107 protein-coding genes, 1 tRNA gene, 1 other RNA gene and 1 pseudogene (1 of these 110 only partly in view) are annotated in these 113775 nt (G+C 68.9%); 63 read left to right on the plus strand and 47 right to left on the minus strand.

Features of this window, described 5'->3' with window-relative positions; all coding sequences use genetic code 11:
* Positions 1 to 265: 265 nt before the first annotated feature.
* Positions 266 to 1717, minus strand: a complete 1452-nt coding sequence (locus L324_RS14960) for an FAD-dependent monooxygenase (protein ID WP_037307637.1) — start codon at positions 1715 to 1717, stop codon at positions 266 to 268.
* A 92-nt stretch (positions 1718 to 1809) separates the two neighbouring features.
* On the opposite strand from L324_RS14960, the gene L324_RS14965 reads away from it, so the two are divergent.
* From L324_RS14965 to L324_RS15000, 8 genes are all read left to right on the plus strand, one after another.
* Positions 1810 to 2403 (plus strand): TetR family transcriptional regulator, encoded by a 594-nt coding sequence (locus tag L324_RS14965; RefSeq protein WP_037307641.1) that lies wholly within the window; start codon positions 1810 to 1812, stop codon positions 2401 to 2403.
* Positions 2404 to 2486: 83 nt separating this feature from the next.
* Positions 2487 to 2560 (plus strand) — tRNA-Met (locus L324_RS14970).
* Positions 2561 to 2839: 279 nt separating this feature from the next.
* Positions 2840 to 3340: a PadR family transcriptional regulator gene (locus L324_RS14975; protein ID WP_037307644.1), complete on the plus strand. Its 501-nt coding sequence runs from the start codon at positions 2840 to 2842 to the stop codon at positions 3338 to 3340.
* A gap of 66 nt (positions 3341 to 3406) precedes the next feature.
* Entirely contained in the window at positions 3407 to 4510 is a 1104-nt protein-coding gene (gene prfB / locus L324_RS14980) for a peptide chain release factor 2 (protein ID WP_020633848.1), read from the plus strand.
* 135 nt (positions 4511 to 4645) lie between these two features.
* On the plus strand, positions 4646 to 5335 hold the full coding sequence (gene ftsE / locus L324_RS14985; RefSeq protein ID WP_005168409.1) for a cell division ATP-binding protein FtsE: 690 nt from the start codon (positions 4646 to 4648) through the stop codon (positions 5333 to 5335).
* 51 nt (positions 5336 to 5386) lie between these two features.
* Positions 5387 to 6280, plus strand: coding sequence for a permease-like cell division protein FtsX (gene ftsX, locus L324_RS14990; protein ID WP_037307647.1), 894 nt, complete (start codon positions 5387 to 5389; stop codon positions 6278 to 6280).
* A 52-nt stretch (positions 6281 to 6332) separates the two neighbouring features.
* On the plus strand, positions 6333 to 6815 hold the full coding sequence (gene smpB / locus L324_RS14995) for an SsrA-binding protein SmpB (RefSeq protein WP_037307650.1): 483 nt from the start codon (positions 6333 to 6335) through the stop codon (positions 6813 to 6815).
* Positions 6812 to 7708 (plus strand): amidohydrolase family protein, encoded by an 897-nt coding sequence (locus L324_RS15000; RefSeq protein WP_037307653.1) that lies wholly within the window; start codon positions 6812 to 6814, stop codon positions 7706 to 7708. Before smpB ends, L324_RS15000 begins: the two co-directional genes overlap by 4 nt.
* On the opposite strand, the gene L324_RS15005 is transcribed toward L324_RS15000, so the two are convergent.
* The 5 genes from L324_RS15005 to L324_RS15025 all read right to left on the minus strand — a co-directional run bounded on the left by L324_RS15005 (position 7698) and on the right by L324_RS15025 (position 12026).
* On the minus strand, positions 7698 to 9023 hold the full coding sequence (locus L324_RS15005; RefSeq protein WP_037307655.1) for an acyltransferase family protein: 1326 nt from the start codon (positions 9021 to 9023) through the stop codon (positions 7698 to 7700). The genes L324_RS15000 and L324_RS15005 overlap by 11 nt on opposite strands.
* A gap of 93 nt (positions 9024 to 9116) precedes the next feature.
* On the minus strand, positions 9117 to 9368 hold the full coding sequence (locus L324_RS15010) for a DUF8847 domain-containing protein (protein WP_037307658.1): 252 nt from the start codon (positions 9366 to 9368) through the stop codon (positions 9117 to 9119).
* A 132-nt stretch (positions 9369 to 9500) separates the two neighbouring features.
* Positions 9501 to 10142 (minus strand): response regulator transcription factor, encoded by a 642-nt coding sequence (locus tag L324_RS15015; protein WP_037307660.1) that lies wholly within the window; start codon positions 10140 to 10142, stop codon positions 9501 to 9503.
* A gap of 52 nt (positions 10143 to 10194) precedes the next feature.
* The gene (locus L324_RS15020) at positions 10195 to 11334 is read right to left on the minus strand and encodes a sensor histidine kinase (RefSeq protein ID WP_037307663.1); all 1140 of its coding nucleotides are present in this window, start codon (positions 11332 to 11334) and stop codon (positions 10195 to 10197) included.
* A complete protein-coding gene (locus L324_RS15025) occupies positions 11331 to 12026 on the minus strand; it encodes a sensor domain-containing protein (protein WP_037307666.1) in 696 nt (231 codons plus the stop codon). The genes L324_RS15020 and L324_RS15025 overlap by 4 nt, the downstream gene beginning before the upstream one ends.
* A gap of 151 nt (positions 12027 to 12177) precedes the next feature.
* On the opposite strand from L324_RS15025, the gene ssrA reads away from it, so the two are divergent.
* The 5 genes from ssrA (at position 12178) to L324_RS42990 (ending at position 15124) form a co-directional block, all read left to right on the plus strand.
* Positions 12178 to 12550: a transfer-messenger RNA gene (gene ssrA / locus L324_RS41160) on the plus strand.
* A gap of 210 nt (positions 12551 to 12760) precedes the next feature.
* The gene (locus L324_RS15030; protein ID WP_037307668.1) at positions 12761 to 13690 is read left to right on the plus strand and encodes a type IV toxin-antitoxin system AbiEi family antitoxin; all 930 of its coding nucleotides are present in this window, start codon (positions 12761 to 12763) and stop codon (positions 13688 to 13690) included.
* Complete coding sequence (locus L324_RS15035; protein ID WP_152546863.1) at positions 13659 to 14486, plus strand: nucleotidyl transferase AbiEii/AbiGii toxin family protein; 828 nt, start codon at positions 13659 to 13661, stop codon at positions 14484 to 14486. Before L324_RS15030 ends, L324_RS15035 begins: the two co-directional genes overlap by 32 nt.
* A gap of 116 nt (positions 14487 to 14602) precedes the next feature.
* Positions 14603 to 14773 (plus strand): hypothetical protein, encoded by a 171-nt coding sequence (locus L324_RS15040; protein ID WP_175583835.1) that lies wholly within the window; start codon positions 14603 to 14605, stop codon positions 14771 to 14773.
* A 198-nt stretch (positions 14774 to 14971) separates the two neighbouring features.
* Positions 14972 to 15124 (plus strand): hypothetical protein, encoded by a 153-nt coding sequence (locus L324_RS42990; protein ID WP_162531616.1) that lies wholly within the window; start codon positions 14972 to 14974, stop codon positions 15122 to 15124.
* Here L324_RS42990 and L324_RS15045 read toward each other — a convergent pair.
* A complete protein-coding gene (locus L324_RS15045; protein ID WP_037307675.1) occupies positions 15112 to 15897 on the minus strand; it encodes an IclR family transcriptional regulator in 786 nt (261 codons plus the stop codon). The genes L324_RS42990 and L324_RS15045 overlap by 13 nt on opposite strands.
* 354 nt (positions 15898 to 16251) lie before the next feature.
* Here L324_RS15045 and hutH point away from each other — a divergent pair, with 354 nt between their 5' ends.
* Genes hutH through hutI form a run of 5 tightly spaced genes read left to right on the plus strand, consistent with a single transcriptional unit; the run spans position 16252 to position 23083 of the window.
* Complete coding sequence (hutH, locus tag L324_RS15050) at positions 16252 to 17778, plus strand: histidine ammonia-lyase (RefSeq protein WP_037307679.1); 1527 nt, start codon at positions 16252 to 16254, stop codon at positions 17776 to 17778.
* A 4-nt stretch (positions 17779 to 17782) separates the two neighbouring features.
* Positions 17783 to 19435 (plus strand): urocanate hydratase, encoded by a 1653-nt coding sequence (gene hutU, locus L324_RS15055; protein WP_037307681.1) that lies wholly within the window; start codon positions 17783 to 17785, stop codon positions 19433 to 19435.
* A complete protein-coding gene (locus L324_RS15060; RefSeq protein WP_037307683.1) occupies positions 19432 to 20628 on the plus strand; it encodes an allantoate amidohydrolase in 1197 nt (398 codons plus the stop codon). Before hutU ends, L324_RS15060 begins: the two co-directional genes overlap by 4 nt.
* Positions 20625 to 21929, plus strand: coding sequence for a formimidoylglutamate deiminase (locus L324_RS15065; RefSeq protein ID WP_037307685.1), 1305 nt, complete (start codon positions 20625 to 20627; stop codon positions 21927 to 21929). Before L324_RS15060 ends, L324_RS15065 begins: the two co-directional genes overlap by 4 nt.
* Complete coding sequence (gene hutI, locus L324_RS15070; protein WP_037307687.1) at positions 21917 to 23083, plus strand: imidazolonepropionase; 1167 nt, start codon at positions 21917 to 21919, stop codon at positions 23081 to 23083. Before L324_RS15065 ends, hutI begins: the two co-directional genes overlap by 13 nt.
* Before the next feature lie 27 nt (positions 23084 to 23110).
* On the opposite strand, the gene L324_RS15075 is transcribed toward hutI, so the two are convergent.
* Positions 23111 to 23869, minus strand: a complete 759-nt coding sequence (locus L324_RS15075) for a hypothetical protein (RefSeq protein WP_037307690.1) — start codon at positions 23867 to 23869, stop codon at positions 23111 to 23113.
* Positions 23866 to 24075: a hypothetical protein gene (locus tag L324_RS15080; RefSeq protein WP_037307692.1), complete on the minus strand. Its 210-nt coding sequence runs from the start codon at positions 24073 to 24075 to the stop codon at positions 23866 to 23868. Before L324_RS15080 ends, L324_RS15075 begins: the two co-directional genes overlap by 4 nt.
* A 149-nt stretch (positions 24076 to 24224) precedes the next feature.
* On the opposite strand from L324_RS15080, the gene L324_RS15085 reads away from it, so the two are divergent.
* Together L324_RS15085 and L324_RS15090 are read left to right on the plus strand one after the other, a co-directional pair.
* Positions 24225 to 25805: a sensor histidine kinase gene (locus L324_RS15085; protein ID WP_051173911.1), complete on the plus strand. Its 1581-nt coding sequence runs from the start codon at positions 24225 to 24227 to the stop codon at positions 25803 to 25805.
* On the plus strand, positions 25780 to 26454 hold the full coding sequence (locus tag L324_RS15090) for a response regulator transcription factor (RefSeq protein WP_037307694.1): 675 nt from the start codon (positions 25780 to 25782) through the stop codon (positions 26452 to 26454). Before L324_RS15085 ends, L324_RS15090 begins: the two co-directional genes overlap by 26 nt.
* On the opposite strand, the pseudogene L324_RS15095 reads toward L324_RS15090, so the two are convergent.
* A pseudogene (locus L324_RS15095) lies at positions 26399 to 27519 on the minus strand (FAD-dependent monooxygenase). The gene L324_RS15090 and the pseudogene L324_RS15095 overlap by 56 nt on opposite strands.
* A 43-nt stretch (positions 27520 to 27562) precedes the next feature.
* On the opposite strand from L324_RS15095, the gene L324_RS15100 reads away from it, so the two are divergent.
* Positions 27563 to 28108 (plus strand): TetR/AcrR family transcriptional regulator, encoded by a 546-nt coding sequence (locus L324_RS15100; RefSeq protein ID WP_037307695.1) that lies wholly within the window; start codon positions 27563 to 27565, stop codon positions 28106 to 28108.
* A 293-nt stretch (positions 28109 to 28401) separates the two neighbouring features.
* Here L324_RS15100 and L324_RS15105 read toward each other — a convergent pair whose 3' ends face one another.
* Genes L324_RS15105 through L324_RS15115 form a run of 3 tightly spaced genes read right to left on the minus strand, consistent with a single transcriptional unit; the run spans position 28402 to position 31093 of the window.
* Entirely contained in the window at positions 28402 to 29148 is a 747-nt protein-coding gene (locus L324_RS15105) for an ABC transporter integral membrane protein (protein WP_037307697.1), read from the minus strand.
* The gene (locus tag L324_RS15110) at positions 29145 to 30179 is read right to left on the minus strand and encodes an alpha/beta hydrolase family protein (protein ID WP_037307698.1); all 1035 of its coding nucleotides are present in this window, start codon (positions 30177 to 30179) and stop codon (positions 29145 to 29147) included. The genes L324_RS15105 and L324_RS15110 overlap by 4 nt, the downstream gene beginning before the upstream one ends.
* Positions 30176 to 31093 (minus strand): ABC transporter ATP-binding protein, encoded by a 918-nt coding sequence (locus L324_RS15115; protein WP_037307714.1) that lies wholly within the window; start codon positions 31091 to 31093, stop codon positions 30176 to 30178. Before L324_RS15115 ends, L324_RS15110 begins: the two co-directional genes overlap by 4 nt.
* 135 nt (positions 31094 to 31228) lie before the next feature.
* Here L324_RS15115 and L324_RS15120 point away from each other — a divergent pair, with 135 nt between their 5' ends.
* Positions 31229 to 32017 carry an ion transporter gene (locus L324_RS15120; RefSeq protein ID WP_037307717.1) on the plus strand — a complete coding sequence of 263 codons (789 nt, stop codon included), beginning with the start codon at positions 31229 to 31231 and terminating at the stop codon, positions 32015 to 32017.
* Positions 32018 to 32021: 4 nt separating this feature from the next.
* Here the strand turns inward: L324_RS15120 and hrpB are convergent, their stop codons facing one another.
* Both hrpB and L324_RS15130 read right to left on the minus strand, forming a co-directional pair.
* Positions 32022 to 34409 carry an ATP-dependent helicase HrpB gene (hrpB, locus tag L324_RS15125; RefSeq protein WP_037307720.1) on the minus strand — a complete coding sequence of 796 codons (2388 nt, stop codon included), beginning with the start codon at positions 34407 to 34409 and terminating at the stop codon, positions 32022 to 32024.
* Entirely contained in the window at positions 34406 to 35236 is an 831-nt protein-coding gene (locus L324_RS15130; RefSeq protein ID WP_037307722.1) for a glutamate ABC transporter substrate-binding protein, read from the minus strand. The genes hrpB and L324_RS15130 overlap by 4 nt, the downstream gene beginning before the upstream one ends.
* Positions 35237 to 35327: 91 nt before the next feature.
* On the opposite strand from L324_RS15130, the gene L324_RS15135 reads away from it, so the two are divergent.
* Positions 35328 to 35816, plus strand: a complete 489-nt coding sequence (locus L324_RS15135; protein ID WP_037307723.1) for a MauE/DoxX family redox-associated membrane protein — start codon at positions 35328 to 35330, stop codon at positions 35814 to 35816.
* A gap of 2 nt (positions 35817 to 35818) precedes the next feature.
* On the plus strand, positions 35819 to 36613 hold the full coding sequence (locus L324_RS15140) for a DsbA family protein (protein ID WP_037307724.1): 795 nt from the start codon (positions 35819 to 35821) through the stop codon (positions 36611 to 36613).
* A gap of 77 nt (positions 36614 to 36690) precedes the next feature.
* On the opposite strand, the gene L324_RS15145 is transcribed toward L324_RS15140, so the two are convergent.
* Positions 36691 to 37575, minus strand: a complete 885-nt coding sequence (locus L324_RS15145; protein WP_037307725.1) for a LysR family transcriptional regulator — start codon at positions 37573 to 37575, stop codon at positions 36691 to 36693.
* A 134-nt stretch (positions 37576 to 37709) separates the two neighbouring features.
* Here L324_RS15145 and L324_RS15150 point away from each other — a divergent pair, with 134 nt between their 5' ends.
* On the plus strand, positions 37710 to 38525 hold the full coding sequence (locus L324_RS15150; protein ID WP_037308084.1) for a ThuA domain-containing protein: 816 nt from the start codon (positions 37710 to 37712) through the stop codon (positions 38523 to 38525).
* A gap of 199 nt (positions 38526 to 38724) precedes the next feature.
* Here the strand turns inward: L324_RS15150 and L324_RS15155 are convergent, their stop codons facing one another.
* Positions 38725 to 39432 carry an RraA family protein gene (locus L324_RS15155; protein ID WP_037307727.1) on the minus strand — a complete coding sequence of 236 codons (708 nt, stop codon included), beginning with the start codon at positions 39430 to 39432 and terminating at the stop codon, positions 38725 to 38727.
* A gap of 9 nt (positions 39433 to 39441) precedes the next feature.
* Entirely contained in the window at positions 39442 to 40392 is a 951-nt protein-coding gene (locus L324_RS15160; RefSeq protein WP_235783539.1) for a hypothetical protein, read from the minus strand.
* A 181-nt stretch (positions 40393 to 40573) separates the two neighbouring features.
* Here L324_RS15160 and L324_RS15165 point away from each other — a divergent pair, with 181 nt between their 5' ends.
* The 5 genes from L324_RS15165 to L324_RS15185 are packed head-to-tail and all read left to right on the plus strand — an operon-like array spanning position 40574 to position 45149.
* A complete protein-coding gene (locus L324_RS15165; protein WP_201769658.1) occupies positions 40574 to 41767 on the plus strand; it encodes a lipid-transfer protein in 1194 nt (397 codons plus the stop codon).
* Between the two features lie 20 nt (positions 41768 to 41787).
* Positions 41788 to 42219: a type II toxin-antitoxin system Rv0910 family toxin gene (locus tag L324_RS15170; protein ID WP_037307733.1), complete on the plus strand. Its 432-nt coding sequence runs from the start codon at positions 41788 to 41790 to the stop codon at positions 42217 to 42219.
* Positions 42216 to 43061: a MaoC/PaaZ C-terminal domain-containing protein gene (locus tag L324_RS15175; RefSeq protein WP_037307734.1), complete on the plus strand. Its 846-nt coding sequence runs from the start codon at positions 42216 to 42218 to the stop codon at positions 43059 to 43061. The genes L324_RS15170 and L324_RS15175 overlap by 4 nt, the downstream gene beginning before the upstream one ends.
* Positions 43062 to 43071: 10 nt before the next feature.
* On the plus strand, positions 43072 to 43941 hold the full coding sequence (locus tag L324_RS15180) for an SDR family oxidoreductase (RefSeq protein WP_037307735.1): 870 nt from the start codon (positions 43072 to 43074) through the stop codon (positions 43939 to 43941).
* Positions 43938 to 45149: an acyl-CoA dehydrogenase family protein gene (locus L324_RS15185; RefSeq protein ID WP_037307736.1), complete on the plus strand. Its 1212-nt coding sequence runs from the start codon at positions 43938 to 43940 to the stop codon at positions 45147 to 45149. Before L324_RS15180 ends, L324_RS15185 begins: the two co-directional genes overlap by 4 nt.
* Positions 45150 to 45370: 221 nt before the next feature.
* Here the strand turns inward: L324_RS15185 and L324_RS15190 are convergent, their stop codons facing one another.
* Positions 45371 to 47857: a DNA gyrase/topoisomerase IV subunit A gene (locus tag L324_RS15190; RefSeq protein ID WP_037307741.1), complete on the minus strand. Its 2487-nt coding sequence runs from the start codon at positions 47855 to 47857 to the stop codon at positions 45371 to 45373.
* Between the two features lie 29 nt (positions 47858 to 47886).
* Positions 47887 to 49938, minus strand: a complete 2052-nt coding sequence (locus tag L324_RS15195) for a DNA gyrase/topoisomerase IV subunit B (protein WP_037307744.1) — start codon at positions 49936 to 49938, stop codon at positions 47887 to 47889.
* A 275-nt stretch (positions 49939 to 50213) separates the two neighbouring features.
* Between L324_RS15195 and L324_RS15200 the strand changes: the two genes are divergently transcribed.
* Positions 50214 to 51110 carry a hypothetical protein gene (locus L324_RS15200; RefSeq protein ID WP_235783540.1) on the plus strand — a complete coding sequence of 299 codons (897 nt, stop codon included), beginning with the start codon at positions 50214 to 50216 and terminating at the stop codon, positions 51108 to 51110.
* On the opposite strand, the gene L324_RS15205 is transcribed toward L324_RS15200, so the two are convergent.
* On the minus strand, positions 51094 to 52518 hold the full coding sequence (locus tag L324_RS15205) for a glycoside hydrolase family 76 protein (protein ID WP_037308091.1): 1425 nt from the start codon (positions 52516 to 52518) through the stop codon (positions 51094 to 51096). The genes L324_RS15200 and L324_RS15205 overlap by 17 nt on opposite strands.
* A 159-nt stretch (positions 52519 to 52677) precedes the next feature.
* On the opposite strand from L324_RS15205, the gene L324_RS15210 reads away from it, so the two are divergent.
* Both L324_RS15210 and L324_RS15215 read left to right on the plus strand, forming a co-directional pair.
* On the plus strand, positions 52678 to 53763 hold the full coding sequence (locus L324_RS15210; RefSeq protein WP_037307748.1) for an LLM class flavin-dependent oxidoreductase: 1086 nt from the start codon (positions 52678 to 52680) through the stop codon (positions 53761 to 53763).
* Positions 53760 to 54341, plus strand: a complete 582-nt coding sequence (locus L324_RS15215; protein WP_037307750.1) for an FMN reductase — start codon at positions 53760 to 53762, stop codon at positions 54339 to 54341. The genes L324_RS15210 and L324_RS15215 overlap by 4 nt, the downstream gene beginning before the upstream one ends.
* 131 nt (positions 54342 to 54472) lie before the next feature.
* Here L324_RS15215 and L324_RS15220 read toward each other — a convergent pair whose 3' ends face one another.
* Positions 54473 to 54811 carry a YciI family protein gene (locus L324_RS15220; protein WP_037307752.1) on the minus strand — a complete coding sequence of 113 codons (339 nt, stop codon included), beginning with the start codon at positions 54809 to 54811 and terminating at the stop codon, positions 54473 to 54475.
* Entirely contained in the window at positions 54811 to 56040 is a 1230-nt protein-coding gene (locus L324_RS15225) for an MFS transporter (RefSeq protein ID WP_037307755.1), read from the minus strand. The genes L324_RS15220 and L324_RS15225 overlap by 1 nt, the downstream gene beginning before the upstream one ends.
* A gap of 167 nt (positions 56041 to 56207) precedes the next feature.
* Here L324_RS15225 and L324_RS15230 point away from each other — a divergent pair, with 167 nt between their 5' ends.
* From L324_RS15230 to L324_RS15240, 3 genes are all read left to right on the plus strand, one after another.
* Positions 56208 to 56621 (plus strand): PGPGW domain-containing protein, encoded by a 414-nt coding sequence (locus L324_RS15230; RefSeq protein ID WP_037307758.1) that lies wholly within the window; start codon positions 56208 to 56210, stop codon positions 56619 to 56621.
* Between the two features lie 29 nt (positions 56622 to 56650).
* Positions 56651 to 57334 (plus strand): TetR/AcrR family transcriptional regulator, encoded by a 684-nt coding sequence (locus L324_RS15235; protein ID WP_037307761.1) that lies wholly within the window; start codon positions 56651 to 56653, stop codon positions 57332 to 57334.
* An 89-nt stretch (positions 57335 to 57423) separates the two neighbouring features.
* Complete coding sequence (locus tag L324_RS15240; RefSeq protein ID WP_037307763.1) at positions 57424 to 58281, plus strand: oxidoreductase; 858 nt, start codon at positions 57424 to 57426, stop codon at positions 58279 to 58281.
* 60 nt (positions 58282 to 58341) lie between these two features.
* Here L324_RS15240 and L324_RS15245 read toward each other — a convergent pair whose 3' ends face one another.
* Both L324_RS15245 and L324_RS15250 read right to left on the minus strand, forming a co-directional pair.
* A complete protein-coding gene (locus tag L324_RS15245; RefSeq protein ID WP_037307765.1) occupies positions 58342 to 59166 on the minus strand; it encodes an ABC transporter permease in 825 nt (274 codons plus the stop codon).
* Entirely contained in the window at positions 59156 to 60052 is an 897-nt protein-coding gene (locus L324_RS15250; RefSeq protein ID WP_037307767.1) for an ABC transporter ATP-binding protein, read from the minus strand. Before L324_RS15250 ends, L324_RS15245 begins: the two co-directional genes overlap by 11 nt.
* Before the next feature lie 154 nt (positions 60053 to 60206).
* Between L324_RS15250 and L324_RS15255 the strand changes: the two genes are divergently transcribed.
* Complete coding sequence (locus tag L324_RS15255) at positions 60207 to 60665, plus strand: membrane protein (protein WP_037307770.1); 459 nt, start codon at positions 60207 to 60209, stop codon at positions 60663 to 60665.
* Between the two features lie 50 nt (positions 60666 to 60715).
* On the opposite strand, the gene L324_RS15260 is transcribed toward L324_RS15255, so the two are convergent.
* Both L324_RS15260 and L324_RS15265 read right to left on the minus strand, forming a co-directional pair.
* Positions 60716 to 61213 (minus strand): hypothetical protein, encoded by a 498-nt coding sequence (locus tag L324_RS15260; RefSeq protein WP_037307772.1) that lies wholly within the window; start codon positions 61211 to 61213, stop codon positions 60716 to 60718.
* Positions 61116 to 61763: a hypothetical protein gene (locus L324_RS15265; protein WP_037307774.1), complete on the minus strand. Its 648-nt coding sequence runs from the start codon at positions 61761 to 61763 to the stop codon at positions 61116 to 61118. Before L324_RS15265 ends, L324_RS15260 begins: the two co-directional genes overlap by 98 nt.
* A gap of 371 nt (positions 61764 to 62134) precedes the next feature.
* Here L324_RS15265 and L324_RS42805 point away from each other — a divergent pair, with 371 nt between their 5' ends.
* From L324_RS42805 to L324_RS15285, 5 genes are all read left to right on the plus strand, one after another.
* On the plus strand, positions 62135 to 62308 hold the full coding sequence (locus L324_RS42805; protein ID WP_161780860.1) for a hypothetical protein: 174 nt from the start codon (positions 62135 to 62137) through the stop codon (positions 62306 to 62308).
* 212 nt (positions 62309 to 62520) lie between these two features.
* Complete coding sequence (locus tag L324_RS15270; RefSeq protein ID WP_235783544.1) at positions 62521 to 65010, plus strand: CHAT domain-containing protein; 2490 nt, start codon at positions 62521 to 62523, stop codon at positions 65008 to 65010.
* Positions 65011 to 65238: 228 nt separating this feature from the next.
* Complete coding sequence (locus tag L324_RS15275) at positions 65239 to 65754, plus strand: lytic polysaccharide monooxygenase auxiliary activity family 9 protein (RefSeq protein WP_037307778.1); 516 nt, start codon at positions 65239 to 65241, stop codon at positions 65752 to 65754.
* A gap of 77 nt (positions 65755 to 65831) precedes the next feature.
* A complete protein-coding gene (locus L324_RS15280; protein WP_037307781.1) occupies positions 65832 to 66779 on the plus strand; it encodes a DNA polymerase domain-containing protein in 948 nt (315 codons plus the stop codon).
* Positions 66780 to 66848: 69 nt separating this feature from the next.
* Positions 66849 to 68003, plus strand: coding sequence for a 4-hydroxybenzoate 3-monooxygenase (locus tag L324_RS15285; protein ID WP_037307793.1), 1155 nt, complete (start codon positions 66849 to 66851; stop codon positions 68001 to 68003).
* Between the two features lie 369 nt (positions 68004 to 68372).
* Here L324_RS15285 and L324_RS15290 read toward each other — a convergent pair whose 3' ends face one another.
* The 3 genes from L324_RS15290 to L324_RS15300 all read right to left on the minus strand — a co-directional run bounded on the left by L324_RS15290 (position 68373) and on the right by L324_RS15300 (position 71030).
* Positions 68373 to 69005 (minus strand): AAA family ATPase, encoded by a 633-nt coding sequence (locus L324_RS15290; protein ID WP_037307796.1) that lies wholly within the window; start codon positions 69003 to 69005, stop codon positions 68373 to 68375.
* A gap of 66 nt (positions 69006 to 69071) precedes the next feature.
* Positions 69072 to 69758 carry a DUF998 domain-containing protein gene (locus L324_RS15295; RefSeq protein ID WP_037307799.1) on the minus strand — a complete coding sequence of 229 codons (687 nt, stop codon included), beginning with the start codon at positions 69756 to 69758 and terminating at the stop codon, positions 69072 to 69074.
* A gap of 120 nt (positions 69759 to 69878) precedes the next feature.
* Positions 69879 to 71030 (minus strand): beta-ketoacyl synthase N-terminal-like domain-containing protein, encoded by a 1152-nt coding sequence (locus L324_RS15300; RefSeq protein ID WP_037307806.1) that lies wholly within the window; start codon positions 71028 to 71030, stop codon positions 69879 to 69881.
* A 35-nt stretch (positions 71031 to 71065) separates the two neighbouring features.
* On the opposite strand from L324_RS15300, the gene L324_RS15305 reads away from it, so the two are divergent.
* The 4 genes from L324_RS15305 to L324_RS15320 all read left to right on the plus strand — a co-directional run bounded on the left by L324_RS15305 (position 71066) and on the right by L324_RS15320 (position 75560).
* Positions 71066 to 73762 (plus strand): sensor domain-containing protein, encoded by a 2697-nt coding sequence (locus L324_RS15305; protein ID WP_235783542.1) that lies wholly within the window; start codon positions 71066 to 71068, stop codon positions 73760 to 73762.
* Positions 73763 to 73892: 130 nt separating this feature from the next.
* Positions 73893 to 74477: an Rv1733c family protein gene (locus L324_RS15310; RefSeq protein ID WP_037307812.1), complete on the plus strand. Its 585-nt coding sequence runs from the start codon at positions 73893 to 73895 to the stop codon at positions 74475 to 74477.
* A gap of 155 nt (positions 74478 to 74632) precedes the next feature.
* Positions 74633 to 75196 (plus strand): TetR/AcrR family transcriptional regulator, encoded by a 564-nt coding sequence (locus L324_RS15315; RefSeq protein WP_173426374.1) that lies wholly within the window; start codon positions 74633 to 74635, stop codon positions 75194 to 75196.
* Position 75197: 1 nt separating this feature from the next.
* The gene (locus L324_RS15320) at positions 75198 to 75560 is read left to right on the plus strand and encodes a tautomerase family protein (RefSeq protein WP_037307816.1); all 363 of its coding nucleotides are present in this window, start codon (positions 75198 to 75200) and stop codon (positions 75558 to 75560) included.
* Here the strand turns inward: L324_RS15320 and L324_RS15325 are convergent, their stop codons facing one another.
* Positions 75561 to 76289, minus strand: coding sequence for a CDP-alcohol phosphatidyltransferase family protein (locus tag L324_RS15325; protein WP_037307818.1), 729 nt, complete (start codon positions 76287 to 76289; stop codon positions 75561 to 75563). It lies immediately after the preceding gene.
* Between the two features lie 60 nt (positions 76290 to 76349).
* On the opposite strand from L324_RS15325, the gene L324_RS15330 reads away from it, so the two are divergent.
* Genes L324_RS15330 through ribA form a run of 6 tightly spaced genes read left to right on the plus strand, consistent with a single transcriptional unit; the run spans position 76350 to position 81238 of the window.
* On the plus strand, positions 76350 to 77330 hold the full coding sequence (locus tag L324_RS15330; protein ID WP_037307819.1) for a zinc-dependent alcohol dehydrogenase: 981 nt from the start codon (positions 76350 to 76352) through the stop codon (positions 77328 to 77330).
* 21 nt (positions 77331 to 77351) lie between these two features.
* Entirely contained in the window at positions 77352 to 77750 is a 399-nt protein-coding gene (locus L324_RS15335) for a 6-pyruvoyl trahydropterin synthase family protein (protein WP_037307820.1), read from the plus strand.
* On the plus strand, positions 77747 to 78814 hold the full coding sequence (locus L324_RS15340; RefSeq protein ID WP_037307821.1) for a glycosyltransferase family 4 protein: 1068 nt from the start codon (positions 77747 to 77749) through the stop codon (positions 78812 to 78814). Before L324_RS15335 ends, L324_RS15340 begins: the two co-directional genes overlap by 4 nt.
* Complete coding sequence (locus L324_RS15345) at positions 78811 to 79629, plus strand: methyltransferase domain-containing protein (protein WP_037307823.1); 819 nt, start codon at positions 78811 to 78813, stop codon at positions 79627 to 79629. The genes L324_RS15340 and L324_RS15345 overlap by 4 nt, the downstream gene beginning before the upstream one ends.
* Complete coding sequence (locus tag L324_RS15350; RefSeq protein ID WP_037307824.1) at positions 79626 to 80630, plus strand: lysylphosphatidylglycerol synthase transmembrane domain-containing protein; 1005 nt, start codon at positions 79626 to 79628, stop codon at positions 80628 to 80630. Before L324_RS15345 ends, L324_RS15350 begins: the two co-directional genes overlap by 4 nt.
* Positions 80627 to 81238 carry a GTP cyclohydrolase II gene (ribA, locus tag L324_RS15355; RefSeq protein WP_037307828.1) on the plus strand — a complete coding sequence of 204 codons (612 nt, stop codon included), beginning with the start codon at positions 80627 to 80629 and terminating at the stop codon, positions 81236 to 81238. The genes L324_RS15350 and ribA overlap by 4 nt, the downstream gene beginning before the upstream one ends.
* An 86-nt stretch (positions 81239 to 81324) precedes the next feature.
* Here the strand turns inward: ribA and L324_RS15360 are convergent, their stop codons facing one another.
* On the minus strand, positions 81325 to 82032 hold the full coding sequence (locus L324_RS15360) for a creatininase family protein (RefSeq protein ID WP_037307831.1): 708 nt from the start codon (positions 82030 to 82032) through the stop codon (positions 81325 to 81327).
* A 17-nt stretch (positions 82033 to 82049) separates the two neighbouring features.
* Here L324_RS15360 and L324_RS15365 point away from each other — a divergent pair, with 17 nt between their 5' ends.
* From L324_RS15365 to L324_RS15380, 4 genes are all read left to right on the plus strand, one after another.
* Positions 82050 to 82850 carry an inositol monophosphatase family protein gene (locus L324_RS15365; RefSeq protein ID WP_037307834.1) on the plus strand — a complete coding sequence of 267 codons (801 nt, stop codon included), beginning with the start codon at positions 82050 to 82052 and terminating at the stop codon, positions 82848 to 82850.
* Positions 82851 to 82932: 82 nt separating this feature from the next.
* Positions 82933 to 84027: a glycosyltransferase family 4 protein gene (locus tag L324_RS15370; protein ID WP_152546864.1), complete on the plus strand. Its 1095-nt coding sequence runs from the start codon at positions 82933 to 82935 to the stop codon at positions 84025 to 84027.
* Positions 84028 to 84081: 54 nt separating this feature from the next.
* Positions 84082 to 84819, plus strand: a complete 738-nt coding sequence (locus L324_RS15375) for a GNAT family protein (RefSeq protein ID WP_037307837.1) — start codon at positions 84082 to 84084, stop codon at positions 84817 to 84819.
* 125 nt (positions 84820 to 84944) lie between these two features.
* On the plus strand, positions 84945 to 85874 hold the full coding sequence (locus L324_RS15380) for an NAD(P)-dependent oxidoreductase (protein WP_081736356.1): 930 nt from the start codon (positions 84945 to 84947) through the stop codon (positions 85872 to 85874).
* A gap of 32 nt (positions 85875 to 85906) precedes the next feature.
* Here the strand turns inward: L324_RS15380 and L324_RS15385 are convergent, their stop codons facing one another.
* The 8 genes from L324_RS15385 to L324_RS15420 all read right to left on the minus strand — a co-directional run bounded on the left by L324_RS15385 (position 85907) and on the right by L324_RS15420 (position 96590).
* Positions 85907 to 86869 (minus strand): LLM class flavin-dependent oxidoreductase, encoded by a 963-nt coding sequence (locus L324_RS15385; RefSeq protein WP_037307840.1) that lies wholly within the window; start codon positions 86867 to 86869, stop codon positions 85907 to 85909.
* Positions 86870 to 86885: 16 nt separating this feature from the next.
* Positions 86886 to 88808, minus strand: coding sequence for an elongation factor G (locus tag L324_RS15390; protein WP_037307843.1), 1923 nt, complete (start codon positions 88806 to 88808; stop codon positions 86886 to 86888).
* Positions 88809 to 89015: 207 nt separating this feature from the next.
* Positions 89016 to 90473: a glycoside hydrolase family 3 protein gene (locus tag L324_RS15395; protein ID WP_037307846.1), complete on the minus strand. Its 1458-nt coding sequence runs from the start codon at positions 90471 to 90473 to the stop codon at positions 89016 to 89018.
* 3 nt (positions 90474 to 90476) lie between these two features.
* Positions 90477 to 91307: a carbohydrate ABC transporter permease gene (locus tag L324_RS15400; protein WP_037307849.1), complete on the minus strand. Its 831-nt coding sequence runs from the start codon at positions 91305 to 91307 to the stop codon at positions 90477 to 90479.
* Positions 91304 to 92290 (minus strand): carbohydrate ABC transporter permease, encoded by a 987-nt coding sequence (locus L324_RS15405; protein ID WP_037307852.1) that lies wholly within the window; start codon positions 92288 to 92290, stop codon positions 91304 to 91306. Before L324_RS15405 ends, L324_RS15400 begins: the two co-directional genes overlap by 4 nt.
* Positions 92287 to 93579 (minus strand): sugar ABC transporter substrate-binding protein, encoded by a 1293-nt coding sequence (locus tag L324_RS15410; RefSeq protein WP_037307855.1) that lies wholly within the window; start codon positions 93577 to 93579, stop codon positions 92287 to 92289. The genes L324_RS15405 and L324_RS15410 overlap by 4 nt, the downstream gene beginning before the upstream one ends.
* Positions 93580 to 93996: 417 nt before the next feature.
* Complete coding sequence (locus L324_RS15415; RefSeq protein WP_037307858.1) at positions 93997 to 94416, minus strand: DoxX family protein; 420 nt, start codon at positions 94414 to 94416, stop codon at positions 93997 to 93999.
* A 116-nt stretch (positions 94417 to 94532) separates the two neighbouring features.
* Entirely contained in the window at positions 94533 to 96590 is a 2058-nt protein-coding gene (locus L324_RS15420) for a hypothetical protein (protein ID WP_037307860.1), read from the minus strand.
* Between the two features lie 138 nt (positions 96591 to 96728).
* Between L324_RS15420 and L324_RS15425 the strand changes: the two genes are divergently transcribed.
* The gene (locus L324_RS15425) at positions 96729 to 97934 is read left to right on the plus strand and encodes a PP2C family protein-serine/threonine phosphatase (protein ID WP_037307863.1); all 1206 of its coding nucleotides are present in this window, start codon (positions 96729 to 96731) and stop codon (positions 97932 to 97934) included.
* Position 97935: 1 nt separating this feature from the next.
* Here L324_RS15425 and L324_RS15430 read toward each other — a convergent pair whose 3' ends face one another.
* A complete protein-coding gene (locus tag L324_RS15430) occupies positions 97936 to 98505 on the minus strand; it encodes a YdeI/OmpD-associated family protein (protein WP_037307866.1) in 570 nt (189 codons plus the stop codon).
* Between the two features lie 91 nt (positions 98506 to 98596).
* Between L324_RS15430 and L324_RS15435 the strand changes: the two genes are divergently transcribed.
* Entirely contained in the window at positions 98597 to 98956 is a 360-nt protein-coding gene (locus L324_RS15435; RefSeq protein ID WP_037307869.1) for an arsenate reductase family protein, read from the plus strand.
* A 3-nt stretch (positions 98957 to 98959) separates the two neighbouring features.
* On the opposite strand, the gene L324_RS15440 is transcribed toward L324_RS15435, so the two are convergent.
* Positions 98960 to 100042 (minus strand): Rv2629 family ribosome hibernation factor, encoded by a 1083-nt coding sequence (locus L324_RS15440; RefSeq protein WP_152546865.1) that lies wholly within the window; start codon positions 100040 to 100042, stop codon positions 98960 to 98962.
* A 46-nt stretch (positions 100043 to 100088) separates the two neighbouring features.
* Positions 100089 to 101309 carry an MFS transporter gene (locus tag L324_RS15445; RefSeq protein ID WP_201769659.1) on the minus strand — a complete coding sequence of 407 codons (1221 nt, stop codon included), beginning with the start codon at positions 101307 to 101309 and terminating at the stop codon, positions 100089 to 100091.
* Between the two features lie 73 nt (positions 101310 to 101382).
* Between L324_RS15445 and L324_RS15450 the strand changes: the two genes are divergently transcribed.
* On the plus strand, positions 101383 to 101931 hold the full coding sequence (locus tag L324_RS15450) for an ArsR/SmtB family transcription factor (RefSeq protein WP_037307876.1): 549 nt from the start codon (positions 101383 to 101385) through the stop codon (positions 101929 to 101931).
* 64 nt (positions 101932 to 101995) lie between these two features.
* Here L324_RS15450 and L324_RS15455 read toward each other — a convergent pair whose 3' ends face one another.
* Entirely contained in the window at positions 101996 to 103153 is a 1158-nt protein-coding gene (locus tag L324_RS15455; RefSeq protein ID WP_037307879.1) for an epoxide hydrolase family protein, read from the minus strand.
* Positions 103154 to 103214: 61 nt separating this feature from the next.
* Here L324_RS15455 and L324_RS42810 point away from each other — a divergent pair, with 61 nt between their 5' ends.
* The gene (locus tag L324_RS42810) at positions 103215 to 104174 is read left to right on the plus strand and encodes a helix-turn-helix transcriptional regulator (protein WP_037307883.1); all 960 of its coding nucleotides are present in this window, start codon (positions 103215 to 103217) and stop codon (positions 104172 to 104174) included.
* A gap of 61 nt (positions 104175 to 104235) precedes the next feature.
* On the opposite strand, the gene L324_RS15465 is transcribed toward L324_RS42810, so the two are convergent.
* Positions 104236 to 105897, minus strand: a complete 1662-nt coding sequence (locus L324_RS15465; RefSeq protein ID WP_051173914.1) for a sulfatase-like hydrolase/transferase — start codon at positions 105895 to 105897, stop codon at positions 104236 to 104238.
* 63 nt (positions 105898 to 105960) lie between these two features.
* Positions 105961 to 107106: an RsbRD N-terminal domain-containing protein gene (locus L324_RS15470; RefSeq protein ID WP_037307885.1), complete on the minus strand. Its 1146-nt coding sequence runs from the start codon at positions 107104 to 107106 to the stop codon at positions 105961 to 105963.
* A 145-nt stretch (positions 107107 to 107251) separates the two neighbouring features.
* Here L324_RS15470 and L324_RS15475 point away from each other — a divergent pair, with 145 nt between their 5' ends.
* The 3 genes from L324_RS15475 to htpG all read left to right on the plus strand — a co-directional run bounded on the left by L324_RS15475 (position 107252) and on the right by htpG (position 112050).
* On the plus strand, positions 107252 to 108493 hold the full coding sequence (locus L324_RS15475; protein ID WP_037307889.1) for a YncE family protein: 1242 nt from the start codon (positions 107252 to 107254) through the stop codon (positions 108491 to 108493).
* A 75-nt stretch (positions 108494 to 108568) separates the two neighbouring features.
* The gene (locus tag L324_RS15480) at positions 108569 to 110155 is read left to right on the plus strand and encodes an alkaline phosphatase D family protein (RefSeq protein WP_037307892.1); all 1587 of its coding nucleotides are present in this window, start codon (positions 108569 to 108571) and stop codon (positions 110153 to 110155) included.
* Positions 110156 to 110184: 29 nt separating this feature from the next.
* Entirely contained in the window at positions 110185 to 112050 is a 1866-nt protein-coding gene (htpG, locus tag L324_RS15485) for a molecular chaperone HtpG (RefSeq protein ID WP_037307895.1), read from the plus strand.
* 378 nt (positions 112051 to 112428) lie between these two features.
* On the opposite strand, the gene L324_RS15490 is transcribed toward htpG, so the two are convergent.
* Positions 112429 to 113775: the 3' portion of an iron ABC transporter permease gene (locus L324_RS15490; protein ID WP_037307898.1), read on the minus strand. 693 nt of this gene lie beyond the right edge of the window; the window shows 1347 of its 2040 coding nt (coding positions 694–2040); the start codon falls outside the window, past its right edge; the stop codon is at positions 112429 to 112431.

The raw sequence follows: 113775 nt of genomic DNA on the forward strand, positions 1-113775 counted from the left end.
CTACAGAGGTTGGAGGCGTGTGTCTGCGGAAAACGCAGACACACGCCTCCTTCGCATTTCACCGGGGGTCGAACCCCCGGGCCCCCGCCAGGGAGGGCTTCGCCCCCCTGGACCCCCAGGCGAGTTGGTTGCGTAGGTGCCCAAGGGGCGGCGGGGACCGAGCGGCGGCCGGGAGCAAGGGACCTTTGGTATCGCCGAGAGGACGGCGGGGAGCAAGGGACCTTTGGTGTCGTCGTGTGGGGCGGCGGGGAGCGGGGGACCTTTGCTATCGCGTGGGGGTCGGGGCCACCCAGCAGGCGTAGCCGTCGGGGCGGTACAGGACGGCTTCGGTCGACGGCCAGGGCAGCCCGGTGACGAGTTGCGTGGTCAACCGGGGCGCCTGGGCCCGGGCGGCGTCGATATGGGCGGGCGTGGTCGTCAGGAGCACGAAATCGCCCGTCCGGAACAGAGTGCTCGGGCGAAGCGGGCCGGCCTCGGTGTCGACCTCCTGGTCGGTCAGCCGCGAGCCGAGCGCGGGGTGTGAAGTCCCGTAGGTCGTATAGCGGACCCCGAGACCGGAGACCATGCCCGACAGGTGCCTGCTCACCTGCGGCAGCGCGGCCAGCTCACCGAAAAGTGCGCGAAGCGCGCGTGACTCGCGAGACCGCGGAGTCAGTCCCAGCTGAGCGGCGACATTGTCCAGTACCTGCGCGCCCACCGGGTGCCGTTCCGCCTCATAGGTGTCGAGAAGGTCGTCACCGGCCCAGCCGTGCACGGTCGCGGCGAGCTTCCAGCCCAGGTTCATGGCGTCCTGCACGCCCAGGTTCAGCCCCTGGCCGCCCGCCGGGAAATGGATGTGTGCGGCATCGCCCGCCAGCAGGACCCGGCCCACGCGGTAGTGCTCTGCCAGCCGCGCGGCATCGGAGAACCGCGACGCCCACCGGATTTCCGACACCGTCGCGGAGTCGCCGTACGAGTCGAGCAGCGCTTGCCGCACTTCGTCGTGGGACACGGCGGACCGCATGTCCGCAGGCCGGGAGGCCCTGTCGCCGTAGATGAAGCGGTAGAGACCCGGTTCCCCCAACGGAATCAGACCCTTGAACGTGGTTGCACCGGTCGGCTCACCAACGTTGCGCATCGTTCGCCACTGCTTTTGCGCACCGTCGGGCACTTTGTCGAACAGGATGTCCGCGACCACACCGAAACCTTCACCGTCCACACCGGGGAAGTCGATCCCGAGTTCTTTGCGTACAACGCTTCGCGCACCGTCGCAGCCGACGAGGAACTTCGCGTTCAGCCGCGCTTCGCCACCGTCTGTTCGGTACCGAACAGACACAGAGTCCTTGTCCTGCACGAAATCGATTACTTCACTGCCGCGCAGCACCTTGGTTCCTTGTGCGGCAAGCCGTTCCTCCAAGTACGCCTCGACGCTCGCCTGCGGAATCCCCAGCTGGAAGGGGAATCGAGTGTCCCAACCGTCGTAATCGACGGGGATCATCGCGAAATGTCCATCCTGCACCGTCGCGAAGGAACGCTCCTCGGCGCCGTCCAGAAGTCCGCGCAGCTCCAGTATTTCCGCGGTGCGCGGCTGGAAGTTCAGCGCTTTCGACAGTCCGGTGCGCACGGGAAGCCGTTCCAGTACCACGACATCGACGCCGGCGAGCGCGAGCTCGTGCGCGAGCATCAGCCCGGTCGGTCCCGCTCCGGCCACGACCACGTCCGTCCCCAGGTTGTTCATACCACTCCTTAACGACGTTAAATTGACCTGTGCCCAGCTTGCCCTTAACATCGTTAAATTGTCAAGGTCGTATCGCGGGAAGAAGGTTCGAAGTGGGTCTGACCAGGCAGGACATCGCCCAAGCCGGACTTCGGCTGCTCAACGAGGTCGGGCTCAACGGGCTGACGCTCCGCCTGATCGCGCAGGAACTCGGCGTCAAGGCGCCGGCGCTGTACTGGCACATGAAGAACAAGCAGGAGCTGCTCGACGAGATGGCCACCCGGATGTACGCGGACGCGATGCCGGGCCGGGTGCCGGAAGGTATGGGGGAACGGGAGAGTCTTGAGTGGGCCTCACGGGCGTTGCGCCGGATGATGCTCGCTTACCGTGACGGGGCGAAGGTCTTCTCCGGGACTTTCCTGACCGACGACAGCCTGCTCGGTGACAATCCGTTTCAGGGACGTGTCGACGCCGGGCTCGAACCGTACCTGGCCGGACGAGCGCTGTTCACCGTCTACAGCTACGTCGTCGGTTTCAGCATCGAAGAGCAGGCCGTCTATCCGGTTCCGGGTGAACGGGACCCGCGTTACGACCTCGTGTCCACGGCGTGGGTCTTCGACGAGGATGTCGAGGGCAGGTTCGGCGACGGGCTGACCATGGTGCTCAACGGCGTCTTCGCTTGGCTGGATGACAAAGTTGTGTCATAAAGCCAGGTCAAACGCCTTCCGGGAAGTTAAGGGTACCCGCCTGAAAGCCGCTTCCGGGCCCATGTAATCTATTAACACAACGACGCGGGGTGGAGCAGCTCGGTAGCTCGCTGGGCTCATAACCCAGAGGTCGCAGGTTCAAATCCTGTCCCCGCTACAGAGAAAACGAAGCGCGTGTCTGCGAAAATCGCAGGCACGCGCTTCTTCTATTTCCGGTTCCGCGGCGCGTGCGCCCTCCGGGTCGATCACTCGCTGTCGTTGGTCGGGGCGGGGGACGCGTACCGCTGTCCGTGGCGAAGGCCGGTTGCGCAGCGTGTCCGGTCCATTGTGGACAGGCGTAGCGCGTTGGGCCGAATGAGCGCATATCACTAGCCACAATGGACAGATGTGCTGACCACAGTGGACACAGGTTCCGAAAAGTGGGACCGTAGAGGACGTGTCCGAATTGAATGCAACAGCCGCCGCACTGCTCGGTCTTCTCCACGACGGTCCCGCCACGGGCGGGCAACTGGTCGCGGGGGCGGGTGAGCGTTTCGGCGCCTTCTTCAGCGTGACCCGCAGCCAGGTGTACCGGGAGCTCCCCGCCTTGTCGAAGGAGGGCCTCGTCCGCCTCGGCAAGCAGGGCCCGCGGTCGAGCCAGCAGTACCTCATCACCGCGGCGGGCAAGAAGGCGTTCAAGACGTGGCTGTCCTCCGAAGCCGGTCCTGACCACCTCCGCAGCCCGCTGATCCTGCGTCTCGTGCACGCCGGTTCGCTGACGGCGAAGCAGCGCGCGAGCCTGCTCGAGTCGGCGCGCGCCAACTACACGCAGCAGCTCGACGAGGCGAAGGCCGCCACCAAGGCGGCCGACGGCCCGTACGCCAAGGCCGTCGCCGAGTTCGCCCAGGCGCAGGCCAAAGCGGCACTGAAACTGCTGGATTCCATCCCCCAGTCCTGACCCGGACAGGTGCCCACGACCGGTTCCCCGCAACCGGTCGTGGGTTTTGCCGTAACCTTGGCCGACGTGAGTGATGAGTTCGATGCGGCCCTGAAGGACCTGACCGGCAAGCTGACGCAGATCGAGTCGGTGATGGACCTGGATGCGCTGCGTGCCCAGGTGGCCGAGCTGGAGGAACAGGCCTCCAGCCCGAACCTCTGGGACGACCCCGAAGCGGCGCAGAAGGTCACCAGCCAGCTGTCCCACCGGCAGAGTGAGCTGCGACGCATTTCCGAGCTGCGGCAGCGGCTCGACGATCTGGGTGTCCTCTATGAACTGGCCGAGGCCGAGGGCGACTCCGCCAGTGTGGCCGAGTCCGAGTCCGAGCTCACGGCGCTCACCAAGGACATCGACGGCCTCGAGGTCCGCACCCTCCTGTCGGGTGAATACGACCCGCGCAACGCCGTGGTCACCATCCGGTCCGAGGCGGGCGGCGTGGACGCGGCCGACTGGGCCGAGATGCTGCTCCGGATGTACCTGCGCTGGGCGGAGCGGCACAACTACCCGACGGACGTCTACGACATCTCCTACGCCGAAGAGGCGGGGATCAAGTCGGCCACCTTCAAGGTGACGGCCCCCTACGTCTACGGCACGCTCTCGGTCGAACAGGGCACGCACCGGCTGGTGCGCATCTCGCCGTTCGACAACCAGAGCCGCCGCCAGACCTCCTTCGCGCACGTCGAGGTGATGCCCGAGGTCGAGGAGGTCGACCACGTCGACATCCCCGAGAAGGACATCCGCGTCGACGTGTACCGCTCGTCCGGCCCCGGTGGCCAGAGCGTGAACACGACCGACTCGGCGGTGCGCATCACGCATATCCCGACCGGCGTGGTCGTGTCGTGCCAGAACGAGAAGTCGCAGCTGCAGAACAAGGCGGCGGCGATGAAGGTCCTCCAGGCGCGGCTGCTGCTGCGGAAGAAGGAGGAGGAGCGCGCCGAGATGGACGCGCTCAAGGACGGCGGCTCGAGCTGGGGCAACCAGATGCGCTCCTACGTGCTGCACCCTTACCAGATGGTCAAGGACCTGCGGACCGAGTTCGAGGTCGGCAACCCGTCGTCCGTGCTCGACGGTGAGATCGACGGCTTCCTGGAGGCCGGCATCCGCTGGCGCAAGCAGTCCGGAGCCGCGTAGCAACCCTGCGTGAGAGAGCAAGGGACCTTTGCTGTCACTTTCCGGAAGAGAGTGATAGCAAAGGTCCCTTGCTCGCTTGGCCGCCGGGACCGGGCTACCCGGGCTTAACGAGCGGCATGGGTAGTATGCCGAACCGTGATCCGGCTCGAAGAGGTTTCCAAGGTCTACAAGACCTCGACCCGTCCCGCCCTCGAAAGGGTGTCGGTCGAGATCGACAAAGGTGAGTTCGTCTTCCTGATCGGTCCCTCGGGATCCGGCAAGTCGACCTTCCTGCGCCTTCTGCTGCGCGAAGAGGTGCCGAGCAAGGGTCGCGTGATGGTCTCCAACTTCGACGTCGCCAAGCTCGCCCGCCGCCGGGTGCCGCGCCTGCGGCAGACCATCGGCTGCGTCTTCCAGGACTTCCGCCTGCTGTCGAACAAGACCGTCGCCGAGAACGTCGCCTTCGCGCTCGAAGTGATCGGCAAGCCGCGCCCGACGATCCGCAAGGTCGTGCCCGAGGTGCTCGAACTCGTCGGCCTCGACGGCAAGGCCGACCGCCTGCCCAACGAACTCTCCGGTGGTGAGCAGCAGCGCGTCGCGATCGCGCGCGCGTTCGTGAACCGCCCGCTCGTGCTGCTCGCCGACGAACCGACCGGGAACCTGGACCCCGACACCAGCCAGGACATCATGTTGCTGCTGGAGCGGATCAACCGCACCGGCACGACGGTGCTGATGGCCACCCACGACCATTCGATCGTGGACTCGATGCGGCGAAGGGTCGTCGAACTCCAGCTCGGCAAGGTCATCCGTGACGACGCCCGAGGCGTTTACGGCATCGGCCGCTGACCGGCCCCGCCCTCCTCCGTTACCCACGACTTCCAAGGGACATCAACCCCGATGCGCGCCAGTTTCGTCTTCAGCGAGGTAGTCACCGGCTTGCGCCGGAACGTCACGATGACCATCGCGATGATCCTCACCACCGCGGTCTCCCTCGCCATGCTCGGCATCGGCCTGCTGGCCGTCGGCACGATCGACAAGATGAAGGCCAACTTCCTCTCCGACGTCGAGGTTTCGGTCTATCTGGTCAACGACATCAGCGCGGGTGACCCGAACTGCTCGCAGTCGGCCTGCCAGTCGCTGCGCCAGAGTCTCCAGGGCAACGACGGCGTCGAGTCGGTCGTGTACGAAAACCGTGCGCAGGCCTTCGAACGGTTCAAGAAGATGTTCGAGAGCCAGCCGGAACTGCTCGCGCTCACCGGCCCGGACGCGCTGCCCGCGTCGCTGCACGTCAAGTTGAAGAACCCCGAACGCAGCCAGGCGATCATCCAGGAGTACACCGGCAAACCGGGCGTCAGCAAGGTCGACGACCAGCAGAAGGCGCTGGACCGCGTGTTCAACGCGCTCAACGCCGTCCGGAACCTCGCCTTCGGTGCCGCGGTCATCATGGCGCTGGCCGCGCTGCTGCTGATCGCCAACACGATCCAGGTGTCGGCGTTCACCCGGCGCACCGAGGTCGGCATCATGCGGCTCGTCGGCGCCACCCGCTGGTACACGCAGCTGCCGTTCCTGCTGGAGGCGGTGGTGGCCGGTCTTGTCGGTGCCCTCATCGGTATCGTCTTCCTGATCCTCACCAAGGTGTTCCTGCTCGACCTGGTGCTCACGGGAGACGTGTTCCCGGCGATCAGCATGCTCGAATTGCTGTTCCCGGTGGCGCCGATCCTGCTCGCCGTCTCGGTCATCATTTCGGCGATCACCGGATACGTGACACTGCGCCTGTACGTGCGCCACTAGCCCGCCCGATAACCACCTGCTCGAACACAGAAACTCACGTAGAGTCGCCACTATGCCCAAGGAACGTGGACACAAGGTGATCGTGTCGAACCGCAAGGCTCGGCACGATTACTCCATCCTCGATACCTACGAAGCCGGTCTCGTGCTCGTAGGTACCGAGGTGAAGAGCCTGCGTGAGGGACGGGCATCACTGGCCGACGCGTTCGCCACGGTGGACGACGGCGAAGTCTGGCTGCGCAACGTGCACATCCCGGAGTACGTGCAGGGCACCTGGACGAACCACACGCCGCGGCGCACCCGGAAACTGCTGCTGCACCGCCAGGAGATCGAGAAGCTCATCGGCAAGACCAAGGAGAGCGGCCTTTCGCTGGTCCCGCTGTCGATGTACTTCAAGGACGGCAAGGTCAAGGTCGAGATCGCGCTCGCGAAGGGCAAGAAGTCCTACGACAAGCGTCAGGACATCGCCAAGCGGGACGCGGACCGCACCATCAGCCGGGCCATGGGCCGGGCGCTGAAGGGCCGGTACACCGATTGATCCACGGGCCCGCCTCGGACGCCGAAATCCCGGAGTGGATCTCGGCGCTGGGCATCGACGGACTCGTGGACCTTCACCTGCACTTCCTGCCGAAACCGGTCATGGACAAGGTGTGGGCCTACTTCGACCAGGCCGAGGAGCACTACGGCATGGCCTGGCCGGTGCACTACCGCACGTCGGAAGCGGAGCGGATCGAAACCCTGCGGTCGTTCGGCGTGCGCAAGTTCGCGCCGCTGGTCTATCCGCACAAACCCGGGATGGCCGAATGGCTGACGTCCTGGGCGCTGGAGTTCGCCGAGCGGGTCCCGGACGCCGTGCCGACGGGGACGTTCTATCCCGAGCCGTCGGCGCTGTCCGTTGTGGACGGTGCCCTGCGTGCGGGTGCCCGCTGTTTCAAGGCGCATGTCCAGGTCGGCGCCTACGATCCCCGCGACGAGCTGCTGGACGGCGTGTGGGGCGCGCTGGCGGACGCGGGAGTCCCGGTGGTCGTCCACTGTGGACACGGCCCGCTGCGGGGCGCCTACACCGGACTGCGGCTCTTCGAGGAGATCCTGGTCCGGCATCCCGAGCTGACGCTGGTGCTCGCGCACGCCGGCATGCCGGAGATCGACTTCGCGTTCGAGCTGGCGCGGAATTATCCGCGCGTGTACCTCGACACCACGATGGTCGGGGTGGAGTTCACCCGGCACGGCAACCCGCTCCCGCCGGACTGGACGGACCTGCTGGCGGAGTTCCCCGATCGCGTCGTGCTCGGCACCGACTTCCCCAACATCCCGTACTCCTACGCCACCCAGCTGCAGGCGATCGCCGGCTGGGCGGCCGACGATCGCCTGGGTGAGCCGTTCCTCCGGGCGGTGCTGCACGACACCCCCGCGAAGCTGCTCAGCGTTTGAGCTGCGCCAGCTCGGTGACCGAGACGGCGCGGCCGAGCAGTCGTGTCCCCAGCCTGGCGACCTGGATCTCCTTGCCCGCCAAGGAGAAACCGCCCATCGCCAGTGCCACCCACGGCACCGCGCCCTGGGTGAGACCGTCGCTCAGCGGGGCGAAACCGTGTGCGGCCAGCCCGAGCAGGCCGCCGGAGATCGCCAGCCCGGCCAGGACGAGCTGAGGCGTGCGAGCGGTCGACGCGGGGCCGGGGTCCTGCGTTTCGAAACGGGCGAAGAGCCGCAGGAGACCGAGAAGCACCAGCCCGCAGGCGCCGAGCCAAGCCGGGAGCATCGTCAGCCACAGCACCGAACCAGGTTCGGGAGTCGAGTACCCCAGGCCGTAGACCGCGACCCCGGAGACGACGATCAGCGCCGGCATGTGCCACAGGTAGACGGTCATGAACCGCGGGCCGATCCACTTCAGCGCGGCTTCGAGGTTCGGACGTGCGGCCAAAGCGTTCAGCTGCGGCTTGAAGGCCAGCAAGAGACCGATCTGGCCGATCGCGAGGAAGGCCAGCAGCACGGTCGGCGGGCTCATGTTCGACACCGGCGCGCCCGGCATGCCGATCATGCTGGCCGGGTAGGGGCCGAAGGCGACCATCAGCGCGGTGATGCCGAAGCCTGCGCACGCCATGCCCAGTGCGGCGTTGCGGCGGAGGGAGCCGAGACGGCCCTGTGTGTAGTGGAAACCGAGCTGGTGCACGGCGACCCAGACGAAGATCGCGTTCGCGAAACCGATCAGGCCGAGGTCGTTGAAGCGGGCGACGTCGACGAGGACGGCGGCGGCGAGCATCACGAGCGGGACCTTCAGGCCCCAGCGGCGATGTGCCGCGGCCATCAGCGGGGTGAGCAGCACGGTGAGCACGTAGACGGCCAGGAACCACAGCAGTTGCGCGGCGATCGCGCCGCCGACCTGCAGAGGCTGATCCGGGATGCCCATACCGCGCAGGATGTCCGGGACGAAGAGCCAGACGGCCACGAGCGGCAGTACCGGGAGCATCAGCCGCTTGAGCCGGGCCGCGAGCCAGGAGCGGGAACTTCCCGCGCGGTTGAGCGAGATCAGGTTCGCCGCGCCACCGGCGAAGAAGACCAGCGGCATCACTTGCGAGGCCCACGTGATGACCCACCAGCCGGGCGTCGCGAGGGCGTTGCCGGTGGAGAGGTGGCCGTCGGAGTAGGAAAGCACCGGCATGCCCCAGTGCTGAACGACGACCGCGAGGATCGCGACCGCTCGGACGATGTCGAGGAACCGGTCCCGGCCCCGCTTCTGGCTCGTGTGCATGCCAAGAAGCCTGGTGTTTCGGGCCTTCGGACACAGCGGTGCGGGCCGCCGTATCCGTCTTCCTGTTTTCGCCCTTCGAAGGTGGAGTTTTCCCTACCCCACGCCGTCGGGTTCGGGCTCCGGGCGCGGTGCGGGCTCCGGGACCGGGGCGGCGCAGAGCCGGAATTCCCAGCAGTCGTCCTCGGCGAGGCCGAGTTCGTAGCGGGTCTCGATCTTCGGCCCGTCGTGGAGATGGACGTGTTTGAGGACGGTGCCCGCGATCGGCTCGGTGTCGCCGAGTTCCTGGACTCGCCCGTCGAGCGGACCGCCGAAGAAGCGCGCGCTGTGGGAGGGCCTGCCGGTCATGGGGCCTCCTCGGTTCGGCTCGTCGCTCACCAACAGTCTGCCAATGTTAGGTGAGTGACGGCTTCGCCACCAAGAGCTACTTCAGCGTCGTCGAGAGGCGATAGCAAAGGTCCCTTGCTCTCTTTGCGCAGGTCAGCGTCCCAAGTACGTGAGGACCGCGCGGACCCGGCGGTGTTCTTCGGAACTGGCCTCCAGGCCGAGCTTCGAGAAGATGTTGCCGATGTGCTTCTCGACGGCGCCGTGCGAGACGACGAGCGAGTTCGCGATCGCGGTGTTCGACAGGCCCTGCGCCATCAGCCCCAGCACCTCGGATTCGCGGGCGGTGAGCGCGTCGAGCGGGTTCTTGCGGCCGCGTGCCATCAGCTGCGCGATGACGTCCGGGTCGATGGCCGTACCGCCACCGGCGACCCGCTTCACCGCGTCCAGGAAGTCACCGACGTCCGCGACGCGCTCCTTGAGCAGGTAGCCCACGCCGCCGGCGCCACCGGAGAGCAGTTCGACGGCGTAGCTCTCTTCGACGTATTGCGAAAGCACCAGGACGGGCAGCCCGGGGATGGCCTCGCGGGCGCCCAGCGCCGCGCGCAGGCCCTCGTCGGTGAAGGTGGGCGGCATCCGTACATCGACGATCGCGAGATCCGGCCGGTGCTCCTTGACCGCGTCCAGCAGGTCGTCGCCGTTGTCCACGGCCGCGACGGTCTTGATGTTCTCGTCGGCGAGCAGGCGGATCACCCCCTCGCGCAACAGAACCGCGTCTTCGGCGATGACAACCCGCATGCTGCCCCCAGCGTCGTGAGTGAATGGCAGAGCCTATTCACTCACGACCGGGTCACCATTGACACGGCAGGTCCGCGCGAATCACCGTCGGGCCACCGGGCGGGCTGACGACGGTGATCACGCCGTCGATCGTGGCCGCCCGGTCGGCGAGCCCGGCGAGACCGCCGCCGGGCCGGACCTCGGCGCCGCCGTGCCCGTTGTCGGTGATCTCGACGATCACCATCGAATCGGTGCGCCACACCTTCACGCCCGCTTCGGTCGCACCCGAATGCTTCGCGATGTTCGTCAGCGTCTCGCCGACGATGAAGTACGCCGTCGTCTCGACCGCGGCGGGAGGCCGCGGTTCGACGTCCACCTCGACGTCGACGTGGATCGGCGACTTCGCGGCCTGCGCGGACAGCGCGGCGTCGAGACCGCGGTCGCCGAGCACGGCCGGGTAGATGCCCCGGGCGAGGTCGCGCAGTTCCGACACAGCGAGTTTCGCGTCGAGGTGGGCTTCGTCGATCAGTTCGCGCACGGCGTCCGGGTCCTGGTCGAACTTCGACTTGGCGCGCCCGAGGCTCATCGCGACGGCGACCAGACGCTGCTGCGCGCCGTCGTGCAGATCGCGCTCGATACGGCGCCGTTCGGCCTCGGCGGCGTCGACACCGCGGGCCCGCGACGCCTGCAGGTGCTCCGCCTTCTGCTCCAGCCGCTGAGTGCGGTTCGGGCCCAGCAACGAGAACGCCAGATTGCCGTGCAGCCAGGCGAGCCACGGGGTCACCCAGATCGCCATCGGCAGCAGCACGATCGACGCGATCGCGATCGGGAGTTCCACGCAGGCCAACGGGAACGCCACCATCAGGTAGGCGAGGTCGCGCCAGGTCGTCGGATCGGTCAGCCGGGTCAGCCACCGCTTGACCGGTGAAAGTCCCTCGACGGGAAGCCGCTCGATCGGCTCCAGCGGGGTGTCCAGCATTTTCCGCGCCCAGCCCCGTTCGCGGTCGCCGGACCAGCGGATGAAGCTGGTCGTGGCCATGAGGATCGGGAAGCCGATCCACACCACGGCCGTCCCGATGCCGACCGCCAGGCCGACGATGATCAAAACGAACTGGAGCAGCCGGAACAGGAAGCTGACGAACATGTAGACGATCGATCTCAGCGGCCGTGGCCGCGGAATCTCGACGTGCTTCACCTGCTGGTCGATCGTCATCCGCGCACCGCGTCCATCGTCGGAACCTCGCCCCATGAATCCTCCAGACGGCGGCGCTGGGCGCGGGTGGGCCCGAGCAGCGCCGTCGCCAGCCGGGCGTGCATCCCCGCCAGCGCTTTCGTCAACGCTACCGAGAGGGCGATGCACAGCACTCCGAGAGCCGCCCAAGGCAGCGCCGAAACCGTCGAGTCGACGGTGAACCACGGCAGGTCCCAGCTGGGGAAGCGGTACTCGCCGCCCGGCAGGAAGCGGTAGTAGATCGGCAGGCCCGCGAGACCGAGACTGGTCGACCAGAAGACCGTGACCAGCACGAACTCGATGATCCCGAGCGGGAAGAGCAGCAGGAAGTAGCTCAGGTCACGCCAGGTCGAGCCGTCCTTCAGCCGTGCCTTCCAGCGCACCGACTGGCCGGCGGCGGGCAGCGGGAGGTACGGGAGATCGATGTAGCGGTCCAGCAGCGCGTAGACCCTCGCGCGCTCCATCCGGGCCGCGCCGCGGACCGACAGGATCACCAGCGCGAGGATGGGCAGCCCGATCCAGACGATCGCCGTGCCGATGCCCAGCCAGCCGAACGCCATCAGGAGCGCGAAGGCCAGCACGCCCATCGGCAGGTTCATCAGCAGGTAGACCAGCGAGCCGCCGAACGACGGATCGGACCTGCGCAGCTCCCGCTCGGCCGCTAGCGAACTCATGGTCGTGCTCCTCTCCAGGATCGATGGGACAAGCATCGTCTCCGGAGGGGGCGGAGGACATGGTGCCCGCGGGCATCTCCCGGGTGGGGCTAGCCCCACCGCCGGAAATAACCCTGTTGCCGTCCGCGTTATGATGGACAGGTCCCTACAAGGGGGTGAACGGTTTCGACTTTGGACGTTGAATCAGGAGAAGCGTGCCGGTGCAGGCGAGAGACCACCGTAAGCGTCATCGCAAACCAATAAGCGCCGAGCCTAAGAGCCAGCGCGAGTTCGCTCTTGCTGCCTAAGCAGTAGAGCAACTCTGTCGGTCCGGGGTCGCCTCCGACCCGGTCACCGGCATCAGCTAGGAGGCTTACCGTCACACTCGGCTACGGAGTGTGGTTGGGAAACAAACAGTGGCTGGGCTCGTCACTTCAGCTTGTTCGCGTGACTGAAGGGGCCAAGTAGAGACATAGCGGACTGCGCACGGAGAAGCCCTGGTGATACGCCAGAGGACCCGGGTTCAATTCCCGGCACCTCCACTGGTCAGCGGAAGCGGCTCTGCCCCTCGGGGCGGGGCCGCTTCTCGCGTTTGGTCGGGAGGTTTCGGCAAACGCTCGTGCTTGCCGGGGTGGCGGGTTGCGTCAAGGGTGCGGCGCGTTCAAAATACTCGTATGTTCAATTTGAATGAACATGACGACTCGCTGAACGCCGAAGTGTGCTCTCGGCTCCAGGAGCTGGGACTCCGTAGTGAAATGCTCGCCGACGCCCTGATGCGGCTCACCACGCGGTCCGGTGCTGCCCGGACATACCGTGTCGAGACCAGGCGGCGGATGAGCGCGGAACTGGCCACGGCGGTCCATTTTCCGTCGTCTCCGTCGCCGCTGCTGTTCACCACGTACCTCAGTGAACCGGTCGCCGAGCGGCTGCGCGCCCGCGGCATCGACTACGTGGACACCGCGGGCAACACTCACCTCGCCTGGGACGACGTCCTGATCGACGTCCGAGGCCGCCGCAAACCCGCCGTTCCGACCGGACATGCCTCACCGCGAGGAGCGGGCGCCTTCGGCCGGGCCGGTCTTCAGGTCCTGTTCGTCCTGCTCAGCTGGCCGGAGGCGGCCGACTTTCCGTATCGCCGACTGGCGGAAATGAGCGGCGTGTCGCTTGGAACGGTCAAGACGGTGGTCGATGAGCTCACCCGCGCCGGCTACCTGTACGAGCGAGGGAGCGAGCGACGGCTTGCCCGCGGAGCCGAGTTGCTCGACCGGTGGTCGGAGGCTTACTCGATCACCCTGGACGCTTCGTTGGCTCTCGGCGAATTCGCCGCGGCCGACCTCTCGTGGTGGCGCGACGCGGAAGCCGACTTGCTTTCTTCGGGGGTCCAGGTGGGCGGGGAGGCCGGGGCGAGCCTCATCGATCCGCATCTGCGGCCGGCCTCGCTCACTCTCTACGCCACCGGGCTACCGGCGCAGGTCATCGGCCGGCATCGGTTGGCGCGAGCGGAGAGCGGCGGCAACGTCCACATCAGAAGCCGGTTCTGGCGGGCTCCCGGGCCGGAGTCGTGGATCGTGCCGTCGCCGCTGATCTACGCTGACCTGCTTGCCTCGGGCGATCCGCGCCAGCGCGAGCACGGCGACCGGATTCGGAGCGGTGATGATCGACTTAAGCGCATCGACCGAACCTGAGCTCCGGCTTGCCGCGAGAGTGCTGACCCGGGTCGATGCCGTAGCGCGTGCCGCGGGTGTCGAGTACCTCGTGGTCGGGGCGACGGCGCGCACGATCTTGTCGATCGGGCTGGTCGGCGGGCCACCTGAGCGAGCAACCGAGGACATCGACATCGCCGCCGCGATGGGCACCTGGGACGATTTCGAACAGTTCGTCAGCCGGCTGGATCGACGTGGCCGGAGCGTGCATTCGTTTCTGGTGGAGGGCGTCGAGGTCGACGTGCTGCCCTATGGCGGCATCGAGGACGAAGACCGGACCATCCTCTGGCCTGACGACCATCGTATGAACGTCCGCGGGCTCCGCGAAGCTGTGGCATCGGCCGAGCCGGTGCTCCTGCCCGGCGGGGTCGTCATCAAGGTTCCCGCGGTTCCGGCGTTGGCACTGCTCAAGCTCTTGACCTGGTGGGATCGGCGTGCCGCGACCACGCGTGACGCCATCGACCTCGGGACGATGATCGGCTGGTATTCGTCGGGACCGTATTGGGACCGGCTCTACGACGAGGAACTCGAAGTCCTCGAACGGCACGGCTTCGACCCGGCGCTGGCGGGTGCCTGGCTACTGGGGTCGCATATGCCTGGCCTGTTGGACTCCGACGGCATCGCGGTACTCCTCGGCATCGTCGGTGACGAGGATGCGCTGGGCCGGTTGGGCACCGATCTCCGTCGCACGCGCGGGCCGGACCTTGTCCATGCGCTGGCCGAGGGAGTCAAGGATGCGGCCGCCGGTCGAGGCGAAGGGCTGTCGCAAGGTAATTGATATCGACGGAGATGGTGACCCGACGGCCACGGCGCGGCGCCAGGGCCTTGATCGGGATGCGACCGCCGGGAGACGCGGAATTGCCGCTCGATGTGTTGGCCTCAGCGGATTTCCCGATGCTCGTGCTGACCGGTGATCATCGGCGGGAGTACGAAATCATCGCCGACGAGATCGCGAAACGGACCGGTGCGCACCGTGACGTCGTGGCGGGAATGGCGCATTTGGTGCCGGACACGGGTGGACCGTTCAACGCCCGGCTGGGGACTTTTTTGGATCACGGAGAGTAGCAAAATCTAGATCGTTTTCGTCTCAATTCACCCGCGCCGGGAACTGTCGCGGGGAGGGATGTCATGCTGTGTGTCCGACCATGGCCCTCTTTCGAACCGACCCCGTGTCGCCGGAGGGCCGGAAGAAGGTGGCAGATGACCTGGGCTAGGCATTCCAGTCGTCCCGATCCCGCAGAAGACCAGAGCCGTATGGCAGGTGTGCGGGCTGAAGAAGAAATCCGCCTCACCGTGCAGAACGGCCGGGCCGCAAGGACCGTCGCCGGGCACTCTTCGGACGCACTCGACTGCGCCGAACTGCTGGCGATGCTGGGCCTCGAAGGAGTCCAGAAGAAGCACGCTCAGCGCACCTGACCCCCGATCCGGGTGGTCAGTTCGGCCGCGGTCAGCCGGACCTCTTCCGCGAGGTCAGGCCAAGTTTCCTCGCATCCCTCCGTCCCCGGGCAGAGGTGGCGCAGGGTCACGCTGATCGCGGCCATCGGCCGGCCGCCGTGGTCGAAGACCGGGCAGGCCACCGAGGCGAATCCTTCGGTGACATGGCCGTCTTCGACCGCCCAGCCGAGCCTGCCCTCCGCGTTCAACGTCCGGCGCAGTTCGGCGAGGGTCCGCGGGCCGCGGCCGGTGCGCAGGACGAACGCCGACGCCGCCGGGAAAAGCGCTCGGACATGCGGCGATGGCAGGTGCCGCAGGATCGCCCTGCCGGACGCTGTGAGCTGACCCGGCAGCCGGACGCCGACCTCCGTGACCAGGGTTTCGGGGCGCGTGGGGCGCTCTTTGACCAGGTAGAGCGACTCGTTGCCGTGCAGCACGCCGAGATGCGCGGTGTGCCCGACCCGGTCGGCGAGTTTGCGCAGCAACGGGACGGCGAGCCGTTCCAGCGGGTCGTGCCGCAGGTAGGCCGAGCCGAGTTCGAACGCGGCGATGCCGAGGCCGTACCGGCGCTCGGCGGGTAGGTGCGCCACGAAACCGGCGGCCTCCAGTTCGGCGAGCAGGTGATACGTCGTCGAGCGCGGCAGGCCGAGTTCGCGCGCGATCGCGGCCGCGGACACCGGACCCGGGCGAGCGGCGAGGGCGCGGAGGATGCCGAGGCCGCGTCGGAGGGCCGGTACTTCGCTGCTCTCACCCATGCTGACCTCCTGTTTCGCTCAGCGGGGGAGCAAGGGACCTTTGCTATCGCCTGTCCCCGCGTTGAGGCAGGCGATAGCAAAGGTCCCTTGCTCTCTTTCCGCAGGTGGGCGCCTTGACCGTGTGGATTTCGCTTCATCTAACGCAACAAAATCCACACGGTCCGTATCCACCGCTACGGGGCGTACAGGGTGTGTGGATATAGGGACACTCAACGTCCCTATATCCACACACCCCCGTCCCGCCGTCGCCCGCGATAGCAAAGGTCCCCTGCTCTCTCCACAGTGTCTTGGATACCAGACACAACCACCGGTTGGGGCCGCCCACCAGCGGGCATGGCGTTGTCCAATGGGGCTATGCCGGAAACCGTACTTCTGGGGTCCGAACCGCTTCGGCCCGAACAGGTCGTCGCGGTCGCCCGTGACCACTCGCCCGTCGCGGTCAGCGAAGCGGCAGAGAAGAACCTCGCCGCGACGCGTCAGCACATCGACAACCTCGCCCACGCCGGGACGCCGACGTACGGCGTTTCGACGGGCTTCGGGGCCCTCGCCACCAGGCACATCCCGCTCGAGAGCCGTACGGCGCTCCAGCGGTCGCTGATCCGCTCGCACGCGGCAGGCGCCGGTCCAGCCGTCGAAACCGAGGTCGTGCGCGCGCTGATGTTGCTGCGTCTCCGCACCCTCGCCAGCGGGTACACCGGCATCCGCCCGCAGACCGCGCAAGCGCTTGCGGCCCTGCTCAACGCCGGGATCACCCCGCTCGTCCACGAGTACGGCTCTCTCGGCTGCTCCGGTGACCTCGCGCCCCTGGCCGCTGTCGCGCTCGCGCTGATGGGGGAGGGCGAAGTCGAGTACAACGGCGAAGTCGTCCCGGCCGGCGTAGCGCTGAAGCACGCTGGGATCGAGCCGGTCGTTCTCGCGGAGAAGGAGGGGCTCGCCCTCACGAACGGGACCGACGGCATGCTCGGCATGCTCCTGCTGGCCGCGGCCGACCTGCGCAAGCTTCTCGACACCGCCGACATCACCGCGGCTATGAGCGTCGAAGCGCTCCTCGGCACTGATCGCGCGTTCGCCGCCGACCTCCAGGCCCTACGTCCGCACCCAGGGCAAGCCCGGAGTGCTCTGCGCATGTGGAACGCGCTTCAGGACTCGAAGATCGTCGAGAGCCACCGCGGCCCGGACTGCAATCGTGTCCAGGACGCCTACTCGCTCCGGTGCGCACCCCAGGTGCACGGAGGCGCACGCGACAGTCTCACGCACGCCGAACTCGTCGCCGAGCGTGAGCTGCACTCCGCGGTCGACAACCCGGTCGTGCTGTCCGACGGCCGCGTCGAGTCGAACGGCAACTTCCACGGCGCGCCGGTCGCCTACGTGCTCGACTTCCTCGCCATCCCGCTCGCGGACGTCGCCAGCATCGCCGAGCGTCGCACCGACCGCATGCTCGACAAGGCCCGTTCGCACGGGCTGCCGCCGTTCCTCGCGTTCGACCCCGGCGTCGACTCCGGCCACATGATCGCCCAGTACACGCAGGCGGCCGTGGTCAGCGAACTTAAGCGCCTCGCGGTGCCGGCGTCGGTCGACTCGATCCCGAGCAGCGCCATGCAGGAGGACCACGTCTCCATGGGCTGGTCCGCCGCGCGCAAGCTGCGCAAGGCCGTCGAAGGGCTCAACACCGTCCTCGCCATCGAACTGCTCACCGCCGCGCGGGCACTCGACATGCGCGCGCCCCTGGTCCCGTCGCCGGTCACCGGCCGGGTCCGGGATCTCGTCCGTACCAAGGTCGAGGGTCCCGGCCCCGACCGTCATCTGGCGCCGGAGATCGCCGCCGCCGAAGAACTCGTCGCGTCGGGTGCCGTCCTCGCCGCGGCCCAACTGGAGGTCTGAGCCCATGACCCGCACGGTCCGTGCCGCCCGAGGCACCACGCTCACCGCGAAGAACTGGCAGACCGAAGCCGCGCTGCGGATGTTCCACAACAACCTCGACCCCGAGGTCGCCGAGCGGCCCGAGGACCTGGTCGTCTACGGCGGCACCGGCAAGGCCGCCCGCAACTGGGCCAGCTTCGACGCGATCACCCGTGAACTGACCACTTTGGACGGTGACGAGACCCTGCTCGTCCAGTCCGGCAAGCCGGTCGGCGTGTTCCGCACGCACGAATGGGCGCCGCGGGTGCTCATCGCGAACTCCAACCTCGTCGGCGACTGGGCGACGTGGCCGGAATTCCGCCGTCTGGAGGCGCAGGGCCTGACCATGTACGGCCAGATGACCGCGGGGTCCTGGATCTACATCGGCACACAGGGAATCCTGCAGGGCACCTACGAAACCTTCGCCGCCGTCGCGAAGAAGCGGTTCGGCGGCAGCCTCAAGGGCACGCTCACCGTCACCGCCGGGCTCGGCGGCATGGGTGGCGCGCAACCGCTGGCCGTCACGATGAACGACGGCGTCGCGCTCGTCATCGAATGCGACCCGCAGCGCGCCCACCGCCGCGTCGAGACCCGCTACCTCGACGAGGTCGCCGACGACCTCGACGACGCCATCCGCCGGGTGGAGGCCGCGAAGAAGGAAAAGCGCGCGCTGTCCGTCGGCGTGGTCGGCAACGCCGCCGAGGTGTTGCCCGAACTGCTGCGCCGTGGTGTCGAGGTCGACATCGTGACCGACCAGACTTCCGCGCACGACCCGCTTTCCTACCTGCCCAAGGGTGTCGCCGTCGACGAGTGGCAGGACTACGCGGACAAGAAGCCCGACGAGTTCACCGAACGCGCCCGCGAATCGATGGCGGAGCACGTCGACGCGATGCTCGGCTTCCTCGACAAGGGCGCCGAGGTCTTCGACTACGGCAACTCCCTGCGCGGTGAGGCGAAGCTCGGCGGCTGCGAACGCGCTTTCGATTTCCCCGGCTTCGTGCCCGCCTACATCCGCCCGCTGTTCTGCGAAGGCAACGGCCCGTTCCGCTGGGCGGCGCTGTCCGGTGACCCGGAGGACATCGCGGCCACCGACCGCGCGATGCTGGAACTGTTCCCGGAGAACGAATCCCTCGCCCGATGGATCAAGTTGGCAGGCGAACGCGTCGCCTTCCAAGGGCTTCCGGCGCGGATCTGCTGGCTCGGCTACGGTGAGCGGCACCTCGCCGGTCTGCGGTTCAACGAGATGGTGGCCAGCGGCGAACTGAAGGCGCCGGTCGTCATCGGCCGCGACCACCTCGACTCGGGCAGCGTCGCGTCGCCGTACCGCGAGACCGAGGGCATGGCCGACGGCTCCGACGCGATCGCCGACTGGCCGCTGCTGAACGCGCTGGTCAACACGTCGTCGGGCGCCAGCTGGGTGTCGATCCACCACGGCGGCGGCGTCGGCATGGGCCGCTCCATCCACGCCGGCCAGGTCAGCGTGGCGGACGGAACCCTTTTGGCGGCGCAGAAACTCGAGCGCGTGCTCACCAACGACCCGGGCATGGGCGTCATCCGGCACGTCGACGCCGGATACGACCGCGCGGCCGAGGTCGCCGACGAGCGCGGTGTGCGGGTGCCGATGCGGGACGCCGAGTGACCGCGTCCTCGCTGCTGGAGGAGATCGCGGACGTCGGCCGCGATCCGAAGCGGGGCGGCTACTCGCGCCACGCCTTCGACGCGGCTGAAACCGAACTGCGCGCGTGGTTCGTCGAGCGGGCGGGACGACTCGGACTCGGCGTCGAGACCGATCGCAACGGCAACATCTGGGCCTGGTGGGGTACCCCCGGCCCGGACGCCGTCGTCACCGGGAGCCACCTCGATTCGGTTCCCGGCGGCGGCGCCTTCGACGGCCCGCTCGGCGTCGCTAGTGCGCTCGACGCGGTGGAGATCTTGCAGACCAAGGGATTCCGTCCCGCCAAGCCGTTCGCCGTCGTGGTTTTCGCCGAGGAGGAGGGTGGCCGTTTCGGTGTGCCGTGCCTCGGCTCGCGGCTGCTGACCGGCACCATCGACGCGGACAAGGCGCGTGGCCTGCGCGACCCGGACGGCGTCACGTTCGCCGAAGCGGCGGCGAAATCCGGGCTCGACCCCGAGCGGGTCGGCCGCGATCCCGAGCGGCTCGGCCTCATCGGGCGGTTCCTCGAACTGCACGTCGAGCAGGGGCGCGGGCTGATCGACCTCGGTTCGCCGGTCGCCGTCGGCAACACGGTGATCGCCCACGGGCGGTGGCGATTCTCCTTCCAGGGCCAGGGAAACCACGCCGGTGCGACGCTGATCGGTGATCGGCGTGACCCGATGATCCCGGCCGCGGAAACCGTGCTCGCCGTGCGGAAACTGGCGAAGGCGACCGCCGACGCGAGGGCCACGGTCGGGCGGCTCGTGCCGGTGCCCGGCGGGACCAACGTCATCGCGTCCACTGTGGACCTGTGGCTGGACGCGCGGGTGCCGGGTGTCGAAACGCCCGCGCTCGTCGCGGAGATCGTGAAGCTGGCCGAGGAAGCCGCGGGTCAGGAAGGATGCCGGGTCGAGGTGACCAGGGAGTCGTACTCTGACGACGTGGTCTTCGACGACGCCCTGCGCCGCGATCTGGGCACCTGGCTGGGCGGGCCGCCGGAGCTGCCGACCGGCGCCGGGCACGACGCGGCGATCCTCGCCGGTTTCGTCCCCTCGGGGATGCTCTACGTGCGTAACCCCACCGGCATCAGTCATTCCCCGGAGGAGTTCTCGGAGGCGGAGGACGTCGACCATGGCGCCCGTGCCCTCGCGGAAGTCCTGGAGAAACTGTCGACATGACGACATATTGGTGTGAACGGGCCTGGTTGCCGGACGGGATCGCCGACGCCGTCCGGATCGAGGTCGACGGCGGAACGATCAGGTCCGTGACGGCGAACGCGCCTCGCGGTGGAACCGTCCTGAGTGGACTGACGCTGCCGGGGTTCGCGAACGGGCATTCGCACGCGTTCCATCGTGCGCTGCGCGGGAGGACGCACCACGACCGCGGGACCTTCTGGACGTGGCGCGAGCGGATGTACTCGCTCGCGTCCCGGCTGGATCCGGACTCGTATTACCGCCTGGCCCGCGGGGTCTACGCGGAGATGGTGCTGGCCGGGTACACGAGCGTCGGCGAGTTCCACTATCTGCACCACGCGCCGGGCGGAAAGCCTTATGCCGAGCCGAACGCGATGGGTGAGGCGCTGCGGCAGGCCGCCCGGGACGCCGGGATCCGGCTGACGTTGCTCGACACGTGCTATCTCTCGGGCGGCATCGGCGTGGAACCCGACGAGGTGCAGTGGCGGTTTTCCGATGGGACGGCCACGAAGTGGGCACAACGAGCCGGCGAACTGCGGGAGGACGAGACGTTCCGGGTGGGTGGCGCGATCCATTCGGTGCGCGCCGTTCCCGAAGATCAACTGTCCGAAGTGGACAACGGCACGCCTGAAGATCGCCCGCTGCATATTCATCTTTCCGAGCAGCGCGCCGAGAACGAGCAGTGCATGGCGGCCTATCACTGGACTCCGACGGGACTGCTCTGGGACAACGGCGTACTCGGCGAGCGGCTCACCGCGGTGCACGCGACTCATCTGACGCCGGGCGACATCAAGTGGCTCGGCGAGGCGGGGAGCCGCGCGTGTTTCTGCCCGACGACCGAGCGGGATCTCGGCGACGGCATCGGTCCGGCGCGGACGTTGCTGGACGCGGGAGTGCGGCTGTCCCTCGGCAGCGACAGCAACGCGGTCGTCGACGCGTTCGAGGAGACCAGGGCCCTGGAACTGAACGAGCGGCTCGCCAGCGAACAGCGCGGCAGGTTCACCGCCGACGAACTGCTCGCGGCGGCGACGGATCACGGCGCGATCGGCTGGGACGAGGTCGGCAGGCTGGCCCCGGGTGCGGGTGCGGACCTGGTCACGGTGGGCCTCGGGTCGGTGCGGACCGCGGGGATCGAGCCGTCCGGGGTGGTCTTCGCCGCTTCCGGGGCGGACGTCCGGGACGTGGTCGTCGCCGGGCGTGAGATCGTCCGCGAGGGCGTACATCAGCTGATCGACCGGCCGGAAACGGTCCTGGCCAAGGAGATCGAGGCATTGTGGCAGTCCTGATCACGGGAATCGGCGAACTCACCACGAACGACCCCGAACTGGGCAAGCTTCGCGATGCCGCAGTCGTCATCGAAGGCGAGGAGATCGCCTGGGCCGGTGCGGCGGCGGACGCGCCCGACGCGGACGAGCGGATCGACGTCGAGGGCCGCGCGGTGCTGCCCGGCTGGGTGGACAGCCATACGCACCTCGTCTTCGCCGGGGACCGGACGGCCGAGTTCGAGGCGCGGATGGCCGGGAAGGCGTACAGCGCCGGGGGCATCGCGGTCACCGTCGAGGCGACGCGGTCGGCTTCCGACGAGCAGCTGGCGGCGAACCTGCGGCGGCACGTCGACGAAGCGGCGAAGCAGGGCACGACCTGTCTGGAGACGAAGACCGGGTACGGGCTCAACGTCGAAGACGAGGTGCGCTCGGCGCGGATCGCGGCAGGCGTGGCCGACGAGGTCACCTTCCTCGGCGCGCATCTGGTGCCGCCCGGCGCCGACGCCGAATCCTATGTGGACTTGGTGTGCGGTGACATGCTCGACGCCGTCGCGCCGCTCGTGCGGTGGGCGGACGTGTTCTGTGAGACCGGCGCGTTCGACGAGGCGCAGTCCGGGCGGGTGCTGAAGGCGGCGCGGGAACGTGGCCTGGGACTGCGAGTGCACGGGAACCAGTTGGGGGAGGGACCCGGGGTGCGGCTCGCCGTCGAGCTGGGGGCGGCGAGTGTCGACCACTGCACGTACCTGAGCGAAGCGGACGTCGAGGCTCTCGCCGCTTCGGACACCGTCGCGACCCTGTTGCCGGCTTGCGACCTGTCGACCCGGCAGCCGCTGGCGCCCGCGCGGCGGCTCCTGGACGCGGGCGCGACGGTCGCGCTGGCCAGCAACGCGAACCCGGGCAGCTCGTACACGACGTCGATGGCGTTCTGTGTCACGACCGCGGTGCTGCAGATGCGGATGACCATCGACGAGGCCGTCTGGTCGGCGACGGCGGGCGGCGCTCGTGCTCTGCGCCGCGACGACGTCGGCGTGATCCGGGTTGGCGCGCGGGCGGACCTTCAGGTGCTGGAAGCGCCTTCGGTCACGCACCTCGCGTATCGGCCGGGGGTGCCGCTGACGGTCGGTGTGTGGCGGCGCGGGGAGCTTCTGACCAGCGGTTTCGGCTCAAAACGATAGCAAAGGTCCCTTGCTCCCCCGGCGGGATCAGGAGGCTTGGTCGAGGGTGTCTTCGACGCGCTCACGCAGTGCGGGCGGGAGTTCGCCGAGCAGGTGCGACCACTGCTCGATCCGCTTCTCACTCAGGTGGGTGAGGAGGTCGAGCAGCGGCGGCCACAGGTCCTCGGCGGCGGCCGCGACCCGCAGGAGGACCCGGAACCGCTCCTCGGACAGCAGGCCGAGGACGTGGTCGATCCGGCCCTTGTCGTCGAGGACGAACGCGATCCGGATCAGCGCTTCGTCGCCGATGACGGCGAGGGCCTTCCGCACCGTCGGATCGGGCAGATGACCGACGAACCGGCCGACGGTGATCCAGTCCTCGCGGCGCACCAGTTCCCCGGCGACCGCGACGACGGTGTCGAGCGGGATCCGGGTGATGATCGCGCTCGCCCGCCGCGGGTCAAGTTCGGCCGCGACATCGGCCAGGAACCGCGGGTGCAGCCGTTTCGCTACGTCGACGCCCCGGGAGACGTCCACCAGCCCGGCGATCCGGGCGCACAGAAGCGGGCCGAAGACCTTCTCGGCGATCTTCGCGAGGATCGGCCCCGGGACCAGCTTGCTCGCCATCGCCATCCGCTCGAGGACGGCGAGGTTGGCGTCGAACAGCGTGTCCGTGACTTGCTCACGGAACGCCTGGAGTTCGGCGGCGTCCACGTTTTCCAGGTAGGCGAGCCGCTCGGGGGTGGTTCCGAGGACGCGCGCGAGTTTGAGGATCTCCGCCTGCGAAGCGAAGTTTTCGGTGGTCACAGGCCCACCACCTTGCGGACGGTGCCACGCAGAAGGGCGGGTACATACTTCAGGCCCTCTTCGCCCGCTTCGGCCAACGCCTTGGCCTGGCGGTGGCGCGCGTCGCGCACCGCGTCGGAGAGGTCCTGTTTCTCGTCGTCGGCCAGCGCTTCGATGCCTGCCGGGACAGGACCGCCTAGCTGACCGGAGAGTGTGCGCTCGGCCATGGTCGATCATCATGCCTCATCGGGGCGCCGAGGGGCGGAGGAAGCGGGGGACCTTTACTTTCGTCCATGGCGGACCGCCCGTCACGGCTTGTAGCGTCCCGTTGGTGAAGGACGGTGAGGAGCCCACGCGGCGCGGCCGGCGGGTGGTCATGGACGTCGCGCTGTGGCTCGGCCTCTGCGGGTTCGTGCTCATCGACGCGGGGAACAACCCGAAGCGCTGGGAACTGATCCTCGGGCTGACCGCGGTCACGGTCGCGGTCGTGCTGTGGCGTCGTTATCCGGTGGTCTCGCTCGCCATCGCGATGGTCGCCAGTTTCGTCATCCTGGGCAGCTTCGGCGGGCGGGTCCCGATCTGGGAAGGCTTCCTCCTGGTCGCGGTGAGCTACCTCGCCGGCTATCGGCAACCGGTCGCGAAGCCGATGCTGATCGTTTTCGCCGCCGTCTCGGTGGTCGCGGTCCCGGTGGCGCTGCTGTGGAGCAAGGACGGCTTCTCGGCGTGGGGCGCCCTGCTCGGGGTCCTGGTCTTCGCGTCGGTGACGCCGTGGCTGCTGGGCCGCTACATCCGACGGCGTGAGGACATGGCGCGCGACGGCTGGCGCCGCGCGGAGGAGATGGAGAGCCGTCAGCGCCTCGTCGCCGACCGCGCCCGCCTGCGTGAACGCACCCGGATCGCCAGCGACATGCACGATTCGCTGGGGCACGAGCTGAGTCTCATCGCCGTGCGCGCGGCGGCCTTGGAGGTCGCGGGCGGCCTCGACGAGCGGCAGCGGCAGGCCGCGGGGGAGCTGCGGCAGAGCGCCGCGATCGCCACCGAACGGCTGCGCGAGATCATCGGCGTGCTGCGGGAGGACGACGCCCCGACCGAGCCGGTGGACGAGAGCGTCGAAGAGCTGCTCGACCGGGCCAGGGCATCCGGTGTCCTGATCGAGTCCTCCGTGGATGATCCCGGCGACGATGAGCCGCGGATGGTCGACCGCGCGGCCTACCGCGTGGTCCAGGAGTCGTTGACCAACGTCGTCAAACACGCGCCGGGCGCCGCCGTCACCGTCCGGGTCACGCGGTCCGAGGGGCGCACGGACGTCGTGGTCGCCAACGCGGCGCCGCCCGCGGGACCGTTGCCCGGCCGGTCGTCGGGCCGCCGTGGCCTGATCGGGCTGCGTGAACGGGTCCGGCTGGTCGGCGGGACACTGCGGGCGGGACCGAGCGGTGGCGGGTTCGAGGTCGCCGCGACCCTGCCGCACGACGCGGCACCCTCGGCGGAATCGCCGGAGAGCCAGGCGGCGATGGACGCCGAAGTGGGGCAGTCGACGTCGGCGAGGGAGCTGGAACGAGCCCGCCGTGACGTCCGGCGCAGCCTGATCCAGGCGATCGTGGTGCCGATCGGGCTCTTCGGCGTGGTCGTCGGGATCAGCGGGGCGGTTTTCCTCGTCCAGTGGTACGGCTCCGTTCTCGCGAGCGGGAGCTACGACCGGATCCAGGTCGGCCAGACACGAGCGGAGATCGCGCCCCTCCTGCCGGGCGATCAGCGGATCGCGCGACCGCGGGTGCTGGAGCCGCCGGTGCCCAAGGGTGCGGTATGCGAGTACTACGGCACCGAGCGCACCGTGTTCAACTTGAACTACGAGGCATACCGGCTGTGCTTCGCCGACGGGAAACTGGTGGCGAAGGACGTGATCACCGAAGACGAGCAAAGGGGGAACCCGGATGATCCGGGTGGTGCTGGCCGATGACGAGGCGATGATCCGCGCCGGGGTGTCGGCGATCCTGGCCGCGGACGCCGGAATCGAGGTGGTCGCGGAGGCCGAGGACGGCCGCGCCGCCGTCGAGCAGGCCCGCGCGACCAGGCCGGACGTCGTCCTGCTCGACATCCGGATGCCGGTCATGGACGGGCTCAAGGCCGCCGAGGAGATCCGGCGGCTGCTGCCCGACATCGGCGTGATCATGCTGACCACGTTCGGCGAAGACGCCTACATCGAGCGCGCGCTGGCCCTCGGTGCGAGCGGCTTCCTGCTGAAATCCGGGGATCCGCGCGAACTGCTGTCCGGGATCCACGCGGTCGCGGGCGGGGCGGCGTTCCTCTCGCCGAAGGTCGCGCAGCGCGTCATCGCCCGCTTCTCCGGCAATCGGGTGACCCGCGCCGAAGAGGCGAAGGCGCTGATCGGCAAGCTGACCCCGCGGGAACAGGAAGTGCTGGCGCTGCTCGGGTCCGGACTGTCCAATGCGGACATCGCGGGCAAGCTGTTCGTGGTCGAGGGCACGGTGAAGGCCTACGTGAGCACGATCCTCAACCGGCTCGGCGCGCGGAACCGGGTGCAGGCCGCGATCACCGCGTACGAGGCGGGGCTGGTCGGCGAAGGACGGGAGGGGTCCAGCCGCTGACGCCGGCGCCGATGCGGGCGGTGAGCGCTCCGGGGAGCAGGCGGAACACTCCGTTGCGGACGGCGACGGCGAGCGGGTTACGCAGCTGTGGCCCGATTTTCCCGGCCTGGACCGAGGATTTGACGACCGACTGGCTGCGCGGACGGCGCTGCTCGTCGTAATTCTTCAGGCCTGCGTCGACGTCGTCGGTGGTACTGAGCGCGGCGGCGAGGACGACGGCGTCTTCGATCGCCTGGCAGCCGCCTTGGCCGAGGAACGGCGGCATCGCGTGCGCCGCGTCGCCGAGGAGCGCGACGCGGCCCCGCACGTAGGACGGCAGGGGAGTGCCGAGCAGGTAGAGGTCGTGGTGGAGCAGCGCCTCGGGCGGGGTGGCGCCGATGAGATCGGGGATGGGTTCGTGCCAGCCGCCGAAGCGGTTCCGCAGATAGGCTTTCGGGTCGCGTGCCGGATCCCCGCTTCGGCGACGTAGCTCGCCCACCAGTAGACCCGGCCGTCGTGCAACGGGATGACGCCGATCTCGGCGCCGTCGTCCCAGCTTGTGCTGAGTTCTGTGGAGTGAGGGAGGGTGGTCACCGCGCGGAACGCCGTGCTGCCGCTGTAGACCGGTTCGGGATGCCGTGGCCACAGTTGTTTCCGGAGTCCACTGTGGATTCCGTCGGCCGCGACGACCACGTCCGCGTCGAGATCGGCGAGGCCGGTGACCGCGGTGCCGGTGCGGACGCATCCGGCGGGCAGGGCGTCGAGGAGTGCCTCGATGAGGTCGGCGCGGTGGATGGCGGCGAGCGGGCGGCCGTGGTGACGGCGGAAGGCGTCGGCGTCCCATCGGGTGATGCGGCGGCCGTTCCGGTCGTGGAGGCCGCCGGACGACTGTTCCTGGAGCTTGTCGAGGTGGACGCCCAGCGCTTCGAGCGAGCGCAGGGCGTTCGGCCACAGGGAGATGCCCGCGCCCACGGCGGTGAGTTCCGGCGCTTGTTCCAGGACTGTGACCTCCCAGCCGATGCCGTGCAGTCCGATGGCGGCGCTGAGCCCGCCGATTCCTCCGCCGACCACGATCGCTTTGCGCATGTCGACCTCCTCTACATCTGTAGAGTACTACTACACTTGTAGAGTGCGAAAGGCGATGATCGGAGACGCGGCCATCGAGGTGATCGCGGCCGAGGGGATGCGCGGGCTGACGCATCGCGCGGTCGACCGGTTCGCCGGGCTGCCACCGGGTTCGACCTCGTATTACGCGCGGACGCGGGGGGCGCTGCTGGAGCTGGCGATCTCGCGGATGGTCGAACTCGACGACGTCACCCTCGACCCGCCGCCCGGGGAGCTGGCCGAATACCTGGCGGGGTTCGCGTACGCGGCGATCACGCGGGGGCGGACGCGGATGCTCGCGCGGTACGAGTTCGCGCTGGAGGCGACGCGGCGGCCGGAGTTGCGTGAGGCTTACGACCGCGGGGGGCTGATGATCCGGCGGAGGTGTGCCGAGGTGCTGGACGGCCGCGGGTCGGCGGAGCCGGAGCGGCACGCGCGGGTGCTCATTGGGTGGCTCGACGGGACGATCTTCGACGCGCTGGCCGGGACCGGCTCGCTGCGGCCGCCGGACCTCGCTGAGCTGACGCGGGACGCGCGGGAGGTGCTGGCGGGGCTCGGGGTGGCGGGGTAGCAAGGGACCTTTGCTATCGCCTGGGGCTCTGACCTGCGGTTATGGCGAGGAAGGGAGCGGGGGACCTTTGCTGTCGCCGGGGGGTGTGTGGATATAGGGACGTTGAGTGTCCCTATATCCACACACCCCCTACGCCCCGTAGCGATGGATACGGACTGTGTGGATTTTGCTGCGTCAGACGAAGCGAAATCCACACAGCCACAGCGCCGACCTGCGGAAAGAGAGCAAGGGACCTTTGCTATCGCCTGCCTCAACGCTGGGACAGGCGATAGCAAAGGTCCCTTGCTCCCCTTTCAGGCGTCGCGCCGGCGGAGCACGGTGGACCCGGCCGCGAGACCGGCCACAGCCCAAGCCGTACAGAGCGCGATGCCGACCCAAGGCGCGTAGGGCGCGACGCCGCCGAAGATGGGGTTCGGCTCGCCTGAGGTGACCATCGCGTTGACGCCCGCGAAGCCGGGGAAGTAGTTCACGAGGTCTTCCCAGCCGAGCGATCCGGCGAACATCGGGATCATCACCAGCAGCACGAACACCGACACGATCGTCCCCGCGGTGCTGCGCAGCGCCGTCCCGAGCCCGAGGCAGAGCAGCCCCAGCAGCGCGAAGTATCCGCCCATGCCCGCGGCGGTCGCGAGCACGGCCCCCACCGACGAGTCCGGCGCCGGGATCAGCGGCGCGGAAACGGCCACCCCGGCGAGTGTGTTCAGGACGCCGTAGCCGAACAGCACCGGCAGCAGCACGGCCGACTTCGCCGCGAGGACGCGGTTGCGCACCGGGACCCACTGCAGGGTCGAGCGGATGCTGCCGCTGGCGTACTCGCTCGTGACGAACAGCGTCGCCAGCGCCACCACCGCGAACTGCGAGAGATAGAACGCCGCGCCGACCACGACGGCGTGCGGGGCCATCGGGCGGTCGCTGCCGTCGCGCAGGGCGAAACCCAGCGCCGTCGAGTAGGCGAGCATCAGCGCCAGCCCGGCGGCGAGGCACCACCAGGTCGAGCGGACCGACCAGAACTTGGTCCACTCCGAAGAGATCGCGTTCATCGTGCACTCCACTGCTTGAAGAAGGCGGTCAGCCGGTCACGGAAGAAGTCCAGCGCCACCCGGGAATCGATCGAGCCGTACTGGTTGCGGACGAGGTCGGCGGGCATCGAGGACCGCAGGCCCAGCTGGTCCACCAGGATCGCGGCGTCGGTCACCGAAGAGTGCCCGCTGTTCTCGAGCAGGTACCGCTCCTTCGGCCCGGTGAGCCGCGGCCAGGTCTCGTCCCAGCTCGTCCCGAAGTTCGTCTCGCCGATCGGGCTGGCCAGCAGCAGCAACGGCCGGTCGAGCGAGACGGTGCCGTAGAACGGGCCGTCGACGTTCACGCCCGCCCTGATCCGCCGGTCGGCGACCATCGACGCGGCCGTCGCCGCACCCCCGGCCGAGTGACCCGCCATGCCGATTTTCGTCGGATCGATGGACCAGCGACGGTCGTTCAGGAGGGTGTCGAGGACGAACGACGTGTCGGCGGCGCGGTTTTCGATGGCTCCCGGCCAGGGCTGGCCGGGAAGTCCACAAGGGACACATTGGCGCAGGCCGTCGGGGAACTCCGTTTCCCAGGCTTCGTAGGCGTGGTCGATCCCGGCGACCACGAATCCCCGTGCGGCGAGACGTTCGGCCACCGCGGTCAGGGTGATCCGGTTGTTGCCCGCACCCGGCGAGAGCAGGACCAGCGGACGTCGTCCTGGCAGGGAAGGCGCGTTCTCCCGGGAATGGACCCGCACCTTGCTCAGCGTGTCGGGCGGGAGATCGAGCTTCCGCCCCGCGATCGCCGCCGCCGACTCCGCCCGCGTCATGTACAGCGGCGCGCGCCCGACCGGGGCGGCCGGGTACCAGACGTTGACCATCAGCTCACGCCGCTTCTCCGGCACCCAGGGGTCGGCTCGCCGCTGATCGGTGAGGTGCAGCGTGCGCATCCCGATCGGGAACGGGCCACCCGGCGAGGGCAGCGACAGCTCCGGCGAGGCGGATGCGGCCGCAGGCACCCCCAGCAGGCCGGCGATCACCGCCACCAGGACCACGAGTGATTTCATGCCGCGACTCCCGTTCCGTATTCGACCGACGACGCGGTCAGTTCCATGTAGGCCTGTTCCAGCGACGCGGTCCGTTCGGTCAGCCCGTGTACGCGGATCCCGAGTTCGTGCACCACGTCGCCGACCCGGGCGACGGTCAGGTCGTGCACGATCAGTTCGCCCTCCTCGGCTTCCGTGCTCGCGCCGAGCGCGCGCAGCCGCTGGTCGAGTGCGCGCAGTTCGGCGAGGACCGGCACCCGCACCGCGACCGAAGAACGCGAATTGCCCGCGATGAACTCGTCGACCGGGGCGTCGGCGAGCAGCTTTCCCTTGCCGATGACGACGAGGCGGTCCGCGGTCAGCTGCATTTCGCTCATCAGGTGGCTCGACACGAACACCGTGCGGCCCTCCTCGGCGAGCGAACGCATCAGCTGCCGCACCCAGCGGACGCCGTCGGGGTCGAGGCCGTTCACCGGCTCGTCGAACATCAGCACGCCCGGGTCGCCCAGCAACGCGCCGGCGATGCCGAGCCGCTGGCCCATGCCGAGCGAGAACGTCCCCGCTCGTTTGCCCGCGACATCGGTGAGGCCGACCGTCGCCAGTACCTCGTCCACCCGGCTCGCCGGGATCCCGTTGCTGCGCGCCATCGCCAGGAGATGTTTGCCCGCGCTCCGGCCGGGGTGCAGTGCCTTGGCCTCCAGCAGCGCCCCGACCTCGCGCAGCGGGGACCGCAGGTCCGTGTACCGCTTGCCGTCGATGCGGACCTCGCCGTCGCTCGGCGCGTCGAGGTCGAGCGTCATCCGCATGGTCGTCGACTTGCCCGCGCCGTTGGGCCCGAGGAAGCCGGTCACCTTGCCCGGCTCGACAGCGAAGGTCAGCCCGTCGACGACCGTCTTCTCGCCATAGCGCTTCGTTAGTCCTCGAAGCGTGATCATCCGCGTCCTCCTTCGTATGGGGCAAGTTTCCGGCGCGGGGACCCGGCGGGGCATTACCCCGAAGTCATCGGCCACCCCTTACTTTCGGCAGGTGCCGTTCGGCGCGAGTCGTCGCGGAAAGGCAGAATCTGCGCCATGACCACCCGCGAACAACGGCGCGTGAATCCGCTCGACCTGGTGATGCTCGTACTCGCCGTGTTCTCCGTCGGGTTGCTCGTCTACGTGACGTTCTTCCCGCATTCGGACGAGACGGCGCACACCGTCTTCGTCATCGACACGACGGTGTGCGGGCTGTTCGCGCTGGAATTCCTGTGGCGGTGGCGGCGTCACCGCTGGGACAAAAGGTTCCCGCTGCGGAACTGGTACGAGATCCTCGGCATGATCCCCATCGCGCATCCGGCGCTGCGCGGATTCCGGCTGCTGCGGATCATCGTGGTGCTGGTCCGGCTCGCCCGCACGGCGGATCGCGCGTTCGGGGAGCGGTTCACGCAGCGGCTGGTCGAACGGTTGTCCCGGCCGATCGTGCTGGCGATCAAGAAGCCGATCACGATCGCGGTGCTCGACGAGGTCGTCAAGGTGCTGGAAACCGGCAACTATCCGCAGAACCTCGCGCGTTCGCTGGGGGAGAACCAGACGTTGCTGCGGGGGATCATCGCCGAGAAGCTCAAGAACGACCCGCAGGCGGGACGGCTTTCCCGCCTGCCGTTCCACGACGAGGTGGTGCGCTCGGTCATCGACACCGCGATGCGCGTGATCCTCGAAGTGCTGACGGATCCGCGGACCGACGAGTTCTTCGCGCATGTCGTGCGGGAGAACCGGGAGCAGATCCGGAGCGCGGTGCAGCTGGGGCTGAACGAGCGGCTGGACGACGAGGAGCTGGCGGAGCGGCTGCCGACCCGGCCGCAGCACCAGATGATGGACTGACCGGTCAGGAGCCGCGACGGCTGGTCCGCCGGGTGGGAGCGGCGCTCAGCGGGTCTTCCGGCCAGGGATGCTTCGGGTAGCGCCCCCGGAGATCGGCGCGCACGGCGGCGTATCCGTTGCGCCAGAACGATTCCAGGTCGGCGGTGACGGCGGCGGGGCGGCCGGCGGGCGAGAGCAGATGAAGGACGACGGGCACGCCCGCCAGCTCCGGTGTCGTGAGCCAGCCGAAGGTTTCCTGCAGCTTCACGGCCAGCACCGGCTGCTCGCCCGAGTAGTCGACCCGGATCCGAGAACCGGACGGCACTTCCAGCCGATCCGGCGCCAGTTCGTCCAAACGCGACGCTTCGGGCCACGGGAGCAGGCCCCGTAGCGCGGCACCCGCGTCCAGTGAAGCCAGATCCGACCGGCGGCGCGCGGAGCCGAGATCCAGCCAAGAGTCCAAAGTGGACAACAGAGTCGCGTCATCGACGGCGGGCCAAGGCGAACCCAGCACCCGATGGAGGAAGGACAAACGCTCACGCAGCCGTCGGCCGTCCTCGGACCAGCGCAGCAGGCCGAGTCCTTCGGCGCGCAAACCTTCCAGCAGCGCGGCGCGGATCGCGTCCGGCGCGGGCGAGCGCAACGGTTTCTCCGAGAGCACGATCGCTCCGAGCCGCCGCACCGAACGTGCCACGACGTCGCCGTGGGACCAGTGCACCTCGTCCGCCGCCGTGACCAGATTCGGCGCCGCGCGGACGGCCAGGTCTTCGTCGGCGGGCGCGGCCAGCCGGATGACGCCCTGCGCGCGGCCGGGATCGCGGGTCGCTTCGGCCACCGCCAGCCATTCGACGTCGGCCAGTCCGCTCCCGCGCGGCAGTTCCGCCGCCGTGCCACCGGCCATCAGATAGACCGGCGTCCCCGCGGAACGCCGCCGCGCGAGCCGTTCGGGATGGGCCAGCGCGACGACCAGCGCGGGATCGGGCGCCCCGCCGCCGTCGGGCACCAGCTTGGAAAGCCGCCGCACGTCGGACTTCCAGCGGTCGTCACCCCGTACCCGCCGCAGTTCGGCTTCGAGGTCGGTCAGTGTGCCGCCGCTGTCGAGCAGGGCGACGACCTCGGCCGCCGAACGCGCGTTGGTCCGCGCCGCGCCGTCCAGCAACGCCCGCGCCAGCCGGGGATGCAGCCCGAGCCCGGCCATCTTCCGGCCGCGTTCGGTCACCGTCCCGTCTTCCGCGGTCGCCCCGAGGGTGACCAGCAACGCGCGACCGGCAGCCAGCGCGCCTTCGCCGGGCGGATCCCACCAGGCGAGGCCGGAACCGTCCGGAGTGGACCAGCAGGCGAGTTCCAGGGCGAACCGCGCCAGTTCGGCCGTCCGGATCTCGGGCTCGGGGTAGGCGGGCAGGGAACCCTGCTCATGCGCCGCCCAGCAACGGTAAGCGCGCCCCGGCGCCTCACGGCCGGCCCGGCCGGCGCGCTGTTCCGCGACAGCCGCCGAAACCCGGACCGTCGCCAGCCCCGGCAGGCCACGCCGATGATCGACACGGGGCACGCGGGACAGTCCGCAGTCCACCACCGCGCGTACGCCGGGAACGGTCAGGCTGGACTCGGCGACCGACGTCGAGAGCACGACCCGGCGGCGGGCGCGCGGGCGCAGCGCGGCGTCCTGGCTCGCCGCCGGAAGCCGCCCGTGCAGTGGCAGCACGTCGGCGTCCAGACCGCCGAGCCGCTCGCTCACCCTGGCGATCTCACCCGCGCCGGGCAGGAACGCGAGCACGTCACCGTCTCCTTCGGACAGTGCTTTGTGGATCGCGCGGACGACGGTCGCCTCGATCCGCTCGCCTCGCGAAGGCGGGCAGTACGCGACGTCGACCGGGTAGGTCCTCGCGTGCGCGGTGATCACCGGCGCGTCCCCGAGCAGGGCCGCCAGCCGTCCGGCGGCCACGGTGGCGGAGGTCGCGAGCAGGCGGAGGTCGTCCCGCAGCCCGGCGCGCACGTCCAGCAGCAGCGCGAGCAGCAGATCCGCGTCGAGATGGCGTTCGTGGCATTCGTCGAGCAGGACGGTCGAAACCCCGGCCAGTTCGGGATCGGCCTGTACGCGCCGGACCAGCAGCCCGGAGGTGACCACTTCGATCCGCGTCGAAGAGGACACCTTCCGGTCGCCGCGCACCGCGTAGCCGACCGTCTCGCCGACCCGTTCGCCCAGCAGGGACGCCATCCGCGCGGCGGCGGCCCGCGCGGCCAGCCGCCTCGGTTCGGCGACGATCACCCGGCCTTCGCCGTTGTCCAGGGCGAGCGGCACCAAGGTGGTCTTGCCGGTTCCCGGAGGCGCGACGAGCACCGCCGTGCCGTGTGCGTCGAGGGCGGCTTGGAGTTCGGGCAGGACGGCCCGAACCGGCAGGTCGGGAAGGGTCACTGCTCGGTGACCTGCGGCGGGGGCGGGATCCGGTAGCCGGACGGGCCGATGTTGCGGTTCAGCGAGGCGAGCCAGTCACCCGACGAGATCATCTTCTGGATGGCCCTGGCCACCGCCGCCCGCCCCTCGTTGTCGCCTTTGCGCAGGCCGACACCGTATTTCTCCTGGGAGAACCGCTTGCCGACGACCCTCAGCAGCTCCGGGTTCTGCGCGACGTACCCGGCAAGGATGACGTCGTCGGTGGTCACCGCGTCGACCTGTCCCGCGAGCAGTGCTGTGACGCAGTCCTGATAGCGCGGGTATTCGACGAGCTGGACGGCCTGGGCGAACTTGTCCCGCACCTGCTCGGCCGAGGTGGTGCCGCCCACGGCGCACAGCTTGCGGCCGTTGAGGTTCTCCGGGCCGGTGATGTCGGTCGACCGGAGGCGCACCAGCAGATCCTGGCCGGTATCGAAATAGGGCCCGGCGAACGCGACCATCTGTTTGCGTTTCTCGGTGATCGAGTAGGTCGCCACCATCAGATCCGTGATCCCGGATGTTATGTCCGTCTCGCGCGTCGACGGCTTGCTGTCGTGCCAGGTGATGTGATCCTCGTCGACGCCGAGTTCGCTCGCGACGTACTTCGCCACGTCGACGTCGAAACCGACGTACCGGCCGTCGATCGTGCGTTTGGAGAGTCCCGGCTGGTCGAAGCGGATTCCGATGGTGAGTTTGTTGGACCCGACGGCGCGCGCGACGAGCGAATCCGCCGGGGCGGTCTCGTCGCCGCAGGCCGCCGCCGTTGTGACCAGCATCAAACAGGCCGCCAGCAGGGCGCGTCCCCTCATCGGGTGCCTCCGTCCGCCGCCTCACATTGTTCTCAGGGTCGACGGCTAGCCTAGGCCCGTGCGTAGACCGCCCCAAGTCGTACTCGACGCCGTGGGCACGCTCGCCCGGCTCGGACTGGCCGCCGTCTGGTTGATTTCCGGAGCGCTGAAGATCAGCGATCCGGGGCAGACCTACATCGCGGTGCAGGCGTTCGATGTCCTGCCGGACGGGTTCGTCCGCCCGGTCGCGATCGCGATGCCGCTCGCCGAACTGGCGCTCGGCCTGTTCCTGCTCGCCGGGTTCGTGACCCGGTGGGTGTCGGTGCTGTCGGTGCTGCTGCTCGCGGTGCTCATCGCCGCGATCGCCCAGTCGTGGGCGCGCGGGCTGAGCATCGATTGCGGCTGCTTCGGCGGTGGCGGTCAGATCGCCGCGGATCAGACGCGATATCCGCAGGAGATCGCCAGGGACCTCGGGTTCGCGTTACTGGGTGTCTGGCTCATCGTGCGGCCGCGGACGTGGCTGTCCGTGGACGGCTGGCTCGGGAACTCTCGCGGTGCCGCCGACGACGACTATGTGGGTATCGCTGAAGGGAACGAATAATCGTGGGTGGAGCTGAGCGCAACGCTCGGAAACGCAAGCAGCAGCAGACGGCGGCGCGTTCGGTCGCGCAGGCCAGGGGTGTGGCCGGCGGGGACAAGAAGAAGGTCGTCGCGATCACGGTCGCCGTGGTCGTGCTCGCCGCGCTGGTGATCGGTGGCGTCCTGTGGACGACGTCCAGCAAGGACACCACCGAGGGCAAGGTGATCCAGGCACAGACGACCACGTCCGCGCCCGGTGTCGTCGAGAAGCGTGACGGGGCCGTCGTGGTCGTCGGCAAGCCCGAGGCGAAGAAGACCATCGACATCTACGCCGACTTCCTGTGCCCGGTCTGCAAGCAGTTCGAGGAGTCGTTCAAGGGGCAGATCCAGGAGCAGGTGAACAACGGCGTCCTGCAGGTCCGCTATCACATGCTGCCGATGCTCAACCAGCGTTCCGACCCGCCGGGCTACTCGCTGGACTCCGCCAACGCCTCGCTGGCCGCGGCCGACGCGGGCAAGTTCCTCGCCTTCCACGACGCGCTGTTCAAGGATCAGCCGCAGGAGGGCGCGCGCGGATTCGACAAGGCGCAGCTGATCAAGCTCGGCGCCGACGTCGGCATCACCGACCCGGCGTTCGCGATCGCGGTCAACACCGGTGCCTACGAGCAGCAGGTCAAGGACGCCTACGCGAAGATCTCCAAGGATCCGTCGCTGCAGCAGGACTTCGGCAACGGCCCCGGCTTCGGCACGCCGACCGTCACCGCGAACGGCCAGGTCGTGAAGCTCGAGGAGGGCTGGGTGCAGAAGGTCGTCGCCTGACCCCCGTCGCATTTCGTCCTCTGGATGCGTTAGTTGCGCGTGCAAGGACCGCATCCAGAGGACGAAATGCGGGGGTTTCAGGGGCGCGAAGCGGAGGCGAGGTGCGCGAAGGCCTGTACGCGGGCCGTCTCGGCGGAGTGCGGCCAGACGAGGCCCCACTCGACGTCGGGTGAATCCACGAAGGGCACGAAGCGGATCCGGGGATGGCTGAAGTACTCCCGCGCGTGCGCGGCGAGCGGGCAGATCCCGGCGCCGGTGGCGATCCCCGCGAGCAGTTCCTGGAAAGTCGTGAACGGCTTTCCCCGCGTCACCGGATGCCCGGCAGGCGTCAGCCACTGTCTCGGCTCCTCGACCCAATACGGCTCCGGCGGATGTGCCGCGCGGAGGACGGTGTCCCGCGCGAGGTCGTCCAGCGTCACGGATTCCCGTCGCGCGAACGGATGTTTCGACGAGACCGCGAGCACCATCGGTTCGGCGTACACGGCCGGTCCGGTCGCGAGATCGGCTTCGTCGGCCGGGAGCAGGGTCACCAGGACGTCGATCTCACCCGAGCGCAGCATCGCGAACGGGTCGGCGAAATCGGCCTCCCGGATGAGCAGTTCCGTATCCGGGTAGCGCTGCCGGAAGCTGTCCAGCAGGTCTTCGACCAGATCGGCGACGCCGGGCGCCTCGAAGCCCAGCCGGAGCACCCCGCCGACGCCGCGCCCGGCCGCGACCGCGCGTTCGATGCCTTCGTGCAGCGCGCGGTAGGCGGGTCCGAGGTCGTCCCGGAGCCGCTTTCCGATCGGCGTGAGCTGGACCCGCCTGCTGGTGCGGGCGAACAACGGCGCGCCGATCCGGCGCTCCACCTGCTTGATCGTCTGACTCACGCGGGCCTGTGAGATGTGCAGCCTGTCCGCGGTGCGGCCGAAATGCAGCTCGTCGGCCAGCGTCAGGAAGATCTCGATGTCCCGCAGTTCCATAATGTTCAGGTTATCGATCGGGGGCCGTGCCGGTCACCGGTAACCGTCTTTCTTCGCAGGTCTAGACCACATGCTCACCGTCATGCGTTAATTCAAGCCTTGAACTTACACTTCCGGCTTGGGTGGTGGGCAAGATGAAGAAGTTCGTGCTCCAGCTCGCTCTGCTGTTCGCCTCATGTCTCGCGCTGGCCATGGCGCCTGTTCCGGCGCAGGCCGCGCCCGCGTTCAAAGTACTGGCCTTCTACAACGGCACCTACGACGCGGCGCACATCAGCTTCGTCAAGGAAGCCCAAGAGTGGTTCCCGAAAATCGCTTCACAGAACAACTTCGCTTACACCGCGACCAAGGACTGGAACCAGCTGAACTCGCTGCAACCCTCGCAGTACCAGGTGGTGCTGTTCCTGGACGATCTGCCGCAGACCTCGGCGCAACGCGCGGGTTTCGAGCGCTACATGCGGGCGGGTGGCGCGTTCTTCGGCTTCCACGTGGCGGCGTTCACCACCAATCCGTCCACATGGGACTGGTACCACAACAGGCTCCTCGGCACGGGTGCGTTCAAGTCGAACACGTGGAGCCCGACGACGTCGACGTTGCGCGTGGAGAACCGGCCGCATCCGTCGACCACGCGGCTGCCCGCGACGTTCACCTCGTCGGTGAGCGAGTGGTACGCCTGGAACAACGATCTGCGGAAGAACCCGGACATCCGGATCCTCGCGTCGGTGGACCCGGTGAGCTTCCCGCTGGGCACCGACCCGAACCAGTCCTGGTACAGCGGGTACTACCCGATCCTCTGGACCAGCACCAAGTACAAGATGCTGTACGCCAACTTCGGCCACAACAAGATGAACTACGAGACGAACCAGCCGTTGTCGTCGACGTTCGCGAGTGAGGTGCAGAACCGCTTCGTCATCGACGGCCTGCTGTGGCTCGGTGGTGCGAAGACCGCTTAGTGAGGCTCAAGGCAGACGTGGTGTGTCTGGGCTTCTGCTGCGAGAGGGTCGCGAGCGCCATGCTTTGAGACGCTGATCGTCCCCGGCGAGTTGCTGGTCAGCGGGGTCCGAGTGTGGAGGATTCGGGACGTTCAACGTCCCAAATCCTCCACACTCGTTTTCCCTGGTCAGGCGGCCGGGCGATAGCAAAGGTCCCTTGCTACTCCTCGATGGCGCCGCCCACCGCACGCAGGTGCTCGCGAAACGTCAGCGAGGGCGACTTCGCGCGCTCAGCGAGGAAGTCGGCGAAGCGCACCTGTTCGCGAAGGGACTCTCCGGTGCGGATCCGGTCGGCCTGACGCCGCTCGGTGTCGCGGATGCCCTCCGCCAGATCCAGTACCTCGTCCGCCCGGTCGGCCGGGACGAACAGCACGCCGTCCTCGTCGCCGAACACGAGATCGTCCCGGCTCACCGTCCACTCGCCGACGACGGCGGACTCCAGCGCGCCGTCCGGGCGGGCCGAGACCGAGAGCGGGCCGGTCGGGATCGAACCGAGGCTGAACACCGGCAGACCGATCTTCCTGATGTCGGCGGTGTCGCGGTGCAGCCCCCAGATCACCACGCCGCTCAGCCCGGCCGCCTGCGCTTCCAGGACCGCGAGGTCCCCGACGCAGCTTTCGTCGAGCCTGCCGCCGTTGTCGACGACGAGGACGTCGCCGGGGTTCGCCCGTTCGTACGCTTCCAGGAAGACGTCGACGCTGCCGACGTGCCGGGCGGGGGTGACCCGCCCGGCGACGCGGCCGCCCGGCACGACGGTGTGCGTGCCGGCGGGGGCGCAGCGGACCGGGACGCGGGCGCGGACGCAGCCGTCGGTCAGATGCGCGGTGGTCAGCTGGGAGAAGCGCTGTCGAAGCTCTTCGGGATCCATGCCCCGACTTTAGCCACGGCGCCACACCACGGGAGTGTTGTCGTGACCGCCGCCTTGCAACGCCCCGGCGATCTCGCCGTTGTCGCCCACGGCGACGCCGTACGCCTCGGACGGCGCCGGAAGCCTCGTGATCGGGTTGCCCGGCGACCACACCACGGCCGTCTTGGGCAGATCGGGTGCTGAGATCCACCCAGTGACCAGTCCGGAACCGTTGAGCGCCATGGTGTTCATGGTGCTCGGCACTTCTTCGGAGGTGTCGAACGCCGTCCACAGCCGATCGCCCATCGGCGTCGAGGCCAGTATCCGCCCGTCGCGGATCGCGATCCCGCGTGCTTCGAAGACCCCGTTGGGGAGGACGAGTTGCCGCAGCACGCCGTCCTTCCAGAGCCAGGCGCCGCCGAACTGCTCGTTCAGCAGGACGGTGCCGTCGTGGTCGATGTCGACGGGACTGAGCAGCGACCGGACGTTCAGCAGTACCGGATGCGCGCGGTCGCCGGACGGCCACAACGCCGCGATGGAGCCGTTGCGAATATCGTTGAACACGGTCCCGACGACGTCGCCGCGGTTGTTGACGCCGAGGCCTTGGGTGTTGGAGTAGCCCGAAACCTTCCCGAGGGGCTGGAAGCCGCCGTTCTCGAAGACGAACGCGTGGCGGCTCTGGGCGGGGTACGACCTGGCGTTGACGAGTACCGACCCCGCCGTGTTCTCGTCCACGGTTTCGACCGATTCGTACCCCGCCGGGATGCCGTGGTCCGCGAAGGTCCCGTCGGCCCAGGTGATCAGCTTCCCGTCGGAGTGCCCCGCGTAGTGCCCGGCGCCGTCCGTGGCGACCACCCGCGCCAGTCCGCTGCCGGGCGGGATCGGCAGATAGCTCATCGTCCATCCGGTCGCCGACGCGGTGCCCGCCGACAACAGTCCGGTGGCGACGGTGACGGCCATCACCATGCTCGTACGCTTCATCGAAACCCCCTGTAAGTCGTGAAAGCCCTGTTTAACGGGGTTCCGAGCCGGGCGTCTGCGTCATCTGACACTCACCGAGCGGCAAGTAACATCCGTGCAGGAATGTATGTAAGGGGTTGATAAATACAAACCTGTCTGTATCTTCAGTCTCAGCAGCGACCCGGCAACGACAAGGAGCGTCGTGGTGGCCAACAAGGTGTACGTCGTCGGCGTGGGCATGACGAAATTCGAGAAGCCCGGGCGCCGCGAGGACTGGGACTACCCGCAGATGGCCAAGGAGTCGGGGACCAAGGCGCTCGCCGACGCCGGGATCTCCTTCGACGAGGTGCGGCAGGCCTACGTCGGCTACGTCTACGGCGAGTCGACGTCGGGGCAGCGCGCGGTCTACGAGCTGGGCATGACCGGGATCCCGGTGGTCAACGTCAACAACAACTGCTCGACCGGCTCGACAGCGCTCTATCTCGCCGCGGAGGCGATCCGGGGCGGTCGCGCGGACTGCGTGCTCGCGCTCGGCTTCGAGAAGATGCAGCCGGGATCGCTCGGCTCGACCTACGACGACCGCGAGCAGCCGATGGGCAGGCATCTCCAGGCGCTCGCGGAGATCTCCGAGGTGCTCTTCCCACCGGCGCCGTGGATGTTCGGCGCGGCGGGCCGCGAGCATATGAAGACCTACGGCACGACCGCCGAGCACTTCGCCAAGATCGGCGAGAAGAACCACCGGCACTCGGTGAACAACCCGTACGCCCAGTTCCAGGAAAGCTATTCGCTGCAGGACATCCTCGACTCGCGGATGATCTACGACCCGCTCACCAAGCTCCAGTGCTCGCCGACCTCGGACGGTTCGGGCGCCGCGATCCTGGCCAGCGAGTCCTTTGTGGACTCGCACGGGCTCGCGAGGCAGGCGGTCGAGATCGTCGGGCAGGCGATGACCACCGACTTCGCGAGCACGTTCGACGGCACCGCGAAGAACATCATCGGCTACGACATGAACGTCCAGGCCGCGCGCCAGGTCTACGACCAGGCGGGACTCGGGCCGGGCGACTTCCAGGTCATCGAGCTGCACGACTGCTTCTCCGCCAACGAACTCCTGCTCTACGAAGCGCTGGGACTCTGCGCCGAAGGGGAAGCCGGGAAACTCGTCGATTCCGGGGACACCACCTACGGCGGCAAATGGGTCGTCAACCCGTCCGGCGGGCTGATCTCCAAGGGACATCCGCTCGGCGCCACCGGTCTCGCGCAATGCGCCGAACTGACCTGGCAGCTTCGCGGAACCGCGGACAAGCGGCAGGTCGACGGCGTCGAAGCCGCGCTGCAGCACAACATCGGACTCGGCGGCGCCGCCGTCGTCACCGCCTACCAGCGCGCCGAGCGCTGATCCCACCGAAAGGAATAACCATGGGCAAGATCAGTGCCTCCGTCGAACTCCCCGCCTCGCCCGAGAAGGTCTGGGCGGAGTTCTCCAACCCCAACAACTTCGAGAAGTGGCTGACCATCCACACCAAGTGGAAGGGTGACGTCCCGGCCGAGTTCTCCAAGGGGGCGCAGGCTTCCGAGGTCGTCACGATGCTCGGGATGCCGAACACGATCACCTGGACGGTGGACGAGTTCGAGGCGCCGTCGAAGCTCGCGATCTCGGGGACCGGCATGGCCGGGGTGAAGGTCAAGTTCGAACTGTCCGTGGCGGCGTCCGGTGACGGCTCGCTCGCCAGCATCGACGCGGAGTTCGCGGGCCAGATGATCGTCGGCGCGCTCGGCAAGGCCGTCGAGAAGGACGGCAAGAAGAACCTCGACGCCTCGCTCGAGAACTTCAAGGCGCTGGTCGCGTGACCGACGAGCGGTTCGATCCCGGCGGGCTCGGCAAGTGGACCGGCGAGTCCCGGTTCGAGGTGACCCGCGAGCGGCTGATCGAGTACGCGAAGGCCACGAACGACCCGATCCCGGCGCATCTCGCCGGGGACGTCGCGAGCCCGGTGTTCGCGATCGTGCCGGTGTTCGAGTCGCTGATGGAACCCGCGCTGGAGGTCGTCCCGGTCGGGTTGTTCGGCCGGATCGTGCACGGCGAACAGGAATTCCGCTTCCACCGGCCGATCCGGCCCGGCGACAAACTCGTGTCGCGGGCACGGATGACCGGCTACGAGGGTCTGCCGAACGGCACCCGCGGCACCATCCACCTCGAATGCCGCACCGAAGACGGCGACCTGGTCAACGAGCAGTACGTGACGTTGTTCGTGCGCGGGTTCGACACCGGCGAGACCCGGGGCGAACTCGGACCGGAGCACAAGTTCGACGAAGCGCTGCGCGCGGCGCCGCCGGTGGCGAAGGTGAGCCAGCACGTCGACGACGACCAGACGTACCGGTACGCGCCCGCGGCGGGCGATCCGATGCCGATCCACCTCGACGAAGAGGTCGCGAAGGCATCGGGACTGCCGGGGATCATCGCGCACGGCCTGTGCACCATGGCGTTCGCGTCGTGGGCGCTGCTGACCGAGGTCGCCGGGTCCGATGTGGACAGACTGAAGCGGTTCGCCGTCCGGTTCGCCAAACCGGTGCTGCCGGGCCAGGACCTGACGACGCGCATCTGGCACGCGGGCGCCGGAAGCCATGCGTTCGAAACCACCGTCGGCGACACCGTCGTGCTCAAGGACGGTCTCGCGGAATTCGCGGAGTAGGAGCAAAGCCATGGGAGCACTCGACGGGCGGGTCGCCGTCATCACCGGCGCCGGTCGCGGGATCGGCCGCGAACACGCGCTGCTGTTCGCGCGGGAGGGCGCGAGCGTCGTGGTCAACGACCTCGGCGGCGCGAACGACGGCAGCGGCGCCGACACGGGGCCCGCACAGGAGGTCGTCGACGAGATCCGCGCCGCGGGCGGGAAGGCCGTGGCGAACACGGCCAACGTCGCCGACTGGGCGGGTGCCGAGGAACTGGTCGCGCAGGCGGTGGGCGAGTTCGGCAAGCTCGACGTCGTCGTGAACAACGCCGGCATCCTGCGTGACGCGTTCCTCGCCGGGATGGAGGAGTCCCACTGGGACGCCGTGATCGCCGTGCACCTCAAGGGGCACGCGGCGGTGCTGCGGCACGCGGCCGCGTACTGGAAGTCCGCGAGCAAGGCCGGGGAGCAGGTGGCGGGTGCGGTGATCAACACCGCGTCGGCGTCCGGCGTCACGCTGCCGAACGCGGGACAGGCCAACTACGGCGCGGCGAAAGCGGGGATCGCCGCGCTGACCCTGGTCGCGGCCGAAGAGCTGGAGCGGTACGGCGTGCGGGTCAACGCGATCGCGCCGATCGCGCGCACCCGGCTCACGCTGGCGACGCCGGGCATGGGCGCGATCTTCGCGCAGGAGGTCGAGGAAGGGGAGTTCGACGCGTTCTCCCCGGCCAACATCTCGCCGCTGGTGGCCTACCTCGCGACCGAGAAGTGCCCGCTCACCGGCAAGGTCTTCGCGGTCCAGGGCGGGGCGATCTCGGAACTCGCGGGCTGGCACGACGTCAAGGTGATCGAAACCGAGGAAGCCTGGGAGATCGACGACATCGCGGCCAGGCTGCCGTGATCGAGTGGTCCGAGACCGAGCTGCTGATCCGGGACGCGATCCGCGAGTTCGTCGACAAGGAGATCCGTCCGCATCTCGACGCGCTGGAAAGCGGGACGCTGCCGCCGTACGACATCATCCGCAAGATGTTCGCGTCGTTCGGGATCGACGCGCTCGCGCGGGAATCGGTGTCGAAGCTGCTGTCGAAGTCGCCCGGGTCCGGTTCGGGTGGCGGTTTGGCGTTCGGCGGGCAGGAGGCGATGGCGCTCATCGCGGTGAGCGAACTGGCCGGGGTCAGCCTCGGCATCGTCGCCTCGCTCGGGGTGAGCATCGGGCTGACCGCGCAGACGATCCTGACCAAGGGAACGCAGGCGCAGAAGGAACGCTGGCTGCCCGGGCTGGCGACGTTCGAGAAGGTCGGCGCCTGGGCGATCACCGAACCCGACTCCGGCTCGGACGCTTTCGGCGGGATGAAGACGTCGGTGCGGCGTGACGGCGACGAGTATGTCCTCAATGGACAGAAGACGTTCATCACCAACGGTCCGTACGCCGACACGATCATCGTCTACGCGAAGCTTGACGAAGGCTCGGAGGTACGGGACCGCAAGGTGCTGACGTTCGTGCTGGACAAGGGGATGCCCGGGCTCACGCAGGGCAAGCCGTTCAAGAAGATGGGCATGATGTCCTCGCCGACCGGTGAGCTGTTCTTCAGCGATGTCCGGCTCGGGCGGGACAGGCTGCTCGGCGAATCCGAGACCGGCCGTGACGGTGACAGCAAGGCCGAGGTGAAGTCCGGGTTCGCCGTCGAGCGGATCGGGGTCGCGGCGCTGGCACTCGGGATTATCAACGAGTGTCATCGGCTTTGCGTGGACTACGCGAAGAACCGGAAGCTGTGGGGCCAGGAGATCGGGCGGTTCCAGCTGATCCAGCTCAAGCTGGCGAAGATGGAGGTCGCGCGGATCAACGTGCAGAACATGGTCTTCCAGCTGGTCGAGACGCTGCGCGCGGGGAAGATGCCAACGCTGGCCGAGGCTTCGGCGATGAAGCTGTACTCGTCGGAGGCGGCGACCGAGGTGGCGATGGAGGCCGTGCAGCTGTTCGGCGGCAACGGGTACATGGCGGAGTACCGGGTGGAGCAGCTGGCGCGGGACGCGAAGTCGCTGATGATCTACGCGGGGAGCAACGAGATCCAGGTGACGCACATCGCGAAGGGGCTGCTGGGGCGGTAAGGACCGCGGGCCGGGTGGAGCGTCAGCGGGCCCGGGGTGGTCTGGGTCGTGAGTGGTAATGACGGTTAGAACCGTCATTACCACTCACGAGCGGGCGACCGGGCGAGGGACCTGACCGCGTTGCTGAAGGGGACTTTCACCGCATGTCATGCGGCGAAGGGCGCTTTCCTCGCATGCGATGCGGGGAAAGCGCCCTTCAGCTCTTGGCAGGGGAGCGGGGGTCAGTCGCGTTCGATGAGGTGACCGACGACCTCGGGGCCCGGGTGGGCGTGGCCGGAGCCGTCGCGGCGGACGTCGACCTCGGGCAGTTCCACCGGGTCGCCGTTGCGGGCGGCACCGGCGGGACGCGGGCCGATCCAGCCGACGACCAGCCGCGTCTCGCCCTTGAGGAACCGCTGTGCCCGGACACCGCCGGTCGCGCGGCCCTTGGCCGGGTACTCGCTGAACGGGGTCACCTTCACGCTCGCGCCGGTCGCGGTGACGACCATCGGCTCGCCGTGCTCGGCGTCATCCGTACGGACCGCGCCGAAGAAGACCACTTCCGCCTCGCCGCGCACGGCGATCCCGGCCATACCGCCGCCCTTGAGACCCTGCGGCCGCACCAGCGAAGCTGGGTAACGCAGCAGCGACGCTTCGGACGACAGGAACGCCAGTGTCTCGTTGCCGTCGGTGAGCCAGGTGGCGCCGACGACCTCGTCGCCGTCCTTCAGGCTGATCACGTCGAACTCGTCCGAGCGGACCGGCCATTCCGGCGCGCATACCTTCACCACGCCGAGTTTCGTGCCGAGCGCGAGCCCGGGGGAGCCGGCGGCCTGTTCGCCGAGCGGGGCCAGGCCGATGACGCGCTCACCCTTCTCCAGCGGCACCAGTTCCTTGGCGGCCATTCCGCCACGCAGCGAGACGGTGCCCGCCTGCTCGGGCAGCACCGGCAGCGGCAGCACGTCGGTCTTGAACGCGCGGCCGCGGTTGGTCACCAGCAGCACCTGACCGCGGGCGGTCGAGTGCACGACGGCGGCCACCGAGTCGTGTTTGACGCGGCCGTTGCGGCGCCGCACTTCCGACGCCTCCTCCGATTCCGCCGCCGTCCGCGCGACCAGCCCGGTGGCCGAAAGGATCACCTGGCACGGGTCGTCGGCGACCTCCAGCGGACCGGACGGCTTCGACGCGGCGAGGACCTCCTTGAGGTCGCCGTCGATCAGCGCGGTGCGGCGCTCGGTGGGGTGGTCCTTCGCGATCTTGGCCAGTTCGGCCGAGACGACCTTCTTCAGCACCGACTCGTCGTCGAGGATCTTCGACAGCTCGGCGATCTCCTCGCGCAGCTTGTCCTGCTCCGCCTCGAGTTCGATCCGGTCGTACTTCGTGAGCCGCCGCAGCGGCGTGTCCAGGATGTACGTCGCCTGGATCTCCGAGAGCTTGAACCGCTTCATCAGACCGTCCTTCGCGGCCGCGGCGTTCTCGCTCTCGCGGATCAGCTTGATCACCTTGTCGATGTTGAGCAAGGCGATCAGCAGGCCGTCGACCAGGTGCAGGCGCTCTTCGCGCTTGCGGCGGCGATAGCGCGTGCGGCGGGTGACGACCTCGTAGCGGTGGCTGAGGAAGACCTCCAGCAGCGCCTTGAGCCCCAGCGTCTGCGGCTGCCCGTCCACCAGGACCAGGTTGTTGATGCCGAAGGACTGCTCCAGCGGGGTCAGCCGGTACAGGTCCGCCAGCAGCGCCTGCGGGTTCACGCCGACCTTGCACTCGATGACCAGCCGGGTGCCGTTCTCGCGGTCGGTGAGGTCCTTGACGTCGGCGATCCCGGTGAGCCGCTTGGACTTGTTGACCTCGTCGGTGATCTTCTCGATCACCTTCTCCGGGCCGACGCCGTACGGCAGTTCGGTGACGGTGATCGCCTGGCGGCCGCGGCTGCCCTCCAGCGGACCGGTCTCGGCGCTGGCACGCATGCGCACCACCCCGCGGCCGGTCTCGTAGGCGCGGCGGACCTCGTCCAGCCCCAGCAGCGAACCACCGGTCGGCAGGTCGGGGCCGGGGACGAACTCCATCAGCTTTTCGAGCGTGGCGTTCGGGTGGTTGATCAGCCACCGCGCCGCGCCGATGACCTCGGTCAGGTTGTGCGGGATCATATTGGTCGCCATCCCGACCGCGATCCCGGAAGTGCCGTTGACCAGCAGGTTCGGGAACGCCGCCGGCAGCACCGACGGCTCTTCGAGCGAACCGTCGTAGTTCGGCCGGAAGTCGACGGTGTCCTCGCCGAGTTCGCCGACCAGCAGCATCGCCTCGGGCGAGAGCCGTGCCTCGGTGTACCGCGAGGCGGCCGGCCCGTCGTCGGGTGAGCCGAAGTTGCCGTGCCCGTCGACCAGCGGGACGTTGAGCGAGAAGTCCTGCGCCAGCCGCACCATGGCGTCGTAGATCGCCGTGTCGCCGTGCGGGTGGTACTTGCCCATCACGTCGCCGACCACCCGGGACGACTTCACGTACGCGTGCGTCGGCCGGTAGCCGTTCTCGTTCATCGAGTACATGATCCGGCGGTGCACCGGCTTCAGCCCGTCCCGCGCGTCCGGGAGCGCCCGCGAGTGGATGACCGAGTAGGCGTACTCCAGGTACGAATCCTCGATCTCCGTCTTCAGCGAGTTGTCGAAGACGTTCGCGCCGGGCCGGTCGAACGCGGAGGGATCGACCTTGGTGGTGGTGCCCTTACGGCGTGCCATTGCTCAAAGCTCCTTGAATAGCAACGAAATCAGGCGTCGATGGCTTCGCGGTCGACCCGGTCGGAGGATTCGACCAGCCAGTTGCGGCGCGGTTCGACCTTCTCGCCCATCAACAGTTCGAGCGCGTTCTCCGCGGCTTCGACGTCGTCGAGGGTGATCCGGCGGACCGAGCGGGTGGCCGGGTTCATCGTGGTGTCCCACAGTTCGTCGGCGTCCATCTCGCCGAGACCCTTGAACCGCGGCACCGGCGTGACGATCTGCTTGCCGGCGCGTTCCAGCTCCGCGAACTTGGTCTCCATCTCCTTCTGGGTGAAGGTGAAGTGGGTCTCCGGGTTGCGGCCCTTGGTGACCAGTTTGTGCAGCGGCGGCATCGCGGCGTAGAGCCTGCCGTCCTCGATCACCGGCCGCATGTACTTGGCGAACAACGTGATCAGCAGCGTCCGGATATGCGAACCGTCGACGTCCGCGTCGGCCATCAGGATCACCCGGCCGTAGCGCATCGTCGACAGGTCGAAGGTGCGCCCGCTGCCCGCGCCGAGCACCTGCACGATCGAGGCGATCTCGGCGTTCTTCAGCGTGTCGCCGAGCGAGGCCTTCTGGACGTTGAGGATCTTGCCGCGCAGGGGAAGCAGCGCCTGGTACTCGGAGACCCGCGCCATCCGGGCCGACCCCAGCGCGCTGTCACCCTCGACGAGGAACAGCTCACTGCGGGAGACGCCGGTGGTGCGGCAGTCGACCAGCTTCGGCGGCATGGCCGCGCCTTCGAGCGCGGTCTTGCGGCGGGCCGCGTCCTTCTGCTGCTTCTGGGTGAGCCGGACGCGGGCGGCGTCGACCACCTTCTGCAGGACGACCTTGGCCTCGGACTTGGTCTTGCGCTCTTCGGTCCAGGCGCGGATGTGCTTGTCGACGACGCCCTGGATGACCCGGGTGATCCCGGCGGTGGACAGTTCGTCCTTGGTCTGCGAGGTGAACTGCGGCTCCGGCAGGCGGACGTGCACGACCGCCGTCATCCCTTCCAGCACGTCCTCGACGGTCGGCATGTCCTCCTTGGGCTTCAGCAGCCCGCGGGTTTTGGAAATGGCGTCCTGCAAGGCTTTCAGCACCGCGCGGTCGAAGCCGCGGCGGTGCGTGCCGCCGTGCACGTTGCGGATGGTGTTGGTGAAGCACTCCACCGTGCGTTCGTAACCGGTGCCCCAGCGCAGCGCGACCTCGATCTCCGCGCGACGCTCCACATTGGACTGCATGACGCCGCTGGCGTCGGCGGCGTTCTCCTTGTACGTACCCTCGCCGTTGATGATCAGGGTGCCGCAGACGGGTTTCTCGCTGTCGGGGGCGAGGAAGTCGACCATGTCGGCGAGGCCGTTGGGGAAGTGGAAGGTCTCTTCGCTGATCGAATCGTCGACGGCGGTACGCAGCACGTACGTGACGCCGGGGACGAGGAACGCGGTGTTGCGCATCTTCGCGCGGACGCCTTCGACGTCGAGCGTGGCGCCGGATTCGAAGTAGCGCGAGTCGTACCAGTAGCGGATCGAGGTGCCGGAGCGTTCGCCGCGCTTCATCTTCCCGGTGAGGTTCAGCCCGGACTTGCGGGTGAACTTCGCCTTCGGGCCGGGCCCGTCGAACACGCCGGGGACACCGTGCGCGAACGACATCTGGTGGACCTTGCCGTTCTGCTTCACCGTGACGTCGAAGCGGTGTGACAGCGCGTTCACCGCCGAAGCGCCGACGCCGTGCAGGCCGCCGGAGGTCTTGTAGCCCGAACCGCCGAACTTGCCGCCGGCGTGCAGCCTCGTCAGCACCAGCTCGACACCGGACAAACCGGATTTGGCGTGCGTGCCGGTGGGGATGCCGCGGCCGTCGTCGTCGACCTGGACGCTGCCGTCGGCGTGCAGGGTGACCACGATCTTCGTGGCGTGACCCGCCACACCTTCATCGGTCGAGTTGTCCACGACCTCGGAGAACAGGTGGTTGATACCGCGGCTGTCGGTGGAGCCGATGTACATCCCGGGGCGCTTGCGGACCGCTTCCAGACCCTCGAGATGCGTCAGGTCGTCGGCCCCGTACAGGGTCTCAGCAGTCACTGGGTCTTTCTCCTGGAGTCGTGGCTCGCGAACTTGCTCGTGGAGGTGGCGTTCAACGCGACACCGTACTGGAGGATATCCGCCCCCTCCGACAGCTTCCTCTTCTGAAGCTCCCGGGTGTGGCGGAACCCGCGTCCCGATGGCCGGGTCACGGGTACTTCAAGCCGCTTTCCCGGGGCTTGGATGAGGCGTTATCGTTTCGGGTGTCACACGGTGACGGGGGGAAGAAGGTGGCCGTCGGAGTCGGTCCCACGCGTGTCTCGACCATACGGCGCGTGGTGAGCCTTTGGTATTTCTTGGTGGTCGTCGCGTCGCTCGGGATACTCGCGCCCTTGCCGTTCGTGCACGCCGCGCTGCGGTTGCGCCGCGCGTACCTGTTGCTCTACGTGGTGCTCTACGGCGCCTGGGCCTACGGGTTGATCTATCTGCTCGCGCCCGTGGACCCGGAGAGCGAGCCCGAAACGGTCCCGGCCGTGCTGTGGTTCTTCGGCACGATCGGGCTCATCGCCGTGTCGTGCGTCCACCTCGCCGTGCTGCGGAAGAAGATCCTCTACCCGCCGCGGACGGTGTGGGTGGAATCCGGCATGCACTGCGGGCTGTTCTCGATCGACATCGCCGGCTTCGGCCAGGTCGGGCGCAGCAGCGACATCTTCGTCCAGGTGCGGCGGATGCTCTTCGGCCTGCTGGCCAACGCCTTCGAGGCCAGCGGGATCGGCTGGGACACGTGCCTGAAGCGGGATACCGGCGACGGGATGATCGTCGTCGTCCCGCCGCACTTCCCGAAGTTCCGGCTGCTGCTCCCGCTGCTTTCGCAACTGGCGGCCGAGCTGGCCAAATACAACGTTGTCACCGATCCGGCGTTGCGGATCCGGGTGCGGGTGGCGATCCACGCGGGTGAGGTCACGCTCGACGAGTACGGCGTGACGGGACGGCCGAAGGTGCTGCTCGCCCGGCTGCTCGACTCGCGAGTGCTGCGTGACGCGCTCGCCGAAGCGCCGGAAGAGTGCCCCGTCGTCGTGCTCGTCTCGGACCGGTTCCACGAGGACGTCCAGGACCAGGGCGGACCCGGTCTCGACACGATGAGCTACCGGCAGGTGCTCGTGCACGAGAAGGAGACCGAGGTCCTTGCCTGGCTGCACGTCCCGACGCCGGTGATCAGAGGGCTGCCGTGAGGACCTCCAGCGCGCTGTGCTGACGGGCCGCGTCGATCCGGTCGACCGGACCGGCCCAGTGCAGGCCGTGCTGATCGAGGGAGGTGCGGTTGTTCGCGATCGTCGCGTTCGCTTGGCGCGTCAGGTAAGCGCGGTACGGCCTGCCCGCCAATGTCCGGTCCAGTTCGCCGAGTCCTCTGGCGTACGCGCCCTTGAAGGACGGCCCGTCGGCACCGCAGTCGCCGGACTCGCACGGGTCGCGCAGGATCCCGTTCGCGTGCAGCAGCGACGTCGTGGTGGAGGCATCCGCGAGCCGCCTGGCCGTGGTGAGCAGGGCGGTGTCACCGGTCGCGCGATGCAGTTCGACCAGCGCGCCGAGGACGATGCCCTGGTTGTAACTCCAGACGGCCTGGCCGTTGTTGGCGCAGGAGGAGTTCAGGCCGTCGTTGACCAGAGCGCTGCCGTTGATCATGCCGCTCGCGCGGAACCAGTCCCACACCTCGCGTGCCCGGGCGAGCTGGAGGGTGTCGCCGGGGAGGCGGTTGTGCAGTGACGCGGCCACCTTGACGTACAGCTCGTTGGTGACGGCGTTCTTGTACGTCTTCGCCGTCGACCACCACAGGCCGCCGCCGCAGGTCCCGTCGCGGTAGGAGTACATGTAGTTCGCCGCGATGACGGCGGTGTCGAGGTAGCGGCGGTCCTTCGTCAGGTCGTAGGCGCGGATCCAGGCGAGCGCCCACCAGCCGGTGTCGTCGATGTACTCGTTCGTGAAGTTGTCGCCGCGGTTGCGGTCGAAGGTGTTGCCGATGGCGTAGCGGTAGTTCTGCGAGCCGGTGCGGGTGCTGTAGTCGAGGATCGCGGTGAGCGCGTTCGCCGAGTTCCACCAGCCCGTGGTCTGCCAGAGCCCGGTGCCGTTGTCGTAGAACTGCATGAGCGCGGTGGCGGCGGCTTCGGCGCGGGTGTTCGCGGCGACCGTGGTGCGGAACCACGGTGTGCAGGCGATTTCCGGCCGGTCGCCCGCCTTCCCGCAGGCGCGCAGGGCACCGAAGCGGTGGCCGGCGGGATCGTCGACGTTGAACATCAGCGTCCGCCAGCCGCGCTGTCCGGACGGGATCTTCGTGTCGCCGATCCGGCTGTCGTTCGCCCACGTGCGGCCGCCGTCGAAGGACCGGTCGAGCCAGACCTCGTCGCCGGGGCCGCCGTTTTCGATGCTGCCCCAGCCCATGTCGTCGCCGTCGGACAGGTGGAGCACGATGCCGCGGCTCCAGACGGACGCCGTCGCGGGTCTTCTGTCGCCGACGGCCAGCGCGGGATCGCGGGCGTCGCAGTACTTGGCGCAGATCGTCGCCGAGAGGGTGGGTTCGGGAGTGGTGGTGGCCGGGGTGAGAGCGAATGTCAACGTTGTCACAAGCAGGGAGGTGATCCACATGGCTTCGAGTGTGAGGGCGGCCACTTCCGGAGCCGATCAAGTCACTCGTTCAGTCCGCGCCGAAGGTCTGGACCAGTGGGTCGACGGCGGGGAATATATCTTCCACGCGTAAGGTTGAACGCTCAAGCAAAGATGATCCGGTGATCGAGGGAGCAGGTCATGCAGTTCGGAATCTTCACGGTGGGCGATGTGACGACCGACCCGACCACCGGGGAGGCGCCCAGCGAGCACGAGCGCATCAAGGCGATGGTGCGGATCGCGCTCAAGGCCGAAGAGGTCGGCCTCGACGTCTTCGCCACCGGCGAGCACCACAACCCGCCCTTCGTGCCGTCTTCGCCGACGACGATGCTCGGGCATATCGCCGCCCAGACGTCGAAACTCATCCTTTCCACGTCGACGACGCTGATCACCACGAACGACCCGGTGAAGATCGCCGAGGACTTCGCGATGCTGCAGCACCTCGCCGACGGCCGGGTCGACCTGATGATGGGGCGCGGCAACACCGGACCGGTGTACCCGTGGTTCGGGCAGGACATCCGGCAGGGCATCCCGCTGGCGATCGAGAACTACCACCTGTTGCACCGGTTGTGGCGCGAGGACGTGGTCAGCTGGTCCGGCAAGTTCCGGACGCCGCTGCAGGAGTTCACCTCGACCCCGCGGCCGCTCGACGGCGTCCCGCCGTTCGTCTGGCACGGTTCGATCCGCAGCCCGGAGATCGCGGAACAGGCCGCCTACTACGGCGACGGGTTCTTCGCGAACCACATCTTCTGGCCGAAGGAGCACTTCCAGGCGTTGATCAACCTGTATCGCGAGCGGTACGAGCACTACGGGCACGGCAAGGCGGACCAGGCGATCGTCGGCCTCGGCGGTCAGGTCTTCCTGCGGCCGAAGTCGCAGGACGCGGTGCGGGAGTTCCGGCCGTACTTCGACAACGCGCCGGTGTACGGGCATGGGCCGTCGCTGGAGGAGTTCACCGAGCAGACGCCGCTGACCGTCGGCAGCCCGCAAGAGGTGATCGACAAGACGCTGACCTTCCGCGAGCACTTCGGCGACTACCAGCGTCAGCTGTTCCTGGTGGACCACGCCGGGCTGCCGCTGAAGACGGTGCTGGAGCAGCTCGACCTGCTGGGGGAACACGTGATCCCGGTGCTGCGCAAGGAACTCGACTCACTTCGTCCTTCTCACGTGCCTGAGGCGCCTACGCACGCTTCGCTGAAGGCGGCTCTTTCGGAGGTGACCGCATGACGACGATCGCGGTGGTGACGGCGGGGTTGAGCCGGCCGTCGTCGACGAGGCTGCTCGCGGACAAACTCGCCGCGGCCACCCGTTCGGTGCTGCCGGACGCGGGGATCGAGGTGATCGAACTGCGCGACCTGGCGCTCGACGTCACGAAGAACATGCTGACCGGGTTTCCTTCGCCTGCCCTGCGCGCGGCCATCGACACGGTGACCGCCGCGGACGGCCTGATCGCCGTCACGCCGGTGTTCACCGCGTCGTACAGCGGACTGTTCAAGTCGTTCTTCGACGTGCTGGATCCGAAGGCGCTCGACGGGAAGCCGGTGCTGATCGGCGCCACCGGCGGGACCGAACGGCACTCGCTGGTACTCGACTTCGCGCTGCGTCCGCTCTTCGCCTATCTACGCGCCGAGCCTGTCGCGACGGCGGTGTACGCCGCTTCGTCGGACTGGGCGTCTCCGGGCGATCTCGACAAGCGGGCTTCGCGGGCCGGGCGGGAGTTCGCCGCGCGGTTGTCGGACGCGCCCGCGGTGGCCGAGACCAGCGGATTCGTGCCTTTCGAGCAGCTGCTGGGCGCGGGGGAGTGAGCAAGGGACCTTTGCTCTCGTGAGATGGGCGTCGGCGCTGCTCGAGTAGGCGGCGGGTCACCTCGCTCGTGAGTGGTAATGAGGGTTAGAACCGTCATTACCACTCACGAGGCGGAGCGGGGTGGCGAGGTTCAGGGGGCCGGCCAGATCGGCCGGATCTCGATCGTCGCGACCTTCGTGACCGGGTGCTTCGACGCGACCTCGATGGCCTCGTCGAGGTCGGCGCATTCGATCAGGTCGTAGCCGAGAATCTGCTCCTTCGTCTCCGCGAACGGCCCGTCCGACACGAGCAGTTCGCCGTCGCGGCGGCGAACCGTGGTCGCGGTGGCGGTCGACCGCAGCCTGTTGCCGGAGAGCCGCACCCCGCGAGCGGTCATCTCCTCGACCCACGCCTTCGTCTCGTCCAGTGGGTCGTCGCAGCCGTCCGCGCCGGAAACCGGGGTCCCGCAGATCAGCAACATGTAGCGCATCAGTCCTCCATCACGAGTGCTTTTCCGGGGCGCAGCGCCGAAAGGGCGATCGCCAGCCCCAACGCCGCGAAGCAGGCGGCGACCGCGAATCCCGCGCGGAAGCCGCCGGTCACGGCTTCCGAGGACGTCGCGGTGCCGGTGACGGCCGCCGATACGGCCGAGACTACCGAGACGCCGAGCGCGCCGCCGAGTTGGAAGGCGGCGGTGGTGATACCGGACGCGAGCCCGGTGTCCCCGGCGTCGACACCGCCCAGCGCGGCCATCGGCGCGGCGACCGTGGCCGCGCCTAGCCCGAGCCCGAAGGCGGCGAGGCCGGGCAGCAGATCCGTCAGATAGGCACCGTCCGGTGAGACACCGGTCAGCGTCAGGCAACCGGCGCCCAGCAGCACCGTGCCCGCGGCCGCCAGCCCCCGGACGCCGATCTTCGGGATCAGCGCCTGCCCGCCATAGGCTCCGACTACCGCCATCACCGGCAGCACCGCGGTCGCGACGCCGAACAGCAATGGCGAATAGCCGAGCACCTCTTGGGCGTAGCGCGAAATCAGGAACGAGACACCGAACGCGCCCATCGCGCTGGTGAGCATCACCAGGTTCCCGCCGGTGAGCATCCGTGACGAGAAGATCCGCAGCGGGACCAGCGGCGCGCCGCGCCGGGAGGCGTCACGGCTCTCCTCCAGCAGCGCGGGCGTGGCCACGAGCAGGATCAGCGCCACCGGGATGTTCAGGAAGAACACCCATTCCCAGCCGAACGCCCGGGTCACCGTGCCGCCGATGAGCAGCGCCGCCGTGGCACCGAAGCCGCCGACCCCGGACCACGCGGCGAGCGCCTTGGTGCGCTCGCCGTCGTCGGTGAACGTCGTCATCACCAGCGACAACGCGCTCGGCGCCATCAACGCGGCCGAAACGCCCTGCAGGACGCGGGCGGCGATCAGCACGTCGTCGCTCCAGGCCAGCCCGCACAGCAGCGAGGAGAGCAGGAACAGCGCCGTGCCCGCCGAGAACGTCCGGCGGCGGCCGAGCAGGTCCGCGGCGCGGCCGCCCGGCAGGAGCAGAAGTCCGAAGCTCAGCAGGTACGCGCTGAGGACCCAATGCGTCCCGCCGCCGGCGAAACCGAGGTCCCGCTCGATCGACGGCACCGCGAGCACGACGATCTGCGAGTCCAGGATGACCATGAAGTTGGCCGTGCAGAGCAGGGCCAGCGCTCGCCATCGGCGCGGGTCGGGATGCATGCGGTCCTCCGTCCTTGGTGGGTGGTTCACCACCCCGACGAACGGCTTCGCGGGAAACAGACAGGTCCGGGGAAAAGTTTTCGAACCGGCCGTCACCCGGGCAGGACCAGCGCGTTCGCGGCGCGCCCGGCACAATCGGGGGCAGGAACGACGGCGAGGAGAAAACGGTGGGTATCGGAAAACCCGTGAAGCAGGTGCTGATCCTGATCGCGGGCGTCATTCTCCTGCTGGTCGGCATCGCGCTGCTGGTGCTGCCCGGGCCGGGGCTGCTGCTCGTGCTCGCGGGGCTGCTCGTGCTGGCGTCGGAGTTCCCGGTAGTGGAGAAGTACGTCGACCCCATCCGCGACAGGGCGATGAAGGCGGCCGAAGACAGCGTTTCGTCGCCGCTGCGCATCGCCGGTTCGGTGCTGGCCGGGCTGGGCCTGCTGGCCGCAGGGGTCGTGTGGTGGCTGGTGCCCGGTCTGCCGCTCGGCGGCTGGAGCACCGGATCGAGCCTGATCCTGTCCGGGATCATCCTGTTCGCGCTGCTGATCTGGAGCTACAAGCGGGTGCAGGACCGGCGGGCGGCGAAGGCCGAATAACAGCCGGGTGGTCTGGTACCGTGCGGCGCGTGGCCCCCGAATTCCTTCGCGCCCGGCGGCCGGAGCAGGTGGCGGCCCGGCGCACGGCGATTCTCGGGGTGGCGCGCGAACTCCTGGCCGAGCGGCCCGTTTCCCAGATCAGCCTGCGGGAACTGAGTGATCGTGTCGGCCTGGCGAAGTCGAACGTGCTCCGGTACTTCGACAGCCGCGAGGCGATCTTCCTGGAAGTCCTCGACTCGACCTGGGTCGCGTGGCTTGACGAACTTGAAGGGGAGTTAGGCGCTCCTCGCGACGCGAAGCCTGGTTACGAGCGCGAAGTGCGCGTCGCGACCGTGATCGCGACGTCGATCTCGCGGCAGCGTCTGCTGTGCGAGCTGATCAGCACGATGGCCGCCGTGCTCGAACGCAACATCTCCGTGGAGACCGCCCGGACGTTCAAGACCAGGGCGGCCGAACGGACCGGACGGCTCGCGGACGTCGTCCGCGGCCAGCTCCCGTTGGACGCCGACGCGGCCGGACACTTCGCGAAGGCCGTCTTCATCCTCGTCGCCGGTCTGTGGCCCTACGCGAACCCGGGCGAGGCAGTGGCGACCGTCCTGGCCGAACGGGGTGCGCCCGCCGGTCGCGAGATGTTCGTCGACGGGTTGACCGAAGGACTGGCGAACCAGCTGGTCGGGCTGACTGTTCGCGCAGGTCAGAGCCCTCGGCGATAGCAAAGGTCCCTTGCTCCCTTCCCGGGCGCGCCCCGGCGGCCGACCCTGCCTAAGGTGAGGCGGGGACCCACTTTGCACAAGGAGCGATCATGAGCCCAGGCGGCACTCTCACCCTCGGCGATCTCACGGTGAGCCGGATGGGCTACGGCGCCATGCGGCTGTCGGGCCCCGGTATCTGGGGACCCCCGAGTGACCGCGAAACCGCCATCGCCGTCCTTCGCGAGGCGGTCGAACTGGGCGTGACCCACATCGACACCAGCGACTTCTACGGCCCGCACACGGTCAACGAGCTGATCCGCGAGGCGCTGCACCCCTACCCGGAGAACCTGCACATCGTCACGAAGGTCGGCGCGAAGCGGACTCCGGACAAAGGCTGGCCTTCAGCGCTTTCGCGTGAGGAGCTGACCTCCGCGGTCCACGACAACCTGCGCAACCTCGGCGTCGACGTGCTCGACGTCGTCAACCTGCGGCTCGCGGGCGCGCACGGTGAATTCCCGATCCCGGTTTCGATCACCGAGCCGTTCGAGGTGCTCGCCGAGCTTCAGCAGCAGGGGCTGATCCGACACCTCGGCCTCAGCCACGTCTCGGCGGAGCAGGTCAAGGAAGCGCGCGCCATCGCGCCGGTCGTCTGCGTGCAGAACGAGTACAACGTCGCGCAGCGCGCCAACGACGGCCTGCTCGACGCCCTCGCGGCCATCAGCGTCCCGTTCGTGCCGTACTTCCCGCTCGGCGGGTTCACGCCTCTGCAGTCCGGCGTGCTCGACGACTGCGCCCGCCGCGTCGACGCGACTCCGATGCAGGTCGCGCTCGCGTGGCTGCTCCAGCGGTCGCCGAACATCCTGCTGATCCCGGGTACGTCCTCGCTGCAACACCTCCGCGAGAACATCGCCGCCGCGGACCTGGAACTGCCCAAGGACGTCATCGCGGACCTCGACGCCCTCGCCTGATCCCCGCGTGAAGGCCCCCTTTCCTCGGCTGAGTCGAGGGAAGGGGGCCTTCACGTGTATTCAGAGGACATCCCGGCGCCGCAGCAGCCAGCCGCCGAGGGCGGCGAAGGCCACCAGATATCCGGCCACCACCAGCGTCGCCTGGGGGATGCCGACGAGTTCCCCGACCCCCGGCGTCGCACCCGAGGCGCCGAGCGACGCGGCCAGCGAACCGGCGTTGGCCCCGGGAAGGGCCAGCTGGAGCGTGTCGACCCAGTCCAGTAGCGGGGCCGCGACGCCGAACAGCAGGTTCTGGACGACGAGCAGCCACACCAGGCCGAGCCCGATCGGCAGCGCCACCCCGCGCATCGCGATGGCGAGCGCCGCGCCGAGCACCGCCCAGGTCATCGCGATCAGCCAGCCCGCCCCGATCCCGGTCACCAGCGAGCCGGGCGACGGCCAGTCCATCGGCTCGCCTTCCGAGGAGGCGATGAGCGCGCTCGTGATCGTGCCGGTCGCGAAGCTCGTCAGCACGACGGTGAGGGTCGCGACGGCCAGTGCGAACAACTTTCCACTGTAGACGGTCAGTCGTGAAGGACCCTGTGTCAGCACGGTCTTCCAGGTGCCCCAGCCGTATTCGGTGCCGACGGCCAGCACGCCGAGTACGAGCAGGATCGCGCCGAGGAACACCGGGAGCCCGCCGATCGAGTTGCCGACGAGGTTCGACGGCAGGGTCGCGGCCAGCCCGCGATCCGTGCCCGGGGCGCCGCTCGACGAGCCGGCCGCGCCCGCGAGTGGCAGCAGATAGGTGAACGTGAGGCCGAGGACGACCGCGATCCCCAGCAGGAACCAGTTCGCCGGACGCCGGACGAGCTTCGCCAGTTCGGCCGTGCAGCTACCCCACATGATCCGCCACCTCTCCGGTGAGCTCGAAGAACACCTGTTCCAGATCCCGTTCGCGGACCCGCAGTTCGCGCACCGCGATCCCTTCCGTGACGAGTTCGCGGTTCAGCCACGACGCGCGATCCGGGTCGACGGTCAGGTCGAGCCCGGTCCCGCTCGCGGCCACGTTCTCCCCGCCGATCCAGCGCTTCGCCAGCTCGGCGGCCCGCGTGACCTCGTCCACCTCGACGTGCAGCACCGTGCCGCCGCGGAGTTCGGCCACCGTGTTCTCCGCGACCAGCCTGCCGTGCGAGACGACGCCGACGCGATCGCAGATCTGCTGGACCTCGCCCAGCAGATGACTCGACAGCAGCACGGTGCAGCCCTCCGCGCCGAGCCGCCGGATCAGCACGCGCATGTCGGCCATCCCCGCCGGGTCGAGCCCGTTGGTCGGCTCGTCGAGGATCAGCAGCCGGGGATCCTTCAGCAGCGCCGCCGCGACACCGAGTCGCTGCTTCATACCGAGCGAATAGGTCGAATACCGGTCTTTGCCGCGATCGGCCAGATCGACCAGCGCGAGTACTTCGCCGACGCGGAGCGGATCCGTTCCGCTGTACCGGGCCAGCACCTTCAGATTGTCCGAACCGGACAGATACGGGTAGAAACCCGGCGATTCGATCAGCGCTCCGACCCCGTCTAGTTCGCCGGGCGGCCTGCCGAACAGCCGAACCTCGCCGGAGGTCGGCCGTACGAGACCCAGCAACATCCGCAATGTGGTCGTCTTGCCGGCGCCGTTCGGGCCGAGGAAGCCGTAGATCTCACCGGGAAGCACGGTCAGGTTCATCCGGTCGACGGCGAGATGCTCGCCGTACCGTTTCGTGAGTTCGTCTGTGTCCACGGGAATGGTCATGGTGACGAATGGTGTCCGCCGCGAGGCGTCGGCACATCCGTTCCCAAGCGGCACTTCGCGTACGTCAGCGGACGTAGCCGATGGCCGGAATCCTGTGATATCTGTCGAAAACACCGGTACCGGGCAGGCCGGTGATGATCTTAGGCTCGGCAGCGTGTCGAAAGTCCTCTTGATCCTGCATGTGCTCGCCGCCGTCATCGCGATCGGGCCGGTCACCGTGGCGGCGAGCATGTTCCCGGCCGCCGCGCGCCGCGCTTTCACCGAACCGGGTTCCGGGCTGTCCGTGTTGCGCGCGCTGAACCGGATCTGCCGGGTCTACGCCGTCGTCGGCATCGCGGTGCCGTTCTTCGGGCTGGCGACGGCGGGCAGTATGCGGGTCTTCGGTGACGCGTGGGTGCTCGTGTCGATCGTCCTCACCGCCGCGGCCGCCGGTGTCCTGGCGTTGCTGGTCTTGCCGGGGCAGAACGCGATCCTCGCCGCGCTGGACGCCGAACCGCCGTCGGAACCGGTGACGGCCGGACGGGTGGCGATGTACACCGGGATGTTCAATCTGCTCTGGGCCGTGGTGACGGTGCTGATGATCGTGCGTCCGGGGTCGTCCACAAGCTCGTGAGTGGTAATGACGGTTCTAACCGTCATTACCACTCACGAGGCTTTGTGCTGTTACGCCCTCAGCAGCTGGTTGAAGAACGACCGGTAGCGGCGCAGCGCGATCCGGAGGTCCTCGGTGGCCGGTTCGCCCTGGCTCCACGCGGATTCCAGTTCCTTCTTGTGGTCGGCGAACGTCGAGGCCAGGTTCTGGATCACGACGGCGACCAGTTCGTCGGCCTCCTTGACCGCCCGGCGCGGATCGTCCACGAAGGCCGTCTGGATGCCTTGCCAGCTGTCACGGAAGCGCTCGACATCGGTGTCGTCGAACAACGTGTGCTCACCGTCGTCCTCAGTGGACTCTGTGGTGGCGCTTTCCGTGGTGGACTCGGGTTCGGCGGCCACCAGGTCCTCGGTGCTCAGCGCCTGACCCTCGTCCCGGGCGTCGTTTCCGGTGTCGAGGCCACCGCGGTCGTCAGCGGTCCGATCCTCGTCGAGCCGATCCGTCGTCCCCGCGACGTGTTCCGTGGTCCGCGGTTCCGTTCCCTCGGTTTCCAGAGGCCTGCTTTCCATGAGTTTCCGCTCCTTCGCCACCGTCGGTCAACAGATCTTCGAACACCACGCGGTAATGCTTCATCGCTTCACGCATGTCCTCTGTGGACATTTCGGATTCCCGATGACGCTCCAGCGTGTCGTGCCCGGCGCGGTAGTGCCGTATCGCGTTCGCGTGCCGGACGGAGAGATCCGCGAGCTGCTGGTCGTACCCCTCTGTCGGGTAACCGCGCTCGGCCATCAGGGAGACCAGTACCCGGTCCGCCTCGACGACGGCGCCGGACGGGCGATCGACGAACTGTTCCTGGATCAGCGCCCATTCCTGCGCGTACCGGTCCTTTGTGGTCTGCGGCAGCGGGCGGATGTCGAGATCCGAATGACGTTTCATGCGCGACGAAAGGTCGCGTTCCGCCTCCCGCGGACTCTCGTGTTCCTTGACGGCCCGGTCGTATTCGGGCCCGAACGTCTCACGCAAGCGCCGCCTGCGTTGCTCGGCGACGACGAACCAGGCGGCCGCGCCCACCACCAGGACGGCGGCGATGACGATGATGATGACCAACCACGTGGGCATCGTTATCTCTCCTCCGGATATTTGCCGGTCAACCCCCGACAGGCCGTGGATGCCCCTGCGTTCATCTCCGGAAACCCTTGTGGCACAAGAACTTTTGGATCTTAGGCCGGATGGCGCAGTGGAATGACCTCGATTCGCCGTCAGCCCGGCAAGGAGTACGGCCATCCGGGCTAAGTCGTGAGGCCCGCTAACTAGGCGTCCCTCTTTCGGGTGCCGCCGATGACTCAGTGTAGGTAAAAACTCCCGATCATTGCTCCGTTGTGGCACTATTGCCCCATTCGCAGGAAGAGGGCCTGCGATCGGAGGGGACCCGGCGCGATGGGGTCGCCTGGCACGGCAAATGAAAGATCATCAGGGGAGGAGATCGACAGATGTCGACGCCTACGGACGTCAAGGACCCCATCGGCGAGGAGGAGCCGGTCGACCCGGCCGGACCCAAGCCCGACCAGGGTGAACACCAGCACAGTCCCGACTGTGAGCACAACCGGGACCGTTTCTTCGACTGCGCCGGCGGCTGCATCCAGACGCCGCCCCCGACGCCCTGATCGCGTGAGCCGATGGCCTCGGTCCGCCCGTCGGGGTATTCCCCGGCGGGCGGCGGTCGTTCGGCTACGGACTGTGCTGTCATAGATCAGTGGTTGTAACGGAACTCGGGGTGGCCGAAGCCATCCGACAGGCCCGCGCCCTGCAGCGGGCCGGGGTCGACGCGGTCTGCTCGGCACGGCCGCGTGAGGGCTTGAAGCTGCTCCACCGGGGCATGTCGGTACTCGACTCGGTGGAATCCGCCGTCGAAGGCGACCGGTCGGAGTGGCTGGCCGCGCGGATCCGCCTCACGAACTCACTCGTCGCGCTCGGCACGGAAACCGGTGGTGCGGTCGCCGACGGCCTGGCCGAACTGGACGAGGTGCGCTCGCTCCTCACCGAGGTCGGCGATCGCGCCCTCCGTGCGGAACTCCGCGGCGCCATCGACCACAACTACGGGCTGCTGCTCATGGCGGTGGGCCGGAACGAGGACGGTATCGCCTATTTCGATGCCTCGATCGACAGCAAGGAATTCGTTCTCGCTTCGGCTCCCGATCCGGTTCCCGTCCTTCATCCCTATCTGGGAACGATGATCACTCGCGGGCTCGCCTATACGCGGTTGGGTGATGTTCGCAGGGCCCGTGAGGATCTGTCCCGGGCGATGGACATCGCGGAGAAGTACGAACTGCGATTGCAGGCGGCCGATGTCCGGCGACCGCTCGGTTCACTCGAACTGAGGATCGGGAATGTTCCCGCCGCCCTTCGCCTGTACGAGGAAAGCGAACGGATCTACCAGGCCCTGGACGTCGAGGTGCATCCGCTTCTGCGGCTCGACCAGGCCCAAGCACTGCTCGCCGCCGGACTGGCGGACGAGGCGGGCCGGCATCTCGATGAGGTACTGGAGGTCATGCACGCACAGAGCAGCACCACCCGTGAGCTGGGGTACGCGGAGTTGTACCGGGCGTCCGCGGCGCTGCTCGGTGACGACCTCGAACTCGCCCGGCGGTACGCCGCGTCCGCGCGGCGCAGGATGCTCCGGTGGGGATGCCAGACCTGTGTCGCCAACGCGACCATCGTCGGCCTTCGCGCGGATGTGCGAGATGCCTTGCGTACCAACGAAATCCCGCTCACGTTGACCGCTCGCGCGCTGCGCGCGGCGAACGCGATGCCGATGCCGCGGCTGGCCGATCAGGCCGCGCTGGCGCGCATGCTGGCCGTCCGGGTCGAATTGCGGAAGGGGAAACGGAAGCGCGCGGCCGACCTGCTGGCGCGGATTCCGCGGCCGGGTCGGCTCACGTCCGTCGATTACCGGATGCTGCGACGGCTTTGCCGCGCGGAACTCGCGGTGGCCGAAGGGAACAAGACCAAGGCGCTGGCCGAGATCCGGGCCGGGCTCACCGAACTCGACCGCGTCCGCGATCGGATGGGCGGCATCGAACTCGTTTCCGGGACGGCGTTGCACGGCCGGGAGCTGGCGGATCTGGCGGTCAAGATCGTGCTGGAGCGTGCCGACGCGGCCCGGCTGTTCGGCTGGACGGAGCGGACCCGCGCGCAGAGTCACCGGTACGAACCCGTGGCGGCGACCGATCCGGATCTCGCCGAGCGGGTCGCCGAGGTCCGGGGGCTCGATCAGGCGATCCACCAGGCGCAGCACGAAGGGCATCCGACGGCGGCTTTGCGCGCGAAGCACGCCGAGCGCTTGCGTGAGGCGCACCGGCTCGGCTGGCACACCGGACGCTGGGGCAGGCCGCGGCCGGTCGCCGGGCTCGCCGAGGTGGCGGACGAGCTGGGCGAACGCGCGCTGGTGAGTTTCGCGTCCTCCGGGGACGAGCTGGTGGCGATGGTCGTCACCGGCGGACGGTGCGAACTGGTGCGACTCGGTTCGGCGGCGCTGGCGGCGGAATCCGCGCGCATGCTGAACGTCGACCTCAACGCGCTCGCGCCGGATCAGCTGCCCGCCCCGCTCGTCCGGTCGGTGCTCGGTTCGGCCCGGAAACAGGCGGAACGGCTGGACGCCCAGTTGATCCGGCCGCTGGCCGGGCTGCTCGGCGACCGCGGTCTGGTCGTCGTGCCGACCGGTCCGCTCTACGCCGTCCCGTGGGGTGTCCTGCCCTCGCTGCGGTCACGGCCGATCGTCGTCGCTCCGTCGGCGACGGCGTGGCTGGGGGCGGAGCACTCGGCGCTGTCACGCGCGCGGAAGGTCGTCCTCGTGCGCGGTCCCGGGCTGGTGGGGAGCAGGGGAGAGCTGGAGAAGCTCGCGACGCATTACCGGACAGCGCATACGCTGACCGGGGCCGAGGCGACGGTGAAGTCCGTCCTGCACGCGCTGGACGGCGCGAAGCTCGCGCATATCGCCGCGCACGGCGCGCACGAACCGGAGAACGCGTTGTTCTCGAGGCTGGAATTGGCCGACGGGGCGCTCTTCGCGCACGAGATGGCCGGGCTCGCGCAGCCACCGTCGCAGGTCGTCTTCGCGGCGTGCGAACTGGCGCTGAACCGGATCCGGCCCGGTGACGAGGTCCTCGGTTTCGCCAGCGCGTTGCTCGCCAGCGGTTCGCGGACGGTGATCGCGCCGTTGAGCCGAGTCGGTGACGAGGCCGCCGCGGCGGCGATGGACGACTACCACCGCAGGCTCGCCGAAGGAGCCGGACCGGCGACGGCCTTGGCGGACACCATCGCGGTTGACCCGTTCCGGCGACCGTTCGTCTGTTTGGGCGCGGGCTGATCGCGCGCCTTGACAACCCCTGTTCGATCTTCACCGGGCGAAGCGCCCGGTTGGTTACTCTTGACCGAGTCGTCTGAACCAATTATGGTCTAGACCACATTCGCCTGCTTGGCGCTTCGGCGGATGTGGTCCCAACCGTCATTGGTTTTCGCTCGCTGTGGCCCCAGAACCGCTGGTTCGTGGACGGTTCTGCCACCGGGTCAGCGGTGGGTGTCGAAAGGGGTATGCATGAGCTTCAAACGAAGGCTTCTGACCCTGGCGGCAGGTGCGGCGATGGTTCCTGCCGTGCTGGTCGCGATTCCGGCGGGAACAGCCAGTGCGCACGGCTATGTCTCCTCACCCGCGAGCAGGCAGGCGCAATGCGCGCAGAACACCGTTTCCTGCGGTGATATCAAATGGGAACCGCAAAGTGTCGAGGGCCCCAAGGGGCTCATGAGCTGTAACGGCGGAGTCGGCCGGTTCGCGGATCTCAACGACGACAGCAAGGGCTGGAAGGTGCATTCCCTCGGCCGCACCACCTCGTTCCGGTGGACGCTGACGGCTCGCCACCGCACCAGCACCTGGGAGTACTTCGTCGACGGTGCCAAGGTCGCGACCATCAACGACAACGGCGCGCAGCCGGGTGCGACGGTCACGCACAGCGTGAACCTGCAGCAGAGCGGGCGGCACAAGATCCTTGCCCGCTGGAACGTCTACGACACGGCGAACGCGTTCTACGCCTGTATCGACGCCAACATCAGCTGAGAGTGGGGCTCGTGAGTGGTAATGACGGTTAGAACCGTCTCTACCACTCACGAGACTTTTTGTGCCAGGCTCACCCCATGAGCGATGACGAGCGCGACGGGGTCAAGCTGACCAACCTCGACCAGCCGTTGTTCGAGGGCGCCACCAAACGCGACCTGGTGGACTACCTGGACGCCGTCGCCGGCCACATCCTCCCGGTGCTGGAAGACCGGCCGTTGTCGGTGATCCGCATCCTGCGCGGCCAGGGCCCGTTCATGCAGAAGAACCTGCCCAAGTACACGCCGGACTGGGTGAAGCGGCACGAGATGTGGGCCGAGACCTCGAAACGGCAGGTTTCCTACGCGCTCTGCGACGATCGCCGCACGCTCCTGTGGTTCGCGAACCAGCGCGCCGTCGAATATCACCCGACGTTGATGCGCGCGAGCGACGACACGGGCCCGACCCATCTCGTCCTCGACCTCGACCCGCCACCCGGCGACGACTTCGCACACGTCGTGAAGGCCGCCGGACTGGTGCGGCAGGCACTCGCCGACTGCGGTCTCGCCGGAGCGGTGAAGACCAGTGGTTCCAAGGGAGTGCACATTTTCGTCCCGCTGGTACCGGGACAGGGTTTCGACGACGTCGCGGCCGCGACCCGCGCGCTCGCCGCTCGCGCGGAGGCCGTCGACCCGTCGGTCGCGACGACCGCGTACATCGTGGAAGACCGCGAGGGGAAGGTGTACCTCGATTCCACGCGGGCAGGCGGCAACACCGTCGCGGCGGCGTACAGCCCGCGGTTGCGGCCGGGGATGCCGGTGTCGTTCCCCGTCGCGTGGGACGACCTCGAGAACGTCGTCCCCGCCGATTTCACCGTCCGTACCGCGCCCGCCCTGTTGGACGGCAAGGATCCCTGGGCCGAGGTGATGCCCGATCCGCAGGCACTGCCCGCCGACCTCGTCGCGCAGGGGCACACGATTCCGGTCGCCCGGGTGGTGGCGATGCACGAAGGGAAACGACGGGCACGAATGCGTGCCCAGAAGGGCTGAACGCCCACCGTACGAAGGTGTTTTGTGTACCTTGGACCGCATGGGGCGGCGAAGGTACTGGGGGCTTTCGTGGGAAAGAACGACGCTGACGTACTGATCACGGGCGCGGGCCCGGCCGGGCTCGTACTGGGGAATCTGTTGCGCGCGGCCGGGATCGAGTGCCTGATCCTGGAGCGGCGAAGCCGGGCGCATGTCGAAAACCGGGCCAGGGCCGGGTTTCTGGCCGCGAACAGTGTCCGCGTGCTCACCGAGAACGGACTCGCCGACGGGCTGCTCCGCAACGGTGCCGAGCACGACACCTGCGCCTTCCGTAATGAGCGGACGGAATTCGAGCTCAAGTACGGCGAACTCGGCAACGGTGAAGTGCACACCGTTTACCCGCAACAGTTCCTGGTCACCGACCTGATCGCGGAATTCCTCGCCCGCGGCGGGGAGATCAGGTTCGAGGCCGAGGTGTCCTCGGTATCGGGGACGGACGCCACCGTCATCGCCGATGATCTTCTCTTGCGTGCCAGGTACATCGCCGGGTGCGACGGTCAGCACGGTGTCTCGCGGAGATCCGTGCCCGCGCGGATCTTCCGGCGGGACCACGAGATCTCGTGGCTCGCGATCCTCGCCGAGGCCCCGCCCAGTATGTCCGCGATCGGCTACGCGCTCCACGAACGCGGGTTCGCCGGGCATATGGCGAGGACTCCGACGGTGACGCGTTATTACCTCGAGGTCCCGCGCGGTGAAGATCCGGAAGCCTGGACGGACGACCGGATCTGGGACGAACTGCGGCTGCGGATGGGCGCCGAACGTTACGGCGAGCTCAAACGCGGCCCCGTCATCGAACGCCGGATCGTGGACCTGTCCTCACGGGTGATGGACACGATCCAGCGTGGGAACCTGTTCCTCGCGGGCGACGCGGCGAGCCTGATCAGCCCGTCCGCGGCGAAAGGCGCGAACCTCGCGCTGATGGAGGCCGAGATCCTCGGCCGTGCCTTGGTCACCGCCTTCGAGAAACGGGACACGACGGCCCTCGACCGCTATTCGGCGGAGTGCCTGCCGCGGATCTGGCGGGCGCAGGAGTTCTCGCACTGGATGATCAACCTGCTGCACAGCCCGGCAGGATACGGCGACGAGGCCCTGTTCCAGCGGGCCCTGCGGGACGCGCGGCTGGAGAGCCTGCGGGTCTCGCGGGCGCATCAGGACTTCTTCGCCGAGAACTACGTGGGCATCTGACCCTTCCGCGCCGACTTCGGTCCAGCGGGTCGTGAGTGGCAAGTGTCGTTCTAACGACACTTGCCACTCACGACCACCTGGACCGCGGCGACTTTCTCGGCGGCCGAATGAACCGGCGGATCATCACGTCCGTATCTCGGTGCAGAGGCCCGAGGTTCCCGCCTCGGGCGGTACGGCGGACGGAGCTCGCATGATGGCGTCGCAGCTTTCCCGTTTCCCCGAATTCACCGGCTTTCCCGCACAAGCCGGCTTCCCGCGACCGCGGTGACGACGATGCCGGTACGCATTCGCTGGGGGCCATGGAATCCGTGTCCGCAGCCGAACGGTCCCGGTCCTTCGGAAGAACCCGAACCCGGGGGACAGGAGCCGTCAACTTGCGCGCACTGTGGACGCGGTCGTCCGCTCGACGGGGACGAGCCGGACGTCGCCTGAGGGCCGGGTGCTTCTCACGGGCTCCTCCTCAGCGACGAAGCTCAGCGCCCCGCTCACCTCACGGGTCACCATGCGTGCGCTGGACCAGCCCGCCGGTACCCAGCCGGCGCGCAGTTCGCGGCGCAGTTTCCCGGCCCTTCTGACGTGGCGGGCGAACGAGTGCCGCCGGATGACCCGTCCGCGCGCGACTTGGCCCGCGCGGGCCTCCTCCGGCGTCACGTCGAGCCACAGCAGCCGGACCGGGCGGCGGCTCAGCAGGCCGAGCAGGGCCAGCAGCCCGCGCGTCGTCGCCCGGGTCGACGGCTCGTGCACGATCAGCGGGCCGCCGTCCGCCAGCGCGAACCCGATGACGCGCGCGCGGTGCCACAGGTGGACGAGCGGCCGGTAGCACCGGTACGGCAACGCCGAGGGCAGCCGCTCGCGCAGTCTGCCGCGGACCTGGTCGGAATCGAGCACCGGCATCGCGCCGGTCGCCGCCCGGGACAGCAGCGTGGTCTTGCCCGCCCCGGGGATCCCCGCGACCACGAGGAGATCGCGGCGCCCGAGCTGGAGTGCGATGCGCTCTGTCATAAGGCGACAACGACCCGGGGAATGGCAAAGGTTCCTTTACCTTCTGGTGCGCGGTCGAAGCCCAGGTCAGGCCTCCGGCAACGGCGCGGGCACGCTCGGCACCCCGGGGACGTCGGCGGTCTTGTCGGGCAGCAGCGTCCCGCCCTTGGTGAGCCAGGCAACGCCGAACGCGAGGATCGCGATGGACTCCAGCCACAGCGCCGGGTAGAGCGACTTCGTCACGTCGTCGAAGAACAGCCCGCAGAGCACGATCAACGCCAGGCACACCAGCATGATCACGCCGGAGGTGACGTACAGCCGGTTCCGCTCGGGTTTGCGGGGGCCGGGGATCGCCTTGTCCGACTTGGTGAACAGCACGATGCAGAAGAACGCCAGTACCAGGAAGAAGACCGCGGCGAAGGCCAGGTGCAGCATGCCGATGATCTCGTCCGCGCGGTCGCCGTTCGCCGGTGTCGTCGGGAAGAGCGCCACCCCGACCGCGGCCACCGCCGCGATATTGCCCGCGATGTCGTCGACCCGGCCGTAACCCCGGTAGGACAACAGGAAGACGCCGATGGCGCACATGGTGCCGACCCAGACGTCGCGCATTCCCGAGTAATAGTACCCGCTGATCGAGTTGAGCAGCCCGCCACCGTCGACGACCAGTTTCCCGAAGACGAGCACGAAAGGCAGTCCGACCCCGAGGAAACCTATGGCACGCCGCAAGAACAGGTAGTTGTGGACGAACGTGTCGGACGCCGTTCTCGGGCTCATGGCCGCCTCCGTGCTCAGTGCGTGTCGCTACCGGGGAGTATCACCCACCGGACCACGCACAATGACGGTTCGTGACGACGTTGAGACCGTGTGTTATCGAATTGGTCGGTTGGACGTCGGCTAGGCGGCGTCCAGTACGACGGCGGTGACGTAGCCGCCCATCCCGATCGACGTCTTGACGGTGAGCCCGCTTTCCGGCCGCGACGGTCCGTCCATCAGCTGCGGATGCCCGTCCGCCACCGGTTTCGGCGCCGGGATGAGGTCACGCCGCGCCGCGAGGCAGGTCGTCACGATCTCGGTCAGCGCGCTGCCCGACTGGCTGTGCCCGGTCAGCGGTTTGATCGAGAAGATCTCGGTACTGCCCGGGAAGACCGCTTCGAGGATCTGGGCTTCCGTGCGATGGCAGAGTTTCGTGCCGGTTCCGTGCGCGTTCACGTACCGGACGTCCGCCGCGTCGGCGTTCGCGTTCTCCAGTGCCTCGGTCACCGCCGCGATGGCGGTCGACGGATCGGGGTCGAGTGCCATCGCGTTGTGCGCCTCGTGCGTCATGGCGCCGCCGAGCACGGTGGCGTACGAGTCCGTCTTCTGCCGGGTCATCACCACCGCGATCGACGCCTCGGAGAAGGTGAAACCCCTTGTGCCCTCTTGGAAAGGGCGGCACGCGTCGAGCGGCGGCACGTCGGTGACCGCGACGCCGCAGTGCACGAAATGCCGGACGACCTGCCGGGTCGCGGACAGATCGGTGGTGACCACCACGACGTCGTCGGCCATCCCCGCGTCCAGCCACATCTTCGCGGTGAGCACCGCGGCGTTGCCGGTCGCGCACATCGCGGATGCGGTCATCGACGGGCCGTGGAAGCCGAATTCGGCCATCAGCGAGGTGATCGGCGTCGACGGCATCATGCCGATGAACTCGCGCCGGTACGCGAGCCGTTCCCCGAGGGCGTGGAAACCGTCCCAGGTGCGCATGTCGTCGCGGACGCCGCCGTAGATGAGCCCGACCCGGCGGCCGGGTGTCCAGCCGTTCGCCCCGGCGTCCTCGATCGCTTCCCGTGCCGCCGCGAGCAGCGCGCGGCAATGCAGGCTCCCGTCCCTCGGTCTGCCGCCCTCGGGGATGTGGCCGACCCAACCGGGCAGTTCGCGGGTCTCGCCGAACCCGTCGACGAGCTGGGCGCCGGGGAGGCCGCTCGCGAGGCCCTGCCAGAGTGATTCGCGCCCCCAGCCGTAGGCGGTTACGGCTCCGATGCCGCAGATGTCGGTTTTGCTCCGCACGTGTTTCCCTTCAACTACATTCCGTCAACGCTGGGGTGGAAAAGCCGCACCGATCGGCTGGCCGAGGAGGACGGCTACGTCGATTTAGTGATCTAATCGGAAGCTACATCAGTCGAGTAGGGGGTTTGGATCACATGGATCCTGACGATCTCGACGGTGGGACTCCCGACACCCGCCGGCCCTCGGATCAGGATTCCTCGCCAGCGAACGGCGCCACGACCTGCACGGTTGGCGTATCCGGCCCGCCGGTCGGGACGACCTCCCGGCACGCGTCGCTCGTCCGTCTGCTGACCGAGCTGTCCACCGAGAGGGATCATCGTGGTGACCCGGCTCTCGCTTTTCTGAGCCAGGGGTACCGCCTTTTGGAGCAAAATTCCGACGGCGGGACTTTGGGTACGCAATACCTCACGATGGTCGAAGCGAGTCCGTACGGCATCTGTGTCCATCAGCGCGGCAAGGTCGTGTTCGTCAACTCGGCCGCGATGCGGTTCGTCGGCGCCTCGGTGTCGACCGAACTCGTCGGCCTGCACATCACGGACATGGTCGACACCGGCTCGCAGGACGCGCTGCTCGCCCGGATCGGGTCGCTGGCCGCGCCCGGTTCGTTCAGCGAGCCGACCGAGATGACGCTGCTGACCCTCGGCGGCGGCAAGGTCACCGTCGAATCCCAGGCGGTGCTCACCACGTGGGAGGGCAAACCCGCCTACCAGGTGATCATGCGCGACCTGAGCACGCAGAAGGCCGCCGAAGCCGGCCTGCGGTTCCAGGCCGCGCTGGTCGGCCACGCCAGTGACGCGATCATCGCGACCTCGCCCGACGGACTGGTGACGAGCTGGAATCCGGCGGCCGAAGCGGTCTACGGGCACGAACTCGACGAGGTCATCGGGGTTCCGGTGTCGGAGGTCGTCGGCGCGCCGATGGACCCGCGGGAGGTCGTCGCGGCGGGCGGCGTCGTGCAGGCGACGCATTTCAGCGCCGACGGCACCGCGCTGGCGGTGCGCGTCTCGGCGGCCGAGATGTTCGACGGTTACGTGCTCCTGTGCGCCGACGAGACCGCGCAGCGCCGGGCCGAAGCCGAATTCGCGACCGTCGTCGAAACGCTCGACGAAGGTGTGCTGGTGGTCGGCCCGAGCGGGCGGATCGAGCTGGCGAACTCCGCCGCGCACCGGATCTCCGGCGTGCCGGAGGGGTCGCTGATCGGCCTGGAGAGCCGGACGCTGCGGTTGCACGACGAGCGGGGTGTCCCGGTGCCGGTCGACGATCTGCCGTCCGCGCGGGTGCGGCGTTCCGGGAAGGTCGAGACGGGGCGGGTCGTGCAGGTGCGGCGGCGGGACGGCGCGCACCGGTGGCTTTCGCTGACGTCCGGTCCGCTGATGGCGCCGGGGCAGAGCGTGCCTTCGGTGCTGACGTCGTTCGCCGACATCACCGAACGGCGGGCGATCAGCGAGCGGCTGGCCTACGAGGCGACCCATGACCCGCTGACCAGGCTGGCGAACCGCACGCTCGCGCTGAACCATCTGCGGCGGACGATCGCCGATCCGGCGCTCACCACGACGGTGCTGTTCATCGACCTCGACAAGTTCAAGATCATCAACGATTCGCTCGGTCATACCGTCGGCGACCAGGTGCTGCGCATCATCGGCGAGCGGCTGCGGGCCGCCGCCGGGCACTCGGACCTGGTCGGACGGCTCGGCGGGGACGAGTTCCTGGTCATCACCACCGGTTATACCGAAGCCGCGGAGGTGCGGGCGCTGGCCGACCATCTCCAGCGGCGGCTCGCCGAGTCGCTGACCGTGCACGGCCGGGAACTGCATATCAATACGAGCATCGGAATAGTGCTCGCCGAACCCGGTGATACCCGCACCGCCGATGAATTGCTGGAAGACGCCGATTTGGCGATGTACCAGGCGAAGACATTCGGACCCGGCCGATATGCGTTCTATGCGCCGATCATGCGGGAACGGGTCCAGGATCGTTTCATTCTCGAACAGGATCTGCGGAACGCGGTCGCGGAAGGCCTGATCGAGACCGTTTATCAGCCCGTCGTGGATTTGCGGACCGGCGACATGGTCGCGGTGAAGGCGAAGTCCCGCTGGGATCATCCTGTTCGGGGACCGATCGATCCGGCGGAATTGGTCGAGATCGCCGACGACGGCGATCTTCTGACGATCATCGGTGCGGAGGTTCTTGCCAAAGCCGCCGGCGAGATCTCCCGATGGCGTGCCGATCATGATGTGCACTGTAATGTGAATGTGAGTCTTTCGGTGCGCCAATTGGGCGATCCCACGCTACTGCAATTGGTCCAGACCACTTTGGACGAAGCGGGGCTGGGACCGCAGGATCTCAGTCTCGACGTCGACGAAACGGCGCTGAAAGACGCGGCCGACGCCGTCGACGCGCTGCGGAAGACCGGGGTCAAGGTCACCGCGGAACGGTTCGGCGCCGGGTATTCCTCACTGGCGCAGTTGTGCCGTCTCGATCTCAACGTGATCGAAATCGACCGCTCTTTCGTGGCCGATCTCGGAAGGTCGAGCGATGCCGAGCCGATCGTCGCCGGAATCATGGCGATGGCGCACGCGGTCGATCTCGTGGTGGTCGCCGAAGGGGTCGAGACCGAGCGGCAATTGAAGGTGCTGCACGAACTCGGCTGCGATTGGGCGAAGGGGCCGCTGGTGGCCCCGCCGGGTCCGGTGGGGGACCTGAAGTCCGCGTACGAACACGTCGTGCGGTGAACCGGGCGCCGTCCGCGCACGTGGTCCCCGGTGAGAACGTTCCTCGCCGCTGACAGGACCAAAGCCTCCTGTTCCTCCCGGTCTTCGCGGCGCAGTCTTGTCGGTGGGGAACCGGGTAAGGAGGCGCGTCATGTCGCTGGTGTTCCTGTGGCGCCGGATCCACCTCGGCCGGAACCCGCTCGCCAGGGTCTGGGACCGGATCGAAGCGGCGATCCTCGTCGGCGGTGTCGCGGCGGCGCTGCTCGGCGTCCCGCTGGCCGCGGCCGCCGGTTCGGAGGCCTACGCGAGCGCGATGGCGCGCTCGGCGCTCGAAATGGCCGGGCGTCATTCGACGACGGCGTTCCTGCTCGAAGACGCTCCTCCGGCCCACTTCGGCGTCGACGGGACCCCCTCGACCCAGACCGCCGAGGTGGCGGCTCGCTGGGCATTGCCGGATGGGACCTTTCGCGAAGCGCCCGTCACCGCCGATCTCGGTGCTTCGGCGGGCGAAGGCGTGACGGTGTGGCTCGACGAGTCCGACGCCCTCGTCGCTCCGCCGGTGACTCCCGCTGACGCGACCAGTACGGGAGTCGGTGTCGGGGTGGGGGTCTGGCTGATCGCGGTGACGCTGCTGGCGGCGGGGTATCTGCTCGCGCGCCACCTGCTGGACCGGGCGCGGCGCGCGGCCTGGGATCGCGAGTGGGAACGGGTCGGGCAGGACTGGACGCGCTCCTGAGTGCCCTCTCGTCGCCTTTAGCGGGCTAAACGCGACCTCCCGGGACGTTCGCAGTTAGCGGGCTAAACGCGACGCGGCGGGGGCACTCGCAATTAGCGGGCTAAACGCGAGCGGGGAGGGTTGTCTCTGTACCTACTAGTATGTACGGTGTCAGCGTGGACAAGAGGGAACGGCTCATCGAGAGCACTCGCGAACTTCTGTGGGAGCGCGGGTACGTCGGCACCAGCCCGAAGGCGATCCAGGAGCGCTCCGGCGCCGGCCAGGGCAGCATGTACCACCACTTCCAGGGCAAATCCGAACTCGCGCTGGCCGCGATCGGCCGCAACGCCGACGACCTGCGGGTCAAGGCGGAAGCCGAGTTCGCCGGACCCGGCACGGTCGTCGAGCGGATCGCCGTCTACCTGCGCCGCGAGCGTGACGTGCTCAAGGGCTGCCCGGTCGGCAAGCTCACCCAGGATCCGGACGTGATGGCGGATCCGGACCTGCGAAGGCCGGTCGAGGAGACCTTCGGCTGGCTCACCGGCCGTCTCGCCGAACTGCTCGACGAGGGCCGCGCGGTCGGCGAACTCGACCGGTCCCTCGACCCCGCCGCCACGGCGACCGCGCTGGTCGCGGTCCTGCAGGGCGGTTACGTCCTCGCCCGCGCCGCGGGCTCGCCGGACGTTTTCGCGAAAGCCGTCGAAGGGGCTCTCGGGCTCCTCACCACCAAGGAGAACTGACATGCCCTTCGTCCGCATCGACGCCATCGGGACCGACAAGCTCGAAGCCCTCGGCAACGCCGTCCACGACGCGATGGTCGAGACGCTCGGCATCCCGGCCGACGACCGCTTCCAGGTCCTCAACGGCCGGAGCACCTTGAAATACGATGACTACCTGGGGATCCACCGGGACGAAGGGGTCGTGTTCGTCGCGATCACCATGCGGCCGGGCCGGACCGACGTGCAGAAGAAGTCGCTGTACCGGCGTATCGCGGAACTCGCGGAGGAGTACTCGGGGACGGAGCCGCGGAACGTGCTCGTCACGATCACCGAGACCGATCTGGTCAACTGGTCGTTCGGGAACGGCGAAGCGCAATACGCGTGATCACGCGACGTCAGCCGTCACGCGCCGGCGGGGTTCGACAGGAGCGGTACTGAAGGCGTGCTGCTCCAGCAGCCACCACGTGTCGCGCCCGAAAGACCAGGTCAGCAGGCCCAGTGCGCCCAGCGTGACGGCGTAGGCGGTCCACAGCGGCAAGAGCGTCGAGGCCGCCATGACCAGCACGATGCCCTGCACGGCCGCGACCGTCTTCCGCGCCATGCTCGACGGCAGCGGGTTGTTCAGCCACGGCCACAACCGGCTCGCGGCGACGAAGACGTACCGCATCGCGCCGATCGTGAGGACCCACGGTCCCAGTGACTGCGCGACGGTGACGCTCAGGATCAGGATCAGATACGCGTCGACCTCCATGTCGAAACGCGCGCCGAGCGGTGACACCGTGCCGGTGCGGCGGGCGACCTGGCCGTCGACGGCGTCCAGCGCCAGCGCCACCGAGGCGATGACGACCATCGCGGCGATCTCCCGGCCCGCGGTGTCGACGACGAGCGCGGTCACGCAGCCGACCAGCGCGGAGCGGCCGAGCGTGACGGCGTCGGCCGGGCCGAGGGAGCGCGCGGTGCTCCGGTTCAGGCCGTAGGTCAGGAATCCGCCGACGGCGACGCCGTAGACCGATCCGGCGATCCAGCCCAGCGGGCCCAGTCCGACGACGGCGTCCAGTCCGCCGAGAAGGGCCAGCTGGACGAGGACCCCCAGGAAAACTCCGGGGTTGATCACGAGGCCTCCTCGTTATGGTGACGACGACCCCGTTTTCGAGGTCCGACATGAGAGGACACGATGGAACGCGCCTTCTGGTTCAGTGGTTCCGGTGGCGGCGAGCTGAGGCCGGTCACGCTCCCTCCGGTCGGCGACGGCGACGTGCTGGTCCGCACCCTGTGCACCGGTGTCAGCCGGGGCACCGAGACGCTCGTCTTCCGCGGCGAGGTCCCGGCGAGCCAGCGCGAGGCCATGCGCGCGCCGTTCCAGGAAGGCGACTTCCCCGGGCCCGTGAAGTACGGCTACCTCAATGTGGGCGTCGTCGAACAAGGTCCGGCCGAACTGGTCGGCCAGGTCGTGTTCTGTCTCTATCCGCATCAGACCCGCTACGTCGTCCCCGCGTCGGCCGTCACGCCGGTGCCGCGCGGGGTGCCGCCGGAGCGCGCGATCCTCGCCGGGACGGTCGAGACCGCGGTCAACGCCGTCTGGGACGCCGCGCCGAAACTCGGCGACCGGATCGCCGTGATCGGTGCCGGCATGGTCGGCGGAAGCGTCGCGAAACTGCTTGCCGGTTTCCCGGCGACCCGGGTGCAGCTGATCGACGTCGACCCGGAGCGCGCGAAGATCGCCGAAGCGCTCGGTGTCGACTTCTCGACACCGGAGGACGCGCTGGGCGACTGCGACCTAGTCGTGCACGCCAGCGCGAGCGAGTCCGGGCTCGCGCGGGCACTGGAACTGCTCGCGCCGGAGGGCGAGGTCATCGAGCTGAGCTGGTACGGCGACCGCCGGATCAGCGTCCCGCTCGGCGAGAACTTCCACTCCCGCCGGTTGACGATCCGCTCCAGCCAGGTCGGCATGGTCTCCCCGGCGCGGCGCGCGAACCGGAGCTACGCCGACCGCTTGGCGATCTCTTTGCGTCTTCTGGCCGATCCGGCCTTTGAGGTGCTGGTCAGCGGGGAATGCAGGTTCCATGAACTGCCGGACGTGCTGCCGCGTTTGGCCGCGAATGAACCGGGAACGCTCTGCCTCCGTGTCACCTATCAGGTGGAGGACACGCGTTAAGGGCACGATCTGGGAGGTCCGTTGTTCAGTATCACCGTCCGCGACCACGTCATGGTGGCCCACAGCTTCCGCGGCGAGGTCTTCGGGCCCGCGCAGAAACTGCACGGCGCCACCTTCGTGGTGGATGCGACGTTCCGCCGGTCCGAACTGGACGCCGACAACATCGTCGTCGACATCGGCAAGGCGACCGAAGAGCTCAAAGCGGTGCTCGCCGATCTGAACTACCGCAACCTCGACGACGTGCCCGAGTTCGCCGGGATCAACACCTCGACCGAGTTCCTGGCCAAGGTCATCGCCGACCGGCTCGCCGATCGTGTCCACGCGGGCGCCCTCGGTGAGGGGGCGCGCGGGCTCGAAGGGATCACCGTCTCGCTGCACGAGTCCCATGTCGCGTGGGCGAGCTACGAGCGTGCGCTGTGAGCGGCCTGCATGTCGTCCTTCCCAACGACATCGACGACCTGAGCGCGCCGAGCGGCGGCAACGTCTACGACCGCCGCCTGTGCGACGGCCTCGCCGCCACCGGCGTGGAGGTCCACGAGATCGCCGTGCGTGGGAACTGGCCGCGGCCTGACACCGAGGCGCGCAAGGTCCTGGCCCGCAAACTCGCCGGGCTGCCCGACGGTTCGGCGGTCCTGCTCGACGGGCTGGTCGCCTGCGGGGTGCCCGAGGTGATCGTGCCGTCGGCGCAGCGGCTGTCGATCGCGGTGCTGGTGCATCTGCCGCTGGCCGACGAAACGGGCCTTTCGCCGTCGCTCGCCGCCGAACTCGACCGGCTGGAGCGGGAGACGCTCGGCGCGGTCGAGGCCGTGGTCGCGACCAGCGAATGGGCGGCGCGGCGGCTGATCGAGCATCACGGGCTCGCCCCGCATCGCGTACACGTGGTGCCTCCCGGGGTCGACAAGGCCGAGGTCGCGTCCGGGAGTCTGGCCGGGACGCATCTGGTCTGCGTCGCCAACGTGACCCCGCGCAAGGGACAGGGCCTGCTCGCGGACGCGCTCAAGTCGCTTTCGGACCTTCCGTGGATCTGTGAATGCGTCGGTGCCATCCGGCGCGAGACGCGCTACGTCGAGCGCCTGCGGCGGCACACCCTCGGCGACCGGTTCACCCTTACCGGCCCCCGGTCCGGCGAAGAGCTGGAAGCGACGTACGCCGCGGCAGACCTCCTCGTGCTGCCTTCGCGTGCGGAGACCTACGGCATGGTCGTCACCGAGGCGCTCGCGCACGGCATTCCCGTGCTGGCGACCGCTGTCGACGCCCTGCCGGACACCCTCGGCCAGGCGCCCGACGGCAGCGTGCCCGGGATGCTCGTCCCCGGCGACGACGTCAACGCGCTGGCCGCGGCCCTGCGCCGCTGGCTCACCGAACCTGAACTGCGTGACCGGCTTCGCGCCTCCGCCCGCCTTCGCCGCGAGACGCTGACCGGCTGGGACGCGACGGCCCGCGGCGTCGCCGCCGTGCTGCTGAACGAAAGGACGGCGGCATGACGAAGTACGCCCCCAGCTGGCTGCGGCTGCGCGAGGACGCCGACGCAGCGGCCCGCGCGACGGAGTTGCTGGAGCCCGTGCGGACCTTCCTGCGGGCACAGGACGAGGTCGTCATCCGGGACCTCGGCTGCGGAACCGGTTCGCTCGGCCGCTGGCTGGCCCGGCGGCTGCCCGGGCGCCAGCGCTGGATCCTGCACGACCGTGACCCCGACCTGCTCACCCACGCGCTGGCCCGCACCAGCCGTCCGGAGCACGCGCTCGACGGAAGCGAGATCGAGGTCGTCACCGAACAGCGTGACATCACCGAACTGCGGGCGGCCGACCTCGCCGGGACGTCGCTGGTGGCGGCGTCGGCGCTGCTCGACCTGCTCACCGCCGAGGAGATGAGCAGGCTGGCGGAGGCGTGTGTCGAGGCGGGCTGCGCGGTCCTGTTCACGTTGAGCGTTTCGGGCCGGGTCGTGCTGTCGCCCAAGGACAAGTTCGACGTCGAGGTCTCCGACGCCTTCAACGCGCATCAGCGCCGGGTGACCGACGGCCGGTGGCTGCTCGGGCCGGACGCGGTGGACGTCGCGTTCGGGGTGTTCGAACGGCTCGGCGCCACCGTGCGGCGCGCCCCGAGCCCGTGGCGGCTCGGCGCGGATCAGGCCGCGCTCACCGCGGAATGGCTGACCGGCTGGGTCGGCGCAGCGTGCGAGCAGCGGCCCGAACTGGTCCCCGACGCCGACGCCTACCTGCAGTGGCGGCTCGCGCAATGCGCGGCGGGCGAGCTGAACGCGGTGATCCGGCACGAAGACCTCCTGGTGGTGCCGTCATGAAGCGGTTTTGGCCCTGGCTGCGGATCCTCGGCGCGCTCGGCATCCTCGCCGTGCTCGTCCGGGAACTGGGCACCGAGGCGTTCTTGGCCGGACTGCGCGAGGTCGACGCCGGCGGTATCGCCGCCGCGCTCGGGATCGGCTTCGCCACCACGGTGTTCAGCGCCTGGCGCTGGTGCCTGGTCGCGCGGCGGCTCAGCCTCGAGCTGTCCGTGTGGGGCGCCGTCGGCGAGTACTACCGCGCGCTGTTCCTCAACGGTGTCCTTCCGGCGGGCGTGCTCGGCGACGTCAACCGCGCCGTGCAGCACGGCCGCGAATCCGGTGACGTCCCGCGCGGTGTCCGCGCGGTGGTGCTGGAGCGGACGGCGGGGCAGATCGTGGTGATCGGCGCTTCGGTCGCCGTCGTGCTCGGTACGCCTTCCGTGGTGCCGCGGCCGCTCGACGGCGTCGTCATGGCCGCCGGGATCGCGGTCGTCGTCCTCGCCCTCGCGGCCGTCGTCACCGGGATGACGGCGGGGAAACGCTGGATCCACAGTGGATCGAAGTGGCGGCGCGGATTCGCCGTCAGCCTCGCCGACGTCCGGCTGGGCCTGCTGACCAAAGAGACCTGGCCCGGGGTGAGTCTGCTTTCGCTGGCCACCCTGGCCGGGCATCTCGCCCTGTTCGTCGTCGCCGCGCGGGCGGCCGGGGTGACCGCGCCGGTCGGTGACCTGCTTCCGCTGATGATCCTCGCCCTGCTCGCGATGGGGCTGCCGCTGAACATCGGCGGCTGGGGCCCGCGTGAAGGCGTCTGCGCGCTGCTGTTCGGCGCCGCCGGACTCGGTTCGGCGCAGGGCGTCACCGTGGCCGTCGTCTACGGCGTGCTCGCGCTCGTCGCCTCCCTGCCGGGAGCGGGCGTGCTGCTCGCCCGTTCGTTCAAGACCCACCGCATCGACACGCCTGCCGCACCGCGCTCCGCGGCCCGCGTCGTCAGGACACCCGTACAGATTGGAGACACGCGATGACCGTGGAGAGAGTCGTGGAGACGAGACTGCCGACTCATTACGGCGTTTTCCGAGCGTACGGTTATCTGGACGCCGAGGGCACCGAGCAGATGGCGTTGGTGCACGGCGACATCGCGGGCTTCGGCACGCTGGCGCGGGTCCATTCGGAATGCCTGACCGGTGACGTGTTCAGCTCGATGCACTGCGAATGCGGCGACCAGCTGGCCGCCGCGCTGCGGGCGATCGTCGAGGAGGGCGCCGGTGTCCTCGTGTACGCGCAGGGGCACGAAGGGCGCGGCATCGGCCTGCTCGCGAAGCTGAAGGCGATGCGGCTGCAGGAGGAAGGACTCGACACCGTCGAGGCGAACATCGCGCTCGGGCTGCCGGTGGACGCGCGCGACTACCGTGCGGCGGCGGAGATCCTGGCCGACCTCGGGGTGCGGTCGGTGCGGCTGCTGTCGAACAACCCGACGAAGGTCGACCAGCTGAAGCGGCACGGGCTGCGGATCAGCGAGCGGGTGCCGCTGCTGGTGACGCCGAACGACGAGAACCTGCGGTACCTGCGGACGAAACAGGAGCGGATGCACCATTTCCTGCCGCATCTGGACGCCGTCGGGCCGGTGGGCTGAAGGGGCCCTTCACCGCATCTCATGCGGTGAAGGGCGCTTTCCTCGCATGAGATGCGACGAAAGCGTCCTTCAGCCCCCGCAGTACGTCACGGGTGCTTTCCTCGCACCGCGGCCAAGGTCGCCTCGAAGCTCCGCACGAGCGACTCCAGCACCAGCCGGCCCTTCTCCGCCGTGCCCAGCGAAGGGCGTCCCACCACACCGGACTCCGAATAGGGCCGCAGGCCCACCGTCAGCAGATGCCGCCGGTCGTCGGCCAGGTGATCGGCCGCCGCGAAACCGGGCCGCACCAGCGACGGATGCGCGTGCAGCAAAAGGGACGTCTCCAGCTCGCCGGCGTGCATGTCGCTGTCGAGCGAGGTCTCCAGCCCGGCCGCGTCGTGCGCCGCCTGCCAGCCTTCGACGCCGGGGAAGAGCGCCATCGGCGACGTCGACTCCTGGACCACATTGGACAGCACGTAGTTGCCGCCGTGCGCGTTGACCAGCACCAGCTTCGTGACACCGGATCGGTGCAGCGAGGCGGCGACGTCGTTCACCACGGCGTACAGCGTCGTGGCCGAGATGCTGACCGTCCCCGGCCAGTCGGCGTGCTCGTGCGAGCAGCCGATCGTGATCGGCGGGAGCCGCAGCACCGGATACGCGTCGGCGAGGGCGTCGGCGATCGTCGTCGCGATCACCGCGTCGGTGGCGAGCGGGAGGTACGCGCCGTGCTGCTCGAAACTGCCGATCGGCAGCACCGCGACGTCGGCGCTTCGGGCACGCTCGTCGGCCGTCGTGGCCGTCGGGAACAGGTTCACCGGGCTACGGTAACCCTATGACCGACCACGCCGCATTGCTGTCCGTCGCCCGCGAGGCCGTCGCCAGGGCGACCGGGATCATCCGCTCGATGACGTCGTTTTCCGTTGCGGCCAAAGGTGATCGCGATATGGTGACCGACGTCGACCTCGCCGTCGAAGACGCCGTGCGCGAATTCCTGGCACGCGAGACGCCGGAGATCGGCATCCTCGGCGAGGAGCGCGGGCACGCGGGTAACGAAGACCTGTGGTGGGCGCTCGACCCTGTCGACGGCACGGCCAACTTCGCGCGCGGAATCCCGTTGTGCGGTGTTTCGCTCGGTCTCGTCGATGGTCTGAAGAGCACTGTCGCGGCCATTTCCCTGCCGTTCCTCGACGTCACCTACACCGCGGCCGAGGGCCAGGGCGCGTACGAGGGCGAAGAACGTCTCGAAGCGTCCAAAGCGACGAAGCTGTCCGACGCGATCGTCTCCGTCGGCGACTTCGCGGTCGGTGAGGGCGCGGAGGTCAAGAACCGGGTCCGGATGGCGTTGCTGGCCGAACTCGGCGGCCGTGTCCAGCGGATCCGGTTCCTCGGCTCCGCGGCGGTCGACCTGGCCTGGGTCGCGCACGGCAAACTCGACGCGACCGTCATCCTCGCCAACAAGCCGTGGGACACGATGGCCGGGGTCCTGCTGGTCCGCGAGGCCGGGGGAGTGGTCGTCGACACCGACGGCGGTGAGCACACGGTGCGCTCGGCGGCCACCATCGCGGTCGGCGCCGGGCTGCGCGACGACCTCGTGGAAGCGATCGCGCGCGTGCACGGCCGAAATTCCTCCTAACCGGTGTGAACCGTCCGGGCGCGACATCCGTGTCCCCTAGTAAGGCGTCCGCCGGTTCGTCGTCCGCACCTGGAGGTCCTCCGTGTTCACCTCGACTGTTCGCGGCACCGAGCCGGTGGTGTTCGTCCTGCCGGGCGATGGGGAGGAGGACAGCGGCGAGTACGACCGCCGCATGTGCCAGAACCTTCCCGCCACCGGCCTTCCGCTGCTGGAACTGCCGATCGCCGGCGAATGGCCGATGCCGGGGCCGTTGTCCCGGTCGCGGCTGGCGCGTTCGCTCACCGCGCTGCCCGACGACACCGTCGTCCTGATCGACGGCACGGTCGCCTGCGGCGTCCCGGAGATCGTGATCCCGCACGCCCGGCGGCTGCGGCTGGCCGTCCTGGTGCACCAGCCGCTCGCCGACGACCCCGTGCTCGATCCGGCGCAGGCCGCCGAACTCGACGCGTGTGAACGGGAGACCCTGCGGCTGGCAGGCATGGTCGTCGCCACCGGGCCGTGGCTCGCGCGGCATCTGATCGACCGGCACGACCTCGACCCCACCCGCGTCTACGTCGCGACGCCGGGCACGGACGCGGCCCCGCTCGCCGCGGGCGCCGACGGCGTATCCCGGCTGCTCTGTCTCGCGCCGATGACCGCGCGCCACGGCCAGGACGTACTGATCCAGGCACTCTCGACGGTCGACGAACTGGCGTTCAAATGCGTGTTCGCCGGGGCGATGCACCACGACCCCGGCTACGTCGACGAGTTGCGCTGGACCGTCGAACGGCTCGGGCTCGGTTCCCGGATCAGCCTCATCCAGCCGCCGGACGACCTCGATCTGGTCTACGACGGCGCGGATCTGCTCGTCCTGCCGTCGAGGGGCGGCCCGTCCGGCATCGTCGTCGCCGAGGCGCTGGCACGCGGGATCCCCGTGGTGACCACCGAAACCGCCGGCGCGCACGACGCGCTCGGCATGGCACCCGGCGGCGGTGTGCCCGGCCTGCTGGTGCCGCCGAACAACCCGTCGGCCCTCGCGACGGCCTTGCTGCGCTGGTCGCTCGACGCCGAACTCCGGCACTCCCTGCGGACGTCGGCGCTCGCGCGGAGCAGCGTCCTCGAAGAATGGGACGTCGCCGCGGGAAGGCTCACCGACGTCCTTTCCCGGTTGCAGGCCACGCCGCGTCAGCTGGCGTGATCATCGCCCGGAAGCAGCTATCGGGCCGATCATCGGCTCGGTTGACTGGGCGGCATGCGAATCGTCGATCTTGCCTCCCGTCCCGATCTCCTCGATCCCGCGCTGAATCTCGGTGATGTCGGGGGTGAGTTCATCTACCGCGGCTTCAGCGGAAAGATGATCACGCCGGAGCGATTCCTGCGGCATTGGTCCCGCTATTTCCTGATCGCGCTCGACGACGACGGCGTGCCGATCGCGCGGGCGCTTTCGGTGCCGCTGACCTATCCCGCGGAGGACCGCGCCGAGCTGCCGGAACACGGCTGGGACGAGGCGATCCAGTGGGCCGCGCAGGATCTCATGGACGGCCGCGCGCCCGACACGTTGTGCGCGCTCGAAGTCGTCGTCGCCCCGCATTTGCGCGGGACGGGCCTGTCCACGCCGATGCTGAAGGCGCTCAAGGCCCGGGCGGCCGAGACGGGGCTGAAACGGCTGATCGTCTCGGTGCGCCCGATCGGCAAGGAGGACGAGCCGGACGTGCCCATGGACTCCTACGCCGCCCGGCGGCGCGAGGACGGGCTGTTCGCCGACCGCTGGATGCGCACCCACGAACGGCTGGGCGCGCGGATGATCAAGGTCTGCCCGTTCGCCGTGACCATTTCGGGCTCGATCGCGGACTGGCGCACGTGGACCGGCGTCAAACTCGCCGACGGAGACAACGTGATCCCCGGCGGGATCGCGCCGGTGCACGCGAACGTCGAGCGCGACTGCGGGGTCTACGTGGAGGCGAACGTCTGGATGGAGCATCCGTTCTGACCGGCCCTCGTGAGTGGTAATGACGGTTCTAACCGTCATTGCCACTCACGAGGCATTCCTCGCGACTTTCGGCAGGAAGGTCGCATCGGCCACAGCGGCTCCCGGCCATGCCGCACAGTGGGTCCATGGGTATCTCACGAGTCGGTTTCGCCGGGTTGGGCAGTATGGGCGGGCCGATGGCACGGAACCTGGCGCGGGCCGGAGTCCCGTTGCTCGTCTGGAATCGCACCCCGGGGAAAGCGGACCAGGTGGCCGAGGCCGTCGAAGACGTGGCCGAACTCTTCACGCGGTGCGATGTCGTGATCCTGATGCTGAAGGACGCGGCAGCCGTCGACGCCGTGCTCGACCGCGGCGGGCCCGCGTTCGCCGAGCGGGTGCGAGGCCGCACGATCGTCCACATGGGAACGACGGCGCCGCAGCATTCCCGCGGACTCGAGACCGACCTCCTCGCGGCCGGGGCGAAGTACGTGGAGGCGCCGGTTTCCGGATCGCGGGTCCCGGCCGAGGCCGGCGAGCTGGTCGCCATGCTCGCGGGTGATCCCGGCGCGATCGAGGAGGTCCGGGAGCTGTTCGGACCGTTGTGCCGGGAAACCGTGCACTGCGGGCCGGTACCCAACGGGCTCCTGATGAAGCTGGCGGTCAACGTGCAGCTGACCGCGGTCGTGACCGGGTTGGCCGAGACCGTTCACTTCGCCCGTGCGCACGGGCTCGATCTCGGGCTGCTCACCGGCGTCCTCGGTGCGGGGCAGCTGGCGAGCCCGATCCTGCGGGTCAAGACCCCCAAACTGGCGGACGAGGATTTCGCGCCACAGGCATCGATCGCGAACGTCCTGGCCAACGTCGAGCTGATCGCGGCGTCGGCCAGGGAAGCGGGACTCACGCTGCCGCTGCTCGAAGCCGCCCGCGCCCTCTACGCCGAGACCGCGCGACTCGGCTTCGGTGAGGCGGACATGGTCGCCGTCGTCAAAGCCCTCGAGACCCTGGAACCCCTCGAGACCCCCGAGCCCCTCGAGACCCGCCCGAAGACGCATCCAGAGGACGAAATGCGTCAGTGAAACGCGTTCAGTCCTCTGAATGCGGTGGGAGGTCAGCCGCGCAGGGCGGCGGCGATCCGGCCCGCGGCGGCGAACGACTCCTCTTCCGGCTCACCGAGCAAGGGCAGCAGGATGACCGACTCGGACCCGGCCGCGTACAGGCCCCGGATCTGCTCGGCGCACCGGTCGAGTGAGCCGCTGATGCTCAGCCTGTCGATCCACTCCGGACGCAGCCGCCGCGCCAGATCCTTCCGGTCGGTGGCGGCCTTGACCTCGGCCAGCAGTTCGGCGCCGAAGTCCAGCGGCGCCAGCGCGGGGCCCGAGTCCGGCCCGATCGCGGAAGCGACGTCGGCCCGCGCCCGCTCGCGGGCCCGCTCGGGATCGCCGTCGAGGGCCAGCCAGTTGTAGGTGGCGATCGAATGACCCTCGACGCCGATGAGGTCCCGCGTCGCGCGGACGTACTCCGGGGTCGCCGGTTCGGCCAGCAGCGTCCCGTCGGCCACCCGGCCCGCCGCTGCGAGGGACTTCGGGCCGCGGACGCCGGCGATGAGCTTCGGCGGCACGGCGGGCGGGAACTCCAGTTCGACTTCGTCCAGCCGGACATGCTTGCCCTCGAAGGAAACCCGCTCACCCGCCAGCAGCCGCCGGACGACCGTCAGCGTCTCCTCGAACGCGGCGAGCGCCGACTTCGGCCACGCGTTGATCTGCCGCATCCAACTCGGCACGCCGTGCCCGAACCCGGCAATGAGGCGTCCCGGGTACAGCTCCGCCAGCGCCGCGATCTCCATCGCCACGATGGCCGGGTTCCTGGCCACCGCGGGCATGATGCCGATGCCGAGGGTGATCTTCTCGGTCGCCGCCAGTACCGCCGACGCCGTGGCGATCCCACCCGCGTAGAAGCAGTCTTCGACGATCCAAACCTCGTCCAAGCCCTCCTGCTCCGCGCGCCGGGCCAGCCCGACGAGGCGGGCGGCGGGCAGTTCCCGCGGGATCCTGACCCCGAGCCGTGAAACCATGACGTTCTCCGTTCTCTCAGACGCGCCGCAGCACGCGCAGCAGGTATTCCTTGCGGTCCAACGGGTTGTGGTCGGTTCTCGGGCGCGACGGCGCCGGACCTCGGACGGGCCGGTAGCCGTGGAAGACGGTCTCCATCGCGCCTTCCCCTCGGGTCGCCGAGGGCAGCAGCTGGTGCACCTCATGGATTTTCGCCGCCGGGATCTCGCCGTCGAGTTCGGCCGTCCCGGCGCGGGTGAGCGTCGTCCGCGGGACGGCTCGTGCCCGCGCCAGCAACGCGGTGACCGCGCCGAGTGTGTCGGCCGGGGCCTGGAGGGTGAACCGGTGCAGGGGTTCGTGCACGGTCGTCCCGGCTTCGCGCAGCGCGGCCATCAGCACCAGCGGCGTCAGCCCGCGGAAGTCCCCGGCGGTGCTGGACATGCTCTTGTCGAAGGTGCCGTGTGCATGGCTTTGCCGGGCGTAGTAACCGGAATGCGTCATCGTGACCACGCAGTCGAGCACCTCCCAGCCGTGGATTCCCTCGCGCAGGGTCTCTTTCACCGTGTCCTCCACGGCTTTGACGAAGGAATACGGCATCGAGCCGAGTTCGACCTCCAGCCGGAACGTGATCCCGCTCCCCGGCGGACCGGGCTCGACACGCAGCCCGACCGTGGCAAGGAAGGGATTCGGTGCCTTGCCGATGAGTTCGACGGCGGAGCCGGAACCGGAGACGTGTTCGACGCAGATCGTGGTCGTCTCGCTGAACGTGACGGCGATGCCGTACTCGTCGGCGAGCGTCGCCTCGATGACCTCCTTCTGTACTTCGCCGTAGAGTGAAACGGAGGTCTCCTGCCGGATTTCGTCGTGCCGCAGGCCGATCAGCGGATCCTGTTCGGTCAGCTGGGTCAGCGCCTGGTGCAGCGGCCCGCGCTCGGCCGAGTGCACCGGCGAGACGACGGTCTCCAGCGTCGGCGGCGAGAACAGGGCTTCCCGAACGTGACCGGGACGGGTGCCGAGAACGTCACCGATCCGGACGTCGAGGCCCGAGAGTTTCGCGATCCGCCCGGCACCGACCGAGCCCGACGGCACGACGGAGCCGTTGTCGAAGACGCTGATCGCGGTGACCTTGCCTTCGCCGTCACCGAGCGGGACCTTGTCGCGGACGGCGAGGCCGCCGGAGAACAGCCGCACGTAGGCGATCTTCTCGCCACCAGGGCCGCGTTCGACCTTGAACACCGTGCCGGACAGCGGACCGTCGGCGGTACTTTCCTTGGCGGGCAACAGGTTCTCGATACCGTCGCGGAGCGCGTCGATGCCGGCGCCGGTGATCGCCGATCCGAAGTAGACCGGATACGCGAGCCCTTCGGCCACTTTCGCGGTGAGTTCGGTGTGGAGCCGCGACGGGGTGAACGCGTCCGGATCGGTGAGGTAGCCGGTCAGGAAGTCTTCGTCGAGGGTCGCCAGCAGGTCGGTCACCCGCTCGGGTTCGGCGGGGTCCATCGCGACGACCGAGGGCGTGAGCTTCGCCGCGATCTCGCGGAACACGCGGTCCGGGTCGGCGCCGCGCCGGTCGAGTTTGTTCACGAACAGCAGGGTCGGGATGCGCAGCCGTCGCAGCGTGCGCATCAGGACGCGGGTCTGGGCCTGGACGCCTTCGACCGCCGACAGCACCAGGACGGCGCCGTCGAGCACGGCGAGCGCGCGTTCGACCTCGGCGATGAAATCGGGGTGGCCGGGGGTGTCGATCAGGTTGACGGTGACGTCGCCGAGTGCGAACGACACCACGGCCGCCTTGATGGTGATCCCGCGGGCGCGTTCCAGTGCCAGTGTGTCGGTCTGTGTGCTGCCGTCATCGACGCTGCCCAGCTCGCCGATGATCCCGGCCGTATGCAACAGCCGCTCGGTCAGGCTCGTCTTCCCGGCGTCAACATGCGCCAAAATCCCCAGGTTGAGGGTCTTCACGAAGTGTCTTGTCCTTGCGGTAGGCGGAAATTACCTGGTGAAAGGACTCGGACACGGGCAAGACGATCATCTCCTAGGCCGGGAATCGATCTTCCCGACTACAGCACCGGCGGCCATCACGGCGCAACCGAATTACGCATTTCGTCCTCTGGTTGCGGTCCTTGCGCGCGCAAGTACCGCAACCAGAGGACGAAATGCGAGAAGGGGTCAGGCGAGGTGCTCGCCGGCCAGGTACTCCGCGGCGGCGCGGAGGCTGACGTAGGACCCGCTGAACGTGTCGATCCGCGGGCCGTCGGTTTCGGGCCCGGGCGCTCCGGTCTCGACGCGGATGTACTCCCCGCCCGACTCCCGGAGCCAGGCCAGGAACTCGCGGACCTCGGGGTGCCGGTGCGCCTCGCGCGTCACGATGACGAGGTCGCGCGCGCCGTGGACGGCGTCGATCGCGGTCGCGATCCCGTCCCCGGTGACCTTGAGCGCCCGCGTGCCGGGTACGAGCCCGGTCAGATGCGGGCCGAGGCCCCATGGCATCGGACCGGCCGCGACGATCGGCTCGGTCTCGATGTCGATCACCAGCGGCGGCCCGGCGAGCTTCGGCGAACCCTGGATCCGCAGCGCCTTGCGCGCCGCCTCCATGCCGAGCCGGTGGTCAGGCGCGGTGATCGGCGTCGGCGCCGGTGCAGCGCCGAGTGCGGCGACCCGCTCCGACGCCTCGGCCAGCCGCTCCAGCGGCAGTTCACCGGCCTGGACCGCGGCCGCGATCACCGCCGCGATCCGGTTCAGTTCGTCCTCTTCGAACGACACACCGCCCAGGCAGAGCGCGTCGGCGCCGGCGATCAGCGCCCGCACCGCCGCCCGGCCGACGCCTTCGGTCTTGCCCAGTTCACCGGCGATGGCACCCATGTCGAGCGCGTCGGTGACCACCGCGCCGGTGAAGCCGAGTTCGCCACGCAGGACGTCGGTCAGCGCCTTCGGGTTGAGCGTCGCGGGCAGGTCGCCCCACGCGGGCACGACGAGATGCCCGGTCATGACCGCGCGCACCCCCGCCGCGATCGCCGCCTGGAACGGGACGAGTTCGATCTCGCGCAGTTCCGCCTCGGTGCGGGGCAGGACCGGCAACGAGTGATGCGAATCGTCGGTCGCCGCCCCGTGCCCGGGGAAATGCTTCGCCGACGCGGCCACGCCGTACTTCTGCATGCCGGTGATGTACGCCGCGACATGCGGCGACGCCTTCACCGGATCCGAACCGAACGCCCGGACCCCGATGGAGGGATCCTCCGCGGCCAGGGTCAGATCCGCGCACGGGGCGAAGTTGATCGTGACCCCGCACGCGGCCAGCCGCTCGCCGAGTGCCGCCGCGACCGACGCCGTCAGCTCGACGTCGTCCGCGGCGCCGAGCGCGAGCGGCCCCGGGACGAACGAGCCGGTGGCGACGTCGAGCCGGGTGACGTCGCCGCCCTCTTCGTCGATGCCGATGAGCACGTCGGGCCGTTCCGCCCGCAGCTGCGCGCTCAGCGCGGCCACCTGCTCGTCGTCGACCACGTTGCGGCCGAACAGGATCGCGCCGCCGAGGCCGTCGGCCACCTTGCGCCGCAGCCAGTCCGGCGCGGTCGTGCCGTCGAAGCCCGACACGAGCACGGATCCAGCGAGCTTTTCCGGTGAAGACAAGGATTATCCCTTCACTGCGCCTGCGGTCAGGTTGGACACGAGCTTGCGCTGGACGATGATGAAGAACACCAGCGCGGGCACGGCGTAGATGACCGACGCCGCCATGATGCCGCCCCAGTCCACGGAAAACGCCGTCCGGAACGACGAAAGCCACACCGGCAGCGTCTGCATGTTCTGGTCGCGCATGAACACGAAGGCGAACAGGAACTCGTTCCACGCGGTGATGAAACTGAACACCGAGGTGGTCACCAGTCCCGGCGCGAGCAGCGGCAGCGTCACCCGGCGGAACGCGCCCGCCCGGCTGCAACCGTCGATCATCGCGGCCTCTTCGAGGTCGTACGGGATGCCGTTGACGAAGCCGTAGAGCATCCAGCACGTGAAGGGCAGCGTCGCCGCGAAGTACACCAGCAGCAGCGAAGGCAGCTGGTTGAGCAGCCCGGCGTCCCGCATCAGCAGGTACATCGGGATCAGCAGCGCCTCGAACGGCGCGAGCTGGGCGACCAGCACCAGCAGCAGGAAACCCTTGCGCCCGCGGAAACGCATGCGGGACAACGGAACCGCGGCCAGCACGCCCGCAACGAGCGAGCACAGCACCGCGCCGATCGTGACGATCAGGCTGTTGGCGAGGTAGGTGGTGAAGCCGGGTTTCGTCAGCGCTGAGACGAAGTTGTCGAACGTCACCGAAAGCGGAACCAGGTCGTAGCTCGGCGACAGGACCTCGCCCGGGGTCTTCAGCGAGGAGGTGACCATCCAGTACGTCGGGAAGACGAACAGGAGGGCCACGACCACGCCGAGCGTGCCGAGGCCGATCCGCTGGGTCAGGGACTTCCTCATGACAGGTCGGCCTCCTTCGTGCGCACCAGCAGCTGTACGTACCGGGCGGTGAGCAGGATCAGCACGAGCATCATCAGCAGGGCGGCGGTCGCCGCCAGGCCGAAGTGGTTGCCCGCGAGGCCCTTGAGGTACATGTAGACCGGCAGCGTCGTGCTGGCGCCGTCCGGCCCGCCCTGGCGGATCGCCCACACCTGGGCGAAGACCTTGAAGTCCCACAGGACCGACAGGAACGTGACCATGGTCAGGATCGGCCGGATCGCCGGCCAGCTGACCGCCCAGAACGCCTGCCAGGCGTTGGCGCCGTCGATGCCCGCGGCCTCGTACTGCTCCTTCGGGACGCCGAGAAGCCCGGCGTACAACGTGAACGCCACGAACGGCACGGCCTGCCAGACCACCAGCAGGCCGATGACGGTCAGCGTGCTCGGGCCGGTGGAGAACCAGGAATGCCCGATGAACTCCTCGAAACCGAGTTTCGCGAGCGTCTTGTTCAGGATCCCGTACTGCTGGTCGAAGATCCACTGGAAGATCGTGGTCGTCGCGACCACCGGGGTCGCCCACGCGAGGATCAGCGCGACCTGCAGGATCACCCGGACCACCGGGTTGAGATGCCGCATCAGCAGCGCCATGAACAGCGCGAGCAGCAAAGTGGTGATCACGACCGCGGCGGTGAACACCAGCGTGCGGACCGTGATCTCCCAGAATTCGGGGTCGGACAGGATCGTGGAGAAGTTCTCGAACCCGACCCAGACCATGTCTCCGGAGACCAGCTCACGGAGGTCGAGCTTGCGGAGACTGATCCCGACCAGCTGCAGCGTCGGCCAGCCCAGCAGGACCAGGATCGCGATCAGCGCGGGAAGGATCAGCAGATACGGCGCCGTCCGTTCGCCGAGACGGAGGCGCCGATTCGACTTCGGCGGCTTGATGCGCGGCGAAGCCGGCGGGGAGGACCCCGCCGGCGTCGTCACATCTTTTGTCGTGGTCATCCGCCGATGAGCTTGTCGAGCGCTGCGTTGGCGTCGGCGGTCGCCTGGTCGAGCGATTTCGTTCCGGTCAGGTACGCGGTCAGCATGTCCTTGATCGGGTTCTGGCCGGATTCGACGTCACCCCACTTGGGGCTGGTCGGCACGGCGCGACCGTTCTTGGACGCCTCGGCCATGACCTTGGTGAGCGGGTTCGAGTCGAGCGCGGACACGTCGGTCGAGGTACCGGGGACGTAACCGGCCTTGGCCAGCTCGGTCTGGTACTTCGGGGTGGAGAACAGCTTGACGTAGTCCTTGGCCGCGGCCGCGTTCTTGCTGTTGGCCGGGATGACCAGGTTCGAGCCGCCGAGGAAGACCGGGGCCGACTTGTCGGCGGTCTTGCCCGGGATCGGGAAGGCGCCCGACTTCTCCTTGATCGACGGGTCGGTCTTCGCCGCGGTGTCGGCCTCACCCGGGACACCGATCATCATCGCGACCTTGCCCGCGCCGTAGATGCCGGCCTGCTGCGGGGTGGCCTCGTCGGCGTCCTTCGGCGCCTTGGTGCCCGAAGCGTCGGTGAGCTGCTTGTAGAACTCCAGCCCGGCCTTGGCCTGCGGGGTGTTCAGCGTGGCCTTGAAGGACTTTCCGTTGGCCTGGGCGATGTCGCCGCCCTCGTCCCAGATGAACGACAGCAGTTCGTACCAGTTCTGGCCAGGCTGGTAGAGCGCCTGGAACTCGGGGTCGCTGCCGAACTTGGCCTTGAGCTTGGTGATCGCGTCGAGCCATTCCGCGCGGGTCTTCGGGGTCGCGGTGATGCCCGCCTGCTCGAACATGTCCTTGCGGTAGATGACCTCACGGTTGGCCGCGTAGAACGGGACGCCGTAGGTCTTGCCGTCGAATTCACCGGAGGCCTTGAGCCCCTGGAGCCACTGGGCGCCGTTGAAGTCGGCGACGCTCGAGGTGAGGTCGGCGAGCACGCCCTGGTTGGCGAACGCGGGGGTCTGGGTGTTGCCCAGCTCGATCACGTCCGGCGGGTTGTCACTGGCCAGCGCGGTGGTCAGCTTCTGCTGGATGCCGTTCCACTGCTGGATCTCGTACTTGACCTTGACGCCGGGGTGCGCGTCTTCGAATTCCTTGTGGAGCGAGTTCGTCAGAGCTTCGGGGGCGGTCCCGGTCATGAGCCAGACCGTGAGCGTGCCGTTCGAGGCCGGGGCGCTCGAATTGGTGCTGTCGCCACTGCCGGAACCGGCGCAGCCCGCCGTCGCGAGGGTGATGGCGGCGGCGCCCGCAGCCATCTTGAGCCAGCGCTTCACTCGTGCCGTCCTTTCGATGCCCGGCCACTGTGCCGGGCTCCCACAAAATGGTGTAGACCAATGCGGGCAGCGTGGTACGTACCACTCCGACTGTCAAGCAGGTGGCCGGTTCGTTGTAAACGAGCCGCAATCTTTCACCTTGTGTGAGCGCATGATCACGCTGGAGGGCGCATTTCGTGGACCCTCGTCAGGTTGTCGCGAGGCGCGCTGACATGCGGTTTCTCGTTGACCGTCCCGGTGATCGGGGCATCCGGCGGAACGCTCAGGGCTGTTCGGCGGAAGACCGGGCTCGCGTTCGCCACTCCGGTCCGATGGGGGTCGCGCTCGCCGGGCTGAAGGGGCCCTTGCCCGCATCTCACGCGGCGAAGGGCGCTTTCCCCGCATCGGATGCGGGGAAAGCGCCCTTCAGCTCTCGGGTCAGTAGTCCTCGTCGTCGAGAGGTGGTTCGATGCCGAGGAGCGCCCTGGTCTGGTCCTGCAGGAACCACGCCAGCGTCGCGCAGACGATCAGCAGGACCAGCGGGAGCACCGGGCCGCCGTTGGTGAGGATGAACAGCTCGGTGACACTCGCGCCCACCATGACCCCGGCGAGCAGCAGCGCCGCCGGGCCGCCGAGTCGGGGGACGAGCAGGCCGATCGCGCCGCCGACCTCGAGGACGCCGGTGACGTACCGGAGCCACTGCCCGAGCCCGATCTCGGCGAAGGTCTGTTCGGTGTGGCCGCCCGCGAACAGCAGATAGCCGCTGTAGAGGAACTCGGCGGCAAGCGCGACGCGCACGATCCACACCACGATCGTGCCGATCGACGGGCTTCGGGTGGCGCTGGCTCCTTCGGGCATGCCGGGCATCCTTCTCCAGCCGGTGAGGGCCCGCAAGACCGCATCGAGAGGACTGAACGCGTTCTCATTCCGCGCCGTCCAGGCCAAAGAACGCGTTCAGTCCTCTCGATGCGGCGTCAGGTCTCGCCGAGGAGGATCCGTTCGAGCAACAGGTCGACGTCGCGGGCGGACTCGGCCTCGCCTATCCGGTGGAAGGTTTCGGCCGCGCGGAGTGCGCGACGGGCGGCTTCCCGGACGCGGCCCGCGGCGCTGAGCACGTGCGCGGCGACGTGGTCGAGCTGGGCGACGAGACGTTCCCTGGCGGGCGCGGCTTCGGTTTCCACGGCGTGCACGGCGGTCTCCGCGGCGTCGAGTGCGGTCAGCGCCGCGTCGAGGTCGCCGGACCGCAGCCGGGAAAGCGTCGCCGCGTTACGGCAGGTGGCGGCCACGTAGCCGCCGCCGATCGCCACCGCCGCGTCGGCGGCCCGCGCGTAGAAATCGGCGGCGTTCGCGCCGTAGCCGAGCAGATCCAGTTGTTCGGCGGCGGCCATGCTCACCGAGATGTAGGAATGCCCGGTGTCGCCCGACTCCTGGAGGATTTCGGCGAGGACGGCGTATTCGTCGAAGGCGCGCGACGACTCGCCGAGCGCGCGGTAGGCGTCGGCGTACATCCACCGGCAGCGCTGTCCCCAGTCCGGCAGCCCGGCCAGCAGGTCGATGGCGCGGGGCGCGACATCGAGCACCTCGTCGAAGCAGCAGGAACCGTGCAGCGCGGTGACGAGGAGGTACCAGTGTTCCGCGCTGTCCTTGCCCCTCGACGCGGCGATACCGAGCGACACGTAGGCGTCGTCGACCGCTTCGGCGAACCGGCCGGTGCCGATCAGGGACATCGCCCGAAGCTGGAGGAGGTGCCCCCGCAGCCGCTCCGGGCCGCTCTCGGGCAGCGTCGAGAGCAGGTGTTCCACGAAGACGTCCAGTTCGTCGAGCGATCCCGCGCGCTCGTAGGCGATGCGAGCCTGTTCGACGGCTTCGACGGCCTTCTCGCCGACGTTCCCGAGGATGAAGGCGTCGATGGCCGCCCGCGCGAGATCCACTGTGGGCACCGGATCCTCGCCGTCGCCGTTCCGCAGCGACGCCTCCAGGCACAGCAGTGTGCCGAGGAGCAGGGGATCGCCCGCCGAGCGGGCCCGCTCCGCTCCGCGATGCAAGGCCTCGTACGCCTCGGGAGTGCGGCCCTGTCCGGAAAGTACGTGCGCCAGCCAGTATTCGCCCCAGCCGGCGGCGACGTCGTCGGTCCCGGCGCGCAACCGCGCCGCGGCCACCGTCGTCAGCGCGACCCCCGTCTCGGCCTGGTCGTCGAAGACCAGCCAGAGGCCGAGCCAGCATTGGTTGAGCAGGAACCGGGCTTCGTCGCCCTGGCGCCGGAATCCGGCGGCCGCGCGGCGCAACCGTTCTTCGGTGTCGCCGCCCTGGAAGAAGACCGCGCGCAGTTCGGCCAGTCGCGGGGCGATCTCCTCTTCGACGGTGCCGATCGCGGCGAGACAGGCCCGCGCCTCGTCCGGCTCGCACCGGTGATTGTGGATTTCGGCCCGGACGACGAGTTCCTCCGCCGACAGGTCCGGCGGCGGCAGGATCGGGACACGGGGGAGTGCGGAAGGCAGGAGCGGCACGAAGTCCGCGACCGGTTCCGCGGCCATCTTCTCCTTGGCGTACTCGGTGAAGTGGGTGCTGCCTTCACCTTCGCCCTCGTCGAGTTCCTCGGCCTCGACCAACGCCGCCGCCCGCATCCGGCGGTACAGCAGGCGCAGGGTGAGGCCGTCGTACGGTCCGTTGAGGACAAACCGGATCTCGCCGTATCCCGTTTCGGTCAACCGTCGGGTGAGCAGCGCCGCCGCGGCGAAGAACTCCAGCCTGCCGACGGCGTCCCCGTGATCGCCGACACCGTCCAAAAGCGACAGAAGTGGGAGACCGGTGTGCTCGTTGCCGGTGAGCGCGCAGAACTCCAGCCGCAGCGCGTGATCACCGTAGGGGCGCGCGTCCCCGGTCGAGGCCCGCGTCACCCATCGGTAGGCGGCCGCCGCCTCGGCGTACTTGCCGTCGGCCGCCAGCGGCACCAGCGTCCGGCACAGCCGGGTGATTTCGGCCCCGCCGGAGCCGGTGCCGCCCGCGTCCGCGCGGCGTGGATCCACTTCCATGGTTCTGCCCCCAGAACATGACGTCGACGCCGGATCTTAACTCCCGGACTTCCGCCATGGCCCTGCTTTCGGGCGGTTCGTGGCGGACCGGCGGCGGGCTGGACGACAGGGGGTGACCGGACTGGCTAGGCTCAGCGCATGTCCGAGACTTCGACGGCCGACGACCGGCTCCAGGTGCTCGAAGCCATCACCGACACCGCTTTGGCCAACCTCGGCCCCGGCAAGGTGATCGCGACGATCCTCGAGCGGGTGCGTGAGGTGTTCGGGGTCGACACGGCCACGGTGCTCCGGCACGAGCCGGAGGCGCAGGTGCTGCACGCCATCGCCGCCTCGGGGATCGAAGAGGAAGTCTTCCAGGACGTCAGGGTCCCCGTCGGCGCGGGTTTCGCCGGCCGGGTGGCCGCGGAACGGAGCCCGGTGGTCCTCGACCAGGTCGACGAGACCACCGTGGTGAACGCGCTGCTGCGGGAGCGCGGTCTGCGCACCATGCTCGGCGTGCCGATGCTGTCCGGCGACGAGCTGGTCGGCGTGCTGCACGTCGGCTCGGTGACGCCGCGCGAATTCGTCGAGGCCGACGTCGAACTGCTGCGACTGGTGGCCGCGCGGCTCGCGCTGGCTGTCCAGCTCGACGTCTCCGCCGCCGATCGTGCGGCCGCGGCGGCGCTCCAGCGGAGTCTCCTGCCGGGACGGCTGCCGACCGTCGCCGGGATGCAGTTCGGCGCGCGGTACGTGCCGGGTACCGAACCCGGGGTCGGCGGCGACTGGTACGACCTGTTCCCCCTGCCGGGGGACCGCTTCGGCATCGTGATGGGCGACGTCGCCGGGCACGGTCTCAACGCCGCCGTGATCATGGGGCGGCTGCGCAGCGCGCTTCGCGCCTACGCCCTCGAATCGGACGACCCGGCGGAGGTCCTGACCAAACTGGACCGGAAGGTTCACCATTTCGAGCCGGGGGCGCTGGCCACCGTCGTGTACGGGCTGATGCAGGCTTCGCGCGACAGCATGGCGATCTCACTGGCCGGTCATCTACCCCCGGTGCTCGCGGTGCCCGGCGCTCCGTCGGCGTTCGTCGACGTCCCGGTCGACCCGCCGATCGGTGTCACGGGGCCGAAGCGCCGAAGAACGGTCGTGGACCTGCCGCCCGGCGGCTTGCTCGCCTTTTACACCGACGGTCTCGTGGAGCGACGGGATCACCTGATCGACGTCGGGCTGCAGCGGCTCGCCGACGTGGTCACCGCCGACCAGCCGGGCGCGGTGTGCGCGCGTGTGATGGCCGCGCTCGTCGGCACGACGGCCGCGCAGGACGACATCGCCCTCCTCATCGCCAGGCGCGAGCGGAACTGACTCACCGGACCGGGTGATTCGCGCGGCGGTTCACGGCCGCGAGTTCGACGGTCCTGGCGATCCGCCGCTCCCGGGTCTCCGGCTTCTTCGCCGTCAGGATCCATTCCAGGATCAGCCTTTTCGACGACGGCGGGAACTTCTCGAAATGGGTGCGGGCGGCCACGTCGGCGTCGAGCCGGACCCGTAGATCCTCGGGGACGCCTTCGCCGTCGGGCACGACCTGCCAGCGGCCCTTCTCCTTCGCCAGCTCGATCATCGCCTGGCCCCGCGCGGTCATCTGTCCCTCGGCGATCAGGCGGGCGGCCCGTTCGCGGTTGACCCGGCTCCACGAACTCCGGGGATCGCGCGGGGTGAACCGCAGCCGGGAACTGGTGGCGTCGTTCTTGCGGTGCAGTCCGTCGATCCAGCCGAAGCACAGCGCCTGCTCCATCGCTTCGTGGATGCGGATGCCGGGGATTCCGCTGTCCTTGTGCGGGATGACCAGCCAGACCTCCTTCTCGCTGTCGGCGTTCTCCGCCAGCCAGGCGCGCCATTCGGCGGGGGTGGTGGCGGTGAAGGTGGGTTCGTCCATGGCCGGGTTCCTCTCGTCGTACCGTCTGATGTTCATCATCGGCGGCAAAGTGCTCATCGACTGAGCACTTTTCGAGGAGAGGTGGCCCGAGATGGAGATCTGGGTGAACCCGGCGTGCACCAAATGCCGGTCGGCGGTGTCGATGCTGGACGAGGCCGGGGCCGAGTACACCGTGCGGAAGTACCTGGAGGAACCACCGACGGCGAAGGAACTGAAAGCCGTCCTCAAGCGGCTCGGACTCGAGCCGTGGGACATCACCCGCACCACCGAGGCGATCGCGAAGGAACTCGGGCTGAAGACCTGGGGCCGGAAACCGGCCGACCGCGATCGGTGGATCGACGCGCTGGTCAGCCATCCGAAGCTGATCCAGCGGCCGATCATCACCGCGGACGACGGCACGACGGTCGTCGCGCGGACGCCGGAGGCCGTCCAGTCCGTTCTTCCCGGTTGAGGGCTAGGGCACGAACCGCAGGATGGCGCCGACGCCGTCGGGCAGGCCCTCGCCGCTGACGGGGACGATGTCCGCTCCTTCGGCCAGCGCGGCGGCCGGCAGGGCCTCGTCCGTGCGGCGGTCGTCCATGGTCTCCGCGGTTCCGGTCTCCGATAGCCGCAGGTGCTCCCTGTCGGTCGCGACCTGGGTCGGGTCCGCCGCCGTCCACACCGTGCGATCGGCCAGCGAGTCGGCGTCGATCAACAGGGTCGCGACGGCGCTCGAGCGCAGAGCCGCGGTGGTCTCGGCGAGGCCGCGCGCGGCCAGCCCGCCGTCCCGGCCCTCCTCGAGCCGATAGCGGTCGATCACCGCACGGCGACGGCGTTCGCCGTGGTCGGCGAGCACGCGCCGGACCTCGGCCTCCAACGCCTCCGGATCACCGCCCTCGGCACGGGCGCCTTCCTCGATCTCGACCAGCTTTTCCCTGATGCGCGGCGGGAATTCGGTCCGCACCGCCGTCCGCGCCTGTACCTCGCCCGCCAGGATCAGCACTGCGGTGCCGAGGGAGTCGGCGAGCTCGGTCGCCTTCCGCGCGATTTCCGTGGCGTTGCGTTCGACGACGGCCTCGACGCGGTGCTGGATGTTCCAGTACGCCGAACCGCCGCCGCGGACCTTGTGCACAGGGTGCTCTTCACCCTGGACGGTGTGCTCCTCGACGCCGTGCTCGCCGACCGCGAGCAGATCGGCCCCCGTCTTGTCCGCGACCACCACGACGTGCGGCAGGGTGGGCGGCGCGAGTTCGAGAAGCGGAACCAGATACGGCTGCGGCGCCACTCGCGCGATCTCGCGAGGAGGAGGCTCGGGCAAACGCTCGTCGAGGACGACCTCGTCACCGCTGGCCACCAGGACCCGTCCCGCCTTGCCCCGGGGCGGCGGCGTGCGGCCGATCGCCGCGTCGAGCGCTGTGAGCGTCGGTTCCTGTGCGCCCTCTTCGGCCAGCCGGTTCCGGATGGCCCGCCAGCGCAGGTCCAGCTGGGCCGCGGCGTCCTCGGTGTCGTGCGAACTGTCGAAATACACCGAGGCGAACGGCCCGTCGCGAGCTGTCACTTCCCGAAGCGTTGTGACGTCCACGCTTCCCTCCAGGGTCGTCGGTTCATTGCCGATCTTCGGATACCCGCGAGGTCCGGGATGAATCATGGAGCGCACGCAGGCCCGGCAGCAGCGCCAGGATCACCGCCGCCGTCATCGCGAACACCGGCCGCAGGCCCACGGCCTCGGCGAGCAGCCCGCCCGCCGCGCTCCCCAGCGGTTTGGTGCCCCACGCGACGAGCCGGTGCGCGCTGGTGCCCCGGCCCAGCAGGTGGTCCGGGATGATCCGCTGCCGCAGGGAGACGACGATGACGTTCCACACCACGACTCCCGCGCCCCCGGCGAAGAACGCCGCACCGATCACGTACGGATTCGTGGTCACCGCGGGGATTCCGACGAGTACCGCGCCGGTGAGCAGGCTGAGGACCAGTGCCCCGGTGCGGCCGAGGGCGCGCTCGATCCACTCGGCCACGAACGAGGCGGCGAAACTGCCCACGGCGACGACGGCCAGCAGGAAACCGTAGGCCTGGTCCGTCAGGCCCATCGGTGACGACGGGCCCACCGCGTAGAGCACGAAGAGGGTGAACATCGCGCTCGTGGCGAAGTTGAAGCCGCCGATCATGATCGCCGTGACGCGGAGAAACCGGTTCTTCACAAGGAAACGCAGTCCTTCGGTGAGATCTTCGCGCACGCTCGTCTTCTGTGTCCTTTCGACACGGAACGATCCCGGGACGAAGAAGAGCGCGACGACCGCGACGAGCCAGAGCGCCGACGGGACCGCGAACGCGGCGAAAACGCCTGCGGCCACTAGGAACCCGCCCAGCGGCGGCCCCGCGAACTCGTTGGCGGTGAGTTCGGCGGCGTAGAGGCGGCTGTTGGCCCGCGTCAGCCTGTCGCGGCCGACGACCTGGGGCAGGATCGCCTGTGCGGCCGTGTCGTGGACCGTTTCGGCGAACCCGAGTCCCAGTGCGACCGCGTAAAGCAGCCAGATCGATCCGGAGCCGAGCGCGATCGCCGCCGCGAGTACGGCGAGCAGGCCCGCGCGGAGCACGTTCGCGGTGAGCATGGCGCGACGGCGGTCGACGCGGTCGACGAGAACCCCGGCGTGCAGGGCGGATAGCAGCCACGGCAGGGACAGGGCGAACGCCAGGCCCGCGATGAGCGCCGGCGAGCGGGTGAACTGGACGGCCACGAGGCTGAGCGCGACCTTGACGATCCCGTCGGCCAGATTCGACAGCCCCGACGAACTCCACAGCCGCCAGAAGGCGGTCCCCAGTGTGGTCACCCGATTGAGGATCGCACATCGATTGAGAAAACTCCATCGATGATTGTTCTCTCCATCGGTCTAGGCTGTAGGGATGGATGATCAGCTCGCCGCGAGGGTCGCGGACCGGCGGCGTGAGGCGACGGCGCGTGAGGCCAAGGCGCTCGGCCATCCGTTGCGGCTGCGCGTCCTGCGGCTCTGTGGTGAGCGGGAGCTGACCAACAAGGAACTCGCCGAGCGGCTCGGCAAGGATCCGGGCACGGTGCTGTACCACGTGCGGCAGCTCGTCGAGGCCGGTCTCCTGGAGCAGGCGCCGGTGCGGACCGGTGTGAGCGGCGCGCTGGAGAAGCCGTACCGCAGCGCGGGCAAGAGCTGGTGGCTGAACGGGCCGCTGAACGACGAGGACGAGGACACCCGGTTCGGGCCGATCGTGGCGTTCCAGGACGAACTCCGCGAGGCGGGACCCGGTTCGGTGCGGATCGTCGAGCGGTTCGCGCTGCATCTCTCGCCCGAGGAGGTCACCGAACTCGACAACCGTATCCTCGACATCCTCGACGAGTACGTGGCCACCGACCACCAGCGGCTCGACCGGCCGCTGCTGAACGGGATCTTCCTGCTGCACAGTCTGGCCGAAGACTCGTGAGTGGTAATGACGGTTAGAACCGTCATTACCACTCACGAGGCCGTGGGCACCTGCTTTTACGGGGTCACGCCAGCTTGCGGAAGAACTCCTGGATGTCGCCCAGCAGGAGGTCCGGAGCGTCCTGCGTCGCCCAGTGGCTGCCGCGGTCGAATTCCTGCCAGGACACGATGTTCGCGTGGTCCCGGTCGGCGAATCGCCGCAGCGGCCGGAAGTCGTAGGCGAAGCTCGCCAGGCCGGTCGGCGCCGTCGTCGGCTCGGCGGGGTGCTCGGCGTGCTTGTCCTCGTAGTAGAACCGCGCCGCCGACGCCGCGGTGTTGGTGAGCCAGTACAGCGTGGCGTTGGTGAGGACGTGGTCGTCGTTCGTGCCCGCCAGCAGCTGAGCGCTCCAGGCCAGCTGTCCGGTCGGCGAATCGGCCAGCGCGTGCGCGAGGTTCTGCGGCGCGCTTTCCTGAAGTTTCGCGTAGCCGGACATGTCGTCGTTGAAGCTCTGGAGGAACTGCATGTACTCCAGCTCCTGCTCCGTCATGCCCTCGAATTCGGCCGGGTCGCCGCTCGGGAACGAGAACAGCTGTGTGACGTGCACGCCGATCACGTGCTCCGGATCGACGCGGCCGACCTCGGGGGCGACGAACGAACCGGCGTCGTTCCCATGCGTGCCATAGCGTTCGTAGCCCAGCCGGCGCATCAGCTCGGCCCACGCCTTCGCCGTGCGGTAGCGGTTCCAGCCCTTTTCGTGGGTGGGACCGGAGAAGCCGAACCCGGGCAGCGAGGGGATCACGACGTGGAAGGCGGTCGCCGCGTCGTCGCCGTGCGAGCGCGGGTCGGTCAGCCGGTCGATCAGGTCGAGGTACTCGAAGACCGAGTTCGGCCAGCCGTGGGTGAGGATCAGCGGTGTCGCGTCCGGTTCAGGCGAGCGGACGTGCAGGAAGTGAATCTGTTGTCCATCAATGACTGTCGTGAACTGCGGGTACGCGTTGAGCTTCGCCTCCCACTCCCGCCAGTTGTAGCCGTCGCGCCAGTAGGCGACCAGTCGCTGCACGTATTCGAGGGGCACGCCGTACTCCCAGCCCGGCGTGACCGGTCCGCGCTGCACCCCGTCGGTCACCTGGTCGGCGGGCAGCTCGTTCGCCCAGCGGACTCTGGCGAGGCGGTCGGCCAGGTCGTCGAGGTCGGCCTGCGGGATGTCGATGCGGAAGGGCTTGATCTCGGTGTTCTCGTTCATGAGACCAAGGTAAGGTGCCATTAGGAACACTACGTTCCTAATGAGGAGGCAGGCTCGAAGAATGTTGGAAACTTCGGCAAGACTGCTCCGTTTGCTCTCCCTCTTGCAGACTCCCCGTGACTGGACGGGTACCGAACTGGCCGAACGCCTCGAAGTGAGCGCGCGGACGATCCGCAACGACGTCGAACGGCTGCGTGCGCTCGGCTACCCGGTGAACGCGACCCGCGGTTCAGTCGGCGGCTACCGCCTCGGCGCGGGCGCGGACCTGCCGCCGTTGCTGCTGGACGACGAGGAGGCCGTCGCCGTCGCGATCGGCCTGCGCACCGCGGCGGGCGGCACCATCGCGGGTGTCGAGGAGACGTCGCTGCGCGCGCTGGCCAAGCTGGAGCAGGTGCTGCCGTCGCGACTGCGGCGCCGCGTCAACGCACTGCAGGCGTACACGATCCCGGTGCCCAGGGACGATGCCGGACCGCGCGTCGACGCGAAGACGCTTACCGTCCTGACGGCCGCCTGCCGTGACCACGAACAGATGCGTTTCGGCTACCGGGCCCACGACGGCTCGGAGAGCGTCCGCAAGGTCGAGCCGTATCGCCTGGTGAACTGGGGACGCCGGTGGTACCTGGTCGCGTGGGACCTCGATCGCGGCGACTGGCGCACTTACCGCGTCGACAGGCTGACCCCGCGTGTCCCGATCGGCCCCCGGTTCACCCCGCGCGATCTCCCCGAGGACGTCACGGACCGGGTGCGGCGCGGCGTCTCGTCCGCGGCGTGGCGGTATCGGGCGAAGGTCACCGTGCACGCGCCGGCGGAGGAGGTGACCGCGCGGATCAACCCGGCCGTCGGGACGGTGGAGGCGGTCGACGAGAGCACGTGTCTGCTGCACACCGGCGCCGACAGCGTCGAGACGCTGGCCGTCCACTTAGGACTGCTCAACGCCCCTTTCCGGGTCACCGAACCCCCGCAATTAGTCGACTACTTGCGCACGCTGGCCGACCGGTATCGCGACGCGACCCACATTTAGTCCTCTGGATGCGGTGCGTGGCGTGCCCCGATCGCGTTTAGCCCGCTAAACGCGATCGGGTTCACTGGGCGAAAGTGGTCAGGAAGCGGTCCCGGAACGCGTCCATCCGCCAGACCGGCGCGTTCCGGTCCGGGTTCAGCCCGTCCTGCCAGTTCCACGCGGCGATTCTGTCCAGGACGCCCTTGTCCCGCGTGACGACGGTGATCGGGACGTCGCGGTCCGCGCCCTCCCCGGCGACGATCGGGTTCGGCTGGTGGTCGCCGAGGAACACCAGCACCAGATCGTCGTCCCCGTACGTCTCCACGTACGAGATCAGCGAGTTCAACGAATAGGCGATCGAGTCGCCGTACGCGGCCCGCACCTTCGCGGGGTCGGTGAAGACCTCCTCGGGCGTCTTCCCCTGCGAAGGCATCGGGTTGTAGACCGAGCCGTCGCCGACGGCGTTCCAGTCGACCATCCGGGGCAGCGGTGTCCACGGCCAGTGACTGGTGACGAGGTCGATTTCCGCCATCAGCGGCGGGTGGCCCGGCTTCGCGCGTTCGGCGCGCTGGAAGGCCGAAAGCGTGAACTGGTCCGGCATCGTGGCGTAGGAGAACGGCGGACCGTGGTAGCCGATGCCGCGCGAGTCGTAGTACCGGTCGTAGCCGTAGACCTGCCCCTCCGGCCAGTCCTCGGTGTGCGCCGGGACGACGCCGACGGTCTCCCAGCCCGCGCGCTTGAACGCCCCGCCGAGGGTGAACCGGTCGGTCTTCACGAAGTCGTCGTAGCGGTGCTGGCTGTCGACCCAGACGCCGGACTGGAACGTCGAATGCGCCAGCCAGCTGCCCGCGCTCGTCGTCGGCGACGTCAGGAACGCGCTGCGCGAGCCATATCCGGCGGTCTTCAGCCGCGCGGTCCCGGCGTCGAGGACGGCGTCGACCTTGGGGGCGATGTCGGAGTCCTGGACAGCCACCCGCCCGTAGCTCTCGACGAAGGTGAACAGGACGTCCTTGCCGCGCAACGCGTTCAGCAGCCCGGACGGCGGGGTGCCGCGGAAGGCGTCGGTGCCGACCTCCGCGGCGAACGCCTCCCGGTCGCGGATACCGGCCCGCACCTGGCGGAGGTCGTCGTAGGCGTAGGCGGCGGCGCTGCGCGACGCGAGCGGCTGCCCCGGCGCGAGCTGGACGCCGAACACCGCGCAGCCGATCCAGAGCACGCTGAGCACGGCCACCACCCGGGTCGAGGTGGTGCGGCGGCCGGCCACCACCCGGCTCAGCCGCACCATCGACAGCGCCATGAGCACGACGACGACCACGGCCAGCAGCGCCAGCCCGAAGAACGACGCGAGCGCGCCGGTCCGGCCGATCGACGTGCCGAGCAGGTCGACGCCGTTGCCGACGACACCCCAGTCGAACACCGGGTTGAACCGCCGGTTCAGCGCGATCCCGAAGCCGATGTCGATGGCCTTGACGACGGTCAGCAGCCCGAGGACAGTGCCCGCGGTCAGCGCGACGATCCGCCGGGCGCCGTCGCGCAGCATGAGCACCACCGCCACCCCGAGCAGCGCTTCGACCGGGAGCCGCACGAACGCCTCCGGCGTCAGCCTGCCCAGGTCGTTCGGCGCGAGCAGGGCGAACAGCACGAGGACGCCCGCCAGGGTCGTCACCGCGCTGGAGGCGATTTCGCGGGCGGCCGTCCGGTCCCCCGGCAGGCCGACCAGAGCGGGGCGCGTGAAAACCGACAAGGCGGGTTCCTTCCAGGGTGCAGGAGCCTTCATCGGGTTACACGGACGGCGGGCGTCCCCGGTTCAGCCCGATCGCCAGGTGCGCAGCGCCCACCACCAGCCGACGGTGTGCCGTACCTGCGATCCGTCGTCGTCTTCCGGCAGGTCGAGCGACGCCCCGGTGATCTCGCCGAGCCTCCCCAGCCGGTACCGGACGGTGTTCGCGTGGACGTGCAGGGCCGCGGCCGTCTGGTCGAGCCGCCGTCCGTGGTCGAGGTAGGCCAGCGCGGTCGACACGAGCTGCTCGTGGAACGCGTCGCCCGGCGTCAGCGCGCTCAGCAGGGCGCCGCCGAGCAGCGCGGCGAGCCCCGGCTGGGCGGCGAGCGCGGTCTCGACCGCCAGGTCGGCCACCTCGTGCAGGCCCCGCGTCCGCTCCCGCGCGGCCGTCGGCAAAGCCATCGCGCACAGGGCGTGCATCCCGCGGACCTCGGTGAGCGGGACGGCGGGGGAGACCACCATGAGGACGTCGTCGCCGAGCGCCGACGGCGTGGGCAGCCGCGGCGCCAGCCCGGCCAGCCGCCCCACCACCAGCCCGAAGATGCCGCCGGTCCCGCCGAGCCGCCGCTCGACGACCAGCGCCTGGTACGGATCGCCGACGTCGGAGAGCAGGCAGTGGTAGCGCCCGTCCGGGTTCAGCCCGGCGTGCGCGACCTCCTCGGCCGACGGCACCGCCGTGTCGTCGGCCAGCAACCGCCGCAGCAGGCGGGCCCGGCTGTCGTGGACCGTGCGGGAGAGTTCGAGTTCGGCTTCGTGGTAGCCGGCGATCACCTGCCGTTCGAGCGCGCGGGTGTTCCGGTCGAAGTCGACCAGCGCCGCCAGCATGACGTCGTCCGGGACCCCGGCCGCCTTGCCGCGTTCGACGGCGATCTCGACCGCGCGGCTGCGGCCGGCCTGTACCCCGCGCAGCAGCGCGGCGATCGGCACGCCTTGCGCTGCCCGGTCGGCGCCGAGGACGGCCGCCGCCGCGTAGTCCTGCTCACTGGTCCCGCCCGGCCGTTCGAACGACGCGAGCCCGGCGGCGAGCACGATCGCGACGTGCCGCCGGTTCTCGTGCACCGGCAGCCGCGCCACCTCCGGCGACTCCGTGCGGGCGGCCCGGACGACCTCCTCGACGACGTCGGCGTCGGCCGCCATCGCCCGCAGCACCTCGTGCAGCAACCGGTGCGCCATCGCCACCGCCTTCCCGCGGCCGGTTGTGACCCGTGCACAACGAACGGCGCGGCCCTTGGCGACCGGCCCCTACCGAGGGTGCCCGATCGGTTGGTTTCCTGTGAGCTACCGAAAGGTAACAGGACTTCGCCGAAGGGTGCGCGTGATGCGGAAACGCCGGTTGCTGAACTTCGCCCTCGTGGCCTGCCTCGCCGTCACGGCACTGGGCTCGGTGCCGGGGACCACGGCGGCGAGTGCCGCCCTGCGGCAGGTCTTGTTCGTGGGCAACAACTGGGAGGGGACCGCGGACGTCATCCGGCCCTCCGGCGACTACGCGAAGATCGCGCGGGTCGACATGGTGCCCGACAAGGACGAGCGGCTCGCCGAGATCTACCTGAACCCGATCAAACTCGCGTTCTTCCTCGGCATCCGCAACGGTGTCGGCGAGGGCCACGACCAGCTCGTCGACGATCTCTACACGACGCCGGACGGCCGGTCGGTCGTCGCGTCCCGCCCGAGCTTCGCCGACGTCGTCTCGATCGACCTCGCCACCGGCCGCGTCAACTGGCGCTTCCCGGTGTCGGGTTTCCGCTCCGATCACATGGCCGTCTCGCCGGACGGGCGCAGTATCGCGGTGTCCGCCTCGACGTCGAACACCGTCCACGTGCTGAACATCGACACCGGGCAGCAGCTGGGCTCGTTCAAGACCGGCGACAAACCGCACGAGAACACCTACACCGACGGCGGACGGCGCCTCTGGAACAGCTCGATCGGCGACGTGAACACCGCGCTCGACGCGCCGTGGCAGGACTTCACCAAGGGCGACCGGAAGCTCACCGTCGCCGACGCGACGACCTTCCAGCAGGTCAAGGTCATCGACATGCGCCAGCGGCTGGACGCCTTCGGCCGTACCGATCTGTCCGACGCCATCCGCCCGATGGCGTTCACCCCCGACGAGTCGAAGCTGTACTTCCAGGTGTCGTTCTTCAACGGCCTCCTGGAGTACGACGTCGCCACCGACCGCATCACCCGGTCGAAGACGCTGCCGAAGAACCCGAACACCAGTGAGGACCGGACGACCTGGGTCAACGACTCGCGGCACCACGGGCTTTCGATGAGTCCCGCGGGCGACAAGCTGTGCGTCGCCGGGACGATGGACGATTACGCGACCATCGTGGACCGCGCGAGCCTGCAGGAAGCCCGGCTCGTGACGGCCGCGAAGCCGTACTGGGCGACGGTGAACGGCGACGGAAAGCATTGCGTCATCTCGGAAAGCGGGGCCGACCAGGTGACCGCGATCGACTTCGCGACCGGCGCGAAGGTGAAGTCCGTCCCGGTCGGCGACCACCCGCAGCGGATCCGGATCGGCCACGTGCCGGACGGCTGGACGGGCCCCTCGGGCCGGTAGCCCGCGAGGTGAGGCCGGCCTGACGACGGTCCGCTCAGCGCACGATCTTGGCTCCACTGTGGCACCGTGACGGGAATGAGTCTGCGCCTGGGTCCGTTGCTGCGCCACGTCGACGAGACGTCGGCGACGGTGTGGGTCGAAACCGGCACCGAGAGCGAGGTCGAAGTCCTCGGCGTCACGGCGAGGACGTTCGAAATCCGAGGCCACCACTACGCCCTGCTCGTGCTGACCGGGCTCGAACCCGGCACCAGCACCGAGTACGAGGTGCGCGTGGACGGCGAAAAGGTGTGGCCGCTGGAGGATTCCGGCTTCCCGCCCAGTCGCATCCGGACACTGCCCGCGCACGAGTCCGGGGTCCGGCTGGTGTTCGGCTCCTGCCGGAAACCGCACGACGGGGACACTTTCGGCCCGGACGCGCTGGCCGCGTACGCCCGCCGGATGGCCGAGAGCGACGAGGCCGGGTGGCCGCAGGCGCTGCTGATGCTCGGCGACCAGGTCTACGCCGACGAAACCACCGACGAGACGCAGGAATGGCTGAAGCGGCGTCGCGACACTTCGAAGCCGCCCGGGACCGAGGTGACGGATTTCGAGGAGTACACCCACCTCTACCTCGAAGCCTGGGGTGAGCCGACGATCCGCTGGCTGCTCTCCACCGTGCCCACGTCGATGATCTTCGACGACCACGACGTCCGCGACGACTGGAACACCTCGCATACGTGGCGGGAGCACATGCGGGCGCAGCCGTGGTGGCAGGAGCGCCTGCGCGGGGCGATCATGTCGTACTGGGTCTACCAGCACCTCGGGAACCTCGGCCCCGCCGAACTCGCCGAGGACTCGACCTACCAGAAGGCCCTCACCTCCGGCAGGGACAACGCCGGCCTGCTCGTCGCCTACGCCGACGAAGCCGACAACGAACGCGACGGCACCAAAGGCGCGCGATGGAGTTACCGGCGCGATTTCGGCAAGGTGCGGCTGCTGGTCATCGACAGCCGGGCGGGGCGGATCCTGGAGCCCGGCCATCGGGCGATGGTCGACGACGACGAGTTCGACTGGGTCGAGGAGAACGCCGCCGACGCCTGCGACCACCTGCTCATCGGGTCCTCGTTGCCGTGGCTGCTGCCGCCGGTGATCTCCCACCTGCAGTCCCTCAACGAACGGGCCTGCGCCCGTCCCGGATGGCGGGGACGGCTCGCGGAGAAGATCCGGCAGGCGGGCGACCTCGAACACTGGGCGGCGTTCCGCGCGTCGTTCGACCGGCTCGCCGCGATGATCGCGCGCGAGGGACGCCGGGAGGAGCCGCCCGCCACCATCGCGGTGCTCTCCGGCGACGTCCATCACGCCTACATCGCCGAGGCGCGGTACCCGGAACCGGTGACGTCGACGGTGTACCAGCTCACCTGTTCGCCGGTGCACAACGCGATGCCGCGGCCGCTCCGGCTGGCTTTCGCCGCGACCTGGTCGGCCGGGGTGGCGTCACTCGCGCGCCGGTGGGCGGAGCGGGGCGGGGTCGAACCCGTACCCCTCGCTTGGCGAAAGACGTCGGGACCGCATTTCGGCAATGTGATCGCCACTGTCGAGACCACCGGCCGCTCCGCCGTCACGACGATCGAACAGGCCACGGGCGACGGGCTGACCGAGGTGGCCAGGCAGAGGCTGGCCTGACCCCGTTCCGCGCTCGGTAATATCGCGGCGTGACCACCTCTGCCGAAACACTCGAGTTCCAGTCGGAGGCACGTCAGCTCCTGCAGCTGATGATCCACTCGATCTACTCGAACAAGGACACCTTCCTCCGGGAACTGGTGTCCAACGCCTCCGACGCACTGGACAAACTCCGCCTCGAAGCGTTCCGCGACAAGGAACTCCAGGCGGATACCGACGATCTCCACATCGAGATCGTCACCGACACCGAAAACCGCACCCTGACCGTGCGGGACAACGGAATCGGGATGAGCCGGGACGACGTCGTGGCGTTGATCGGCACGATCGCGAAATCCGGGACCGCCGAATTCCTGAAGAAGCTGAAAGAGACCAAGGATTCCGCGGCCTCGCAGGATCTGATCGGCCAATTCGGGATCGGTTTCTACGCCAGCTTCATGGTGGCCGACAAGGTCACGCTGCTGACCCGCCGCGCCGGATCGGACGAGGGCGTCCGCTGGGAGTCCGAGGGCGAAGGCACGTACACCATCGAGACGGTCCCGGATCTGCCGCAGGGCACCTCGGTCATCCTGCACCTCAAGCCCGAGGACGCCGAAGACCAGCTCTTCGACTACACCTCGGCCACCAAGATCAAGCAGATCGTCAAGAAGTACTCCGACTTCATCACCTGGCCCATCCGGATGACCGAAGGCGATGAGGTCGTCACGGTCAACTCGATGAAGGCGCTGTGGGCCCGTTCGTCCAGCGACGTCACCGAAGCCGAGTACAACGAGTTCTACAAGCACGTCGCGCACGACTGGAACGACCCGCTGGAGACGATCCGCCTCCAGGCCGAGGGCACCTTCGAGTACCAGGCGCTGCTGTTCCTGCCCGGCCACGCGCCGCTCGACCTGTTCATGCGGGAGCGCAAACGCGGCGTCCAGCTGTACGTGAAGCGCGTCTTCATCATGGACGACTGCGAAGCGCTGATGCCGGAGTACCTGCGCTTCGTGAAGGGCGTCGTCGACGCGCAGGACCTCTCGCTCAACGTCTCGCGCGAGATCCTGCAGCAGGACAGGCAGATCCAGCTGATCCGCCGTCGCCTGGTGAAGAAGGTCCTCTCGACCGTCAAGACCCTGATGGCCGACGAGAACCCCTACAAGTACGAGACGTTCTGGAAGGAGTTCGGCCGCGCCGTCAAGGAAGGGCTGCTGGACGACTTCGAGAACCGCACCGCGATCCTCGACATCTGCTCGTTCGCCTCGACGAACGACCCGGAGAAGCTGACGTCGCTGCGCGAGTACGTCGAGCGGATGAAGGACGGCCAGGAGCACATCTACTACCTGACCGGCGAATCGCGGCAGAGCATCGAGAACTCCCCGCATCTGGAAGCCTTCAAGGCCAAGGGTTACGAGGTCCTCGTGCTCACCGACCCGATCGACGAGATGTGGGTCGACGCGGTGCCCGGCTTCGAGGAGAAGCAGTTCCAGTCGGTGGCGAAGGGCGAGGTCGAACTCGACTCCGACACCACCGACGAGCAGAAGGAGGAGTTCTCCGGGCTCCTGACCTGGCTGACGACGGCGCTCGCCGAGCAGGTCAAGGAGGTCCGGCTCTCGTCGCGGCTGACGACGTCGCCCGCCTGCATCGTCGGCGACACGAACGACGTCACCCCGACGCTGGAGAAGATGTACCGCGCGATGGGCCAGGAAATGCCGCAGATCAAGCGGATCCTGGAACTCAACCCGGGCCACCCGCTGGTCGCCGGGCTGCGGGACGCCTTCGCGAAGCAGGGCGAGAACGAGGGCCTCGCCGAGACCGCCGAACTGCTCTACGGCATGGCTCTGCTGGCCGAGGGCGGCGAACTCGCCGACCCCTCACGCTTCACCAAGCTCCTCGCCACCCACCTCCAGAAGACCCTTTAGCCGAAGTACATGAAGGCCCCCTTCCTTGCGCCTAGCGCAAGGAAGGGGGCCTTCACGCGCTCAAGGCGCCAGTGCCTCGCGCCGTCGAGACGCCTTCCGTCGACCGGCCCCGACCTCCCGAGCGGCTCGGACCGCCGGCCCGGACCACGCCTTCGCCCAAATGGCCACTCGCTGTGACTGGTGGCACGCAAGTGTGACCGCTAGTGAGGGGTGTGTGGATTTAGAGACGTTCAACGTCTCTAAATCCACACACCCCTCAGCAGCCCTGCGACTTTGCCGGGACCCTGGCGCTAGACGCGGTGAAGGCCCCCTTCCCCGCATAAGACGCCACGAAAGGGCCCTTCACCGCATCGCATGCGGTGAAGGGCCCTTTCGGCTCTACGGCCGGGTCCGCCAGAGCACCAGCACGAAGTACGGCGTCCCGACCAACGCGATGACCAGGCCGGCGGGGATCTGGGCCGGGGCGATGACCGTCCGCCCGATCGTGTCCGCGACGCTCACCAGCAGCGCCCCGAGCGCCGCCGCCACCGGGATCACCCGGCCGTGTCGTCCACCGGCCAGCGACCGCGCCAGATGCGGCGCGACGAGCCCGACGAACGCGACGACACCGATCGCGGACACCGCGGTGGCCGCCAGGATCCCGGACGCCGCCAGCACCACCAGCCGCGACCGTTCGATGCGCATCCCGAGCACTCGCGGGGTGTCCTCGTCGAGGGCGTGCAGGTCGAGTTCCCGGTGCTTCAGCCACAACAACGGCGTCAGCGCGATCAGTGACAGCGCCACGGGCGCGACCTGTTCCAGCGTGCGGCCGTAGGTCGACCCCGAGAGCCAGGTCAGCGCCTTCGCCGAATTCCACGGGTCGGAGACCACGATCAGCAGCGTGATCAGCGCCATCCCGGCCGACCAGACCGCGATACCGATGATCACCAGCCGGTCCGAATCCAGCCCCGAGCGCCACGCCAGCCCGTAGACCAGCGCGAACACGACGGCCGCGCCGATTCCGGCGGCGCCCGCGATCTCCCACGCGCCGACCGCCGGGACCACGGTGATCAGCGTGATCGCGCCGAGCCCGGCGCCCGAGGTGATCCCGAGCAGACCGGGTTCGGCGAGCGGGTTGCGGCTGACCGACTGGATCCCGCAGCCGGACACCGCCAGCGCGGCACCGGCGAGCAGCGCGGCGAGAACCCGCGGAAGCCGTTGGTCCAGCACGAAGGTCAGCGCCGTGCCGGTGTTGCCGGTGATCCAGTTCGCGAGGTCGCCGAGCAGCACCACGCGGTCGCCCAGCATCAGGCCCACGACGGGCACCACGGCCAGCAGCACCACCAGCGCGACGGCGACGGCCACGAGCCGCCGCTTCGACCCGGCGACGCCGACCCGCCCCGCCGGTGCCGGACGACGTGAGCCACCGCCCCGGCCGCGCCGCGCCAGCCACACCATCACGACGGCGCCGACGATCGTGGTGACGACCCCGGTCGGCACCCGCACGGCGGCGGCCGACCCCATGATGGCCCGCAGGACGACGTCGGCGCCGAGTACCGTCACCACCCCGACCAGCCCGGACACCGGCAGCAGCACCCGGTGCTTGGCGATCGGCAGCAGCAGCCGCGTGATCACCGGCGCGCTCAGCCCGACGAAACCGACCGGCCCGGCGACGGTCACCGCCGCCGCGGTCAGCGCGACGGTCAGCAGGATCGCGCCGACCCGCGTCCGCCGGACCCGCAGGCC

It is taken from the genome of Amycolatopsis orientalis DSM 40040 = KCTC 9412 (assembly GCF_000478275.1).
In the GTDB taxonomy this organism is placed as follows: Bacteria; Actinomycetota; Actinomycetes; order Mycobacteriales; family Pseudonocardiaceae; genus Amycolatopsis; species Amycolatopsis orientalis.

Bases quoted from the DNA above. Each gene is read 5' to 3' on its own strand.
- L324_RS14960 (WP_037307637.1), bottom strand. From the start codon at position 1,717: ATGAACAACCTGGGGACGGACGTGGTCGTGGCCGGAGCGGGACCGACC.
- ftsX (WP_037307647.1), top strand. From the start codon at position 5,387: ATGCGCGCCAGTTTCGTCTTCAGCGAGGTAGTCACCGGCTTGCGCCGG.
- smpB (WP_037307650.1), top strand. From the start codon at position 6,333: ATGCCCAAGGAACGTGGACACAAGGTGATCGTGTCGAACCGCAAGGCT.
- L324_RS15005 (WP_037307655.1), bottom strand. From the start codon at position 9,023: ATGCACACGAGCCAGAAGCGGGGCCGGGACCGGTTCCTCGACATCGTC.
- L324_RS15010 (WP_037307658.1), bottom strand. From the start codon at position 9,368: ATGACCGGCAGGCCCTCCCACAGCGCGCGCTTCTTCGGCGGTCCGCTC.
- L324_RS15015 (WP_037307660.1), bottom strand. From the start codon at position 10,142: ATGCGGGTTGTCATCGCCGAAGACGCGGTTCTGTTGCGCGAGGGGGTG.
- L324_RS15020 (WP_037307663.1), bottom strand. From the start codon at position 11,334: ATGACGATCGACCAGCAGGTGAAGCACGTCGAGATTCCGCGGCCACGG.
- L324_RS15025 (WP_037307666.1), bottom strand. From the start codon at position 12,026: ATGAGTTCGCTAGCGGCCGAGCGGGAGCTGCGCAGGTCCGATCCGTCG.
- L324_RS15030 (WP_037307668.1), top strand. From the start codon at position 12,761: ATGCTCGCCGACGCCCTGATGCGGCTCACCACGCGGTCCGGTGCTGCC.
- L324_RS15035 (WP_152546863.1), top strand. From the start codon at position 13,659: ATGATCGACTTAAGCGCATCGACCGAACCTGAGCTCCGGCTTGCCGCG.
- L324_RS15040 (WP_175583835.1), top strand. From the start codon at position 14,603: ATGCTCGTGCTGACCGGTGATCATCGGCGGGAGTACGAAATCATCGCC.
- L324_RS15045 (WP_037307675.1), bottom strand. From the start codon at position 15,897: ATGGGTGAGAGCAGCGAAGTACCGGCCCTCCGACGCGGCCTCGGCATC.
- hutH (WP_037307679.1), top strand. From the start codon at position 16,252: ATGCCGGAAACCGTACTTCTGGGGTCCGAACCGCTTCGGCCCGAACAG.
- hutU (WP_037307681.1), top strand. From the start codon at position 17,783: ATGACCCGCACGGTCCGTGCCGCCCGAGGCACCACGCTCACCGCGAAG.
- L324_RS15065 (WP_037307685.1), top strand. From the start codon at position 20,625: ATGACGACATATTGGTGTGAACGGGCCTGGTTGCCGGACGGGATCGCC.
- L324_RS15080 (WP_037307692.1), bottom strand. From the start codon at position 24,075: ATGGCCGAGCGCACACTCTCCGGTCAGCTAGGCGGTCCTGTCCCGGCA.
- L324_RS15085 (WP_051173911.1), top strand. From the start codon at position 24,225: ATGGACGTCGCGCTGTGGCTCGGCCTCTGCGGGTTCGTGCTCATCGAC.
- L324_RS15090 (WP_037307694.1), top strand. From the start codon at position 25,780: ATGATCCGGGTGGTGCTGGCCGATGACGAGGCGATGATCCGCGCCGGG.
- L324_RS15105 (WP_037307697.1), bottom strand. From the start codon at position 29,148: ATGAACGCGATCTCTTCGGAGTGGACCAAGTTCTGGTCGGTCCGCTCG.
- L324_RS15110 (WP_037307698.1), bottom strand. From the start codon at position 30,179: ATGAAATCACTCGTGGTCCTGGTGGCGGTGATCGCCGGCCTGCTGGGG.
- L324_RS15115 (WP_037307714.1), bottom strand. From the start codon at position 31,093: ATGATCACGCTTCGAGGACTAACGAAGCGCTATGGCGAGAAGACGGTC.
- L324_RS15120 (WP_037307717.1), top strand. From the start codon at position 31,229: ATGACCACCCGCGAACAACGGCGCGTGAATCCGCTCGACCTGGTGATG.
- L324_RS15130 (WP_037307722.1), bottom strand. From the start codon at position 35,236: ATGAGGGGACGCGCCCTGCTGGCGGCCTGTTTGATGCTGGTCACAACG.
- L324_RS15145 (WP_037307725.1), bottom strand. From the start codon at position 37,575: ATGGAACTGCGGGACATCGAGATCTTCCTGACGCTGGCCGACGAGCTG.
- L324_RS15150 (WP_037308084.1), top strand. From the start codon at position 37,710: ATGAAGAAGTTCGTGCTCCAGCTCGCTCTGCTGTTCGCCTCATGTCTC.
- L324_RS15155 (WP_037307727.1), bottom strand. From the start codon at position 39,432: ATGGATCCCGAAGAGCTTCGACAGCGCTTCTCCCAGCTGACCACCGCG.
- L324_RS15160 (WP_235783539.1), bottom strand. From the start codon at position 40,392: ATGAAGCGTACGAGCATGGTGATGGCCGTCACCGTCGCCACCGGACTG.
- L324_RS15170 (WP_037307733.1), top strand. From the start codon at position 41,788: ATGGGCAAGATCAGTGCCTCCGTCGAACTCCCCGCCTCGCCCGAGAAG.
- L324_RS15180 (WP_037307735.1), top strand. From the start codon at position 43,072: ATGGGAGCACTCGACGGGCGGGTCGCCGTCATCACCGGCGCCGGTCGC.
- L324_RS15190 (WP_037307741.1), bottom strand. From the start codon at position 47,857: ATGGCACGCCGTAAGGGCACCACCACCAAGGTCGATCCCTCCGCGTTC.
- L324_RS15205 (WP_037308091.1), bottom strand. From the start codon at position 52,518: ATGTGGATCACCTCCCTGCTTGTGACAACGTTGACATTCGCTCTCACC.
- L324_RS15210 (WP_037307748.1), top strand. From the start codon at position 52,678: ATGCAGTTCGGAATCTTCACGGTGGGCGATGTGACGACCGACCCGACC.
- L324_RS15215 (WP_037307750.1), top strand. From the start codon at position 53,760: ATGACGACGATCGCGGTGGTGACGGCGGGGTTGAGCCGGCCGTCGTCG.
- L324_RS15220 (WP_037307752.1), bottom strand. From the start codon at position 54,811: ATGCGCTACATGTTGCTGATCTGCGGGACCCCGGTTTCCGGCGCGGAC.
- L324_RS15225 (WP_037307755.1), bottom strand. From the start codon at position 56,040: ATGCATCCCGACCCGCGCCGATGGCGAGCGCTGGCCCTGCTCTGCACG.
- L324_RS15240 (WP_037307763.1), top strand. From the start codon at position 57,424: ATGAGCCCAGGCGGCACTCTCACCCTCGGCGATCTCACGGTGAGCCGG.
- L324_RS15245 (WP_037307765.1), bottom strand. From the start codon at position 59,166: ATGTGGGGTAGCTGCACGGCCGAACTGGCGAAGCTCGTCCGGCGTCCG.
- L324_RS15250 (WP_037307767.1), bottom strand. From the start codon at position 60,052: ATGACCATTCCCGTGGACACAGACGAACTCACGAAACGGTACGGCGAG.
- L324_RS15260 (WP_037307772.1), bottom strand. From the start codon at position 61,213: ATGGAAAGCAGGCCTCTGGAAACCGAGGGAACGGAACCGCGGACCACG.
- L324_RS15265 (WP_037307774.1), bottom strand. From the start codon at position 61,763: ATGCCCACGTGGTTGGTCATCATCATCGTCATCGCCGCCGTCCTGGTG.
- L324_RS42805 (WP_161780860.1), top strand. From the start codon at position 62,135: ATGTCGACGCCTACGGACGTCAAGGACCCCATCGGCGAGGAGGAGCCG.
- L324_RS15270 (WP_235783544.1), top strand. From the start codon at position 62,521: ATGTCGGTACTCGACTCGGTGGAATCCGCCGTCGAAGGCGACCGGTCG.
- L324_RS15275 (WP_037307778.1), top strand. From the start codon at position 65,239: ATGAGCTTCAAACGAAGGCTTCTGACCCTGGCGGCAGGTGCGGCGATG.
- L324_RS15280 (WP_037307781.1), top strand. From the start codon at position 65,832: ATGAGCGATGACGAGCGCGACGGGGTCAAGCTGACCAACCTCGACCAG.
- L324_RS15290 (WP_037307796.1), bottom strand. From the start codon at position 69,005: ATGACAGAGCGCATCGCACTCCAGCTCGGGCGCCGCGATCTCCTCGTG.
- L324_RS15295 (WP_037307799.1), bottom strand. From the start codon at position 69,758: ATGAGCCCGAGAACGGCGTCCGACACGTTCGTCCACAACTACCTGTTC.
- L324_RS15310 (WP_037307812.1), top strand. From the start codon at position 73,893: ATGTCGCTGGTGTTCCTGTGGCGCCGGATCCACCTCGGCCGGAACCCG.
- L324_RS15320 (WP_037307816.1), top strand. From the start codon at position 75,198: ATGCCCTTCGTCCGCATCGACGCCATCGGGACCGACAAGCTCGAAGCC.
- L324_RS15330 (WP_037307819.1), top strand. From the start codon at position 76,350: ATGGAACGCGCCTTCTGGTTCAGTGGTTCCGGTGGCGGCGAGCTGAGG.
- L324_RS15345 (WP_037307823.1), top strand. From the start codon at position 78,811: ATGACGAAGTACGCCCCCAGCTGGCTGCGGCTGCGCGAGGACGCCGAC.
- L324_RS15350 (WP_037307824.1), top strand. From the start codon at position 79,626: ATGAAGCGGTTTTGGCCCTGGCTGCGGATCCTCGGCGCGCTCGGCATC.
- ribA (WP_037307828.1), top strand. From the start codon at position 80,627: ATGACCGTGGAGAGAGTCGTGGAGACGAGACTGCCGACTCATTACGGC.
- L324_RS15365 (WP_037307834.1), top strand. From the start codon at position 82,050: ATGACCGACCACGCCGCATTGCTGTCCGTCGCCCGCGAGGCCGTCGCC.
- L324_RS15375 (WP_037307837.1), top strand. From the start codon at position 84,082: ATGCGAATCGTCGATCTTGCCTCCCGTCCCGATCTCCTCGATCCCGCG.
- L324_RS15380 (WP_081736356.1), top strand. From the start codon at position 84,945: ATGGGTATCTCACGAGTCGGTTTCGCCGGGTTGGGCAGTATGGGCGGG.
- L324_RS15385 (WP_037307840.1), bottom strand. From the start codon at position 86,869: ATGGTTTCACGGCTCGGGGTCAGGATCCCGCGGGAACTGCCCGCCGCC.
- L324_RS15400 (WP_037307849.1), bottom strand. From the start codon at position 91,307: ATGAGGAAGTCCCTGACCCAGCGGATCGGCCTCGGCACGCTCGGCGTG.
- L324_RS15405 (WP_037307852.1), bottom strand. From the start codon at position 92,290: ATGACCACGACAAAAGATGTGACGACGCCGGCGGGGTCCTCCCCGCCG.
- L324_RS15415 (WP_037307858.1), bottom strand. From the start codon at position 94,416: ATGCCCGAAGGAGCCAGCGCCACCCGAAGCCCGTCGATCGGCACGATC.
- L324_RS15420 (WP_037307860.1), bottom strand. From the start codon at position 96,590: ATGGAAGTGGATCCACGCCGCGCGGACGCGGGCGGCACCGGCTCCGGC.
- L324_RS15425 (WP_037307863.1), top strand. From the start codon at position 96,729: ATGTCCGAGACTTCGACGGCCGACGACCGGCTCCAGGTGCTCGAAGCC.
- L324_RS15430 (WP_037307866.1), bottom strand. From the start codon at position 98,505: ATGGACGAACCCACCTTCACCGCCACCACCCCCGCCGAATGGCGCGCC.
- L324_RS15435 (WP_037307869.1), top strand. From the start codon at position 98,597: ATGGAGATCTGGGTGAACCCGGCGTGCACCAAATGCCGGTCGGCGGTG.
- L324_RS15450 (WP_037307876.1), top strand. From the start codon at position 101,383: ATGGATGATCAGCTCGCCGCGAGGGTCGCGGACCGGCGGCGTGAGGCG.
- L324_RS15455 (WP_037307879.1), bottom strand. From the start codon at position 103,153: ATGAACGAGAACACCGAGATCAAGCCCTTCCGCATCGACATCCCGCAG.
- L324_RS42810 (WP_037307883.1), top strand. From the start codon at position 103,215: ATGTTGGAAACTTCGGCAAGACTGCTCCGTTTGCTCTCCCTCTTGCAG.
- L324_RS15470 (WP_037307885.1), bottom strand. From the start codon at position 107,106: ATGGCGCACCGGTTGCTGCACGAGGTGCTGCGGGCGATGGCGGCCGAC.
- L324_RS15475 (WP_037307889.1), top strand. From the start codon at position 107,252: ATGCGGAAACGCCGGTTGCTGAACTTCGCCCTCGTGGCCTGCCTCGCC.
- L324_RS15480 (WP_037307892.1), top strand. From the start codon at position 108,569: ATGAGTCTGCGCCTGGGTCCGTTGCTGCGCCACGTCGACGAGACGTCG.